The sequence below is a fragment of the Zhongshania aquimaris genome (assembly GCF_019312595.1).
Taxonomy (GTDB): domain Bacteria; phylum Pseudomonadota; class Gammaproteobacteria; order Pseudomonadales; family Spongiibacteraceae; genus Spongiibacter; species Spongiibacter aquimaris.
In genome coordinates this window covers 518209-633551 of the sequence record NZ_JAHWDQ010000002.1, presented here as the reverse complement: position 1 = coordinate 633551, position 115343 = coordinate 518209, and the positions used below count along the sequence as shown (strand labels likewise).

Genomic DNA, 115343 nt, shown 5'->3' with positions numbered 1-115343 from the left:
CAGACGCCCCCTTCACCAAGTTATCAATAACCGACAACACAACAACGGTATCTCTATTTTGCGGACGATATAAAGCAATGCGGCACGTGTTTGCGCCCCGCACTGTGCGCGTTTGCGGCAAACTGCCTAGGGGCATCACATCCACAAACGGGGCATCGGCATACCGCTTTTCAAACATAAACTGCAGCTCATCTAAGGGCACCGCGGGATCTAACAGCTCGGAATATAAGGTGGCGTGAATACCGCGCACCTGTGGTAATAAATGGGGCGTAAAGGTCAAATTTACCGCATCACCAGCAGCCAAGGCTAACTCCTGCTCAATCTCTGGTAAATGCCGATGACCGGCCACGCCATAAGCTTTAAAGCTCTCTGACAGCTCTGCGTACAAATTGTCGATCTTCGCCTGCCGACCCGCACCACTCACACCCGACGCAGCACTTGCAATCAAGCGCTTGGGATCAACCAGCTTTTGCTCAAGTAAAGGAATAAAGCCGAGTTCGATCGCCGTTGGATAGCAGCCGGGGCAAGCAATTAACTGCGCGTTGCGAATTTTATCCGCATTTCGCTCTGGCAAACCGTAGACCGCCATCGCAAGCACGTCCGGGCAAATGTGTTTCTCGTGGTACCACTTTGACCACAACTCAGCATCCGCAATCCTGAAATCTGCAGACAAATCAATTATACGAGTACCTGCCGCCAACAGCTCGGGCACCATATTCATCGCGACATTGTGGGGTGTCGCGAAAAAAACCACATCGCAGCTTGCCAATGCATCCACATCTGGCGCTGTAAAGCGCAGATCAACCACGCCACGCAAACTCGGGAACAATTCATCTACCGCCACACCATCTTCTGCGCGCGATGTAATCATCGCCACTTCGGCCTCAGCATGGGTAGACAGTAAACGCAGTAATTCTGCACCTGTATAACCAGTACCACCTACTATCCCAACTTTTAACACTAGACTTTCTCTCCCTTAACGCTGTTCATTTTGCGGTTCGATAACGTTCTTACCCGTCGTCGACACCGACTCATCTTTCTCGCGCAACAGGTGATCCCAGCCGCGAACCAAATCCCTCGCTAACACATGATACACGGGCTCGCTCATTACCAATTTCGACACCGCAGTTGCGACTAGCGCGCTTACCATTAAAGCCGGCAGTATATCGTGATTATTACCTGTCAGCTCCAGCACAATGACAAAGGCCGTTATTGGCCGCTGAACCACACCAGCAAAATAGCTGGCCATACCAACCAAGATCAATGACACCACCGGAACCTGCGGAAAAAGCGGCCCCATAGCAGACCCCAGTTCGGCCCCTGCAGCTAAACTCGGCGAAAAGATACCGCCGGGTATGCCGCTGAAATACGTGAGAAGCGTTGCCAGTATTTTGCCCGCAGCAGTTAGCCAACTCCCTTCTGACTGCCCTGCTAAAAGTGACCTGGCCTCTACATAACCGCTACCCATGGTTAGCCCATCGGACAGTATTGCCATAGCGGCTAAAAATATACCAATAACAAACGCAACTCGCAGCGGCCGCCGCGCTACTAACGGTGCAATCGCACGATTACCCTGAACCAAAAACAAGCTAAATAGCCCGCCCAACAAACCGCACGCCGCGCTTACACCAATGATATAGGGGTAATTAGAGAATGGCACCGCCGTAACATCTGGGACACCGAAATAGCTATAGTGTCCCGCAAAGGCCAACACCACCACCCCCGACAGGATAATCGCCATAATAAACGTACCGGTAGTTCGCGCCTCCATCGATTGCTGCAACTCTTCAATCGCGAACACGATACCCGCAAGTGGCGCATTAAAGGCCGCGGAAACACCGGCCGCGCCACCCGCCACAATTAAACTGCTTTCCACCTGTCGCTGTTTTAACTTTGCCCAGATACCAAATTTGTACATCAAGGCTGCGCCGACGTGCACACTGGGACCTTCGCGCCCCACTGTTGCACCTACCAGTAAACCTGCACAAGTTAGCAAGACCTTCAGCGTTGCCACCCGCAGCGACAAAAAAGGTCCACGCAGCCAATGGTAACTCTGTTTATGTGCTAGTAAGACCTGCGGGATACCACTGCCTCGGGCTGCTTTGCCCCCCCAATTCATCACCCACACAATGGCCATCAACCCAAGCGGGGTGATCAATAGAAAGGCATAGGGGTAACGGTCAAAAACAGCTTCTGTGATCGAAAAACTTTCTTCAGACAGCCATGCAAAGCTCTGAATAACCAAACCGACGGTTAGCGCGCCAAACCAAAACACACCGCGCGTCTTCCAATCTTCAACCGTACCTAGCTGACGACGGGTATGTCGATTGCCCAGCGTCCACCAAAGACGAAGTCTGCGAGCAGTCTGAGTACGTTTATTTTTGGCGGTCATGTAATTAAGAGGCCTGTGCAGGCGGCAGAGCTAAATGAGAATGCGCGAGATAAAATTAATACGGCAAGCCGCAATTGGCTAACAGATATTGTATGCTAACTCACTGGCAACACCCAGCGCCCAAAAAGTGATTTTATCTGACACTGATGATAGCAATGACAACGTGTCTAAATCACGTCACTCAGAAACAATTTATTTAGGTACTGCATTATGCTTTGGCTGAAAGCTTTCCACATCATCGCCATTGTTTGCTGGTTCGCCGGAATTTTTTATCTCCCTAGGCTATTTGTTTACCATGCCATGGCAGAAGATCAAGCGACACGCGATTATTTAAAAGTCATGGAGCGTAAGCTCTATCTTTTTGTTAGCCCCTTTGCTGTGTTGACTATCGTTTTCGGCGCACTGCTAATTGCGCAAAATATTGAATACTACCTAAGCGCTGGCTGGCTGCACCTTAAACTACTTTTTGTCGCTGCTCTAATTGCTTATCACCTGTATTGCGGTCATTTAGTTAAAACCTTTGCCGACGATCACAACACGAGAAACCACGTCTTTTATCGCTGGTTTAATGAAGCCCCGGTCATCGCCTTGTTTGCAATAGTGCTACTTGCCGTCCTGAAACCCTTTTAATGATTAGACGCTGCCTGCTCTGGCGATAATTAGCTCAGCACGTGATAATGCCCACTGACATTTTTTACAATTAAGATTTTTATATGACTAGCTCCGAGCAACTTTTTGAGACCGCCCGCCATCGCATCCCCGGCGGAGTCAACAGTCCAGTTCGCGCCTTTAAAGCGGTTGGTGGCACCCCGAGGTTCATAGACCACGCCTCAGGCCCCTACCTATTTGACGTAGAAGGTAAGCGATATATTGACTACGTTTTGTCGTGGGGCCCCATGTTACTCGGCCACGCTCACCCCGACGTCATTGCCACCGTCACCGCCCAGCTACAAAAAGGCCTCAGCTTCGGCGCGCCAACGGAAATCGAAACTCAACTTGCGGAAAAACTTTGCAGCATCATGCCCGGCATGGACATGGTGCGCATGGTTAATTCCGGCACCGAAGCTACCATGAGCGCCATCCGCCTCGCCCGCGGCTATACCGGACGCGACAAAATTATTAAATTTGAAGGCTGCTACCACGGCCACTCCGACTCACTGCTCATAAAAGCCGGATCGGGCGCACTCACCATGGGCGTCCCTAGCTCACCCGGCGTACCCGCCGCGCTGGCAGAGCACACAATAACGCTTAGTTATAACGATATAGAGGGCGTGCGCGCCGCCTTCGCGGAATACGGCGATCAAGTTGCCTGTATTATCGTTGAGCCGGTTGCCGGCAATATGAACTGCGTTCCACCAATACCCGGTTTTCTCGAATGCCTACGAGAGAGCTGCGACCAAAGCGGCGCAGTTCTTATTATCGATGAAGTCATGACCGGCTTCCGCCTCGGCCTGCAAGGTGCCCAAGGCTATTACGGTGTGACCGCGGATATCACCTGCCTCGGCAAGGTTATCGGCGGCGGCATGCCGGTTGCGGCCTTTGGCGGCAAACGCAACATCATGGAACACATCGCCCCAAGCGGACCGGTGTACCAAGCAGGAACGCTCTCTGGCAACCCTATTGCCATGGCTGCCGGACTCTGCATGCTAAAACACATTGAACAAGACGGCTTTTATGAACCGGTTTTTCAAAAAACCGATAACCTCATCACAGGCTTAAAGGCGCGCGCCGATGCCGCAGGTATTGCCATGACGAGCAATCATGTCGGCACCATGTTCGGGGTGTTTTTTACCGAGACAGAGCACATCACCAACTACCAGCAGGTCATGGCCTGTGATACCGAACGCTTCAATCGATTCTTCCACGGTATGCTTGAGGGCGGCGTGTATCTCGCCCCCGCATCCTATGAAGCCGGCTTTTTATCCGCGGCACACAGCGACGCCGATATTGAAGAAACCCTGAACATTGCCGAGCATGTTTTTAAAACCCTGCGCTGAGAACAGATTATGGCTATATCACTAACGCGGGGCGCTTTCCCCAACACCCGATTGCGCCGCATGCGCGCGAAAGAGGTAACTCGTCGCCTAATGCGTGAACACCAACTTGGTGTGAATGACCTCATCTATCCTATGTTTGTTTGCGAAGGTAGTGACGAACGCCAAGCTGTTGGCTCAATGCCAGGTATCGAGCGTCTAAGCGTTGACCTAATAGTGAAGGAAGCCAAGTTGCTCGCCGCGCTGGGTATCCCCGCCATCGCCTTGTTTCCCGTGGTCGGGGCGGAGAAAAAATCCCTGCTCGCTGAGGAGGCCTACAATCCGAATGGCCTCGCCCAAACCGCAATCAAAGCAATAAAAGACGCCGCCCCAGAGCTGGGCATTATCACCGACGTCGCCCTAGATCCTTACACCACCCACGGCCAAGACGGCATCATTGATGCAGAGGGCTATGTGCTGAATGACCGCACCGTTGAGGCTTTGTGTCTACAAGCCAAAGCGCAGGCTGACGCCGGCGCAGACATTGTTGCCCCTTCGGACATGATGGACGGCCGCATCGGCTCTATTAGACAAATATTAGAAAGCACAGGGCATATCAATACCTGCATTCTGAGCTACGCGGCAAAATACGCCTCGGCCTATTACGGGCCGTTTCGCGACGCGGTCGGTTCGGCTGGTAATTTAGGCGGTGGCAATAAATACACCTATCAAATGGACCCAGCAAACAGCAATGAAGCCCTGCACGAGTGCGCACTGGATCTTGCTGAGGGAGCCGATATGATTATGGTCAAACCGGGCATGCCCTATTTAGATATCGTGCGCCGCGTTAAAGATGAGTTTGCTGTACCAACCTATGCCTACCAAGTAAGTGGCGAATACGCGATGCACTGCGCCGCATTTGAAAAAGGCTGGCTAGACAAAAATACCGTCATGATGGAGTCCTTATTGGCCTTTAAACGCGCAGGTGCTGATGGCGTATTGACGTACTTTGCCAAAGACGTGGCATTATTACTGAATAACTAGTATTTACGCTATCACGCAGAGCGCTTATCGTAAGCTTGGATAAAATAAACAACTTCAGGGGATCTACCATGCAAAAAAGACTACTCGCCTTGGCAATATTGGCTGCAAGTACATCTGTTTCTACTCAGGCCGATATTGTCGGCGCCAGTGCTGGTGCCTATATGTGGAAACAAAGCTGGGATGGCCATGTAAAATCGGGACCAGATAGTATCGATATGAACGATGACCTTGGCTATGACGACGAAACAGGTAAAAGTTTCTACGTTGCCCTAGAACATCCCGTCCCCGTTTTGCCGAACATTCGCCTACAGCGCACCGATCTCGATATTTCTGAATCAAATCAGCTATCTCGCAACTTTACGTTTGAAGGCGATGTCTACACTGCGGCTGACACAGTGAACTCAACCACTGACTTAACACATACTGATGCCACCCTGTACTATGAGATTCTCGACAACTGGGTCAATCTTGACGTCGGTTTAACCGTGCGCATGTTTGACGGTGAAGTTCGCTTGGCAACGACCGGCCGCGAAGGCTCAATTGAGCTAGACGCGCCAGTGCCAATGGCCTACGTCAATGCGCGCTTTGACCTTCCACTCACTGGTCTTTACGCATCTGCACTCGCTAACGTGATTTCCTACAGCGACAGCAGTGTGACTGATATGAGCGTGGGACTAGGCTATGAATTCGGCGTAGTCGGACTTGAGCTTGGCTACCGCAACTTCGACGTCGACCTTGAAGACGATGGTGAAGAAGCCAAAGTCACTGTTGACGGTTACTTTTTTGGTGTCGTTATCGACATCTAATTTCGCAACAATAATCATAAAAAAGGCGCAATCTATTGCGCCTTTTTTTGTTTAATATTGTCTGATATCTGCAAAGCACTATTTCGCCGCCTGACCACGCTGACAAATATGACCCTCACCATGAGCTTAAAAACACTTTCACTGATCGCCGCCCTGACTGCAAGCCCCTTGGCGTCCGCTTGCGAATGCCTGTGGGAAGGCCCATTCAAATCAGTCTACGCCAATGCCGACCTTGTAGTTTACGGCGAAGTGAGCAACACCCAAGGTAATGGCTTTGATTTAGTCGTCGACACCGTTTTACAAGGCAGTGAATACCGAGAGCAGATTCGAATCTGGGGGAAAAAGGATGATTTATGCCGCCCCGAAGCCGAGCAGTTTACCCCGGGTAGCGAATGGGTTATGGCGCTAAAGCGCATCGACAATCCGCCGGCAGATGCATTCAACCCCTTCAAAGCAAATATCAGTTTTGGCCGCCAGGACGATTTCAGCCTTTCCAGCTGCGGCGTTTACTGGCTGCCAGTAAAGCAACAGCGGGTATCAGGAAACATTCTGGACGGCTCCCGCTGGCAATACCTGGATACCAAAAAGACACCGATAATTATGTCGATATTTGTCGCGTGGATGAAAGACATCTTGCCGGATCAAGCAATAGCCGAAGCATCAAAACCACAGAACCAAGCTCGACAACTACTCAACGAAACGAAAATTCACCTGTGGGAAGAGCGGCGCAATCCCCTACCGGACGCAGACGACCTCGACTTCCGGCCGCCTAGTAGACTTCAAGACATTGAGATCAATAACGGCGAGGAGCCATCAAACGAGACTGAGTAACTCATCCAGCATCCTCAATGACATCCCCCAAATACGGCGCTTACCGTAATTATAGCAGGGCAATGTCATTGCAAATCTTCCGCGCTTTAACTCCATAGTCTCGCGCTGCACCGGGTCCATCAGGTAGCTCATGGGAATCCATACCGCCTCAGCCACCTCATGATTGGCCTCGATGCTTACCACCGTATGCAGTCGAAAAACGTAGGGTGTTACCACCATGGGTTGGCGGCCAGAATGGGGGCGACTCACAATGTCAGACAGGCGACCAATACAGTGGCCGGCCTTGTCTAAATAAATACCCGTTTCTTCTTCTGTTTCACGCATTGCCGTACGCAAGCCGGTAATATCGCCTCTATCCATGCGGCCACCGGGAAATGCCATGTGTCCCGACCACGGATCACCCTCGCGATCGGCCCGCTTAATCATCAGGATTTCAAGGTGATCATTCAGCTCACGTATAATAATCGCCACTGCTGAACGCTTCACCCATCGCCGCCACCAACGCTGGCGGGGCTTAAATTTATCTAGCCGCTCTACAATATGTTGAAGCGCCAACGCTTCAGCTGTGTTTACTATCAATACCAACCCCTTTAGCCGGCGCGAAGCCAAGTTGTCGCGCGAGCGCTAAGCTTACCGAGACCCGCATACCGTAATTATTTTATCCGCGGCCAGCGCCACCCAAAAGCGCCCACCGTTGGCAAAATCGTCTCGTTTAAAAAACGCTACCACTATAAGATGATGACTATAATACCACCACACGTTGATCCTCTACCGACACTACAAAATACGGCGCATCGCATATGCATTCTGATGACAAAGTGGATATTGCCAGTCGCGAAGAGCTTGAAATGCTGCTCAGGCTTTTTTATCAAGACGTTTTAAGCGACCCTATCATCGGATTTTTCTTTACAGACGTCATCGCCTTCTCGCTGGAGCAACACTTACCTCGCGTTATCGATTTCTGGGCGCAAATTCTATTCGGAGAGTCGAGTTACCAAGGTCAACTTTTTGAACGCCATCAACACATTCACCAACAGGCAAAGCTGAGTCAGCATCATTTTTCTCGCTGGCTGCACCTATTAAATAATAATATTGATCGCCACTTTGAAGGACTAAATTGTACAAAAATGAAAACCCGCGCCGCGCGAATCGCGGAGTCGATGGCCGCAGCCTTGGAACAAAAATCACCCAGCAATAACCCGCGCACCGGCGTGCAATTCTTTACACCTTAAATTCAATCAGAACTATGCCAAAACACGGCGCAGACGCGCCACACCTTCCTCCAGACGATCAAGCCCTGTTGTGTAGGCAAACCGAACGTGTTGGCCTGCCTTGTAGCGCCCAAAGTCTTCTCCAGGCGTGATGGCAATACCATGATTCTCTAATAAATCTAAACAAAACTGCTGACTATTCGTCTTAAACCGCTCAATACCCGCGTACAGATATAAAGCACCAGCTGGACAGTGAGGGATATCAAAACCCAAGCTCTGCAAAGCCGGTAACAAATAATCGCGCCGTGCAGCAAATTCGTCTCGACGCCGATTCAACTCTACGCGAGCTTCTGGTTCAAATGCCGCCAAAGCCGCGTACTGGCCCATAGTCGACATGGATATAAAAAGATTTTGCGCCAGCTTTTCTAACTGCGGTACCGCTTCTTCAGGTGCGACCAACCACCCCAAGCGCCAACCCGTCATGCCAAAATATTTTGAAAAACTATTAATTACAAAGGCCTTATCGGTGATCGACAAAATACTGGGGGCATCTACCCCGTAATTTAAGCCGTGATAAATCTCGTCGACTAATAAAAAACCCTGCTTACGCTCACACAGTGAATGGAGGTCGCGCAATTGTGTCGCCGTTAATATTTCCCCCGTTGGATTGGCGGGTGAGGCCACCATAATACCCTTGGTATTTGGCCGCCAATGCTGCTCCGCTTTCTCGGCACTAAGCTGGAAGCGATCTTCCGGCCCAACCGGCACCAGCTGACCTTCACCCTCGACCAATCGCAAGAAATGGCGATTGCAGGGGTAGCCCGGATCGGTCATTAACATCCCCTCACCCGGGTTAACCAATAACCCCGCCAATAAAAGCAAGGCACCGGACGCACCCGGTGTGATCATAATCCGCTCTGGCGCTATGTCTAAGCCGTAATCGCTGCGATAGTAACGGGAAATTGCCTGCCTCAGCTCAGGAATCCCAGCCGCGGGGGTGTAATAGGTTTCGCCACGATCTAGCGACGCCTTCGCTGCATTAATAACCGCTGCTACCGTTGTGAAATCCGGCTCACCAGCTTCCATATGAACAATATCCCGACCTGCCGCAGCGAGCTGCTTGGCACGCGTTAAAACCTCAACCACCCGAAATGGCTCGATATCTGCCAGCCGACGCGCAAAATTATTAATCACCTATACTGTACCTATCAGCCAAAACGTGAAGTGTAGCTTTATCCGCAACGCCTTAACATCGCCACAACAGGGTAGCCGTGTGATTTAAGGTGAATTTCGTGTAGCGCAAGGCGGCCATATCTGGTAGTTTTGCCGGTTTGGCGACACAGCGTCGTCGCGCATGTCCGCAGTTTGCGGTTAACGGCTTGTACAGAAGAGGGCCAGCCATGCCTGCACAGCAGAGTACACCTGAAAATTTAAAGACCTTCGTTCCCTATAAAGAAAAAAAGGGCGAAGAATACATGAACGACAATCAGAAGGATCACTTCCGCCAAATTCTGCTTAGCTGGAAGGCTGAGCTGATGGAAGAAGTTGACCGCACTGTTAGTCACATGAAAGACGAAGCCTCTAACTTCCCTGATCCCGCCGACCGCGCGACCCAGGAAGAAGAGTTTAGTCTGGAGCTGCGCACGCGTGATCGCGAGCGTAAATTGATCAAGAAGATTGACTCGACCCTCAATCTCATCGACGAAGACGACTACGGTTTCTGCGATACTTGTGGCGTAGACATTGGCATTAAACGCCTTGAAGCAAGACCAACCGCTACCTTGTGCATCGACTGCAAAACCCTAGACGAGATCAAGGAGCGTCAAGAACGCGGTTAATCTGTATGGGCGACAGCAATTGTCGCCCTAAGCAACAGGCTCGCTATGACTGCTCCTCACACTGGCTATATTGGCCGGTTTGCCCCCTCGCCCAGCGGACCACTTCACTTGGGTTCGCTACTTACCGCCGTCGCTAGCTATCTCGATGCCCGCGCCAATAAAGGCCAATGGCTATTGCGCATTGAAGATATCGATCCACCCCGCGAACAAGCGGACGCAGCAAACCTAATTATCAACAGCTTAATCGCCCACGGCCTGCAATGGGATGGCGCAATCCTGCGGCAAAGCCAGCAAAGCGCACACTACGACGCCGCCCTAAATCTATTGCTAAATACTGGGGATGGCTATTATTGCAGCTGCTCTCGCGCGCAATTGGCTGAGTACGGTGGAATACACCCACCCGCTTGCATCAAACCCTATATAGCCGATGACGCCGCAATTCGTCTTAAACTCCAAGATCCAAGTGTCACCTTCATAGACCGAGCACAGGGCCAGCAACACTACCTTACGACGCAAATAGGTGACCCTGTACTTAAGCGACGCGACGGTCTTTATGCATATCAACTTGCGGTGGTCGTCGACGATGCCGCTGAACACATTACCGACATCGTGCGCGGCGTCGATCTGCTAGATGCGACAGCATGGCAGCTCCATCTCCAGCAGGCACTTTTACTGCCGGCTATTCGATACCTTCACTTACCCGTCATTGTTGGCGATGACGGCCATAAACTGAGCAAACAAAGCTTTGCCCCCGCCATTGACGACCGCCTCGCCAAGCAAAACCTTCAAACCGTATTGCGCTATCTGCAGCAAACTCCCCCACCACCGGAACTTGATGTAGCGCAAATACTGCAATGGGGGATTGCACATTGGTGTGTCGAGAGTATTCCTGCGACAACAGCGCTTAAGCTATAAACTTGCCCGCAATATTTTGCAGTTTCATAGACGCTCCAGTAACATCAGGCCGACGATGAAAACCTCGCGGTCACCATGCAAATTCACTCATCACTGCTACTGCTAGTCACATTTGCTTTTATTTATGCTCCAGCCATAGGCCGCTGGCTTAACGACGCCAGCAATCTTTGGTATCGGCATCATGTATTGTGGCTACTAATTATTATTTTTGTTTTTATCAGCCTATCGCATCAACGCCGCAATGACCCTTAGCCTCAACACCCTGTTTTTTATCGGCATTGGCTATCTACTGCTGCTGTTTGCTATCGCCTACGCCACCGAGCGCCAATTACTGCCATCGCGACTGGTCAACCACCCCAGCGTCTACGTTTTATCCTTGGGAGTTTACGCCAGCGGCTTCGCTGTTTACGGCGCCGTCGGCTTTGCAGAGCGCTATGGCTATAGCTTCCTAAACTACTACATTGGGATTTCGGCGGCGTTAATTCTCCTTCCCATACTACTCGCACCACTGCATCAGATTTGTAAAAGCTACCGGCTTAACTCACTCGCTGACTTACTTAGTTTCCGTTTCCGCAGTTCTTGGGCCGGCTCGCTAGCCACATTATTCTTAGCGCTTGCCGTTTGGCCCCTTCTCGCCATCCAAATAAAAATAGTCTCTGAATCCACATTGATTCTAAGTGCTGGCGACGCGTTAATGGGCGACCAACCCCATTTCAAAAACCTCACCGCACTACTTTTTTGTGTCGTGATTACGATATTCACAATCTTATTCGGATCGCGCAACCTCGCCTCCAAAGACAGCCACCGCGGTTTAGTGGTCGCGCTCGCGTTTGAATCCATTATCAAAATGCTAGCCATTGTGCTGGTCGGCGCTGTCGCCGTAGTGTCTGTGTTTGGCAGCTTCAATGGATTACAAGAGTGGCTAAACAGCAACCCTAGCGTACTCAGGGAACTTAGCGCCCCGCAGTCCGGCGACACCAACCGACTAATGCTAATTATGTTCTTCGCCGCCTCAGTCTGTATGCCACATGTTTTCCATATGCTGTTTGCGGAGAATCCCAGTCGCCAAAACCTCATCACTGCAAGCTGGGGACTACCTCTATTTCTCCTCGTTATCAGCCTACCTGTACTCCCCATACTCTGGGCAGGGAAAGCGTCGGGACTAACCATCGCCACAGATTATTTCGCACTTGGCCTGTCTTTAAATATAGAAAACATATGGCTAACAACGCTGATTTACCTAGGCGGTCTCTCGGCTGCAAGCGGCGCCATCATTGTGACCACGCTCGCACTCGCGTCCATGAGCCTGAACCATTTAGTATTGCCAATCCTGCGCCCCAAAGGCCGCAACGTTGACATCTATCGCTGGCTGCTGATGACTCGCCAGCTACTAATATGCGCTATCATTTTAATCGGCTTTATTTTCTATGAGTTAATCGGCGACACTCAAACACTCACAAATCTTACGATGGCTTCCGCCGGTGGATGCCTGCAATTTCTGCCAGGCGTGCTCGCTGTGCTGTACTGGCCGCGGGCCAATCGAAACGGTTTTATCTGCGGCCTGACTGCCGGCTTTATTGTGTGGGCGCTGGGATTACTGATACCCATGTTCAGCAATGAGCACCCCGCCTATCTAGAAAAGCTGTATATCAATTCACTCGACCGCGACTTATTCTGGGTTGTCGTGGCCAGTTTATCACTAGGCCTTAACAGCGCATTTTTCATTATTGTTTCCATATTTAGTGAAACCTCTAGTGAAGAGCGCAGCGCGGCGGAAGCCTGCACACTAGACGACCTTAACCGCCCCAGCCGCCACACACTAAATCTACAATCTGCAGCCGAAATACGGCAGCGCTTACAAGAGGCACTCGGAGACCACGCCGCCGAGCAGGAATTTAGACGGGCATTAGACGAGCTACAACTTAATGAGCTAGAAACACGCCCTTACGCCCTGCGCCGCATCCGCGACAGAATAGAAATCAACTTATCATCGTTAGTCGGCCCCTCCAGCGCCAGGCGGGTTATTGATCGCGTACTGCCCTATACGGATAGTGTTTTAGGCAGCAGTGAAGACATAACCTATATCGAAGAACGTCTGGAACGTTACCAAACCAACCTCACGGGCCTTGCCGCCGACCTCGACAGTCTTCGCCGCTACCATCGGCAAACGCTGGAAGACCTTCCTATTGGTGTCTGCGCCCTAGGGCGAGACCAAGAAATTTTGCTGTGGAATATGTCCATGGCTGATATAACGGCTATTAAATCTAGCGACGTCACTGGCTCTCGCCTCTCTGGCATATCCGCACCGTGGGCCAATTGTTTAATTGGCTTTTTAGCGAGTAGTGACTTGCACCGCAGTAAGTTTTGCCTGGAGACTGAAAAAGGTTTGCGCTGGCTTAATTTACATCGAACTGAATCACAGATGTGGGGCCGCGACGAATTGATCGTGGTAGTCGAAGATATTACTGACACCCAACTACTGGAGCACGAGCTCACTCACCAAGAGCGACTCGCCTCAATCGGCCGGCTCGCGGCAGGTGTCGCCCACGAAATAGGCAATCCGGTCACCGGCATTGCCTGTCTCGCTCAAAACCTACGCTATGAAACCGAAAACCCAGACACCCTGGAAACCGCCTCGCAAATCGTTAAGCAAACTCAGCGCATTAGCAGCATTGTGCACAGCCTAGTCAATTTTGCTCACACTGGTCGCGAAGCACCATCGCAAGCAACGGAAGCCGTCAACATCCGCAACTGCGTGTCCGAGGCGATACAACTACTAAGCCTAGACAATGAAGCCCGCCAAATTCACTACAACAACAACTGCCCCGTCGATATTGTTGTGCACGGCGACACCCAGCGATTAATGCAGGTATTTATTAACCTACTATCCAATGCCCGAGATGCAAGTAGCGACAACGCAATGATCACCATAAACGCACAATCAGACACTCCCAATGCGCGTATTACGGTGACAGATCACGGCACAGGTATCGACCAAAAATTGCAAGACCGGATATTCGAACCATTCTTTACCACCAAAGACCCCGGCAAAGGCACCGGCCTAGGCCTTGCCTTGGTCTACAACATTATCAATGATCTAGGCGGCGAGATCAGCATTGAAAGTCCAGTGCCGGAATTTGGCAGCTACGGAACCCGTATCCATATCCGACTCATGCTAAACGACACCGAGTCAAACTAGAATTATTCGGCTGATCGCGTTATGTTGTTCGGCTACGCGCCTGTTCGGTAATCGCTGAACAAACCCACGGAGAGAATTATGCCCAAAATCCTCATAGTCGAAGACGAAGATGTCATCCGTCTGGCGCTGCGACGCCTACTCGAGAGGAATGACTATCAGGTGGACGAGGCCGACTCGGTGCAAAAAGCACTGAGTAGCTACAATGTAAACGACTACGACTTAATAATCAGCGATTTACGCCTACCCGGCGCAGCGGGTACCGATCTAATCAATAAATCTGATGCTCCCGTTTTGATTATGACCAGTTACGCTAGCTTGAAGTCCGCCGTAGACTCCATGAAAAAAGGCGCAATAGATTATATTGCCAAGCCCTTTGATCACGACGAAATGCTAGAAACCGTCGAGCGCATCATTCATAGCAACACCAGGGAGCAACAAGCAAACAGCACACCCGAGCCGAGCAGTAATCAGCGCAAGCAAATCGCAGATGCCAATGGCATGATCGGCAGCTGCAAAGCAATGCAACAGCTATATGATCATATCCGCCGAGCAGCGCCAACCGATGCCACAATCCTTGTCCACGGCGAAACCGGCACGGGTAAAGAGCTAGTAGCGCGGGCCATTCACAATCAAAGCACCCGCAGTGGCAAACCTATTATTTGCGTAAACTGCGCCGCGATTCCAGAAACACTGATTGAATCCGAGCTATTTGGCTACGAAAAAGGCGCATTTACGGGTGCCAACACCAATCGTACAGGCCTTATAGAAGCCGCCGATGGCGGCACCTTGTTCCTCGACGAGATCGGCGAGCTGCCCCTGGAGGCGCAGGCAAGACTATTGCGCTTTATCCAAGAAGACGAAATTCGCCGTATCGGCTCTGTAGAGTCGATCAAAGTGAATGTCAGACTGATCTGCGCGACGCACCGGGACCTCAAAGACATGGCCCATTCCGGGCGCTTTCGGGAAGATTTGTACTACCGTATTAACGTCATGAAACTAGAGCTGCCACCACTGCGCGAGCGCGGCAAAGATATTCTAGAACTTGCCGAAACCCTGCTTAAAAATCGCTGCGAAAAGATGAAAAAGCCGCTGATGCATTTCAGTCCAAAGGCAATTCAGGCAATCACCACCTATATTTGGCCCGGCAATATTCGGGAGCTGGAGAATGCCATTGAACGCGCAGTGATTCTGTGTGACCGCAAAGAAATCGACAACGAATTACTCGACATTGATTTAGAGCTCGTCGATATAAGCCAGATTCGCGGGCGCCGCAACGACCCGCCACCACGGCAAATAAGCAGTAACAGCGCGCCAGAGCGCCGCAAGCCGCTGCATGCAGACCCGAGCGAAGACCTCTCACTGGAGGACTATTTCCAACGCTTTGTACTCGAACACCAGGATTCTATGAGCGAAACCGAACTGGCACAGAAACTCGGCGTCAGCAGAAAATGCCTTTGGGAGCGTCGTCAACGATTGGGGATTCCACGCAAGAAGGTTAGTTCCCGTTCAGGCTCATAGAATTAAACTGAGGCGTTACCCGCCACAAGCAATCGTAACAAAGGGCGTTTAGTAAGGTAACAATTCACAAATATGCAAAGCCTGGATACGAGCATAAAAAACAGTAAGGTACTGATAGTAAAAGAAAAAACAAAACTGGCACGGCATATGCTCTATATTGGGAGCGAAGAATAATAAAAAAACAAAATAATAATAAGAAAACAGAGAAAGAATAATAATAATACAAAAGCAAAGAGACCTGGGTGGGGAAGACAATGTTTTCCCCTTCTTCGTTTTAGAAGCCCCAAAATTTAACTTCCCTTTAGTTGCACAGCCAAGCCTAAATTCCACCAATCCTTTAACAACACTAGAAATAAGCCTGTGCTAGAATACCGGCTTCATAATAGTTATCGGCTAAGCACAGACATCAATGACATCTAGCTCCGTGACCGGGCTCTGGAAAAAACTCTCTGGCAAGTTTTCCAAACCCACCCAATACGCGCCAAACTCCGCGACCATTATTCCGCGAGATGAGCACTGCGTTTCCCGCAAAAATATCAGCGACGCCGCAATTAAAGTTATTCGACGCCTAAACGAAGAGGGCTTCGATGCCTACTTAGTGGGCGGCGGCGTTCGCGACTTGCTTTTGGGCGGCCAACCCAAAGATTTTGACATCGCGACCAATGCCACTCCTGAGCAAGTTCGCGGTGCATTCCGCAACAGCCGAATCATCGGCCGCCGGTTTCGCATTGTGCACGTGCGCTTCGGCAACGAAATCATTGAGGTCACCACGTTTCGGGGCGGCCACGACGCCCCCGCCTCCAGCGCTCAGCGCAACAAGCACTCCGCCCGCACTGAATCAGGCATGCTTACCCGTGACAATGTTTACGGATCGGTGGAAGAAGATGCTGCACGCCGCGACCTAAGCATCAACGCCCTCTATTATTCAAGTCGCGACTTCTGCGTTTACGATTATGTTGGCGGCATGCAAGACTTAGAGCGCAAGCTCATACGCATTATCGGCGATCCTGAGACACGCTATCGCGAAGATCCCGTCAGAATGCTCAGAGTTGTCCGCTTTGCCGCCAAGCTCAACTTTGATATCGAACAACGCACCGAAGAGCCACTGAAACGCCTGGCACCACTGCTGACCGACATTTCCGCAGCGCGGATGTTTGATGAAGTGATCAAGCTCCTAATGTCTGGCCAGGGCATTCAAACTTACGCGCTTTTGCAGCGCTACGGTCTGTTCAGCCCGCTGTTCCCCGCAACCCAAAAAATGCTGAATCAGCACGAGCCGGCTGCAGAGGCGATTATTCAACAAGGCCTCATCAATACCGACGCGAGAATTGCCGAAGATAAACACGTCACACCGGCATTTATCTACGCGGTACTACTTTGGCCAGTCGTAAAACGTATTCACAAAGAAATTCTGGATAGCGGTGTTCCAGAAATTCCAGCACTACACCAAGCCGCCGAGCGCGTATTGCATAAACAACAGCAAACTGTTGCCATTCCCAAGCGATTTTCTTTGCCAATGCGCGACATATGGGAATTACAGTGCCGACTCACCCGCCGCACAGGCAAGCGCGCCGAGTTACTTTTAGATCATCGCTATTTCCGAGCGGGCTTCGACTTCCTACTTTTGCGCGAACAAGCAGGAGAAGTAGAGGCAGGATTAGGACAGTGGTGGCTGGCATTCCAAGAGGCTCATGCAGACACCCGTGGCGCCATGCTCACTCAGGTTCCCGCTGGTGAAAAACCTCGCGCTCCGCGACGCCGCCGCCCCCGCAAGCCCAGATGATTCGAAGCTATATTGCGCTGGGCAGCAACTTAAACCTGCCCAAAGAGCAAGTTTTGACGGCAATAACGACCCTTGCCAACATCCCAGATTGCACTTTAATTTCGCAATCTCGGCTCTATGGATCGATCGCGATTGGCCCCGGAGAACAGGACAACTATGTCAATGCCGTTATCGCTATCGACACGACACTCACAGCGCCAAAGCTTCTAGCCACCCTGCAGTCCATAGAGTCCCAGCACCATAGACAGCGCGAGATTCGCTGGGCGGCCAGAACATTGGATCTAGACCTGCTGTTATACGGCACTGCAAATATTCAAACGCCAGAACTTATTGTCCCACACCCCAGAATGTTCAGTAGGGACTTTGTGCTACGCCCACTCGCAGATATTGCACCACCCGAGCTACTTCGCCACTATTTGGGCGAGAACACCGATATACACTATTCCGACAACGACAATTTATGGGTTTTAGCACCAGATGATAAAGCGATCACACCCTAACGAGCCCATCATCAATGCCGAGAAGCCGCCGTGCTTTATCGCGATTGAAGGCCCCATCGGCGTTGGCAAAAGCACCCTGACGCGACGCCTAGCGGAATCACTCGGCTACCACACGCTGCTCGAAAAAGCAGAGGACAACCCGTTTCTAGAGCGCTTTTACGCCAATCAGCGTCATGCCGCACTATCAGCCCAGTTATTTTTCTTGTTTCAGCGCGCCCAGCAGCTCAGTGACTTGCGCCAAAGCGATATGTTTAACCAAACTCATATCGCAGACTTTCTCTTTCAGAAAGACCCTCTGTTCGCGCAAATCACGCTCGACGCCAATGAGCTGGAGCTATACAAAAAAGTTTATCAACAGGTGCAGGTTGATATTCCAACCCCAGACTTGGTGATTTATTTACAAGCTCCGGTAAAGGTTCTAAAAGAGCGTATACAGCACCGCGGCGTGCAGTTTGAACAGAGTATGAGTGGCGACTATCTAGAACAGGTTAATGCCGCTTACAGTGAGTTTTTCCTGTCATACAACGACTCGCCACTGCTCATCATTAATGCCAGTGACATCGATTTCGCCAACAACGACCGCCAATATGAGCAATTATTAAAATATCTACTGGAAATACCAAGCGGTCGCCATTACTTTAACCCCACATTTTTTTAAGTACCTGCGAGGCACTCCATGAGCAAGGTCAACATCCTCAAACTGCTAACCAAGAAGCAACAGCAGGAAAAATTTGCGGTAGTGACGTGCTACGACGCAAGCTTTGCCAGACTCGTCGAAAAAGCGGGCATTGACGCAATTCTCGTCGGCGACTCACTCGGCATGGTGCTGCAGGGGCGCGATTCCACACTACCTGTCACCATTGATGACATGGCCTACCACACCCGCTGTGTCGCACGTGGCTGCCAGCAGCCCCTCATCATCAGCGACATGCCCTTTGGCAGCTATAATAGCCCGCAACAATGTGCCGACAACGCCGCCACATTAATGCGCGCAGGCGCGCACATGGTAAAAATCGAGGGTGGTAGCTGGCTAGCAGCAAGCGTAACACTGCTTAATCAAGCCGGAATTCCCGTGTGCGGCCACCTAGGGCTCACCCCGCAATCCGTTAACGTACTCGGAGGCTACCGTGTGCAGGGACGCGACGACAGACAAGCGCAAGCCATTCTCGCTGACGCGATAGCGCTAGAAGCCGCTGGCGCAGCGATGTTGGTACTTGAGTGCGTACCCCGCAAACTCGCCGCCGAAATCACCGCTGAGCTAAAAATCCCCGTAATTGGCATTGGAGCCGGCAATGCCACCGACGCCCAGGTACTGGTGTTACACGACTTACTGGGTATCACCGAGAAAACCGCAAAGTTTGTACGTAACTTTGCGGAGGGCAGTCACGGTGTAGAAGATGCCCTGAAACGCTATAATGACGCGGTCATTGACAGCAGCTTCCCCGCAGAGGAGCATAGTTTTGACTAAGGGTTTATAATCCTAAACTGTTACCTCGGGGAACATTTTTTGAGGTAACAAAGTCATGATTTTTTTGTTACCAAAGCATTGAACGGCCATTCCGATTGGGGCATACTTGCCCGCCACTGGCCAAACTGATCAGATTATGAACAATCTTTTCAGCTTTTAAAGGCCTTATTGCCAGTGTATTGGTCGCCAGCCCGCGATGTGCGCGGACTGACTTCACAGCAAACTACCTTCGCCCTGCGAAGTATGAGATTGGGAAGTTAGGTGGTATGAAAACATATAGCACAGCCGCATCACTAAGGGCCGCTCTAAATACGGGAAGACGCGCGGGTAAAACCGTCGCCTTTGTACCAACTATGGGCAATCTGCACGAGGGACATCTGCGCCTTGTACAGCGAGCAAGCCAGCACGCTGACATCGTAGTAGTCAGTATCTTTGTTAACCCGCTGCAGTTTGGCGCCAACGAAGATCTCAGCAGCTACCCACGCACCCTGGCCGCAGACAAAGAAAAGTTGTTTGCCGCCGGCGCACAATTTTTATTCCTTCCCCAGGTAAGCGAAATTTACCCGGAAGGCATGGACAGCCACAGCAAAATTTCTGTGCCAGAGCTGTCTGACGACCACTGCGGTGCAAGTCGTCCGGGGCACTTTACCGGCGTCGCAACAGTAGTGGCCAAGCTTTTTAATATCGTGCAACCAGACACCGCGGTGTTTGGCGAAAAGGATTTTCAGCAACTTAGCGTTATCCGTAAAATGGTGCGCGATCTGTGTATGCCCATCAACATCGTTGGTGTGGCGACTGCGCGAGCAGACGACGGCTTAGCGCTAAGTTCGCGCAATGGCTATCTCAATGCCGACCAGCGCAGAATTGCACCGGTTTTACATCGTGTGTTACAGGAAACTCGAGAGGCAATTGCCTGCGGGTACGACAGCTACAGTAAATTAGAACAGCACGCCAAAATCAGCCTGAATAAGGCTGGCCTAGAGTCTGACTACTTTACTATTTGCGATGCGCGTACTCTGCGTCCAGTTGATCTGGACACCGAAGAAGTGGTCATACTCGCCGCGGCCAAGCTTGGCAGTACGCGTTTGATCGACAACGTCACCCTGAATGTTAACCCCAGCGCCGACTGGGGAATGCTGGCCGCTAATTAAGCCAGTTAAGACCGATAGAGAAAGGAACAGCGTTATGCAGTCAGTTATGCTGAAAGCGAAACTTCACAAAGCCCGCGTGACTCACGCCGTGCTTGACTATGAAGGATCTTGCGCCATCGACGGTAAGTTGCTCGATATGTCGAGCATCCGTGAATTTGAACAAATTCAAATTTACAACGTCACCAATGGCGAGCGCTTCACCACCTATGCTATTCGTGGCGAAGACAATAGCGGCATCATTTCTATAAACGGTGCAGCGGCGCATAAAGCCAATGTCGACGACGTCATCATTATTTGTGCCTACGCTACATATTCAGAGGCGGAGCTAATCAACTTCAAGCCGCGCCTTATTTATATGAATGCGGACAACACCGTTAGCCACGCTAGCAACGCCATCCCTGTTCAGGTCGCCTGATCAACTGGCAGAGGCGCTCGCCCCTGCCACTACTCCCCCAATAGATATTAAACTGCCAAGTCGCGGTAGCTTACCCCTGCGTCACACAATCACAATGAACCATAAAAATTAGTCTACTTGAGGGTTCAATCCTATCGGCCAAGCCGTTATCCTGACTCTTTATACACTTTTCAAAGTGGTCTGTTTCCTGCCTTACCGCAGCCCAACAATCATAATATTCGCATTATAGAGAGCAAGGTCATGAGTAAGTCTATCGTCCACCCCGTTCCAGCCGCCTTTGCCGCGCAAGCTCATATCAATAAAGCCAAATATGAAGAGATGTACCAAGAATCGCTTACAGATCCCGACAGCTTTTGGGCAAAACAGGCCGACGAATTCTTGAGCTGGGATAAGCGCTGGCACACCGTAAACAAGTACGATTTTAAAAAGGGCGAAGCCAGCTGGTTCGACGGAGGCAAACTAAACGTCAGCTACAACTGTATCGACCGTCACCTTGAGACCCGCGGCAATCAAACCGCCATTATCTGGGAAGGTGACGACCCAGCGGACTCCAGCCATATAACTTATCGCGAACTCCATACCGCAGTCTGCAAACTCGCCAACGTGTTACTCGCCCAAGGGGTCGCCAAAGGCGATCGCGTCTGCATTTATATGCCGATGATTCCAGAGGCCGCGTATGCGATGCTAGCGTGCGCTCGCATCGGCGCTATTCACTCGGTGGTATTCGGGGGCTTTTCGCCAGAGGCGTTAAAAGACCGCATCCAAAATGCCGATTGTAAAATGTTAATTACCGCCGACGAAGGACTGCGCAGCGGGAAAAAAATACCGCTCAAAAACAATGCCGACCTCGCACTACGCGACTGTCCGAGTATTGAGTCCTGCCTGGTGGTTAAGCGCACCGGCGGCGATATAGCTTGGCAAGATAATCGCGATATTTGTTACCACGACGCAGTGGCAAACGCATCTGCAGACTGCCCCGCCGTCGCGGTCGAAAGCGAAGCCCCCTTATTTATTCTTTACACCTCTGGCTCAACCGGCAAACCCAAGGGCGTACTGCACACCAGCGCGGGCTACTTACTGCAATCGGCAATGAGTCACAAATACGTTTTCGACTATAAAGACGGTGAAGTTTTTTGGTGCACGGCTGACGTCGGCTGGATTACTGGCCACAGCTACATCGTGTATGGCCCGCTGGCCAACGGCGCGACCACCCTGCTGTTTGAAGGCATCCCCACCTACCCCGACGCCTCGCGCTGCTGGCAGGTAATTGACAAGCACAATGTCAGCATCTTCTACACTGCACCAACTGCACTCCGTGCACTGATGGGCGCGGGTGATGAATTCGTTAACAAAACAGATCGCAGCAGCCTGCGATTACTCGGCACCGTCGGTGAACCCATCAATCCGGAAGCGTGGGAGTGGTACCACCGTGTCGTCGGCGAGGAGCGCTGCCCCATCGTAGACACTTGGTGGCAAACCGAAACCGGCGCGCATATGCTCACGCCGCTGCCTGGCGCCATCGATATGAAACCAGGCTCAGCCACCCGCCCTTTCTTCGGCGTAGACCCCGCTATTCTGGACAACGACGGCAATGAAATTGAGGGTGCCGGTGAAGGCCTACTCGTCATCAAACGGTCATGGCCTGGACAAATTCGCAGCGTCTATGGCGACCACCAAAGACTGATCGAAACCTACTTCAGCACCCATCCCGGATATTATTTTACCGGCGACGGCGCCCGCAGGGACGCCGATGGCGACTACTGGATCACCGGCCGCGTCGATGACGTTTTAAATATTTCTGGCCATCGCATGGGGACCGCTGAAGTGGAGAGCGCATTGGTGCTACACGAGGCTGTCGCCGAAGCCGCTGTGGTTGGCTACCCGCACGACCTCAAAGGTCAGGGAATTTATGCCTACGTCACGCTAATGCATGACATCACAGGAAGCGAACAGCTAATCAAAGAACTTATCGCGCTCTGCGTTCAAGAGATTGGCCCCATAGCGAAGCCAGATTTAATTCAATGGGCACCCGGTTTGCCAAAAACGCGCTCGGGTAAAATTATGCGCCGCATTCTTCGCAAAATCGCAGCGAATGAATTAGACACCCTAGGGGACACGTCGACGCTGGCTGACCCAACCGTCGTAGACGACCTAGTCAATCATCGCCTCAATAAATAAAACGGCAGGGAAAGCGCCAGCAATGAATTTGGTGCTTTCCCTATCGATACAAACGGGGCCCAATATTTAGAAACCAACCGAAATATAAATAATATTTTTATATTCTAACGCGGACTTTTTCATAACTGCCTAATGACTCACTTCACATAGACACCGTTCGACCACCATCAACCGAAATAATCTGACCGGTAATATAAGGCGCATCCGCCACCAAAAAAACCACCGTCTTAGCAATATCACTTGCCTCACCTTGACGCCGCAGTGGCACGCGGTGGTTAACATCCTGCTTTTCCTGGATACTGTATTCCGTTTCTTCCACAGGCCATAAAATAGCACCGGGCGACACGCCATTGACCCTAACATCCGGACCCAATTCAAGCGCCAAAGACTGGGTCATCATCGCTACGCCAGCTTTCGCCATCGAGTAGATAGGGAATCCCTGCAGTGGCTTTTGAGCGTAAATATCGACGAGATTGACAATACAACCTGTAGTTTCTTTCAAAGCTGGGGCCACCGCCTGCGAAAGAAAAAATGGCCCCTTGAGATTACTGTTAAACAAAGCATCCCAATCTTTTTCAACCGCACTTTCAAGTGCCGTCGGGTAAAACCCCGAGGCATTATTCACCAACACATCTAGACGCTGCCATTGCGCTAAGCTTTGCTTAGCAAGTGATTGCACGTCGAGCACAGAGTTCATATCAGCACAGAGTATTACCGCCGAAGCGTCACGCTGCGCATTTAATTCATCGCGCAAGGCCTCAGCCGGCACCTGAGAAGATCGATAGTGGATAATAATATTATAGCCGCGCGCATGCAGCGTTCTGCAAATCTCCGCACCAAGACGTTGGGCGGCCCCGGTTACCAGTGCAACGGGCGTGTTCATGTTTTTACGCGTTCCGCTCACAGCATACCGCCATCAACAGGACCAATTAAGCAATCGATGCCCTCTTCTCGTATGGTTGCTTCTATTTCAAATAAGGCATCTTGATCAGATTCAAACGAATCTTCCCACACGGTGGAGTTATTAAACTCATCAAAGACTTCAAGTAGCCAGCCACCGTCGCCGTCTTCACAAATTTCAACGCGAAGCGTTTTGCCGTCTTGCTCGATAACACGGCACAGCGGAGATAACTTAAGTTCGGTATTTTCTGTCATGGGAATGGCTCGTCACCGTGGCTCGTCAGATAAGCGATTAATTGTCGCCCCATTATACTTAAGCCATTATGTCTTGCGAGCGCTAATGTCGTGCCAAAGCTATTCCCAGTACCATTAGCATAATGCCGCTTATTCGCTGCCAGGAAAGCTGTACCTTAATAGCACCAAACACGGCAAAGTGATCGATTAATACTGCGGCAACAATCTGCCCCGTCACAACATAGAATATCGCGTTGCCCATTCCCATACGGGGTGCTAAATAGGTAATCAACAATATATTACAAAGCAAAATCACGCCGGCGATATATCCGTACGGGGGCACACCAATTACAGCGGAATAATCTGGCGGCCTAATGCCCTTTGCAACTACCACAATAGCAATACAAAGTAAGGCAACAGAAAACAGAATTAGTGTTGGATAAAAAACGTTTCCCCACGACTTACTCAGCACCGCATTCATCGACGCCTGAACCGGAATGCAGGCGCCTACGAGCAGCGCTATCATTGGAAAAATTAAATATTCGCGCATACGAAGCCCTAAACAAAGCTTACTTAATTTTATTATTTTAGAAGCAAATAGCCGAATATATTGCTAACGCGCCGTGTATCCGCCATCCATAATCAACTCAGAGCCCGTCATATAACTGGCATCGTCAGACGCTAAAAACACAATCCCTTTTGCTATCTCGGCTGGCTCAGCCATCCGCCCCATCGGAATGCTCGCCACAACGCGCTGGGCAAACGCCTCGGCGTCGCTCTGTGCTAATCGCGCCAAAGCGCCACTCACCAGTGGTGTTGTCACATAACCGGGATGCACTGAATTAACGCGAATGCCATAATTCTTATCTGCGCAGTACAAGGCAACTGACTTAGTAAACGCACGCACTGCGCCCTTGCTTGCATTATAAGCCGGTAACATAGGATCACCGACAATGCCCTCGATGGAAGAAATATTAACGATGCTGCCACCCGTTTCTTTCATAACGCGAATCGCTTCGCGGGTACCAATAAACACCGCGTCACTATTAATGGTGTTGGTCTTCCTCCACCCCGCCAAGGTTTCATCTTCTATGCCGCAAATATTAGCTATACCGGCGTTGTTAATTAAAATTTGCAAGCGGCCATAACGTTCAATGACCTGAGCAATCACCGCCTGCCACTGCGGCTCATCGCAGACATCCAGCCTCATAAATATGGCTGAGTTGCCCTCGGCATTGATGACATCAGCGACACGACTACCAGACGCTTCATCGATATCCGTTACCACAACAATCGCACCCGCCGCCGCCAAACTTCGGCAAGTGGCTTCACCGATCCCCACGCCACCGCCTGTAACCAATGCCACCTTTCCCTGACAAGACATAATATTCTCCTTAAGCCGCGCAGAAACCGCCGTCTACGGTCAACTCAATTCCGGTCACATAAGAGCTAGCATCCGACGCCAAGAACAGTGCCGCGTTGGCAATATCTTGCACATTGCCAAGCCGTCCCATGGGGATCATGGCGGACTTAAGCAGCGCTGCTGCTTCGTCCACATTGGCAACCACACCAATATCGACAAAATCTTGCAAGGCCTGGTCACCCATCGCGGTTTCGATAAGCCCTGGATGTAGAGAATTAACGCGCACACCGTAGCCAAACTTGGCGAACTCGACGGCACTATGTTTGGTAAGCGAGCGCACCGCGCCCTTGGTTGCGCCGTAGATACTATGTCCCGGCACACCAATCAAACCCGCGATCGACGATAGATTAATAATCGAACCGCCATTCGCAAAACATGCTCCCGGCTTCATGCACTCGACCGCAGCGCGAGTGCCGAGAAATACCGACTCAATATTAATCTGGTTGATTTTACTTACCTGCGCGCTAGTATTGTTTTCCAACATACCGCCTATATAGATACCAGCATTATTCAACAACACATCCCAGCGATTTTTCCATGCGACTAAGGTCTGCTTTAGCGCAGCCCAATCTTCCTCGCTGGTCACGTCTAAGCGCACGGCCTTAGCCTGCAAGCCCTGACCATTTAGTTCGGCGGCTATGCGCTCGCAGGCCTCGACGTTGATATCACCCAGCACAACAGCGGCGCCAGCTTTTGCAAACAAGCGCGCGCAGGCTTCACCAATCCCAGCACCGGCGCCTGTGACCACCGCAACCTTACCTTCCAAACCAAAAACGGCGAGTTCTTTACTCATAACAATGCCCTTATTATTCTAATTTAAAACTAATTAAAAAATATTATTTCGCGATCTCGACTACGGCGCGACCGCGAATTTGGCCTTGCAAAATTTTACCCGCTGCACTCGGTATCTCATCAAAGGGAATATTGATCGTTAAGGCTTCCAACTTCGCCATATCCAAATCCTTAGCCAATCTCCGCCACGCCTCTTCGCGCAAGCTCATAGGCGCATGAACCGAATCCACACCCAGCAGCGTTACATTGCGCAATGCAAATGGCATCATATTACTTGGTAGGTCTAAGCCCTGCGCCAAACCACAGGCAGTCACAACGCCACTGTAATGCAGCTGTGCGATGACGTTTGCCAACGTGTGGCTACCGCACGAGTCCACTGCAGCCGCCCAGCGTGGCGCTTGCATCATTTCACCAGGCTCGGACAGCTCTGCACGATTGATCACATCATTGGCACCCAGACTCTTTAGAAAATCCGCCTCTTCCATTCGGCCGGTAGACGCCGTCACTCTGTAGCCGAGCGCAGAGAGCAATGAAATAGCGACCGTCCCCACACCACCCGATGCACCCGTTACCAAGACGACGCCTGACTCAGGCACTACGCCTAATTTTTCTAAACGCATAACCGAGAGCATGGCGGTGTAGCCGGCGGTGCCAATCGCCATCGCCTGACGAGTTGTTATGCCGTCGGGGAGTTTTACTAAGTAATCCGCATTGGTACGCAGCCGCTCGGTATAGCCACCATTGTGGGTTTCGGACGCACCGTAGCCGTTCATCACTACCCTATCACCGACGGCAAAGCGGGAACTGTCAGAGCTTACAACGGTGCCCGCCATATCAATACCTAAGATCAGGCGCTCTTGTTGCACAATGGGAATGGCATCACTTATCGCCAGTCCATCTTTGTAATTCAATGTAGAATATTCAACTGCGATTTCCACATCGCCATCACCAATGTCTGCCGCATCGAGCTGGGCAAAGCCCACTGATAGCTTGCCATCCTGGCGAGTGCCAACTAATGCTTTATATGTTTGTGTCATAGGGTTTGCCTCACAATAAACTATTAATTACCTAATCGTCTCAGTGCGCCATTCGTTAAATAGCGATCGTAAATATCCTGGGAGTTCACCATCATTTTATGGCCACCGCTCATACTGGCCATCTGTTCGAGTCGAGTCATCTGCCCTGTTTGAACGTCGAAGGCATGCACATGGCCCCACGACCAATACGGATGCTTGCCGTCCATCACCCGCTTTTCGCCATCTTCATAGAGCCCGTAAGCGCCATCAAAGGAGCGGAATATTTCCCCTCGCCGATCAAAGGACACCATGCCCAGCGGCAACTGTGTTCTCGCGTCAAACCACACCCGTTTCTTACCCACCGGGGCGCGTGGAAAACCGGTCGGTTCGGCGTCTACGGCTATGGCCTCTGGCACTAACTCAACATCGGTATCCCAAAAGGTCTCACCTTTTGGGCCACCGTGGGTTGTGTGCGCCCAGCTTTCACTTGCGGAGTTCCAGCCACCGCTCACACCAGCCAACATAGGACCACGGGAGACAATCTTGTAATTACCCCAGGTGTGGAGTGGGTCGCCGGCGGCCCAGGCATCGGACAAGTACAAACTTGAGCCAGGTACCAAGGGCTCGAAGCGCTGGTCAGTAGGAAAGCGTCGAATACGTTTGAAGTCGGGAATATAGCCGTACAACTCAGGAAATTTATTCTGATCGTAATGCCAGATATTCAGGTACGATGTGCCCCGCACACTATCCGGTTCGGAAAAAAAGACACTCTGGTAACGCAACTTATCTTCATGGCCCTTCCAATAAACACCTGGCAAGACCAGTCGCCCAGTCGGCGCATACTCAGCCCAACCGTTTTCATACTGGTAGTTTATTTTTCCTTCACGACTTAAATCGTATTCGCGAATGGCATAAAAAGAAGCGTCGTGACGCCCCCAGCTCATGGTCAAGCCCGCAAACAATTCCAGGCCGTTTTTTGCATCGGGAAAGGGCATACCGCCGATCCACGGCTGGCCATCCAGTGTGACAATATTACCCTTGTCATCAAATTTGGCCTGCCCGCGATTTTTAAAGCTGGCTTCAAGATATTCCCAGGGGCTTAACTTCATGATGTCGCGGGTGGTTTCCCGCAGCCGTAAACGGCGCCCCATTTCTTTAATCTGATAATATTTAACGGGTTCAAGTAGATCTTTAACAATATCGACATTACTTGCGTCGATATAATCACCCGCTTTTAATTTACCTTTCGTGTATTCATCTATCGACAGTAATTCGTCGGGATAGGCGGGTGCGAAATCGCCATTATTCGCCATGGCCTTCCATACCGGCATCAGTAAACCACCGACAGCCAAGCCTGCCGTTTTCTTTAAAAATTGACGGCGGGCGTAATTGCGATCAAATCGTTTTATATGAAATACCATCACGTGCCCCATTGACGAAAAAGCCGGCGGAGTTACCCGCCGGAAAGGTCCCGTTATTACATGGACAAGACCCGAGGCGCGCGGCCTCGGCAGGGTGGGTTGTTAAAACTGATACGCTACCCGCAAGCCAAACTCTTCAGCCCAATCAAAGGTCTGCATAATATTTTCATTGGCGTTTGAGCTAATATCGTCATCGATATAAGTGTAAAAGGCTTCAATATTCCAATTGCCACTTGGCTTCCACTTGAGTGCTGGCTGCACAAAAACACCGCCACGTGTGTCATATAGAACCGAAAGGTCAGCGCGCCACACCAAGCCCGGGAAAGGTTGTTGTAGAGCCAGCACCAAACCATCCCAAGCATCAACTCCAGTGGGCGCATTATTGATTGTTCCACCCATGCCGCTCAAATGTCGACCAAACAAATCGCTTTCGGTGCGATGCATCCACTGGAAGACAAAGTAAGTTGCTGGAAAACTGCGACTGAAACGCTGGTATTTTTCTAAAACCAAGGCCGAGATAAATTCATCTTCAACCAGATAATCCTGACCAAGATCTGGTGATGTAAAAGTACGATCAGGTGTAAATGATACTTCGAAATTAAGAATCAACTGGTCGAGCCAACTTCCCGGTTCGCCGCTGAAAATATAGCTAAAACCGGTGGCAAATATGTCTTCCCGCTTATATTCACGCTCAATGTGGCCACGTAAACCACCCATACCATTGCCGGTGATTACGCTGCCCGCGCCACCAGTGAGAATAAAGAACAAGTCGAGTTCTTCTTTCGCAGCGTCAATACCATTTACCGGTCTCGCCAATAGCAGCTGCGAAGCAGGGAAATCTGTAATTAGTTTATTCAGACCTTCAACGCCATCTAGCCGCGCCATACCCGCATAGGTAAACCATTCCTCTGCGCTCCACACACCAGTCGGATCAATTTCAAGTGGCGTTTGAGATAAAATTAAACCGCTGCCTGGGATCCCCGGCGCGTCGCGATTTACGTTAGATGCGGTCCAGCGAAAAACGCCATCCGGGTTGTAGCGATTGGTGTACATAAACTGCAAACCAAAATCACCGATATTACCCTTTAAGCGAAAACCACTATTAATTTCTTCGTTCGCATCACTGTACCGATCATGTACGGTGAATTGACTGGCAATAACGTTATAGGGCGTATTGGGGTTAGCATAGACGGTTGGCTGAAAAGCCTGTGCGTACATGTCCAACTCCCAGCTTGCATTTAGCTGATAAGACACTCTTATCGCCGGGGAAGAAATACGCTCGTCTGCATATTCCTCTGATGCGAAATCTAAAATCAAATGGCGACGCAAGTCTAAGCCGTTAGCAACGTCCATTACTCGGAAAAATAAAGCCTGCCCCCATGCGATTTGTTGATTACCCGCACGAACCAATATAGGTCCGTTTTGGTAATCTAAATATAGAGAGGGGAAATCGACCATATAGTTATCACCGGCAACTTCTAAGCGATTTTGAACGCCGCCGGTTTCAAAGTCGTCGTACTCAAAATAATTTGGTTCGCCGTATAAAAAGCCCGCCGCATTACTGTTCACACTATTTGGGTCAAACTCATCGTATTGCGCGGCATCAAAAATACCGCGTACTTTTGCAGTCGCCGACCAATTGTCGCTAAAGCGCAGCTGCAAGGTATTCTCCAACCTCACCTGGGTGAAGTTGAAATCGTTATTTGCTTGCTCACCATTGCGCGTGGCCGTATCAGTGAGCGGCAAGCCGACCGAAAAGGGTAGATTTAAGCCAAGCAGAGTGCCGGCATTGACGCCACCGTTGCGATCAACAGTCACGCCATTAAATACATTGCCACGCTGATTAAATGGGTTTTCTTCGCTTACGGTTTTGGCCGCGGCTTCTACACGAATAAAACCACTGGAACTGTAATCAATTCCAAACAATTCTCCGTTTGCCGACCACGCAGCACTGCTGAGTCCAAGCGAAACCAGGGAGATAGCTGTCGCCAGCTGATTATTATTTTTCATACACGATAATCTCCAAAAATATTTTTATATAGAGAGTTTTAAAACATTTGCCTGCTGACCGACCACATAGAACTCGCCGTTAAACACGCCCACATCGCAATACCAAGATGTCAGCAACTGAGAGTTATCAAGCCGAGTGGCGCTTGAACTGCCAGCGGCAACCGATAGGGCTTCACGTATACCGGTTATCACTGCGCGATCATCACCACGAATAGACACGTCTAGTAAAATTGCGTCACTGCCAGACTCTATTTTTGACCAACTTTCACCACTATCTTGACTACGCAAGATGGTGCCGCTCTGGCCTACCGCATAAGCCAAACCACGCTCACCCAAGGCCAAACCAAATAATGATTCGTCACCACTGTGCAGAGCCTGCCAGGTTTTACCCTGATCGTCGGAGCGCGCAATCATGCCAAACTCACCCGCCATATAAGCGCGCCCCAGCTCATCCACAGTGACGTTGTAAACGTGAGGTTCGTAGGGCTGGCCGATTAGCTCCTGCCAGTCGATAGCCAGTTTTTCCCAGCTCGCACCGCTGTCGATTGAGCGTAAAACCGTGCCAAAGCCACCGGCAGCGATGGCAAATCCCGCTCCATCTTGGGCGACAGAAAACAATCTTTCGGTGGTGGGCGAGGTCTGCTCTAGCCACGCCTCGCCTTGACGTCGAACGATGACACCTTGCTGACCAACCGCAATAGCATTACCGTTCAAATCAGACACCGCCAACAAAGACCGGCCCGCCAATTCAACGTTAACTCGCTGCCACGACTGGCCGTCTTTACTGCTGCTTATTTGCCCGGCGCCGCCGACCGCAATAAGGCCGTCTTTGCTCACATTAATGGCAAACAATGCCTCGTGAGCATGCCCCTGATTAACCATCTCGCTCTGCAGTGGCGCCGCGTTAGCAGCACCTATTGCAGTAACAAAGAGCAGCGGTAGAAGGCATTTCACCTTATTGCTTACGGTTCTCACATTAACCCCCAAGACGCTGCATGGCCTGAATTGTGAGGAACTTATTAAAGACATCCACGTCGCCAGGATCGTAGCCGCTTTGGTAACCACCCGTGACCGACTTAGCCTGAACAAAACGACTCATACGGTTCGACTGAATATCGTGGCTGTGCACACTAGACCAAGACCAAGCGGGATGTGAGCCATCGTTGCGGGTCATCTTGTCGTTATCCTGCATGGCGTAGTGTGGCTCAAACGACTTCCACATTTCGCCGCGGCGATCGTAGACCACATAGGCGACATACATCTGATTTCTAGCATCGATCCAAACCCGCTTTTTACCGACGGGCGCCCGCGCATAACCGGTTGGCTCTGCTTCGACCACAATGCATTCAGGTACCAATTCCATATAGGTGTCGAAGAAGGTTTGATCTTTAGGACCGCCGTGAACAGGTTTTTCCCAGTTGTCGTGATAGCCGCCGTGGAAGTTCCTAGAACCGATCGCACCCAACATTGGCTGACGACCCACAATCTTGTAATTGCCCCAGGTTTGCAGTGGATCACCCGCTGCCCATGCATCAGAAAGGAACAAGGTAATACCGGGCACCAATGGCTCAAAACGCTGATTGGTAGGGAACTGGCGAACACGACGGAACGCGGGAATATAACCGTGCAATTCGGGGAATTTGCGTTGATCGTAATCCCAAATATTTAAGAACGACGTACCGGCACTGTCGTTCGGTGCAGTAAAGAACACTGACTGGTAACGCAGGAGATCTTTCTTATCTTTCCAAACAGTGCCGTCGGTGCGCGCAGTGGTATTTAACTCCGTCCACACAAAGTCATACTGATAAGACAAGTCACCGGATGAATCGATATCCCAATCGCGCACTGCATACTGCGAGTAATCGTGACGCCCCCAACTCAGGGTCAAATTATACTGCGCCTCAACCCCATTTTTGGGCTCAGGGAAAGGCGTACCACCAATCCACGGCTCGCCGCTTTTGGTGTAAACGTTGCCGTCTTTACCAATAACCGCCTTGCCTTGGTTTCGCAATGTCGCTTCCAGATATTCGGTAGGAAATATACGACTTACGTCCTTAACCGGCTCAACAATATGAATCCGACGCCCCATTTCCTTCACGTGCATATAGGCAATCGGGTCCAACAATTCTTTTACATGTTCAACATTGTCGGCGGTGATGATATCGCCCGGCTTCACCTTACCCTTGGTGTACATTTCGATAGATAGCAGCTCGTCAGGATAGGCCTTACTCACATCACCTGCGTTAGCAATAAGTGGCCACAACGGGGCTAGCACGCCAGCCGCTCCCACTCCCTTGAGGGTGTTTTCCATAAAACGACGACGACTAAAATTGGTGTCATATTTCTTGATGTGCATAATACTCCTCCGGGATAAACCCTTTTATTGTTGTCTTCTTACGTCGTGTTAAAACAGCATTCAGAACAGCGTCTTTATACTGTTTCGGCTTTTAAACTATTGTGACTTTCAGCTTGTTTTTTTTGCGTATCTTCAGCCATCAACTTAGCTATATCGACACCTTCGCCCAGCACCATAATGTCTTTGCTGGAAATAAACTTCGGCTTTATCAGCCACACCAACAGCGGCAATACAAGCAGCGCAATTACCATATTGATCAGCATTACCAGCACGAGTAGCAGCCCCATATCGGCAAGAAATTTAAGCCCGGACAGGAAGTACCAAGGAAGAATACCGATCAGCATTATGCTCGCGGTAAACATAATGGCCTTGCCAGTAGTTGTTAATGCCGCAGTAATCGACTGGCCATAATCTTCGCGCTCTTGATACTCCTCACACATTCTGCTCAGCAGGTAGATGCCGTAGTCGATACCCACACCAACGCCAATTGCCGCCACCATTAATGAATTAATATCTAAGCCTATACCCATAAACGACATACACGTCGTCAGAATCATATTGGAAAGGTTAACCGGGATAAGCAAAACCATACCCGCCACAAGCGAGCGGTAGGCGTAGCTCGACACCAACAAAATCACCAGATTGAGCAAGCTCATAATTAGCCAGTGATAGCGCTCAACTACGTGATTAATCGCCTGTTGAATCGCAATCGTTCCGCTGCCCAAGCGCACAGTGAAGTCAGGGTGATCAATACCTACCTTGGCAATCGCAGCTTCAGCAGAAGCGAGCGCATGATCGACTGTCGCCTGCTTATTATCGGGATACCAAAATGACACCGTGGAGTTCTGTAGCTCAAAGTCGACAACGTGGGAGTAGGCTTTAGGGCTGGTGCCCATCAACACCGCAGACGTTGCCGCATTCACCGCCGAATCGGTATTATCCAAAGGCAACCACTTAGGGTGACCGCCGGAAATCAGACGATTCGCGTCCATCAAGAAATCACCGAAAGACAAAGTCGCGCGCGGTGCGTCTTCGCCGGCCTCCATAATGGCTTGCAGCTCTAACATCGTCGAAACCGTTTCCGCCTGACGGGCAACGCGGTTTGAATTGTTGGGGTCCTTAGCCTCTAGAATAACTTCAAGAGTATTCACGCCTGGAAAATGCTGATTGATTTTTGCGACCGACACATTGTATTCAGAGTCTTCCCATAGCAAGTTACTGCCTTCGACCGGGTTACCTATTTGAATACGCATCGCGTGGTAGGTAGAGAAAGCGGCAATTAATACAACCACTACGGTGGTATATCGTGCGCGCTTACCTTGCGAGAAAGTTGCAATCCAAGCGAGTACTGACTTCACTCGGCCGTGCACACCGCCCGACTCATCGGAAATAATCTTATCGAGATTTTTCGGAGCCGGTAATACCGACAGTAGCAACGGCGCAAGGAAGACCCCTGTTGGCGCAAGCATCATCGCCCAGAAGCCGCAAAACAAAGAGAAACGTTCCATCGCGGGAATCGGCGCAATCGATATAAGAAAGATACCCGCCGCGTCAGTGATAATCCCTAAGATTGACGGCGCCAGCATAAGCCCAGTGGTAATACCGGCAGCACGCACCTTGTCACCCACCTGCGCAAATACTTCATAAAAGCGCTCGGTAAACTGCACGCAATGGCTGAAGGACCGCGCAATAAGTAATAGCGGCACGATCATCAACAAAGGCTCAATTGGCAGCTTCATCCAACCGGCGAAACCAAAACCCCAAATTGCCGCAACCATACTGGCAAACACTGGCGTAACAACACCGGCGATATTCTGGGTGTACAGAATTAAGGCGATAACTAGAGCGCCCAGAGTGATCGCAAAAATCCCGATCATTTGATGCTGGTATTCGTACACCCAGCCAGTCAGCGCCGGCTGACCCGCCATATAGACTTCATGGTTCGCATCGCGGGCATTATCGGCGAGATCTTTAACAAACTTAAAAGCAACGCCATAGTCTAGGCGCTGTTCGATAAACGTAGCCGAAATGATCGTTGCCGTCTCATCTCCAGATATTAAGAACTGCTGTGCATTAGGTGATTTACGCACATTCTCCTTAAATCGGGCGATTTCCTCATCGGTAACCGGCACCGAATCACCCATCAGAGGCTGCGCATCAATACCGAAAGGGGTGGCCTCTGCATAGCGCGCTTTGGCCGACGCGATTGACAATATCTGATCGTGATCCACACCGGGAGACAGATCGATATCACGTGTTAATTGCCACACTTTGGCGAGGGTGTCCGAGTTGTAAATATCCCCTGATTTCGTTTTTACCATTAAGGTAAAGGTCAGGGGATTACCAAAGTTTGGGTGATCCTTAAAGACTTGAATAAAAGGATCATCCTTGGGAAGCAAGTCAGAAAATATCGTTTTAAGCTCAACGTTTTTTAAGCCCATAGCAAAAAATATTGTCACGGCGGTAAAGAAAAACCACGCAGTTTTTCTATTCTCCAACACCGCTAACGCTATTCTATTTCTTATTGTATTCATTAAGGTTTTCTACCTCTTTCATTGCAAAGAGACACTATGAAACGCTCTTTACACACAATTATCGTGTCGCTGTTCGGCTACATCTCACCTAGCCACGCATATCATCCAACAGACTTTTAATACACATACATAGCACTTTGCGCTGTTATTGTCTGAAAACCAGTTGGACCAATCCTACTTCGCGATCATTTAGAAAAGACCTGCCCAAATGGGGAGGTTTTACTTTCTAGCTGCAACGACAAGCGTTCTAAGCTCAATAACCGCAAACCTATATCTCGTTTTGACATCTTTGTGCAGTGAAACCGAATCTCATCCATCTACAAACTTCCTGCTTTCGCGATGTGGCCGTTTGTAAATCCAGCGTTACGACCTCGTTACTTATTCAATGCACTTCTTATTTCAACTACGTAAAAAATATTTTTATCAGATTATGACCATATGCTAGTTTTAAACTAGTCTTTCAGTAATGCTCATTACCGACCCTTTCACTGTTAATTTACGACACAAAAATATTTATTATTTTAATTTTGTAATTACGAAGCCACGTCATAGACATGATTTTTTTGCTCCATAAAAAACTCGTAGCAAAAACGTGACTGTGGTTTTTCAGAAGCGGTTTTGGGAATCTCCGACATGACCTGTATATAGCTCGGTAAATCGTTGCGCCCCAGCACTTCCCGACAATGCTTCACCAGCACATCCGGATCGAATAACCTAGCCTCTACCGGCACTACTGCAGCAATCACATCCTTCTCACCCGGAGCTCCATTTAAGGATGGAATGCCGTAGACAAAAACATCTTCAACATCATCAAATTCGGCAATGGTTTTTTCTATTTTGGCGATATCAACAAACTCGCCATTGCGGCGAATTTCATCCCCTTTACGACTGTCAAAGTAATACCAACCATCTTCGTCTTGATGGCCAATATCACCCATATACAGAACGCCGTCGGACGTCTTCTTTTTGGATGCCTCCGGGTTTTTGTAATATTCAACAGCCAAGGGCTCGCCTGACGCCGCCTCAAAAACAATTTCACCACGCTCGCCTGGTGCACATGGATTACCCTGTTCATCAATAATCCGGGCAGTTAAACTGGCAGGCGGCTTACCAATACTCCCAATAGGTCCCACCCCTGGCGGATTGAACATCATGCCGCCCTCAGCAGCGCCATAAAACTCAAAGAGCTCCACATCAAAGCGCTTACTGAAGTCCTTCCAGATTGCACCGGGCATGCCTGCGCTTAATATAAATCGCACAGGATTATTGGCGTCATTTGGCCGCACCGGTTCGCTGTAGATTGCAGTTGTCATACCGCCGAGCAAGTTAAACGTGGTGCAACTATAAGCTCGGCAAATATCCCACAATCTAGACTTGGTGAATTTGCGACTGATAACGCCACGCAAACCCATTTTTAAAATATTTCCCAAGCTAATTAACTGGGCGTTGGCATGGGTAAAAGACAAACCAGTATAAGGCCTGTCATTTTCTCGGAGCCCTATCATTGGCCCTATTGACGCCACTGTGTCATACCGGGTGTAAGGTGCACGAATAGCCTTTGGATCACCGGTGGTGCCAGAGGTATAGAGCATCTGCATCGTTTCATCTGCACTCTGCACACGCCCCTCTGATTCATCTATTGCCGCGTGCGCTATATCACTCCATTTTTTCAACCGCGGGTCATTGCCAGGCATTTTCATTAACTCGCCGCTGTGCATAACCCAGATCCAGCGTATCTGCGGCAACTTTTTACAGGCAGCCAATACATTGTTCAGGCAATAATCAGCGCAAACAACGCCCTGACAGTCAGCCCAACTCAACATGTACTCCAGACGCTCGCCGCTGGTACGCGGATCAATAGGAACAAATACGGTCGCGGCGAGCGAGCTCCCCACCATACAATCTACAAATTCTGGATGGTTCTGCATGACAATGGCAAAGCTCTCACCCGGCGCCATTTTTTCATTCTTCAAACCGGCAAAAACGCGCTGTCCCTGATCCCACAAACCTTTATACGTTCTCGTTTCGTGCTCAAGATCGCCGCAGGGAAGTACATTGACGAAGGTCAGCACATCAAGGTTTGGATTAGAATTTTTTTTATCTTCAATTAAATTAGAAAATATTCTGAGATCTTTCATATCCCTTCCCTTATTATTCTTTTGACAAGATACTAAGCACCAAGGCAGCCGCATCTGTACCGATATAACCGCCACCATTCTCGGCAAGCGCAACCCTGGCGCCACCAACCTGACGCGCACCGGCCTCGCCGCGAAGCTGCATAACCAGCTCTACAATTTGCGCCGCGCCAGTGGCACCGATCGGATGCCCCTTGCGCATCAATCCACCGGAAGTATTAACCGGCACGCGTCCACCCAGGGATGACGCTCCGCTAGCGACAAATTCGCCACCCGCCCCATTCGCGCACAAACCCAAGTATTCGTAATATTTTATTTCTGAAATCGCCGATGCATCGTGAAGCTCCACGCAGTTAAGATCTTCAGCGCCCAATCCTGCCTGTTCATAAAGCTGTGCAACTGCACCCGACACCATTGGCAGCTCATTTTCACTGGCATCCCAACCGCTGTGCAGGCTAGACGCATTTACTCTAATACAGCGTCCCTTACCTATTTTCCTGGCATAACTTTCACTCACAACAATCACCGCTGCCGCACCGTCACCAATCGGTGCGCACATCGGCAAGGTGAGTGGCGCAACTACTTCGCGAGCAGCGAGGACATCCTCTATCGAAATTACATTTTGAAACTGTGACTTTGGATTCAAGCTACCGTGCACGGAGTTTTTAGCTGACACCGCCGCCAACTGCTCGCGCGTCGTGCCGTACTGATGCATATGCTCACGCGCCCACGTCGCGTAGATATCAATAAAGATAGAACGGCTACTGCCCGCGCCGCTCATATCCAGCGCTTGGCCAATGGCGTCATTACGAGCTCGCAATCGCTGCGTAATTGCCTCGGTTTGGGTGACATCAATCGCACCGGTAAAAACCGAAAAAGTTTTGTTTTTATCTTCGTGATAAAGCTTTTCGTAACCGCAAACCAACACCACGTCATAGACCCCGAGAGTCACCATGGTACAAGCCTGCTGAAAGGCCGTTGCAGAAGTTGCACATGCATTTTCAATGTTGATAACAGGTATTTTCCCAATCCCCATACTGCGCAGGGCAACCTGCCCGGGTACACAAACCTGGCCGGTAATAACGCCACCTGCAGCGTTACCCATATAGGCCGCGTTCAACTCCTCTTTGGGAATACCAGCATCCTTTAAGGCATCCTTGATAGATGCACAGGCCAAATCATTGAGGGTTTTATCCATAGCGTTGCCAAACGGCGTCATTCCGACGCCGGCAACATAAGCATTCTGTTTCACTGTATTACTTCCTTATGAAAGTTTTTCACTATCGATAAGGTAGCTGCCACCCTTGATGGCCAAGACTTCATTACAGCCATCCTCAATAAGAGAAGCACGCGCGTCGCGCAGCATTTTTTCTAGCGGATACTCTTTGGTCAGGCCATTGCCACCAAAGATTTGCAAGGCGTCACTAGTGACCTCAAATGCGTGTTGAGTGCCGGTGGTTTTGGAGAACATCGCGGCACAAAGCGAAGGTGTCCCCAATTTAGGGTCGTTATTAAAATTCAAACCTCGGCGGGTAAGCGAACGTGAAATTTCTACTTTTCTAAACATATGAAACAAACGACTGCGCACAGATTGATGCTGAATAATCGGAACGCCACCCGCCTTTCTTTCGTGAGCGTAGTCGAGCGCTAAATCAGCCGCCGCTTGCGCGAGACCAGTGAATGTTGCCCCCATCAAAGCGTTGGCTTCGGCGTGAATACAATACACTGCACGCTGATAATCCTCTGGCCCGGCCAGCAAATACTTGCGTGGAATACGTACATTATCAAAAAATATTTCGCCCTGATTTAATGCCCGCTGCCCCATTTTATCTAATGGCTTGCCACGGCTAATACCGGGCAAATCCATTGGAAAAACCAACGCGCAGCCTTCAGTGGCTGACGGCCCATCTCCTGAATCCGCCGCGCAATACAAAATACATACATCAGCAATGATCCCGTTAGAAACCCACGCAGATTTTTGACCATTTAATACAATGTCGTCACCGGTTAAATCGGCCACTAAGTTGGGGCGGCCATAGGAGCTACCGGGATATACAATTTGACGACTCGGGTCGAGCATATCCGTACCATGATCTGGCTCGGTAATACCCCAGCAACCCAATACCGCATCAGGAAACTCATCAAGTAAATCTTGGCGGCCAAACTTCGCGCACAACCACTGGGGCAATATCCCTGCACCGACCGATATCGCCAGGCCAGCATCGCCATAACCCAATTCTTCAAATAAAATGGAAAACAGCAAGGCCGCTTCCTGCGGCTCCATTTCGCCTAGCGCCTCAACCGTAACGCCTAGCTCCAAATATTTTTTACGGAATTCCCAAAACAGTGAATCTTTGGCAATCACTTGTTCCGGCGTCATGCGATCTAACTTTATGCCTATCGGACGCATGACATTCAGCGCAAAATTACGCAGCGTTTTCTGAAACTCTGCAATGTGCTCAGGCAGCTCAGCCTCGGCACCAGACATAGTCAAGGCACCTTTTGGCGTGCTCTCCCAAGTGTAAATGGGGGCAGCTAAATTTCTGTAATCACTACTTTCTGGATGTGTTAGCTCTTGGGCAGACTGGCTAGTCATTTTCTCACCTCTATTCTTATGGTTTTTCTAGAAATCGATAATTAGGTGACCATACTATCCGCGCGAAATGAGAAGTTAGATGTTTACAGAGGACATTATGGTTGTTAATTTACGACAGCTTTCATAATCACAATAAGAGATTCCAGTCATGGAGCTAAGGTCGTCATTAAGCACCCCGCCCTCCCGACATCTGAGCTACGGGCTTAACCCCTTGATCTCCTTACTAAAGGAATACAAGTTAGATCCTGCCCCCATGCTTGACGCGGCGGGCATTCCACCGCAGGCGCTTGAAGACCCGACATACGAATTAACACCTCACCAGGAACTAAGCTTTACGACTGCCGTGATCGAAAGCATCGACGTTCCTGAGCTCGGTTTAATTGTCGGTGGGCGCTACCATTTGTCTGCTTACGGCTTGCTGGGTCTTGCGATAATGACTAGCGAGAACCTGCTATCTGGCATGGCGGTGCTGTATAAAAATATCTTAATGACGTGGACATACATGCAGTGGAACACAACAGTTAGAGGGGATAGAGCCTACGTTAGCTTAGAGAAATTGCGGGATCTTGGTGGCAGCTACCAGTATATGGTCGATCGAGGTCTAGTCGCATCCCACACTATTTTCAAAGAAGCACTAGGCCAGGACCTCCCCGTCTTGGAGGTGCATTTAAAGCAGGCAAAGCCAGCCTACGCCCATGTCTATAGCGACTATTTTAAATGCCCCATTCATTTTAATTCATCGGAAAATTACTACGCATTCGACAGCAAGCTGCTGTATCACCCGCTAGCACAATCTGAGCCTGAAACCGCAAGAATTTACGGTAATCAATGCGCCAAAATTTGCTTACAGCTGGCGCGAAACAGCACCTTCTCAGACGTCGTGCGCAACCATATCCTGTCGTCACCACGCGAGATATTCACCCTGGAGACGATTGCAGATCGCATCAACATGACAGCGCGCACGGTACAGAGAAAACTCAGCGCAGAAGGCACCAGCTACAAAGATATTCTTGAGGATGTGCGCAGAAACCTCGCCATCGAATACCTGCAAAGCACGACATTTACGATTGAGGAAATTGCGGTACGACTTGGCTACTCCGATTCATCCAGTTTTTGTCACGCCTACAAGCGCTGGACGGGGGTAAACCCAAGCGATCTCCGTCATCGCGACACCGCAACAAATGAAGAGCGGAATTCTGATGGCGCCACACCAGCCCAACGGCGAAAGGCGTGAGAAAAATGAGCGGGGTCGCTATAACCTAATAGTAGCGACATCTGCTCAATACTAATGTTAGTAGTCGACAAGTACTCCCGGGACAGTTGAAAACGCAAATCATCAATTATCTTTTGATAGCCAATTCCCTGCGCTGTCAGCTTGCGTCGCAAGGTCCGGCCAGACATATTTAGCTTGGCAGCTAACTCTTCAATAGGCGGAAAATAGCCCGGTCGCAGCAGTATTAACTCCCGCACCTCATCTTCAATATCATACTCTTCCGTCAACCTTGCCTTTAACCGTTCACAGCGTTCAATGCACAAGCTCGCCGTATCACTATCGCTTTGCAGAATTGGAATCTGCAGCAAATCAGCAGAAAAAACTAAGGCATTTTCATCGGCGTTAAACGTGACAGGGCAATTAAAATATTTATCGTACTCGGCAGCAGATGCCTGCGGTGCATTGCGTAGCGTTGCCGAATGTAAGCGAAATTCCTCTCCCATTAGACCGCGCAAAATCATCAGTGTGGCAATCATTTCGCGCTCATTGAGCATCGCGACATCATCGTCATTGTAGTCGTCAGCGCTCATAGACATCACAATATGTTCACCGCGAAACGACATTTTGTGTTCATAAAATGCAAAGCTCAGCTCGACAAATTCATAGGCTAGCTTAAGTGCATCTCGCACCGTTGCCGCGCTCATCAAGGCATAGCCATAGATACCAAACAGACTAAGTGGATAGCACGAGCCAACCTTCAGGCCAATTGCCGGATTGCCCGTCGCCTTGCGCAAATTACGCAAAAACATAAGCTCTTGGCTGAGGTTAACGTGCTGCTCTGGCTTATTTAATATCGACAATGAAAGGCCTGTTCCGGTCAAGGCTTGACCGACGGAAATACCCTCTTCTCGCAAACGTGTCAGAGGAGAAAGTATGGTTTTTGCTGAATGATACTTTGGCTTCATATCGACCTTTTTATTTTCAAATTAGCACCACTGTCCGCATTTCGCAAGCACCTGTCCGTAATTCGCATTCTTAGATTTAGCCACTTTCTATACCTTAAATCACCACCAGTTTTCTTCGCACTCTGGTTGATAATAATTTTTGATAATGACAATAACGGAGTAATTTTATGTCTAACTCACCACGCATACTCATATACGGTGCCAGCGGCTACACGGGAAAATTAATTGCCGAATGCCTATCCCAACGCGACATGCCCTTCTATTTTGCCGGCAGAAGCAAAGACACATTAGAGACGTCCCTCGCCATTGTTGAAGAGCGTTTGGGCCGCAAAGCACCGGCGACAATTGTTCAAGCCGCCAATACCCGCGAGGAGCTGCTACCGTGGTTCGACAAAGTCGAAGTGGTCATCAATGTCGCCGGCCCTTTTATGCAATTAGCATGGCCGGTTGTTGAAACCTGCCTCGAGGCAAATTGCCACTACCTAGACACCACTGGCGAGCAAGACTTTGTTATTGCAGTACGCGACCAGTACGGCAAAGCCTTCGCAGAAAAAAATCTATTACTTAGTCCAGCAAACAGCTATATGTGGTGCGCCGGTGCATTAGCCGCCGAGGTTGCTCTTGAAACCGAGGGTGTAGACAGCCTGGATCTCACCTACCAGATTAACGATGCACTGCCCTCGCAAGCGTCGACAAAATCTTTTCTACGCATGGTGAACAATCCCCAGTATCTGCTCAAAAACAACGAAATGATTGAGTGGCAGGGCGACCGCCATTACACCATTAACGTTCCCCACTTGTCGCAACCAGCGCTGGCCCTCCCCTGGAGCGGCGGCTGTGAACCGGTCTGGTATGAGCACGACGAACGGGTAAGAAACTGTAAAGTTTTAACCGCCTTTGGTGATGAAATCATTGAAAGCGTAGTTGGCATAATTCACCGCTTTAACAAAGAGTCGGTAGGAATGAATCAAGCCCAGAAAGAGGAGCTTACGAATCAATTCGGAGATGAAATGACGCCAGCAGAACCACCCAAAGACAGCCCAGACATTCACCGAACTGTTATCACCTGTATCGGCCAGGGCCGACAGGTCACTACCGTATTCCCGCTGTCGCTTAATGCGCCATATACCTTTACCGGTGAAATTTGCGCAGAGGCTTCAGAGCGCCTCCTCAACGGTGAACTTAAAGCGGTTGGCTTCCAATCTGCGGCGGGTGCATTCGGTCATCGTGAGCTAATCGAGAAATTCCACAAACTGGGGTATATGAATAACCCCTGGCTGTAATAAGGCAATAAATTGATCCGGCTTGCTTGACGATATATCTGTTTGGATTAGAGGCCCAAACAGATATAGAAGCTAGCAAGTCGGATCACTATATAAAATACGAAAAAATAAAAAATAAAAAATAATATTTATTCCTTAGCCTTCCATACCATCGCAAAGAACATTGCAAAAATTAAATCCGCTATCACCAGAATGCCAAAGCCGATTGGCGCAGCAAAAAATGCTATATCTATCCAGGCGATGGCAAAGACCACTGTTTTACCTACGCAGCCCATCCAAACAATATCTTTATGTAGCATTGGATTGGTGGATACAAGCCAATAGCCCATACCAAACACCATTACCAAACCGGCAAACTGATGAAGCCAGGGAATAGCCTCAGCAGTAAGCGCGTCGCTCATCATCAATATTTCAAACAAAAGCTCAGGCGCAAACAGCATGGCAAACGCCGCCGAAAAATTAAAAATAGCGGAGAACTGAAAAAATCTCCGCCAAGCACGGCTATTTTTCATGAATATGGGTCCCTGTTATTTTCGTACTATTCTTGTTGATTCTATCCAAAAGAGCCCGTCCGTTTAAAAGCGCCCAGGGAATAACCAAGCCCGATTGCGCTTTATATTCCTGCCAGCCGGGGTGACGGGAAATCGCGTTGTCTTTGCCCTTCATTCGCGCCAAAAAGTAAATCGCCATATACGAATAGATGACCCACGCAATCCAGTGACTCGCCAACAGAGCATACGCTGCGTAAAGCATTAACTCTCCCAAATAATTGGGATTGCGGGTGTAGCGATACATTCCCTCTTTAATTAAACCGGGTTCAGTGCGGTATTTTAAAATCCAGTGCCGCTGGCCATCGCCCGCAACCATCGTCACGACACCCAAGGTGTGAATGGCAATGGCAATAAATAACATCAAGCCGCTAGGCTCTATCGCCCGCGCAATAAACAGCCACGGTATTAACCAGTACCAAGCAATCAGCAGCACATATAAATTGATAAAACCTAGAAAACTTAATTTATTCTCAAGCTGATGATCCCTAAACCCCAAATCCTTGATCAGCCAACAGTAGCCGTAGATACCGTGTAAAGCTAAGAACACCCACGCGCCAGCACTGAAATTACCGTAGTAACTCATCATTGCGTAAATAATAAAAAGGGTGAAAATTTTATGAAGGTCGACCGCCCACGCCACTTTAATGAACGGACGCCCAGGGGCATTAAAGATGGTGATATCTGCAAAAGCTAGAAAGAATCGCGCCCAGAATGGAACGGGCTCTCGTGTTACCGTATTCATAGTTACCTCGCTTATTATGGTTTTATTAGATACCCCTAAGCTACGCCGACCAGTCAAAATTAGAATAGCGGCGCGCGACGACTTCACTGTTAATCAACGACATAGCTTGGTGAGACTCCATGGGCAAGTCGGCAAAGGGTGACTTTCGCACGAGAGCCGAGGGTCTGTTGCCGCTTCGTCACCGCTAAATCACTGTACTTGCTCGAAATTGAGCTCGTTTTCGTCGAATATCCCGCCAAAAACCAGCAGCACCTCGACCCACGGTATATAAACCCGTATAATTCGCGCCCCGCACATTGTCCTCTTTTAGCAATTTCCACTTCATCACTCATTGGGTATACAACATTGATTTCCGCCGCAAACATCACCATGCAGTTTGGTGCCAAGCCGCTTTTTGAAAACATCTCCGTTAAATTTGGCGGTGGCAATCGCTACGGCCTTATCGGGGCAAACGGCTGCGGCAAATCTACCTTCATGAAGATTCTGGACGGCAGCTTGAAGCCAAGCTCCGGCAATGTGTCTCTCGACCCCAATGAGCGTATTGGCAAGCTGCACCAGGACCAGTTCGCCTTTGAGCAATACTCGGTTATCGACACCGTCATTATGGGTCACACCGAGCTGTGGGAAATCAAGCAAGAGCGCGATCGCATTTACTCGCTGCCCGAAATGTCTGAAGAAGACGGCATGAAAGTCGCCGATCTTGAAACCCAGTTCATGGAAATGGACGGCTACAGCGCCGAAAGCCGCGCTGGTGAAATTTTACTGGGTGCCGGCATCGAACTTGGCCTGCACTTTGGCCCCATGAGTGAAGTGGCGCCAGGCTGGAAACTACGCGTACTGCTCGCCCAAGCACTGTTTTCTGATCCAGATATTTTGCTACTCGACGAGCCAACCAACAACCTGGACATCAACACCATCCGCTGGCTGGAAGGCGTGCTCAATGATCGCAAAAGCACCATGGTTATTATTTCGCATGACCGCCACTTCTTAAACGAAGTGTGTACTCACATGGCCGACATCGACTACGGCGAGCTGCGTGTCTACCCCGGCAACTACGATGACTTCATGACTGCCGCCACCGCCGCACGCGAGCGCATGCAGTCGCAAAACGCGAAGAAGTCTGCCCAGATTGCAGATTTGCAAGCCTTCGTGAGCCGCTTCTCCGCCAACGCCTCGAAAGCAAAACAGGCAACGTCGCGGGCCAAGAAAATTGACAAAATTCAGCTGGATGAAATTAAAGCCTCCAGCCGCCAGTCACCCTATATCCGTTTTAAACAAGACAAAAAACTTCACCGCCAAGCCCTAACCTTAGAAAACATCGGTCACGGTTTTGACGAAGTCTTGTTTAAAAATGGCAGCCTCATTCTGGAAGCGGGCACCCGTTTAGCCGTGCTTGGCGAAAACGGCGCAGGTAAAACCACCTTTTTGCGCTGCTTAATGAACGAGTTAAGTGCCAACGAAGGCGTAGTGAAGTGGGCGGAAAATGCCACCCTCGGCTACTGCCCGCAGGACAGCAGCGACGACTTCGACAACGACCTAAATCTATTCGACTGGATGAGCCGCTGGCGCAAACCCGAGCACGACGACCAAATCGTTCGCGCCACCCTGGGCCGCCTGCTGTTCTCCTCAGACGACTTTAACAAGCGCGCTAAAGTGTGTTCCGGCGGCGAGAAAAACCGCCTGTTGTTCGGCAAATTAATGATGCAAGACACCAACGTCTTGATCATGGACGAACCGACCAACCACTTGGACATGGAAGCCATCGAGGCGCTCAACTTAGCCCTAGAGCACTACGAAGGCACGCTGATCTTCGCCAGCCACGACCGCGAATTTGTGTCGTCGTTAGCGACCCGAATTGTTGAGATCAAAGATCAGCAACTCAATGATTTCCAAGGAAATTACGACGAATTCCTGTCTCATCAAGACGCGCTGAGCAAGTAAGCGTCTAACGTCGCCTCGACGGCCGGTACACCTGTATCGGCCGAGCTTCGCTACGGCAATCCCCTATTGTGTAATAAGCGCTGAAACACGACAGTACTCAGTCGCCAATACTAAATAGTATCAGCATGCCCCTAGCATCCCCATCTCCCGCCAGCACGCCGAAGGCACAGCTTTTAAAGCTCGTGACAGACTCCCTGCGCGCCGGCACACTTGAGCTACCTAGCCTTCCAGATATTGCAATAGACGTCCGTGTGGCCATTAGCCAGAGCGATCTTGAAATTGACGACCTGGTAAAACTGATTCAACAAGACCCCGGCCTAAGCGCCTATTTACTCAAAATCAGTCATAGTGTTCACTACAGCCGCGGCAACCCAGTACGTAATCTTAACGCCGCCATAAGACGTTTAGGCTTCAATGCCGCACGCGACCTGACAGCTAGCTACGCATTAAAAGCGCTGTTTTTAATTCAAGACGCCACTGTTAAAGCAAGCATGCGCGAAATTTGGCGACGCAGTGTCTACACCGCCTCCCTCGCCCATGTTATGGCCAGGCACTGCGGTTTCGACCCCGACCGCGCACTGCTCGCCGGGCTAATTCAAGATATAGGCGCGCTACCTTTACTCGCCAATTTAAAGGATTTTCCAAGCCTGACCTCTGAGCCAAGCGCAATAAAAGAATTACTTAACGAGTTTACCGGCAAGATCAGCGGCCTGATTTTGCACAACTGGCACTTTGACGAAGAACTGATTCTTGTCGGCTTAAATCGAGAAAACTGGATGCGGGATAAAAATCCAACTGCGGATTTAGCCGATTTAATACTGATTGCCCGCTACCACACCTATCTTGACGAACGCAGTCACGGCAAGTTGCCACAACTGTCGCGGCTCCCCGCATTTAAAAAATTACACCTGCAAGAAATGGGGCCGGAACAAGGCTTGGCCTTCCTTTCCGAAGCGAAGCAAGAAATTAGCGAGCTGCGCAGTGCCCTGCTGTAAGCCGTCTGTTCAAGCACCCCTTATTTAGGGGGTTATGAGGTGTGCCGCTGCGCTCTATGATTACCTTCACCCTAGGTAATTTACGAGTAAGTTCATGAAAAAGATAATATTCTCAGCCGTGGTCCTCACGCTGATAACTGCCTGCGCCGGCATCGGCGGAACGGCAAAGCAAGTTGACCCCATCGCCATCACCAATACCGAGAACTTCGCTGGGCATAACACCGTATTGATCGGTGAATTCAGCGTGACCTTCGTGACCTTTGACAAAACATCGGCTACCGCAAAGAGCTCCATGTTTAGCAGTGACACCGGCTACGCGAGCAGCGCTATTCGCGCGAAATTAGAAGGCGTGCCGGATGAAGTAATGCAAAACATCACCGATGCAGCCTATCAAGATTTTAAGTCGCAGCTGAGCGCAAACGGCTACACCATTGGCGATGAAAGCGCGCTGAAAGGCAACGCAACCTGGCAAAAAATGAAATATGACGACAGCCCAAGAAGGAACACCTCGTCCTTTAAAATGATCACCGGCGGTAGTCGCGAAGACGCCACCTTTGCGCCAACGGGGAAAAAACTACTCAGCAAAAACATTGGTGGCATGATTCCCTATGAAGCCTATGACGCCGCAAACCAATTACAGGTACCCGTCATCAATGCCAACTACATTGTCCACTTCGTGTACTTTGGCAGCGAAACCGAATACCGATCAAATGCCTACTCAGACATTAAAGGTGCAGAATACTCCGCAGAAGTCAGTGTTGGCCAAGGCATCCAAGTGGTACCCGGCTCAGGCATAAACTGGATGCGCGGCGCCTCCAGCACCTTCAGTGATCCCAACGGACAAATACTGATTCAAGCACCTGTCGTTATACCTGGCGCATACGGCAGCAGTGAAGATTCAACCAGCGGACTGCAAAAAGCCGCCAACGTGTTCTCCTCAGTATTGGGCGCGGTAAGCGGCGGTTCGTCTAGCGCTAAAGATATCAATATCACTGCCAATCCAAGCGAGTATAAAGCCAAAGCAAGCGCAGCGCTGACTGAAGCCAATAAACGCGTACTCGGTGCCTTAGCCGCAGCGCGATAGTATTTTTCGCAGTGTCACCTTTAAAAGGGCCAGCGAGCGCATTGCTCACTGGCCCTTTTTTTGAGATATCGCACACCAACAAATATCGTTAGGACACTTCTCTGGCGATATTTGTATTTTCACAATATTCCAAACGCCAACATTGCATTGGCGACTTTCTTAAAGCCCGCTATATTAGCGCCCTTGGCATAGTCAACATAGCCATCGTCCTGCACAGCGAACTCCAAACAATTCTTATGGATATTTCCCATAATCTCGCGCAGCATCCCCTGTAGCTCCTCTTCTTTTAAACTAATTCGCATACTGTTTTGACTCATTTCCAAACCGGATACGGCGACACCGCCCGCATTGGCAGCCTTGGCCGGCCCAAATAAAACTCGCGCACTACGCAACACCGCAATAGCATCGTTGCTACAGGGCATATTCGCGCCTTCAACCACGGCCTTCACGCCATTTTTCAGTAGAACTTTAGCTTCGTCCTGGTTCAGTTCATTTTGCGTTGCGCAGGGCATGGCAACATCACAGGATACGGACCACGGCCTTTCGCCGGCATGAAAACGAGCAGCAGAATATACCTCCGTGTAACTAGCTAAACTTCCACGCCCCTGACTTTTTTGATCAACTATCCATTGAATTTTTTCATGACTAAATCCATCTGGGTCGTGAACAAAGCCAGTTGAATCAGACATGGTGACAACCTTGGCGCCAAGTTGAATGGCCTTCTCTGCAGCATGTGTTGCCACATTACCCGCTCCCGAGATCGCAACAACTTTGCCATCAATTGTATCTTTGTCTTGCTTAAACATATGGTCTAAAAAGTACACCACACCATAGCCAGTAGATTCTTTGCGAACCAAGCTGCCACCCCATTCCAAGCCCTTGCCCGTTAACACACCAACGTAGCGATTAGTTATGCGCTTGTACTGGCCGAACATATAACCGATCTCGCGGGCGCCCACACCAATGTCACCTGCGGGAATATCCGTGTCTTCACCCACATGGCGATATAGCTCGGTCATAAACGACTGACAAAAGCGCATGATCTCGCGATCAGACTTCCCCTTAGGGTTGAAATCAGAGCCTCCCTTTCCGCCGCCCATAGGCAGGCCGGTTAAACTATTCTTAAAGGTTTGCTCGAAGGCGAGAAACTTCAAAATACTTTGATTAACGCTTTTGTGAAAACGCAGACCACCCTTGTAGGGGCCGATGGAATTATTATTCTGTACGCGATATCCCCGCTGCACCCTGACATTGCCAGCATCGTCTTCCCAGCATACGCGAAAGGAAACCACTCTATCCGGTTCGGCGATACGGCGTAAAATTTGTGCTTCGTGGTAAACAGGCTTGTCACGTATAAAATCGAAGATATCAACGGCGACTTCGTAGACAGCCTGATGAAACTCGACCTCACCAGGATTCCGGCTAACAACCCCTTGCATAAATTGTTCTATATCAACGTGCTGAGTCACTGACATGCGGCCATCCTCACAAATAGGATTAGATCTTAGCAGATCTCAGACATAGCGCACGACCGGCAACACTAGACACCCGGTCTTTCAATGCAAAGTAAATTCACTCTCAGCTTGCCGTACTAAAGAAATGAGCCATATCGAGCAATCGAGGGGGAAAAGCAGTTACCAAGCTTATTACAAGAAAGTTTTATGAGGCCATCGCACTAAAATAACGATTAAGATAAGCGGCATGTACATCCGCTCCTTACAAGTTAATTAAACCCTATTCACGCGGGCAACACAGCGAGACGAAGCCATCTCGATCATTGTATCGCAGCGATGAACTGCGACCTGCCTGAAATATTGACACTGTAAACTTCAGGGGATATCTTGGCCTCGCCTAGACATTGCGAGCCAAGCCATGAGTACAGAAAACCAGCATTACCCTCATCTCTTCACGCCCCTCGATCTGGGTTTTACCCGCCTAAAAAATCGAGTAGTTATGGGCTCGATGCACACCGGGCTAGAAGATCGCTTTTGGCAATTTCCCAAGCTCGCTGCGTATTTCGCGGAACGCGCCAGGGGTGGCGTTGGCCTTATGATTACCGGCGGTTACAGCCCCAATCGAAGTGGCTGGCTTTACCCCGGCGCCAGTACATTTAACTCCCGCCTAGATATTCGCAACCATCGTAAAGTCACCAAGGCGGTACACGACGCAGGAGGCAAGATCTGCCTGCAAATTCTTCATGCCGGTCGCTATTCCTATCATCCCTTCTCTAAAACTGCCTCAACGAGTAAAGCACCAATCAATCCATTTAAAGCGCGCGCCTTAAGTACCCGCGGTGTGGCCAGTACAGTAAACGACTTTGCCCATACCGCGCTGCTGGCCCAAAAAGCCGGTTATGACGGCGTCGAAATAATGGGCAGCGAAGGCTATTTAATTAATCAATTTTTGGCGCCCGCCACTAACAAGCGAAAAGACCGCTATGGTGGCAGCCCCGAAAATCGACGCCGCTTTGCCGTGGAAATCGTCAGTGCCACCCGCAAAAAAGTTGGCGCTAATTTTATTATTATTTTCCGTTTATCAATGCTTGATTTAGTGCCCGACGGTTGCACTAGAGAAGAGATAATCGACCTCGCCCGGGAGATTGAAGCCGCCGGCGCCACCTTAATAAACACCGGTATTGGCTGGCATGAAGCGCGTGTACCCACCATTGTCACCTCGGTGCCCCGCGCCGCATTTAGCGAAGCCACCGCCGCCGTAAAGCAGGCAGTCAAGATTCCCGTTATCGCGTCTAACCGTATTAATATGCCAGATATTGCCGAACACATTTTGGCGAGCGGCCAAGCTGATATGGTGTCGATGGCCAGACCGATGCTGGCCGATGCAGAATGGGTAAATAAAGCTGCCAGCAATCGCAGCGAGCAAATAAATACGTGTATCGCTTGCAACCAAGCCTGCTTGGACCATACCTTTCAATTAAAACGCGCTAGTTGCTTGGTCAACCCCCGCGCCTGCCACGAAACTGAACTGGTCTTTAAGCGCACAGCCAAGGCCAGGAAAATTGCCGTCATCGGCGCCGGCCCTGCAGGGCTATCCTGCGCCACCGCGGCAGCAGACTGCGGCCACGACGTGCATTTATTTGATCAAGCAGACAAGATCGGCGGCCAATTCAATTTAGCCAAGACGATTCCCGGCAAAGAAGAATTCGATGAAACACTGCGCTACTTCGGTACACAAATTGAGCGCTCCGGAGTGAAGCTCACCCTTAATCACCGCGTAGCGAAACCTGAACTCATTAACGGTGCTTACGATGACATCGTTATTGCGACAGGCGTAAGCCCACGCGCGCTGAGCATTCCAGGTATCGACCACCCCAAGGTGGTTTCCTACATCGATGTATTAAAAGGTAAAGTCATCATCGGCAAGCGCGTCGCCCTTATCGGCGCCGGCGGTATCGGCTTTGACGTAGCGGAGTACCTAGCCCACGACACAAGCACCGAACTCCCCCAAAGCATCGCCAGCTGGTCTGCCGAGTGGGGTATTGACCAACAGAGCGCAGAACGCGGCGGGCTGGTTGCGGGTAAACCCCAAGCTTCACAGCGCGAGATTTTCCTGCTTCAGCGCAAGACCACCGCATTGGGTAAAGATCTAGGCAAAACCTCCGGCTGGGTACACCGCGCCACCCTTAAAAACAAAGGCGTTAACATGCTTGCTGGCTGCAGCTACGACCGTATAGACGACCAAGGCCTGCATATAAGCCAAGACGGCAAACAGCGCCTATTAGAGGTAGACCACATTGTAATCTGCGCAGGACAGGAACCACTTCGCGAGCTTTACAATGCGAAATCTGAACAAGACGCAAAAGCCAGCCCGCGCTACCACCTCATCGGTGGCGCAAATATCGCCTCGGAACTAGATGCCAAACGCGCCATACGCGAAGGTGCAGAACTGGCGGCGAGCTTTTAAAAGCAGGGGGATGTAAGGCCATACATTTTCTAACGATAGAAAAAAGCCACTTAGCGATTAACCAAGTGGCTTTTTATTTCTTTTAAAATCGACGCACTGCCATTATTCGGCACCTTCGTTTGCAAAAACCTTAAAGGGTTTTCAAGTACTCAATAATAGCTTTGCGCTCGGCGTCATTTAATACATCGCTAAACACATGCCCGCCATTCCCTTGGCTAAACATTGCTGTGTTGTAAATCTTCCGGCTCTCTACGTCCTGATTACTCAGTATTGGTGGATTGGTGATATTCCAACTCAATAAAAGCTTAGAAAACAGTGAATTTACCGGTATTTGCAAAATGCTATCCACCAGCGGATCAAGCGGCGTGCAATCTAAATAGGGCAAGGTGTTATCACCACCGCACACTAACTCGTCGTAATCCCAGCCCATATTCTGCTGGTCGTAGGCGCGGGCAAAATTATAATCAAAACCCATTACCACTTGGCCTTGCTGATCGGCCCGAGCGGGTTTAGACACTCTGCGCCAAATTGCCGGACGTGACGTTGAATCCAACACGGCAGCCACCGTTGGCACAGACCCATTATGCAAATAAGGTGCAGTTGCCCAAACACCGTATAGTGGCGGCGCGGCATATCCTTTGGGGCGACCATTGCGCAATGACGCCATATTCTGAACACGGCAATCCTGTGCGGTATTGGCGGTTTCAGGGTAGCCCACAAACGTGCCAGACAAGCCCTGGTTTGTGCCTTCGTTAAAGGTGTCTAAACGAACGCGATCAGTGTCAATAATATCGATGGGGGTGATGTAACTCGCCATGCCCTCCAAAGCAGGACTTGCCAGATAGCTTGCATCATTTACATAACGCGGCGAGTAAGCGCCGTGACACCCCGCACAACTGCCATTGCCTTCAGCCGGTTGTTGCGCCGTATTATTAATGTTCCCAGTCCACAGTTTTTTTGTGTGGAACAACACCGCGCCCTGTTCTGCCAATGGCTCGTCAATCTCGCCGGGGTACTCTGGCGACTTCTGCGCCATAATCCAGTGGTCGCCGTACTGAACGTTTTCACTCATCCACTGATCAACACGCTCCATATCAAAAATGCCGGGAGCCTCGCCGTCGATCAACGGGTTTTTATCAAGCAGCGGATAAAAAAGTGCAAAATCCACTCGCACCGCGTCGCCAGAGAACATCGCATCCACAAACTTTACTGGCCGATGCCCAACGTTCCACCATGCCGGCGTATCACCAGTGGCCGTCGAACCATTATTAAGAATTTGCCCAAAGGAAATTGGATCTTGATTTTCAAAACTCCCAAGTAATGCCAGCACATTGGCAAACTGCGCATTATTGGTACCGCGAACCCGTCCACCAAAACCTGCGCGATCAATAATTAACGTTCCCGCACCACCCAAAGCACCAAAATCACGCGCAGAGGTGCTGGCATCCAGCAAGCCGCCACCTGCACCGTAGTGGTAATCAAGACCATCGGCGGTTTCCACCGGCGTGCTGTGACAGCCTTGGCAGTTGGCCGCAATATAGCCGCTGTAGCTACCATCGTTATTACGTGTTTGGGTTAAACCCTGGGGCAAAATACCAGAGCCACCATTGCTTAAATTGGGATCTTCGCCCTGCAAAGGGTAAGGGTTGCGAGGTGCATCTGGGCCGCTCAAAACGGGACCGAAGCCGTGGCGCTCGGCAACTAACTGATCAAAATTATCGGGGCGACCCGGCAAGCCCCAAAGCAACCACATCATATTGTATTGATCGGCACTAATAGCCGACATACCGTGCGGCTGCTGACCCGCAAAGGTCGTCGCCGCACCCAGCTGGCCATTGCCTTCCATAATCGGTACGCCCTTGGCGTAACTCTCACGCAATTGGCCGCAGGTTTCTGGATGAGGCTTTTCGCCCACTAACTCAGGATCAATATGGCAATCTTTCCAAAAGGCATTAAAGGCCACCGCTTTGCCGTTGCTTATGCCAGGCTGCACCAGCGAACGTGGGTCAGGGGGGAATAGCGCACTGTCAGGACGAGGATTACCATTATCGTCTGCACCGCAGTAATCAAACCAAACATGGCCGCCACGCGCGCTGCCCAGCAAAGGTTCTAAATTTGGAGCTGGGCCACTACCACCGCCACTCAAGCTACAGCTATCTGGACTATCCCAACACGCCAGCAAGATGCGCATCGCCTCATAGGGCTGACTTCCCGCCGGCCAAGGCTTACCGCCGCTATGCGGTTCGCTAGGGTCACTGGGCTCAATTAACAGCGGGCTAGTCTCTACGCCACCGCCCAAGGTCTCCCATGAAGCGCGCAGCAGCCGGAAGTCATCCGCGGTATTGCTAGACAGCATCAAACCATCGCCGTCGGCGGTATCTGCCACCCCGCCGGGAATATGACAGGTGCGGCAAAAACCAGACGCGGTTTGCAAACGAGTTTGAAAGAACTCTTCCTGTGAACCGCTGTTGCCCCCGTTCGGCGTGCCGCTACTACCGCCCTGCGGATTGCCGCTGCTCCCACCACCGCAGGCGGCAAGGGAAAATTACTGCCGCAGTATTTAATTGCTCGGTATCACTCGGCGCTGGCTACTTTAAGGTATTGCTGAATTTGATATGCGCGACCGAGGGCCGGGATAGGATAATAAACGAACAAGGGAAATCTTTTGACCCCGGCCACTCCAGTCGCAAAATTATCAAAGATTTCACACTGACCCCAAACATCTCTGTGTTACTAAAAAGAGGACCGTCAGAAATCCCAAATCAGCTGAAAGTCGCTTGCTTTATTTACAGCCTTAACGCCCGCAACGTGCGCGGCGTTGGAATGGAGCCGAAGCTGTCGCTTTGCTTGGTCTTGTTATAGGGTGTATTTTATTGCACCATTTAACCGTTGTCAGTTTTGGTAAATGTGATGAATACGACCCAACTTGAAAGTATCACGAGCGCCGCAATGACCCTGCCCGAGCAGGAACGGGCTAAACTTGCACGTGATTTGGTAGCGAGTTTGGACCACCCTGCCGATATTGGTGTGGCCGAAGCTTGGGACGCTGAAATTTGCCGTAGAATCAATGACATTGAATCTGGAAAGGCGGAGCTTTTAGACGCAGATGTGGCCATTGCACGTGCCCGGGCTCGAATAAGGAGCTAATTTTGCAGGTAAAGGTTAGCACGGAAGCTGCCGAAGAACTGACCGAAGCCGCTGCTTGGTATGAGCTGAAAATCCCCGGCCTTGGACATCAGCTGGTCGATACGTTTGAACGAGCGACAACCAGGCTCAGCCAACCAAACCCACCGCTCGTAGCAGTGATTGGCGAAGCTGCCAAACTGGGAGCAAAAAGACTTGTTCTTCAACGATTTCCTTTCTCCATTATCACCATAGCAAATAGCAGAGCCATCACAGTTGTCGCTTTCGCTCATCACTCCAGAAAACCCAACTATTGGCACGAGCGAGTCACCCTATAACGCCCCACTGCAGCCGACGCGTTAGCGGTCATGTTTGGGGGCAGTGTAAAATCTATCGGTTACAGGATGCACAAAGCGTCATGGAATCTAGCAAGCTGAGGCTATTCCCGACCAATGACAGCGTTTTTACACAGTCCCCAAATACACTGCAAAAATCAATTACTTTGCCCCCTTTGATTCTTATTCAACGCCGTCAAACCAATCGTTAAAGCCGTGTTCCGAATGCGGGCCAATGTGCAACTGCTCAAGAACACCATAGCCGACCTCATCACCACAGCGAGCGATGACAGTTTGCTGTATATGGATGTTTTCAATGGCGAGGGGATTGGCATCCTCACAATTCCAACTTTCTCCAGCAATGGCCAACTCACCCTGCCATACCCCGTGCCCCCACTCCGGGTGCATATAACCCAGCCCTTTCATGCGGTGCAGCATGACCGGCTCAACACTGATCTCGAGTTGCTCACCATTTTTATTATTCATTAAGAAGGTGCCCGACAATGCCTGACGGGTTCCGGGCTTAAACTTTAGCTGATGGCCAACACAGCCTTGCCACAGTTCCATTGCAGGGTCGTTAATCTCAATGCTTTCCGGGTTGCTGTGAATCGGGACAATGGCCTGATCGGTATGCCATTGATAGCCGCTCTGGTCTTCAAACCATCCCGCCAAGGTGCAGCGGTTTTCCCAGTGAATCGGCAACCACATAAAATGCAGCGGCTGGAAATTATCGATCGGCGCACCGCCCGTATAGGAAGCGCCCACTGGACGAATTCCCCAAGAGCGATCTTTAAGCCCAAAGGTATTTTCGGCATGAACCGCTAGCTCGCGCCCTTCTGCGCGAATGCTACCTTGCCAAGATCCGAACTGGTCGATGCGGGTCGCGTCCATCACCAGATGCCTGGCGTTGCGCAGGGTCTGTCGGCCTTCAGGAATCACGCCCGTTTTAGGGGTGAAAACAAGATCGCACTCTATATTGGTTTCGTTGGCCTCAATCACCAATCGGTGGCGCCCCATGGGCTCAAGTATGGTGAGTTTGAACGGCCCAACGTCAAGATCAGTGGGTTCATTGGATGCCCGACGCGAACCGTGAAAGGCGTATTGCTTTCCACCTACCACCAAACTGAAGCTGCAATCGACGATGCCGAGGTTGGGGTAACGACACAGCCCAATACCAAAATAAAACGAGCCATCTTTCGCGTGGCCGTTATACCAGAAGCGGTCGTAGGTGAAACGATCACTCGCGGCCGTTTGTGAAATCGGCTCGGCGGTTTGATGTACGGGGTAGTCGTCCAGTTTACTAATCATGTGTGACTGTCCTCAGGCCGAAATTTCAGAGAGAATTTTTTCGAGGTACTTCACCTCAAAGCACTGGTTGAAGTGGCTATTAATGGCATCCTGACCATTTTGTCCAATCGCCATACGCCCCAGCAGGAGTGCAAATCGCAGGCCGGCAAACACCAAGTAATAGTGAAGGTGCTCAACGCTGTAACCAGTCTGTCGCGCCCACGTCTGCACCGATTCCGCTCGACTAGGAAAACCTTCCAGCGGAGGAAAATCCAAGCCGTGGCAAAACAGCTCGTCCATATAAATCCACCAGGCGAGGTCTTGCAGGGGGTCACCCAGCGCCACCATTTCCCAATCCAACAGCGCCGCCACATCGGTCTTGTCCGAAGTAAAGATCACATTGGCCATCCGGGAATCGCCCCAGCACAGACGAATAGCCTGCTCCTTGGGTTGATGCTCACGCAGCCATTTAAGAATGCGCTCCGCCGCATCGTGTGGCAGAAACTTACCGTCACGCTTAAAAGCCCACTGGTAATAGTTCTCCCAGTAGCTCAGCTGCTCATCCAGATTTCCAGGAAGGGCGCAGTCGTTAAGCACACCACTTATCGAGGGCTTACTAATATCAACCTGGCTGACCTGAGCGAGGCGGTTCAAACCCGCATTCCACACCTGACGGCGTGTTTCTGGCGTCTGCTCGGTAAGCCAGCCATCCATGTGATAAGGGGGAATATCCGGCGGAATCAGACCCTCGGTTTTTTTCATAATGTAAAAGGGTTTACCCAAAACCTCACCGCTTAATTCCTTGGCGACAATCTCAGGAACAGGCAAATCAGTATCGGCGCTGAGCATATCAATGACTTGGCATTGGATATCTAAGTCGTACTCAGGGAAAACAAGATAATCGCCTCGGGGCTCGATACGCGCAACATAGGAGTGAGTCGCACCGCCGTGCCTTGCATCAAACACCATGGTGATATTCGACATGCCCGTGCCCTCGGGCACAGTCAGGCTTGGAATGCTGACGTCGCTACCGAGCTGAGCGGATAACCACTGCTCAAGCTTGCTCCGTGTTTCTTCCGGATTATCCAGTACCGGCGTAGGACGTATATCCTGGTTTTCAAAGTCTGGAGACAGGGTTGGTTCTTCACTCATGACAGGGCCCATTGTTATGTTATTTGCTAGCCAATCATTCGATGCTAACACGAATTAGTTAACGGTGTTAATATAATAATCAAAGAGGAATACGAATGAATAAAAATGTGCGCAGGGTGGGACGACCAAGTGTAACGAGCCGGGAAGAGATCCTGGCCGCTGCCGTTGAGCTATTACAGCAAGAAGAGCTATCGGCACTGAGTTTGCGGCAACTAGCGAAGCAGTTGGACCTCAGCCCCACCTCGTTATACCGCTATTTCGAAAGCAAGCAGCAACTGATTACGGCTTTGGGGGAAAACCTCATCTCACTGGATGCCACCTCTTTACCCGCCAGTTATTCCAGCGAGCAGCGCCTTGAAGCCCTGTTAAACCAACTCCGGCGTCAAGTCTTGACGCTTCCAGGTCTATTGCCGCAGTTCAATAGCGCGCTGCCAGCCGAGGCAATGGTGCGGACCATTGCCGACCTTGCGCAGCCCATTATCGACATGAACATAGAGAGGGGGGAGGCAATACGCCACGCCCAGTCTCTATTGTGGATGACGCTGGGCTTTGCGCTGTTTGAAACATCATCAAGCGCAGACAATATTGCAGGCCTGTTTCTAGATCTTCCTGCCGAGTTGCAGGCAACATCGCAGCATCTAGTACTCAACAACCACGAACAGCTGTGGCGGGAAGTCATGACGAGGAACATACGGGGAATTGCGGCCTTAAATGCCAATATTTAATTGAAGCTAAGATCTAAAAGCCTCACGAGGCTTTCAAGGTTTTTCTGCCATCGCGAAGACACCAGGCATAATCATTCGCACCATCGTCGTGGTATCGTCAATCAGTGGGCCTAAATTTCATTTTTTGCTTGGCAAGCTTGCCTGTCAATTGTGGCCATGACACCCCGCCGCGCCTTTCAGCGGCAAATGCGCGTGCTTGTTATATTTTTTCATCGACAACGCCGACACCAAAACTTAGTTGTTGAGGCTTGGTATCTGACTCGATAAAACCACTAACCTTCATTTTTTGGCCCGGTTCCAAATCAAATTCACGACGATCCGTAGCAATCACATTCTGAGAGCTCATCTTGGCCGCTCCAGAGATGCCAAAGGCGTTGATTCTCACATACACTAGTCTTGGCTTCTCGCTCCGGTTCATAACTTCGAGCTCATACTTGCAACCTTTGTAAAAACACGTGTAAGTCCAGTTTTCGGGCGAAACGGCAGCCTTTTTATACGAGTAGAAAGCAACAACCCCCGCTACAGCGAAGACGAAGGTAAACGTTACTATTTTGATACTTCGACTAGTCATCACGCTCTGAAAATATAGCGCTTCAATCATCCGACGCTTTAGCGGTCGGCTGCATTGACTTGTTATCATTTTTTTCATCAGATACTAATATTTTCTCATTTAAGCCCGTTGTTTCTCTTTTTTTAGAGACGTCTTCAATATTGGTTTTAGTGGGTGTTGAAGCGTTACTGGGATTACCTAGCATCACTACAGTTATACCCAAGGCTAGAAATAGCATAACAAAACCATTGCGAAGAGATTGATACGCCGATTCATTTCTTAATTGACGAATAATATTCATTCGCTCTTGCGCATATAGTGCTTCAGCTAAATATGCATCACCAATTTTCTTTTGGTTCAGTAGATGATCAGTACCGTATCCATATGTCGCTAATGTTTTAATGGCACCTAATGCTGTGATCCCTGCAGCAAGCATATAAAGGGATGATATCCCACAAATTATTGATATATATATTGCAAATGGACTATTTGGTAAAAACTTGACAAATGAACCACTAGCGGCAGCTAAAACAGTTAAACTAATGCTTAAACCGAGTGTGAATTTAAATGTCTTTTCATCTATTTTTGATGCACGTTCATGTTCTTCTTTAATGCGGATATTTAAGCTATCAGAACCTAGCTCTTCATATCTCTCAGATTTACTGGCTACCTCATTTCCATTGCTAACTTTGTTTAAAATACTATTTTTATTTTTCAAAAAAGGAAATATTGGAAAAACCTCTTCAAAAATACGATAAATAAAGTTCATCATTTACCCTCAATCAGCCAAGAGGCAATATCTACGTCGAATCTTCGCTCTGAATTCACAAGCCAGCCCCACTCTCCAGTTGGATTAATTTCAACGAAAATAAATTCACCATTTCTTAAGAGAAGGTCAATTGCACCAAAGTTAAGTTTCAGTTTCCTTAAGAGTTCAAAGCAGTAATTTTCAATATCCTTTGGCAGCTCTATTTCTGTGTATTCGACCAAATTACGATCAACTGTACGCCAATCTTCTTCGATACCATTACCTTCAGAAGTTATTATTATAGCCACTAATTTATCCCCGATAACAGTTACCCTAATATCAGTTTTTTGTGTTACGTATTCTTGAACTGTGAGCGGGGCTGAGGCAATATTGTGATCATTTAATTCAGATGATTCTTTTATGGTCGAATATGTAAATAGACAATCATTGGATTCTCGGAGCAGTATAGTGTCCAAAGATTTTATTATTACTTGTTGTTTAAATTGTTGAAACTTATCAGCATCATTACCAATTAATGTTGCGGGTATTTTAAAACCAATATCTTCGGCTACTACTAGCTGGTAAGCCTTCGTTTCAGCAAGATATGTAGCCTCTGGCCTATTCAGCCAAGCGGCTTTTTCAAAAATTACTAAACTCCTTAAAAACCCCATCCATTGACTTCGAGATAGCTGCTCATCTATTGTCAATGAGTTACTTGGCGTGTTTCTTAAAAATACAGGCTGTCTGTAATAAATAGATTTAGTTGCTGACGTGACTTTGTAGCTTTCTCCATTAACTATAACTTCTAACAATCTATTTTCTATATCTATGGTTGAACGGTAGGTAGCAAAATGTTCCTTGTTAAGTCGAAAATACTTAACCCCACGATTCTCTAACTCTTGTACTACAAGATCAGTTGAGAAGTCATAAATGCTTGATACTATGAGGACATCGACTATCATTCTCCTTTTTGATCCTCACCTGTTTCCTGATCGCATTTTTTTGAAACTAATGCACCATATTTTGATCCTGGTGATACAAGAGGTTCGCTTCCGGATAGCCAATAGCCTTTAGCACTATCAAAAACAGCATCTTTTGGCATCTCAGGTGATGTTGAATAGGGCTTTCTTTTGGCTAACTCAATTAGTATGTGTTGAGACATAAAACTTAACTCCATGCTGTAATTGATAACGCCTGAGTTCACCGGCATTTGAGGCGATGCCTGGTTTTGCGGGAGCAAAAATGGGCAGCGGGTCAAATGTCCGGTGCAACGAATTGTTAGGCGCGCGGCTGGGAAATCGGACCATTTTTGTATATTTCCTCAAAGAATGTGTCAGGGACCGCCGAAAATTCCGATTGTAAGAATGCCTTAAGTTTTCTGCGACGGGTTTCCTCGCCGTTGGAATTCATAAGCTGGTTGAACACCCTGACCAGGTTTCTCTGTTTCAGCCTAATTTCAAACCCCTCAAGTGTATGAAGTCGTGGTTCGAGTTCTTCATCAAGCATTCTGACGAAACGAACTGTAACCGCAATGAGGGTGGTGAAATCTTTAAGCGTGATTTGCCCCGACTCAAAATTACTCAGCGTTTGGGAAATTTCTATTCCCGCATGTTTGTTCTTCAACGCGTCGGCGTTGTTGGTTAGTAAGTTCGCCTGATGAACCGTGAGCCGGATAGTAGATTCGTGTACCACTTTGTTCCGCCACCGAATCAGCAGGACAACCATCGGCCACCAATATGGTTCGGCATTGGAGAGAAACTTTGATACGCCAATTACTCGCTCTGCAGCGCCTTCACTCGCTAACGCGGTGGAAATTTTTGGCTCATCAGTTAAGCAGGCCTTAAGAAAATCAAGGTATTTGAGCAAAGCCTCCTCAACGAACACCAGAGAACCACGAAGAGCGAACAACCTCGCCTTAGCTGCTGCCGTATCTGGGTTGCTACTAGACCAGCCAATCGTCAAATCACTGGGCTTAACCGCAGCGCCCGACGCAACCGAACTAAGGCCAACACAAATGGTATTCACGGAGTGAACAGCATCTCCAACAATCTCCAAAAATTTGTTTAGCCCTTCGCTTTCCATAAATACCTAAATGATGATGGTGCCGTGGGGATTCGAACCCCAGTTACCCGCTTTAACAAGCTGGTGTAATCGGCGGGCGTCTTAACCACTAGACGACAGCACCATGATTAGCGCCTAACAGCGAATTCAAATGCGTTCCGCTTTATAACTCGTGTACATAGCGAGTCAAAGCATTGATATGGTTGAGCAGGATAAATCGATTTGAATCTGGGAGGTAGTAAACCTGAAATGACTTTTGCATTTGTGTGCGTCCTGCATTTGGTGTGGAATCCCTTAGCTCTGAGCATAACCACTTATCAATAAAAATCAATTGCTTAACTTAATTCCACCAGAATTAGTGAGCGCCATGCTGCTGAATACGAGCTTGACTGCTTTAATATTACCGACTACTACATTTATGATCTGTATCTTGAGGCATTGTTATGAACGACATGAGACAACACATACAGGAACGCGCAGCGAACATTCTTTGGGGTAGTGTAAAAACTATCGATTACAGGATGCACAAAGCGTCATGGAATCTAGCAGGCTGAAGCTACTCCTGCACAATGACAGGTTTTTTCACCCCAAACATCCAGAACACTAAAATCACGACATTTTTAATATCACCTCGGACCCTTACAATTCTCTCACTTGGCGCCACACATATTCCTTAACTCTGCACTTTCGGCACCAAATCTCCCCCCAACACCCCCACTTGATCAATCCACAAATGCGGCAAACCCATCTCGTTCAGCCACGCCGGTGCGCCCTTTTCGCCCTGCAGCATGGCAAGGGTTGCCGCTGTGCCCGCGAGCAAACACAGGGGCGCGACAACGGTGACGCCGGCCATGGGCTGATCTACTGGGCGGCCAGTGCGGGGATTTAAAATATGGCTGTAGCGTTTGCCGTCTATCACCATAAAGCGTTCGTAGTCGCCACTGCTGGCGAGGCCGCCAGTTTTTAGCGGTATTACCGCCATCGCCACGCCAGGATCGCGAGGGTTGCGAATGCCGATCTGCCAGGCGCTGCCGTCGGGGTGTGGGCCAATGACGCGGATGTCGCCACCCAATTCTACTAAGCCGTGGGCGATGCCTTGTTCTGTGCAAATGGTGGCGGCGCGGTCGGCGGCGTATTCTTTGCCGAAGCCGCCAAAGTCTAATTCCATTCCCTCTTTAAGGGAGATATTGGGGGCGTCCCACTGCACCTTGTTCCAGCCCACTCGCTTTAAACAAAAGGCGACGGCGGCGGGGCTGGGTAACTGACCGAGTTTGAAATTCCACACTTCACGAAGCACGCCTGAGCTAATATCAAACAGTCCGTCACTTTCGGCATAGGCGGTGGTGGCGTAGTTAATTAGCGCGCAGGTTTCTTCGTCAACAGCAACCGGGGTTCCACCGGCGGCAGCATTGATTCGGCCGACGACGCTGTCTTTGCGGTAACGAGAGTAGGTTTGTTCAATACGGATGACTTCCGCCTTGGCGGCGTCGGCGGCGGCGTCAGCCAGCGCTTGCGACGCGGCGTATAAGCGCAGTTCGCAAGGGCTGGCCATCGCCGTAAAGGGGAAGTGGTAAAGCTGCACAATTAACCTTTAGTGTGCTCGAGCTTAGCGATGCTTAAGTCAAAATATCTGAAAGCTAGTGCCACCTGTAGACGCTCTCACCGATCAAGCAAACCAAAACCAAAAAGCCGACGCAAGGCCGGCTTTAGTCAATCGCTGCGTAAGCAATCCTGCACAAGAGCTGATTAAGGATTAATTAAAACAGGCTTGGGCCTGTTTTAACCCCTTCGGGGCTGCGTCGCTTCGCTCCTTGTTTAAATTGCACTGCGGGTGCAATTTATCGAACCTGGAGAAGCTCTCACCGATCAAGCAAACCAAAACCAAAAAGCCGGCGCAAGGCCGGCTTTTTGGTTTTGGTGCGCCCGAGAGGATTCGAACCTCTGACCTCCGCCTCCGGAGGGCGGCGCTCTATCCAGCTGAGCTACGGGCGCGAAATGGGTACTTCACGAAGCGCGACACTATAACAGAGGGGGTTTCCCGCCTCAATCGGCCTCGCCTATTTACTTATCAATATTGGCCGAAATCTGCTTTGTGACCAAAACGTGACCATTTTGTGACCACGCCAAATTCCAGCTATGAGAAAAACCCCAATTTACGACTGCTGCCCTCCGCGACCAAAATGAGAGATTAATGAATCCGCAACTCATTCCGCGTTCAGCATTTTGGTCGGCACGTGCTCAACCAGCTCCTCAATCGGACACCTGAAGTAGTCACAGAGCCTGTCTAGATTCTCTGTTCCGCTATTGTAGCCCCGCTGATTGATCATCTTTGAAAGGGTCATTCGGTGGATACCTGCAGCCTCCGCAACCTCGGCGATAGTAATTCGACGATTCTCGTCAAACTCCTTCTTCGCAATCATTTCTTTAATCTTAAACCGCAGCATCAAAGTATCGCTCACTCGATATATTAATCACATGATACGTAAAACTATCAAAAAATGCTTGCGTCACCTGCAAATTGATGTATTCTAATATCGTACGAAGCATAAACGCATCATTGGATAGATTTAAGAGGCCTCAATATGAGTAATACATATCTAACAACAGAAGAGCTGTCCGGAAAAATTAAATACGACGCAAGAACTATTCGTACTCGACTTAAGGATTCAGTTCTTCTTGAGGGCATTCACTACATTCGCCCGTTTGGCGGTAGAAAGATTCTTTATATATGGGAACGCATCGAAAAGGATATGGCGTCGCCTGTTCATCTCGACTCCCTCATCGCCGGCCTTCAGTAGAGGAGGAAAAATCAAATGGCATCAATAGGCGTTAGATCAAATCGTATCTATATCGACTTCCGCTACAAGGGGGTTCGCTGTCGAGAACAAACCAAACTCAACGACACCCCTGCAAACCAGAAGCGTGCTAAGCAAATTCTAGAGCGCATTGAGGCTGAGATCACACTCGACACGTTTGACTACGCACGCTACTTCCCTAAATCAAAGCGGGTCGCAGATTTTCAGAATCACGCTCGTCGCATTGATCAGTTAAATTCAGGTTCACCGACATTCGCAGAATTTTCTACGGTCTGGTTTTCTGAAACGGAAGTTAGCTGGCGTAATAGCCACAAAGACAATGTCGCCTTAACTTTGCGAAAATACCTTTGCCCCGCTTTCGGTGACATGCCACTAGATCAAATCACCAAAGCGCAACTACTCGCCTTTCGGGCCGACCTCACCAAAATACCGCGTAAAAATGGCAATACAGGGCTATCTCCGGCTCGAATAAATAAAATCATGATGCCCTTACGACAAGTGCTGAACGAAGGGGCAGAACGATATCAGTACTCGTCGCCGTTCCGCGGTATTAAGACCCTCAAATTGCAGAAATCTCATATCGAACCGTTTTCGTTTGAAGATGTGCACCGCATCATCGCTACAGTTCGCGCTGATTTTAAAAACTACTACACCACACGCTTCTTTACCGGTATGCGTACTGGCGAGATTGACGGCCTAATGTGGAAGTACGTCGACTTTGAGCGCCGGGAGATTCTCATTCGAGAGACCTGGGTAATGGGCCAAATGGAGTACACCAAGAACGACGGCTCCCAGCGTGAAATCCAGATGTCGCAGCCCGTTTACGATGCCCTCCTTGCCCAACGTGACGCTACTTCCGAATACGCCTATGTCTTTTGCAATCGACTAGGCACGCCACTTTCTCACAACAATATTACTCGGAGAGTATGGTACCCATTATTGCGATACCTCGGATTAACCAAACGCCGCCCCTATCAGACCCGCCATACCGCCGCGACCTTATGGCTAGCTGCTGGTGAATCGCCAGAATGGATTGCTCGGCAGATGGGCCACACTACCACCGAGATGTTATTCAAAATTTACTCCCGCTACGTGCCCAATTTGACCCGTGCAGACGGCTCAGCCTTCGAACGTCTACTGACTCAGCAATTTCCCAATAACACGCTTAATGTTGAGACAAACAACCCACTGGCCAATATCAACCCTAGCCGAGGAGCAGAGAATGACTAAATCTAATATCGACAAAAATATAGACCGCATCGCAACTGTCCTTCTTGCGCAAAGCGACTGCCAATCAAATGACCTCGTCGCACTAATCGGAAAAGGCAACGAATCTAGCAATCACCAAGCGCTAGTGTCATGGCTCGTCGCCCGATTTGAACATATTGATACCGTTGAGCTAACCGCTCAAGAGGCAGCAACCAAACTAACAGGCTACTTACAGGAGCAATACTCTCTTCGTGACCAGAAATGCACTGGCGGGATGCTAGATGTTCACTCAGTCTTACCGGAGCACTCTCTCACAGTGAATGAATGTCGATCCCTTAGTCGCGCGATATACAACCAGCTATCCACAACGGTAAACAAAAGCATTTTAGATATGGCTATTTGCTTAGGCGAATCAGCCCACGCAGATCCGATAGAGTGCATATACGAGTGGGTACAGCAGAGGAGGCTAACCTATACATTTTACCCTGCCGAACTTGCGCTACCCCTTTCCCATGCATTTGCCAGTACATTGGAAGAACGTTGTTCATTCCACGATATATAGCTCACTCAACAAACTGGGGAACAAGTAACATGACATTAGCATCTATCATGAATAGTCCGGAGTTTCTAAATAATGATCGATTGCGCGTCACTAGACTATCGCTGATAGTTAGTGAGTACCAACATCTACCCGAACGAACCTGCACCGAGATACTGCTAACGGATACCGAAAGAGGTATTCTCGGCACGGTATTTTGGGACGATATCGATAAACACGACCTGTCAATTTCTGCAGGAATACACGTTAAAATTAATGACGAGTTTATTGCCCACCACTACGAACATGTACTGCAGATAACTAAATTAGAGCTACCACGGGTACGCGTGCAACACCGCCGCTACAGTGTTTTTGGAGATATGAGGGTAATGCGACAGAAAGTCTTTCGTCGATTTTACACGGCATAATCCCAGTAGCTTCACGACGTCACTTGAAGAAAACCGTGCAGCAGTAGTTTTACGCAATATTTTTATTTGCTGTTTGCTAGCGTCATAGCCTATGGGTTTGCAAAATCTGTATTTGCTTGTTATTAAATATCGTCAGGTGTTCATGTTCCCCTAACTCTGTACGTGCGGCATGATAATAGATTACCCACAATAACAATGGGTTGTTCATCAGTAGGTCGCAAACACTACGGTGCTTGGCCTCAAGCACTTAATTAGAACATCGACAACATCATATATATCATCACCCCAGACGTTTAATTCACTGAGCCGTATAACCACCATCAACAATCAGCTCACTACCTGTCATGTAGCTCGCGTCATCACTGGCAAGAAACAATATGGGCTTAGCAATCTCTACAGGATCGGCAGGGCGCTTCATCGGAATCATGCCGCTCATCTTTTCCATAAACCCGCTGCGCTCCTGCTCAGACATGCCTTCAATCACATTTTGCACGAGCGTTGTCATGGTATGCCCCGGGTGTACGGAATTGACGCGAATATTATAGCCTTGGCTGGCGCAATGTAAGGCTGCCGATTTAGTAAACATTCGAACGCCACCTTTAGAGGTATTGTAAGCTGCCAACATTGAATCACCCACGTTACCTGATATCGACGCTATATTAACAATAGCGCCACTCCGACCTTTCATCACCGAAATAGCCTTACGTGTACCGATAAATACGCCGTCGATATTGACCGCCATAATTTTACGCCAATCTTCAAGGCTCGCGTCCTCGGCAGATCCCGTCAGCACCATCCCTGCATTATTAACCACAACATCTAACTGTCCATAACGCTTAACAACGCCATCAACTACCCGGTCCCAATGGGTCTCTTGGGTAACATCAAGGGTATCGGCTTCAATAAGTAAACCTTGCTCAACAAGCTCGGCTATTGGTACTGCGGTCGATTCAATACTGTAGTCGGTAGCAATTACACGACCACCTTCGCGGGCAAACAACTCCGCTGCGGCCCAGCCTATTCCCCGCGCTGCGCCCGTCACTAAAACAACTTTTCCGATAAAGCGAGTCATTACTTTTATTTCCTATCGATATACAGCATCGAGCTATGACGTATAGTTAGATACAACAGATAGCCCAGTAAGACTTGGCTATTCCTATTCCGCCAAGAAAGCTAAACACTCTCTATTAAATAGCTCGGGATACTCAACCATCACCCAGTGCCCGCATTCGGTTAACAGCTGAAATCGAGTGTTATTGCAGCGCTCAAGTATTTTTATGGCGCCACTTGGAGGGCAGAACAGGTCGTTCATACCCCAGAATCCTAGTATCGGACAAGAAATCTGCGAAAGTGCATCGGTCTGATCTGGCACTTTTAGGGTACTAAGCACCTCGGCAGGTTGCTGCTCCATTACCGGAAATCGTTCAGATACCGCTTGCTCTAGCACGTCTTGCATCGTATCTGGAGCAAATAGCTGCAGTTTCAGTAAATTTTTAAGCCCGTCTGGAGTCAGCTTTTCATCACTGAGAAATCCCGACATCATTGTCTGGATACCTTTCATACCCATATACACAGAAATATCTTCAATTCCTCCGGGTGCCATCAAAATCAACTTATTGACTCTCTCCGGAAAACGCAAAGACAAACTAATCGCGATAGCACCTCCCAAGGAGTTGCCAATAAGAACGCAATCATCTACGCCGAGCTTGTCCAGCAATGACATAAGACAATCAGAAAAGAAATCTAAATGATACTCGCGATCAGAGGGCTTACTTGAAAATCCGTACCCAATCAGATCGGGTACAATCACTCGATAACCAGCATCCGCCATTGCTGGGTAATTAAGCTTAAAGTTGCTGTAACCGCTCGCACCTGGCCCGCTACCATGAATGAAAACCAAGACGGGGCCCGTCCCCGCTTCGTGATAGTGAATATTTAGATCACTACCAATTTCGCAAAACTTACCTTCCGGCAAACTCATTCATTTCACCTGTCTTATATATCCAATTAGATAAAGAAATCCTGATTATCCAAGCCAAGTCGAACTGCTCCGAGGTTATAAGCAAATTTACTTGGGGTATTAGCGACATGTGCCCGCGCAGCATTTAGATCCAGAAAATACCGAGCAACAGGATTATTCATATAGATGCCGCGCCCACCCAAGTTATGCTGCAACTTGGTCACAATCTCTAGGCAGCGATCCACCACTACGGCTGAATCGTAACGATACTTAACTCGGTCATCGATTGATAACATACGGCCCCCTTGCGCCGCGTCGTATAGCTTATCCATATTGCGAAAAAGCGTTTGTTTAAGTTCATTAATAGCAATTACAGCATCCGCGACTATGGTTTGCGCAATGGGATCGTGTACTGTTCCCTTCTCAGAAAAAGAGGGCATACGCTTGGCAGCAATCTTTAGGTATTCGCTAAGCGCACCCTCTGCCGCACCAATTGCCCCTGTTGATACCGACCGTACAAATAACTGAGCCCAGGGGATGCGATAAAGCGGAGCTTTGTTAACTTCATTACCAGGGCTTTTACATAAAAAGCCATCCAGCGCTTTATGAGTGCGGTACTCTGGAACAAACATGTCTTCAACCAAAATATCATTGCTACCTGTGGCGCGCAGACCTAATACATCCCAATTTTCGATGATCTGATAATCCGCTCTCGGAAGGAGAAAAGTGCGCATATCGGGAGCGCCTGTTTCGCTTAAGTCGGGGGGGATCATCCCGCCTAATAAAACCCAATCGCAATGAGTACAGCCACTTGAAAAAGACCATCGGCCACTAATTCTATACCCACCTTCGACTAACTTAATTTTAGCCACAGGTTGATAAGTGGACGACACTAATACGCTGTCATCTTCGCCCCAAACCTCCTCCTGCGCTCGGTCATCAAACAAGGCCAACTGGTAGGGGTGTACACCGATAACGCCATAAATCCAGGCGGTAGACATACAGGCTTCGGCCAGCGCCATCTGCACTTTAAAAAAAGTATTGGGATGCATCTCAAAGCCATTCCAACGCTTGGGCTGTAAAATACGAAATAGGCCTGCTTCACTCATTGCACTGACAGTCTCTTCAGACACGTTGCGAGACTCGTTGGCGTGATAACTGCGCTCTTTTAACACCTTCGCAATTTCTTTCGCCCTGGCGACAAGCTCGTCACAGGTTGGAACATCTACATCACAAGCATATTGAACGCTCATTAACACCACCATAATATGTTTTACAAAGACGCCGAGATATCACGTGTGAATTATTTTCTCGTACGTTAACATTCAGATAAACGTTGCGGTCTTTACCTCACCCCGAATCTAGACTTTTATTTCTCGTCGAGATTGCCACTTAGTAGGGACATCCGCCTTATTGACATAGAACTGTTGATACCACTGCCTTAACATATTGATTGGTCCGTCACCGTCGCAAAGAACCGGATTATCGACGCGCGTTTTGTTCTCCCAAATCGCTACATCTTCATCGAAGGCTCGCTGAGAGGCGTCTACGTACGCTTCGAGAAAAGCTTTACCTTCTACTTCGCTCATTCCTGCAATTTTTTTAATTTTCACGCCGAAAAAAAGTTCAAAATTATCGGTATCGATCGGCATATGGGCGTTCATCCAAATCGACTCGACGTGCTGACCTTGAATAGTCTGCTTCATGTCAACGTACATGACAGCAGGACCGTAATACGTGGCGACGGATATCATCTCTGCTGAAGCATCAAACTCGCTTCTCTCATCATTGATGCCACGCATAATTTGAGTAGCAACATGTCCTTCAAATACATTTGTAAATTCAGCCGCTGCGGAATGATGAATTGAACCAAAATGTGCTTTATCTGATACGTTATCTATTAGCTCGCGACAATTTGTTGAAATAGTAGTTCGACGTACTACCCACTCACTCCACTCATCGTCATCACAAGCCTCGAGATTTGGAATAGTAATATCGTCTGACGGCCGACTATCTTCAGGGTCATGCCATATAAACAATTGATCATTCACCTCTAAAACCGGCCAACTTTTAATTCTGGCCTTGGGTGGTATTCGCTTCGCGTATGGTATGTCGTCACAGAAGCCATCTGCTCCCCAGCGCCACTCATGAAATGGGCAACGAATTGAATTTCCCTCTACGCACCCTCTACTTAGCTCTGCCCCCATGTGCGGACAGTATCCGTCGAGGACATAGACTTGGCCATCTTCGCCTCGATACGCTACAAGTCTTGTACCAAAGCCAGATATTCGTTTGGGCTGATTGGTAATCTCCGCAGGTAGACCAAAATAGTGCCACCCCCGCGCATAACGGTCCTCTATTGGCGCCGCTATAATCTTGATCGGTGCAATCTGTTCCTTACTCATTACTCTGAACTCCGCTATTAACCTTATATTGCTTGCTTATACCTTACCGGCCGCATGTTTATTGCCGACAAAAATGCAGTGTATTCGTCTAATTCGTGTTTTAACTTTCCTTGCTACCCCTGATCGTCAACATCCCACAAATTGGGAATTCCCGGATCAGTTCTTAAAATCACTTTTTTCAGTATCGATTTCAAAGAATCAACTTCATTTGACACAAAATGACTTCGCAACTTTTTCTCCACTTCCTTTGAGGCGGCAAGCAGCTTCTCAGTAATCTGAGCGCCATCACTGGACAGGTAAATCCTGTCGCCGCTCTTTCCGTTCTTAATGGTAATCAAGCCGCGCTCATGCATTTCTGCAATTTTTTCGTTGGTCGGATGATGATTGGTATGCTCCAGGCATCTTGCGATATTCTGAATAGTCCGTCCTTCACCGATGGACAACAGTAAAATGATGAAGTAATCGTCCTCATCAATACCTGAGCTCTTAACTACATCTTTGATCGGCTCATTGAGCTGGAAATGAGCTCGCGCCATTAGATAGGGGAAGAAATCTTCTGTGAAGCCGACTTGATTCGCGATCGAGTCAAGCTGGGGGGATTCAGATATTTGCAACACTTCACCGCTATGAAACTTACCTTTATGGAACAGCAATGGCGCCTTATCCGAGCGTTCGTATTCCAACACCTCACCGACAAATATTATATGGTCGCCTCCCTCATATTGAGTTAACACCTTGCATTGAAATACAGCCGAGCAACCAGAAATGAGTGGCGAGCCACCGATGCCTTCATCGCAGGCAAGGCCATCAAATTTTTGGGTGCTTTTCTTCGCAAAACTCTTCGACAGCTCGATTTGGTCGTAAGCGAGAATATGAACGGCAAAATACCCGCTCTCGGAAATCGCAGCTAAACAGTTTGACGTTTTGCTTAAACTCCACAAAACCAGCGGGGGATCCAAGGAAACAGAGTTAAAACTATTTGCGGTTAATCCTACACGACCATCCTTATTCGACGAGGTGACGATCGTAACTCCTGTCGCAAAATGTCCCAGCGCGTCTCGAAAAGCAGTATCATTCATACAAAAGCCTTGTTATTTACTCTGATATACGCGCGCTGGCTATATCGATGAGCTTGTCCTATAGAAAATTAACTTCCGACCAAATCTGCCATTCACAATGGCATACCCACACATATAAGTAGTACTTGGTTTGTGCTCGCATTTACCTCCCGCGATATACGGAATGCGAGTTTAAGATGAGTTCGTCCCACTCCTATCATGACCAACCAATATTGCTGATGCGCAGCTTCGTTACTTTTTAAAGTCTGCGACTTAGGCGATTACGCGTTCATTAATATCTGAATCGACGCGGCGTTAATTGCGACAACACTTCGACGGGGACTTCATGAGTTTAACAAACCAGCAACGACTCGAACTTTCTAAAGAACTGTTCGATGCGATGACGACATGCACACCCATTCTGCCTTTTACCGAACGCTTCCCAGAGATAAGTATTGATGACGCGTATCACATATCACGGGGATTTCTTCAGGCGCGAATCGACAAAAATGGCGAAACCATTGTAGGCAAGAAAATAGGCGTCACATCCGCCAGTGTTCAGGAGATGCTAGGTGTATTTCAACCGGATTTCGGATTTCTGACGAGCGCCATGGCCGTGCCAAACGGCGCAGAAATAGATATCGCAAACGCCCTAATCCAACCTCAGGTCGAAGCGGAAATAGCCTTCAAACTTAAAAGCGACCTGCAGGGACCGGGGGTAAGTGAACAGGACGTACTGACGGCCACTGAGTACATTATCCCCTGCTTTGAAATTGTAGATTCACGAATTAACAACTGGCGTATAAAAATCCAGGACACCATCGCTGATAACGCATCCTGCGGATTTTACGCGCTGGGAGACGAGCATATAAATCCCACCGGAATTGATCTCGCCAACTTAAAAATCGTCATGCATAAAAATGGGTGTCTTGTGAGTCAGGGCCTCGGTTCAGCCGTGCAAGGCAACCCACTCACTGCCGTGGCATGGCTAGCAAACACGCTCGGCGAGTTCGGCACCAGCTTCAAAGCCGGTGAAATTATACTGTCAGGTTCAGTGGTTCCACTCGAACCCGCTAAACCCGGCGACACGTTTACCATGGAGCTAATTGGCTATGGCTCGACAAACATAAGCTTTAAACAGAAGGCAAACTAGGCTATGAACAAACTAAAGGCCGCCATTATCGGCCCGGGAAATATCGGTACCGACCTGTTGCTGAAAGCACTGCGAAGCCAATGGATAGAACCAGTATGGATGGTAGGGATTGAAGACTCCGCTGGTATTCAACGCGCCAGGGAACTTGGTTTAAACGTCACCACCGACGGAGTCGAGGGCATGATTCCTAGTATGAAAGATGATGGCATTGCAATCGTCTTTGATGCGACATCGGCATACGCGCACGCCAAGAACTCTACGCTAGTGAATGAGCAAAGCGCAATGATGATTGATTTAACACCTGCGGCAATCGGTCCATTTTGTATTCCGCCGGTTAATCTGCAAACGCTGATAAATGAAGGCCATAAAAGCAATGTCAATATGGTGACGTGCGGTGGCCAGGCAACCATTCCCATTGTCGCTGCGGTCAGTCGCGTGCAAGCCGTCGACTACGGCGAAATCGTAGCAACGGTTTCATCGAAGTCTGTCGGCCCTGGTACCCGCAAAAATATTGACGAGTTCACGCGTACCACCGCCAGCGCCATCGAGGCGATTGGTGGCGCTAAAGTAGGCAAGGCAATAATTGTGATTAATCCTGCCGAGCCGCCGCTCATTATGCGGGACACCATTCACTGCCTCACCAGCGATACGCCCGATCAAGAGGCAATCACCGCGTCAGTACTAAACATGGTCGCAGAAGTACAAAAATACGTCCCAGGATACAAGCTCAAGAATGGGCCCATCTTTGAAGAAAATCGAGTCACTTGCTTTATGGAAGTAGAAGGCTTGGGCGATTTCCTTCCAAAGTATTCAGGGAATTTAGACATCATGACAGCGGCGGCATTAAGGACTGCAGAGATGTATGCGCAATCCGTCTTTAAGCAGCCCACTTCACATAGCTCATAAAAACACAGGCTTAAGCAATGAACTTAAAAGGCAGAAAAGTCACCCTTCACGATATGTGCCTGAGGGACGGCATGCACCCAAAGCGTCATCAAATCAGCCTAGAGCAGATGGTAGATATCGCAAGCGGTCTGGATGCAGCGGGGATCCCGATTATTGAGGTCACTCACGGCGATGGGCTCGGCGGTGCGTCAGTCAACTACGGCTTCCCTGCGCACTCCGACCAGGAGTATCTGAATGCCGTTGTTCCCAAGATGAAAAACGCGCGGATTTCCGCTTTGCTACTGCCCGGCATCGGTACAGTAGAGCATTTAAGGATGGCGGCAGACTGTGGTGTTGGCACCATTCGCGTTGCTACTCATTGCACTGAGGCAGACGTTTCCGAACAACATATTGGGCTGTCTCGAAAAATGGGGCTCGATACGGTTGGCTTTTTAATGATGGCACATATGATCTCTCCGCAAGCCCTCCTTGAGCAAGCCAAACTAATGGAATCGTATGGCGCAAACTGTATTTACTGCACGGACTCCGCAGGCTATATGCTGCCCGACGACGTTAGCGCCAGAATCCAACTGCTGCGCCAGGAGCTGGACCCGCGCACCGAGCTTGGGTTTCACGGTCACCACAACATGGGCATGGGTGTCGCAAACTCATTGACGGCACTGGAAGCCGGCGCCAATCGCATCGATGGATCAGCCGCGGGCTTGGGCGCCGGAGCGGGTAACACGCCTCTCGAGGTTTTCGCCGCGACGCTTGATCGTCTCGGTGCTGACACGAATGTAGACCTTTTCAAGCTCATGGACGTCGCTGAAGACCTGGTGACGCCGATGATGGATCATCCAATTCGCGTAGATCGAGACTCACTCATTCTAGGTTATGCGGGGGTTTACTCGTCATTCCTACTCTTCGCCAAGCGCGCCAGCAAAAAATACGGTGTGCCGTCTCAAAACATCCTTTTGGAAATGGCAAAACGCAAAGCCATTGGCGGCCAGGAAGACCTGATCGAAGACGTTGCAATGGAGATGGCCAAAGCGAACGCCTAGTGAAATAAGCAGAAATGCAAGAAAAACCCGCGAATAGCGAGCAAGTACCAGCAAAATAATCGTTAGTTATGACTTTATAAATAAGTTACTTCGGAAGGGCTCCGGCAGCATGAGTATCAATAACAAAAATATACTAGATACCCTGAAATCCCAGGTTAGCACCTCATACCGAGTTCAGCACTGCAACGATATTATTTGGGACAATACCACTGATGTCGCAGTAATAGGGTACGGCGCCGCCGGTGCATGTGCAGCACTTGAAGCCAGTTCTCTGGGAGTTAAGGTGACGGTGCTCGACCGCCTCAATGGCGGCGGCGCAAGCGCGCTGAGTGGCGGTATCATCTACGCTGGCGGCGGCACCACCTACCAGAGTCAAGCAGGCGTCGAAGACAGCGCTGAGAATATGATGAACTATTTGCGCCAGGAAACCCTGGGTGCCGTGTCCGAGGAGACCCTTCGCCATTTTTGCGAACAGAGCAATCCAAATCTAGCATGGCTGGAAAAGCACGGTGTCACTTTTGACAGTACGCCCTATAACGAAAAGACATCATATCCCCCAGAAAACTATTTTCTTTACTATTCCGGCAACGAACTCGCATCACCCTACCGAGATATCGCCACACCCGCCCGTCGCGGCCACCGCGTGAAAGGCAAAGGGTTCACCGGTCGTGTACTCTTCGAGTCTCTAAATCAATCTGCTCAGCAGCACGATAATATTGAGATAAAACCGCACTGCGAAGCTACCCGACTAATTCTAGATCAACAAGATCGCGTGGTGGGAGTCGAGTACTTACAAGCTCCGGACAATAAAATTACCCAGGCCACAATAAAGGCAGTGAACCGGCTGGCGAATAAATTTGCCGTGCTTGAACCTAAAACAGGAACACTAATTCGAAAACTGGTTCACCGACTGCGCCGCCGCGGAAAAACTAAATTTCTAAGAGTAAATCAGGGCGTTATCTTAAGCGCAGGTGGATATATTTATAATCGTCATTTAGTTAAGACGCTCGCTCCTTCTTATACACCTGCGCGCCCACTGGGGGAGGATTGTATAGGCATGGGAATCAGTTTAGGCGTGAGCGCTGGCGGCCGAGTACAGCACATGAACAAGGTCTCTGCCTGGCGCTTTTTCGCACCGCCAAATACTATGCTGAAAGGGATTATCGTCAACGAGAAAGGTGAGCGGATATGTAACGAAGATCTCTACGGCGCCACGGCAGCTGATCGCGTTTTAGAAAATGGTTGCGAGCGCGCCTACCTTATCCTCGACGAGAAAATGATGACTGAGGCAAGCGCAGAAACTCGAATAGGCAAGATGCAACTATTCCAATGGGCGCCAGCGCGATTGTTCCTAAGCATTTCCTCAAGAAAAGCGACAACACTGGATGGCTTAGCGGACAAGTGCCGGATTAACTATTCGCAACTTCAGCGCACAATCGACAATTACAATTCAGATGCCATTGCTGGAAAAGACAGATACCACAAAGCGACTGACTTTCTTCAAGCTATCAAGCAGAGCCCCTTCTACGCTATCGATATCTCCTTGCAGAACTGGCGGGTTCCCTGCTTTGCGATAACACTGGGGGGGCTAAGCGTCAATGAACAGACAGGCGCGGTATTAGACGTCGACGGCAATAGTATAGGCGGCTTGTTTGCCGCAGGTCGAAGCGCGGTCGGTATCTGCTCAAACTCTTATGTTAGCGGCCTATCACTAGCCGATTGCGTCTATTCCGGCCGCCGCGCTGGTCACAGCGCCGCCTTAGCAAAATCAAAATAATGGCTGTAATGACCACCAAATGATAAGCAATGTTCCAGGAAGAAGGTCGATATGAAAGATATTGAAGTTGACGTACTGGTAGTCGGAAGTGGAAATGGCGGTATGACCGCTGCACTGAGCTCCCATATTCTCGGCGCCGAAAGTGTGATGATTATCGAAAAGGACAAATACTACGGTGGCACAAGTGCAATGTCAGGTGGCGGCGTGTGGGTTCCATGTAATCGGTATGCTAAGGCTGCGGCCGCAGAAGATTCGCTAGATGAAGCATTTAGCTACCTTCGCGAAACCATCCCCAGCGAAGACACCAGCGATGAGATGTTACGCACTTACCTGAAGTACGGCCCAGAAATGATCGACTTTCTGCATAAGAATAGTGATGTTAGATATGAAAGTCTTGCCGAATACCCCGACTATTTTTCTAGCGCCAAGGGCGCCAAAACTGGCCACCGCTCAATGGAGCCTGCGCCGATAAGAACTTCAGATCTCGGTGAACAATTTCAATATCAAAACGCACCGAATCCAATGATCAAGGTATTTGATCGCTTGCAATTTACTCAGCAGGAATTGCACTTGCTAATGGGCCAACTCCCTGGGTGGTTAACAATCGTTGCTAGGGAGCTTATCAAATACATTCTCGACATTCCCATGCGAATAAAGGGCAAGCAGTCTCGCAGGCTGACTATGGGCGCGGCCGGTATTGCACGCTTACGGTTATCGTTACTAAAACGAGATATACCACTTCATCTCAATACGAAATTGCTCGACTTGCTGCTTGAAGATGGTCGTGTTGTCGGCGTTAGGGCTGAGCGAAATGGCACACCGCTGAATATCCGCGCGAAAATGGGTGTGATCCTTGCCGCGGGAGGATTCGAACACAATCAAGACTTGCGTGTCGAAAATCTTCCCCGCCCCACTGACGCTCAGTGGAGCGCCGGCAGTAGGTGCAATACGGGTGATAGCTTGCTTGCCGCAAAACGTATCGGCGCAGCCACTCGGCTTATGAACAGTGCATGGTGGACAAATACCATATCAGTACCAGGCGAAAGCTACCCGCGTCTGAGTATCTTTGAGAAATCCCTGCCAGGTAACTACGTAATAGACTCATCAGGAAAACGCATTGCCAATGAATCGCAAAACTATATGTCATTTATTAAGGAACTCCATAGTAAACACATAAAGGGCGACTCAAACGAGCCCTACCACATGATTTTTGATTCTACCCACCGCAAAAATTATATTGTCGGCCCGCTGTTTCCCGGCAAGATGTGGCCAGATTTTTTAATTCCAAAATCCTATTTTACAAGTGGATTTTTATCGAAAGAAAATAGCCTGAGTGCACTTGCAAGAACGATCGGTGTGGATGCGAAAGCCCTTGAGGAAACCGTGATACAAGTGAATGAGTACGCCAAGACCGGTAAAGACTGTGACTTCGGCCGCGGCGATTCAGCCTATGATCGGTATTACTCTGACCCAACAGTGGAACCGAACCCCTGTTTGGCGCCGCTCGCTAAGCCACCGTTCTACGCAATGAAGCTTGATGCCGGTGACTTTGGCACCATGGGCGGAATGGTAATTGATGAACAAGCACGGGTACTTACCACCAGCGGCGATCCCATACCCGGACTATATGCCACGGGTAACTGTGCAATGGGTATACTCACCACATACCCAGGCCCTGGTTCGACCCTTGGTCCGGCAATGACCTTTGGCTACCTCGCTGCAAAACACATCGCTGATACAGAGTGTTAGGTGAGTCAAATATTGTGACATCTGTAAAGTGAGCTGCTAGCTCACTTCCGTACAAATATGATTCGCCGCAAGCCGTCTATTAATTTTCTAACTCAAAGCTGAAAGTGCTTTACCTGCTATATAGGAAAACGTCATTGCGGGACCTATCGTTCCACCACCGCCCCCATAGCTAGCCCCTGGAGAGCCAACACCGGACGCATTTCCAGCGCAATACAGCCCTTCAATAGGGCGCTCAAAAACATCAATCACTTGCGCTTGAGAATTAACACGGAGGCCGCCACAGGTTCCCAGGTCTGCTGGAGAAACCTCCGCGCCGTAAAATGGACCTTGCTCCAGCGGGGCTAGGACTAACGAGGAATCACCCGTGCCGTGCACATCCCACGCACTCTCTCCCCGATGAAAATCCGGATCCCGACCTTCGCGAGCCCCCATGTTAAAACGCGCTACCGTCGCATTTAGGCCGGCCTCATCAATACCCAACTTTTTCGCTAAGCCTGACAGCGTATCCGCTTTAGCAATCCAATCAGGTAATGACTGATCTTTGCTCCGACCAAAAATTCCGAAACGCTCACGGCTGGTGTGGTCAAAGATGTGAAATGCCGGTAAGTTTCTATATCTCAGGTCTCCCCAATTTTCCCATGTGTGATAGCTTCGCCAAGTAGAGTCATAATCCGCAGACTCATTACAAAAACGTTCACCATATCGATTCACGCAAATCATGCCGGGAGTAGATCGATCAAACTGGGCCATCAACGAAATACCACCTCGTTTAGCGCCATTAATTTCTGCGTCGCCCTTATAAACAGTAATGCCCCACAGCTCATTCATATTGCGCAAGTCCGCGCCTATCGCCATCCCCATACGTATGCCGTCACCGGTATTTGTTTCGGTTCCCAAGGTATAGGGCGAAGGACCACGCAAGAAATGCGTCTTCATCGTACTATTACGTTCAAATCCGCCACTCGCGATTAGCACCCCATTGCGCACTCGGATACGCAGTAATTGGCCCTGATACTCCGCGATAACACCTATAACTTTCTTGCTACCGTCCGCGAACGTTCGAGTCACCAACTCGGTGGCGGGCGCCTCGGTGAGTAATTCAACACCCGCCTTCTGAGCCGACACCAGCAGCGATGACACCAGATAGCCTCCGGCCATATGCCCGATAATGTCTGTCTCAGGCTCAATTGAGCGGCCGTACGGCACGCTCCCATGCCATTCCGGATGATAATCAGACACTCGGTCTATTCCCGGTATTTGGGTCGCCCGCCATGTAATATCAGTATTGAACTCTATAAATTGAACGGCTTCAGGCCCATTATCCAAAAAGGCCTCCATCAACGTCTCATCCGACTGGCCCTGCGCTAGCTTACGCAGGTAGGCCATCGCCTGATTTCGGCTGTCTGCTAAACCATTCTTTGCCATCACGTGATTATTAGGGATCCACAACACACCACCAGAAACCAGTGTATTGCCACCCGGGCCGCTGTTTTTCTCCAAGACAATCACATCATTCCCCGCCTTGGCACAAACCAGTGCTGCACATAAACCGGTCCCAGAACCAATCACCACCACATCGACTTCGCGATCCCAGTCGCTGGCAACAGGCTTGTCGTCTGCCCGCGCACTGCTGGCTACCTGAGCGGTCGCCAGCAAGGCACCACCGGCAACACCTTTAATAAATTTTCGTCGCTCAATACCCGTCGTCTTTTTCATTGAAGCTCCAGTATCTTATCTTTGTTATAGCGCTATTACTGCCACTAATCGGCTACTGTCTAAAAGCCGAAAGAACAACGTAAAATTCTGCTTCCACACTATTCATGACAAGCCTCAATTCACACTCGTTTATTACTCATTTTACTGATTTCATTGATCTTCAAGCCTCCAGTTTCTGTACCTTTCTCCCAATTTTTTCGCACGCTCTTTAATCACAGCTGTAAACTTTCAAAATCATCTCAAACCCAAAATGCGAGTTTAAAATGAAGGGCTTTAATCCTAAGTTGTGATCCCTATAGCACTTCGCCAAAGCAGCGATTTACACCCAACAAACAGCACGTGGCTAGCGAACTCAGCGGCAACGTCAACCAATAAGATGATCAATATGACAGTATCCAGTCTCGGCTATATCGGAATCGAAAGTACAAACTTAGACGAGTGGCGCCATTTTGCGACCGAGGTGCTCGGCGTGATGGTAAACACCAAACTAGGCGAGGATAAGCTGTACTTACAAATCGATGATCGCGCCTTTCGAATGGTCATTACCCCAGGAAATACAGATCGCTTTCTATTCTCTGGGTGGGAATTAAAAGACAAGGCACACTACAACAGCGTAATTGCCGATCTCGAAGTAGCAGGTCACCAAGTTGAGCGCTGCGGAAAAGACCTCGCCGACAGTCGCTGCGTAAAGGAACTCGCTCGGACCCTAGACCCAGATGGCAATCAACTAGAGCTCTACCACGGGCGCATAAATGACTATGACCTGTTCAATTCTCCGCAGGGCGTCTCTGGCTTTGTAACTGGAAATATGGGCATGGGGCACGTGGTGCTGCCCACGCCAAGCCTCGCGAAATGCCACCAGTTCTACACCGAAATACTAGGCTTTCATGAGACCGACTATATGGACGTGGAGCTGGCGCCATCAGCGCCTACCAAAGGCCTACACTTTCTTCACTGCGATAACCCGCGCCACCATAGTCTGGCCCTGTTTGAAATCGGTCATCCCGCAGGCTTAATACACATGATGCTAGAAGTGAAAAGTCTCGACGATGTCGGTTATGCCCTAGACCGCTGCAAGGCAAATAACATCCATGTCACCGCGTCATTGGGCAGGCACACCAACGACCGCATGGTGTCCTTCTATATGCGCAGCCCATCAGGCTTCGAAATTGAGTTTGGCTGCGATGGCTGGCAAGTGGACTGGGACAATTTTGTGCCAACAAGCAGCCGCTTACAAAGCTTTTGGGGACATGAATTTAATTTCCCAGAAGCGCTAAGCTAAGATCATAACTATTTGAAAATTATGTTATTTACTAACGATATCGCACAGCATTACCCGAGATAAGTTACTGACCGGCGCACTCCAACAACACCTCGACTGCAGTAGACAGATAGCGGAGATATCTATGCAAAGCGATTATCTGTAAATCAGCATGGACGCTAGCGAGCTAGCTTTACGATAGACAAGGCCCATAGTCTAATAAATAAGCACTAGCAGAGCACTTCTGCACAAACACCTGCTGTGATACACAAAACTCTCCGCAGCAATTCTTATACTAAACAAGGATGACCGAAAAGCCTCTAATTGCTGGGCTCCAGAGCTCGGCGCAGCAATCACCATTTGGTATTACGCTTTATTGTAGTAAGATTCAGTATAAATAAAATATCAGCACCATTGTTAACCAAGAGCAAAGTACCCTATGAAAAAATCAGAAGAGTCATCTAAGGATTTTGCTGCTCGCAAGCTACCCAGCCAGGAAAGGGCTCAAATGACTGTTGACTCCATAATGGATGCAACAAAAAAAATACTGGAAAAAGAGGGTTATGCTCATCTTACGACCAATCACATTGCAGATGTTGCTGGCGTAAGTATTGGAACCCTCTACCAATATTTTTCTAACAAAGAGACCATCATTTACGCCCTTATCGAAAGCGTGGTATCAAAAGCCGCAGATGAACTGCGAGACAAATTAATGGAATTAATGACCGAACCCATCCAAGTCATGATTCCGACTATGACTCGGCTACTGCTATCCATTTACAAAGAAAATGAATTCGTGCTATTTCGTATTCGCTACCAAGTACCACGGCTTAAAGACACCTACGCAAAATTAACCACAGAGAATTTCACCTTTGTCACCAATCTTGCCTATCTTAAGCAACACCAGATTGAATTAACGGTAAAAGATCTGAACACTGCACTGTTTATTGTAGAAAACACAATAACCAGTAATTGCATCCGATATTTGGAAAAGCAACCTTCCGACATTTCCGAAGACGAATTTATCGATGAACTATCCTCTATGGTATTGAAATATCTTACCGAGTAACGTCGCTACAAAACGTGGATAGGACGATGACCAAAGATCCGAAGATTACATTATTCAAGTACCTAGGTACCCACGGAAAGAAACACGGAGCGCCATGATGACAGCAGAGCGGGTTATTCTCGTTACCGGCGCTAGCCGGGGGGCCGGAAAAGGAATTGCGCTGGCACTATCGAAGCCCGGCAGTGTTATCTACATCACTGGCCGTACTTTGCAGGAGGGTGATGCTGAACTGCCGGGCAGTCTCGCGAGCACCGCTGCCGAGATCGAATCACGAGGGGCTACTGCGCGTGCGATAGCCTGCGATCATCGCCAGGATCAGGAAGTGGGATCCCTATTTGCTGTCATCGAAAAAGAGCAGGGGCGGCTGGACATTCTAGTCAACAATGCCTTGCTTGTGCCGCACGGGTTGATCCTGCCAGGTCCATTTTGGGAGAAGCCGTTAGCCTTGCAAGATATTCTGGATGTCGGCGCGCGCTCCAGCTATGTTTCCAGCTATTTTGGCGCGCCGTTGTTGTTGAAAAGCGCCGCCGGCCTAATTGTGAATACCTCTTCTGCTGGCGGTCGCTGCTATATGCACGGTCCGGCCTACGGTGCAGGGAAAGCCGCCGTCGATAAAATGGCTCACGATATGGCGGTAGATTTCCGTCCCTTTGGGGTGACCGCGCTGTCGTTGTGGATGGGGCTTCTGAAGACCGAGCGCAGTCTCAAGGTCTTTACTGAACACCCCGAACTCTACTCGGAAATTGTCGCGGTGGCCGAATCGCCGGAATTTCCCGGCCGGGTTATCGATGCACTCTGGGGAGATCCCGAAAGGCTGAAACGCAGTGGCAAGGTCTACTATGCCGCCGAACTGGCTCTGGAATACAATGTTCAGGATATCCAGGGCGAGCAGCCACCGTCGCCCAGGGGCATGCTGGGTGACCCGACCGAGTACAGCGATGCCTGTATCCAGTAGCACCAAGCTCAGTAGTGCCTGGCAGGCATTCGCTACAGACGGCGGCATATCACTGCACTATTTGTGAGTAGGGTATAGCAGGAGACCTTTGCACCGTTTTAGTCGCCGCAAGTCCACACAACCCAAAAAAATACGACCAAAGCACCTTCATAAAAATAAGATAGGGAGACGCTACTGTGGAGCCGCCACAATAAGCGAGTTTATTTTGTAGTATTTTTTATTACAAAGTAAAAGGTCTTAGCGCAGTAAAATCGTAATATTAGCGTGCGAATCCAAAACCATGACTCATGAAGCCAGCGAACCCCCCAACGAGATACTGACATCGCTCTCGGAAAACATCTTAACCATCACATTAAACAGAGTACAGAAGAAAAATGCGCTTAGCTACGCAATGTACGATAGCTTGATTCAACTATTAAATGATGCTGAAGAAAACAGGGGTATCAAGGTCGTAATCCTAACCGCATCAGGTGACTACTTCACCGCAGGAAACGACATCGGAGCATTCCAAAACTCTGCAGAAATGCCGTACAACGAAAAATCTTCTTTTCACTTCATGAACACCCTAGCCAGTTTTAAAAAACCTATTATTGCAGCGGTAAACGGTCACGCAATTGGCATAGGCGTCACATTACTTTTGCACTGCGATTTAATCTACGCCTCAGACTCCTGCTCCTTCAAAATGCCTTTTCTGACACTCGGGCTTGTGCCTGAGTTCGCATCAACCATGATCCTACCGGAAAGATTAGGCCGCGCTAAAGCCGTAGAACTTCTCATGATTGGTGATCAATTCGACAGCAACCAAGCCGTTTCCCTTGGTATTGTGAATAAGGCGTTGCCGGCAGACGAGCTTCTATCATACGCATATCACAATGCCCAAATTCTCGCATCAAAACCCACCGCTGCCTTACTGGCAACAAAACGACTCATGACTAAGAGGCTCCAACAACAGACTCTGGCTGCTATTGATGAAGAGGCTTTGGAGTTTTCAACTCGTCTGCGCTCCGCAGAAACACAATCCATTGTTAGTAAATTTCTCAACAAGAGAAGATCTTGAAACAGATGGCGTCTTTCAATACTTTCAATTCAATAAAATAGCACCTATTTTTTTATAGGTGGCTATCCCCCGGCTATTTCTAACGATTCAAAAACTCGGATTTTAAATGCGAGTTTAATGTGAATTGAGTAAATCATACGATTCTTATTCAGGAAAAATTATTCCATTACACACCGTGTAATTATTGGCTATCGACCAATTCATCATAAGAAATCGTGCTTAATCATGAAACCTGATTCAAACTACTCTATTTGGCTCGCAGATTCCCCACCTGCTGAGGTTCTATCGCAAACACTTGGCGATGCATTGACTGAAGGCGCAACGCTGTGGCCCGATAGAGAAGCCGTCGTCTACAACTGTCAACCTAATATCATTGAAACAAGATGGACCTACCTTGAGCTCAATAATTTAGCAGATCGCTTAGCTGCAAATATTCTTTCACAAGGCTTTGAGCCAGGCGACAAAATCGCAATATGGGGGCCTAACCACCCCGAATGGATACTACTAGAATACGCGCTCGCCAAAGCGGGTCTTATTATTGTTGCGCTCAATCCGCTGTATAAAAGAGCTGAACTAGCCTATGCCTTAAACGCAAGCGATGTAGTGGCAATCTTCCACGCAGACACGGTGGGAGACAACCAACTCATAGATATTATCCACGCGGTCAAAGACCAGGTTCCGACGCTCAGGGGTGTGTACTCGTTTTCATCGGGCGTACAAGAGCTACTCGCCAAAGAGCCAGCCCTATCCCACTTGGCATCTGTGGCCCCTGACGACATTCTGATGATCCAGTACACATCGGGAACAACAGGCAAACCCAAAGCCGCTCAGCTCACGCATAGCGCAATTACCACAACCGCAAAGAATTCCTACCTCCGCTGGGGGTTCACAGAAGATAGTCGGGTGTGTCACGGCTTTCCATTATTCCATGTTGGCGGATCGGGCAACTCTATACCTGGGGCCGCGCTCAATGGCGCGACGACCTTACCACTCTATATTTTTAAGTCAGAACAAACACTCGACATACTGGAACAAGAAAAGTGCACCGGGTTTATTGGCGTCCCCACAATGATTACCGCCATGCTAGAAAGCCCCTCTTTTGCCCAACGTGATTTCTCAGCGTTGAAACGTATTGTCCTGGGAGGCGCACAAGTCCCAGCCTACTTAATAAAGCGCTGCGAAGAAAACTTTGGCGTCGAAGTGCTGAACTGCTACGGCCAAACTGAAACCTGCGGGGTCACCACATCAACGGTAGTAAGCGACAACACCAAAACAAAATCGGAAAGTAGCGGCCAGCCATTAAGCGGGGTCAGCGTCAAAATCACCGACGCCAGTGGTGAAATAGTGGCCCACAACGTAGCGGGTGAACTTTGCTATAAAGGTCCGGGCAGAATGCTGGGCTATCGTGAAAAGACTGACAACGACAATGCATTTGATGGGGGCGATTGGTTTAAATCTGGTGATCTAGCCAAGATGACCTCATCGGGATATATCAGTATCGTCGGTCGATCGAAGGAAATGATCATTCGCGGCGGCGAAAACCTTTCCCCCGCCGAGATAGAGAATTACCTACTAGAACATCCCGATGTTATAGACGCAGCCGTTATTGGCCTAGCCGATGAAAAATACGGAGAAGAAGCCTGCGCTGTGCTGCGAACCAACAATGAGAACCATGCAAGCCCTGCTGAAATTCGCGCCTGGTGCAGTGAACGCGTATCGCGCTGGAAAGTACCAAAATATATCGCCTTTATCGACAATTTCCCCGCAACTCACTCTGGCAAAGTTAAGAAGTTTTTACTCAAAGAACTAATGAGTAAGCACTTCGAAATTAACACCAATATCGAAGAAAACTCATAATCACAGAATTCCTGAATCATTTGGAGAGCAGTATGAATTACGATCACTACGAAGCGCTAAAAATCACAAAAGAAGATCACATACTAACAATCACTATAAATCGGCCCGAGGTTAAAAATGCGCTCAACGCCCAACTTCACGGTGAGTTCTTCAAAATATTTCACGAAGTCGACAATGACGACGACGTTGATATCATCATACTAACCGGTTCAAATAACGCATTCTGTGCCGGCGGTGATCTAGACATGTTACTAGAGATGCATGGCGACCCAATCAGCACTAGTGAAGCGATTCGCAAAGACCGCAAGATTCAACACGCTTTACTGGATTTAGAAAAACCAATCATCGCCAAGGTAAATGGTCCAGCAATAGGTTTAGGCTGTTCTCTTGCACTGTTTTGCGACTTTATATATGCCACTCCCGAATCAGTATTTGCAGATCCGCACGTCTCGATTGGGCTTGTTGCTGGTGATGGCGGCGCAGTTATATGGCCGCAGCTTATCGGCTACGCTAGAGCAAAGCGTTATCTCCTCACCGGCGATGCCATCAAAGGCCAGGAAGCTGCCGACATAGGTCTAATTACCCAGGCGGTTCCCGCCGAAGAGCTAGATGAAGTCGTTAACAAGATGGCTAAGCGTCTAGCTTCAGGGGCAAAGCACGCCATAAAGTGGACCAAAGCCTCTATCAATGCGGGTTTAAAAGTTACTGCGAATGCGGTCATAGACCGCGCCGCGAGTTTTGAAAATATTACTCAGCTACTAGAAGATCATCGAATCGCATTGGAAGCTTTTCAGAACAAAGAGAAACCTAAATTCATCGGAAAATAGATCCTCCGCCCTTCACAGAGAATAGGCGGGGAAGCGCTCCGCCTGGCAACTCAATTGTACGCTGACTAGCTACTTATTCCTCTAAATTGGATTCTCACAAAGCGATATGACTAACTACGATTTCACACCCTTTGAGCTGCCCCATCACGTTAGGCAGCTCCGTTCTGAGGTGCGCGCTTTTCTGAAAGAAGCGCTTGTCGATTACACGCCAGTCCAGCGCGCCCACACCTGGACGGGATTTGACAGCGAGTTTAGCCGAAAGCTGGGGCAGCAAGGCTGGATCGGGATGACGTGGCCCAAAAAATACGGCGGTCACGAACGCAGTACCCTGGAGCGATATGTCGTGGTAGAAGAATTACTCGCGGCGGGCGCTCCGGTAGCCGCGCACTGGATCGCAGATCGCCAAAGCGGGCCGCAAATACTGCGATTTGGCACTGAAGCTGCGCGTCAGCGTTTTATTCCCGCGGTCGCCAAAGGTGAGTTGTATTTTTGTATCGGTATGAGCGAACCAAACTCAGGGTCTGATTTGGCGTCCATAAGCACCCACGCTACGCGCACCGACGGTGGCTGGCTCATCAACGGGTCGAAGATTTGGACAACGATAGTTCAGCACGCGCACGTGATGATTACCTTAGTGCGAACGGGTAAGGACGAGAACAACCGACACGCCGGTCTAAGCCAATTTCTGATCGACCTAAACTCCCCCGGAGTCACCAGAAATGGCATCACCGATCACACCGGCGAAGTACATTTTGGCGAGGTATTTCTCGACAATGTATTCGTCAGCGACGACATGTTATTGGGTCAATTAGGCGACGGCTGGGCGCAGGTAAATGCTGAGCTCGCTTTGGAGCGAAGCGGACCCGAGCGCTACCTAAGCAGCTATCAGCTGTACGAACATTTCCTTGGCGAAATTCAAGATGAACCTTCTGAACTCGAACTCAATCTCGCTGGAAACATTGCTGCCGAACTCTGGACCTTACGGCAGATGTCGTTATCAGTGACGGGAAAATTGGCCACCGACAAGTCGGCAATACTGGAAGCGACCATCGTAAAAGATCTGGGTGCATGTTTTGAACAGCAGCTACCGCATAACATCCAGGCGGCGCTTAACACTGAAAACAACAGCCCATCCAGCCAATCAACGGCTGACGTATTGAGTTACTTGCTCAAAGCTTCTCCGTCATTTTCTTTGCGAGGCGGTACACGGGAAATATTGCGCGGCATTATTAGTAAGGGGTTGGGCTTAAGATGAATGAGTTTACCGATATTTTAACTACCTCCGTCGATCGCTTGTTTTCCGATCTCATGGCCAACGGTATGCCCGAAACCTACGAAAAACCGGTGTTTGACCAACTATGGCGAGCCATCGAAGACTTAGGTATAAGCAACTTATTACTGTCTGAAGACAACGGTGGCTTCGGCGGCGGATGGCAGGACGGCTTCGCGATATTTAAGCAGATAGGCTTTCACGCTATTCCGATGCCGATCGGTGAAACCATTATCGCGAAAAAGCTACTTCAAGACTGTAATATGCCGATTCCCGATTCCGCTATCACTATCGGGACAGCCCATACCGCAAGCATTCAACATGACAAAAGTTCAGATCAAATCCTTTTTAGTGGCGATGTACCCGCACTTCCCTGGGGAGTCGCTGCGCCGACAGCACTGTTCCATTGCAAAAGTCAGGGCGAGTGCTACTTCGCGCTGATAGCAACCTCACACGCATCAACTTCTGCACAACACCTTAACGAAGCAAACGAATCCCGCGATAGCCTCAGCTTTGTCAATGCGCCTCTCATTGACCTTAAGAAACTAGACTCTAGCTCAAATCAAGTTCTTGTTGCGGGCGCATTACTCAAAGCTGCTCAGATCGCCGGCGCATTAGAAGCAGCACTTCAATTATCCGTACAGTACGTGCAGGAACGCAAACAATTTGGTCGAGCCCTTAGTAAGTTTCAAGCGATTCAGCATCAAATTGCACTACTCGCTGAACACGCCGCGGCGGCGAGCTGCGCAGCCAACTCCGCCTGCCACGCTTACGATAAAGGTGATGCCGATTTCGAAATCGCTGCCGCGAAACTACGCGCTAATCGCGCAATTGGTGAATCCACTTCCATTGCTCATCAAGTTCACGGCGCAATCGGATTTACCCAAGAACATCGCCTGCACCACTTTACCCAGCGACTCTGGTCGTGGCGCGGCGAGTTTGGCAATGATCGCCACTGGGCTAATTATTTAGGCCAACAGCTTGTACAAATAGGACAGACAAACCTTTGGAAAGAACTTACCAATCGAAGTGACGCCAGGTAATAAACTTATGAAGAAGACACTCAACCTAAGTGACGCAGAACTTACGCTGGAAGACGGTATAGCAACGTTGTACTTTAACCGCGATGACGTGCGCAACGCCTTAACCGGCACGGCCTTAGTTGACGATATTATTGCGACAGTAGACTGGGTCAATGAGCATCATGAAGTTGGTGCCCTGATCATCACCGGCAACGGCAACGCTTTTTCGTCTGGCGGCAATGTTAAAGATATGTATGATCGAGTGGGAATGTTCGGAGGTAACCCGATAGAAATACAAGACCGCTATCGCCGAGGCATTCAAAAAATGGCTCGTGCACTATACCAACTGGAAGTTCCCGCCATCGCGGCTGTCAATGGTGCGGCGATAGGCGCGGGCTTAGACGTTGCCTGTATGTGCGATATACGAATCGGATCCGATCACGCCAAAGTGGGCGAAACGTTCGTAAACCTTGGGATTATTCCCGGCGACGGTGGCGCCTGGTTTCTTCCGCGTGTTGTCGGCAAACAGAGAGCCGCCGAAATGACATTCTCCGGCCGTATTGTTGGCGCTGATGAAGCAAAGAATATCGGGCTATTTCTGGAGGTTGTGCCAGCAGCCGAACTTATTCCCTATGCTAAAAATATGGCTGCGGAATTTGCCAAAAAACCGCGAGAAGCGCTGCGAATATCGAAGCGATTACTACAAGTAAGTGAACGTCTGGAGCTGCCCGACTTCCTCGACTTCTGCGCGGCGCAACAAAGTCTTTGTCACACCCATGAACAGCACCATCAAGCGCTGGGTCGATTTCTCAACAAATAATTACGAATACAGAAATTAGGCCGTAGTCAGACTAGAACTGACTATGGCCGATAAAGCAATTTCCATTTGAATATAATAGAAGGTTTGCCGCTACCAACAACGTGGATCGCCATTTCTAAAGTAATTAAGGTACCGCTGGATTTCTCTTCAACCGAATCGAAACGAATACAAGCATGAACACTTGAACCAACAATCACCGGTGCGAGAAATCGCAACTGGTCAATTCCGTAGTTCATGGCATTGCTATAACCGGTAATATTGAAATCCAGCTTCGGCCGCAAGGTCGTCGCCAATGCCAATGTTAAAAACCCGTGCGCGATAGTATCGCCGAATGGGCTCTCAGCTCGTGCACGCTCGACATCGACGTGTATCCACTGATGATCATTTGTGAGATCAGCAAATAGCATTATCATCTCTTGGCTAATTAAATATTCCTCGCCAAATTCACCAAACTCGTCGGAGATTAAGCTCCGCAACGCCGGCACATCATTAAACTTAATGTCTTTTATCATCTTAATTGTCCTTATCCCGATGCGATCACACCGAGTAGAAATTTAGAAATACTAGCAGGCAGTTGAAAAACGCCGCAGACGCAAGCGAGGTAGTTTTCAAGCGCCTGCTAGGCGCCGATATGAAATCCCCCACTAATACTGAGATGCTGACCGGTAATATAACTAGCCATATCCGATAGCAGCATACACGTCGCCGGCGCGACATCCTCAGGTGTCGAGAAGCGACCAAGCGGGATCTGTCGTAAATATTTTTCTCTAAACTTTTCCTGCCGAACTGTCTCTGTCATGGCCGTCTCAACCATTCCAAAGCAGACGCTATTAACATTAATATTGTAGACGCCCCACTCACGTGCAGCTGACATCGTCAAACCTAAAACGCCGGATTTGGCCGCTCCGTAGTTAATCTGGCCCACTGTCCCACGCCGTCCTGCATCTGAGGAAACATTTACAATACTACCTGGGTTCGGATCGCCACTGTTTGCCTTGTGAATTAGGTATTTCCCCACCGCCTGCAAACAAATAAAGGCACCAGTGAGATTCACATCAATAACCTGCTGCCACTGCGCGAGCGTCATTTTGTGTACCATCGCCGCACGAACAATACCTGCATTGTTAATCAGGCCATGTAAGTCACCAAAGTCATCGACGATATTATTTACCGTACTCTGTACAAAACTTTCATTGGTTATATCGCCTACATAGGCCCGCGCATGCTCTTCACCAATCAGCTCGACAGTTTCAGATAAGAGTTGCTGATTAATATCGACCAAGGCGACACGCGCCCCCTTTGCCGCTGCGTATTCTGCCAGCGCCCGCCCAATACCCTGCCCGGCACCGGTAATCATGATGACTCGCCCAGCCAATGATGTTTTATCTTGCATTGCTATCCACCTATCTCTATCTAGCCAAAACTTAGCCATTCAACTCAATGTTTACTATCAGTATTGCCCTACTACCGTAATACTGCAGACGTTGCGATTTGGAAAACCGCCAAGGTTATGACTTAAACCTTGCTTTGGATTTACCAACTGGCGCTCGCCGGCACGACCTTGTATTTGTTGATACAGCTCGTAAACCATACGCAGGCCGCTGGCGCCGATCGGATGTCCGAAGCACTTTAGCCCGCCATCAACATTACAGGGAATGTCGCCGTCCCGGTCGTAGCGCCCGGCAAGAATATCGCGCCACGCGCGGCCCTCATCAGACAAGCCCAAGTCTTCCATAACAACGAGTTCGGTAATGGAAAAACAATCGTGTACTTCAATTAAATCTAATTCTTCTCTTGGGTTTGCTATACCGGCTTCAGCGTATGCGCGCTGTGCGGCGATACGTGTCGTCTGCGTGTAACTGCCGTCCCAAGCCCCGAATGACATTTCCGAGCCATTACTCACCGCAATTTGCGACGCTTTAACACTCACTAAATTTCCTGTTAAACCCATGCGCTCGGCATTCTCCGGCGTCGTAACTATCGCGCAAGCAGAGCCATCACTTACACCACAGCAATCAAACAGACCAAGTGGATAAGAGATCATCGGCGCGCGAACGATACTTTCTTTAGATAAGGTTTTTCTAAGATGTGCCTTCGGATTGCGCACGCCATTTTCGTGACTCTTCCACGACACGTGTGCCATCGCCTCTTTAAGCTGATCCATGCTGATGCCATGCTTCTCAGCATAGGCAATCGCTAGCTGTGCAAAAGACCCCGGCGCGGTGACATTGGGATACCACATATCATCAAATGTCCCTTTCGTTCGCTCTGGCAATCCGCCATAACCCGTATCTTTTAATTTTTCAACGCCCAACGCCAAGGCAATATCACTTCCCCCTGCCGCTACCGCATAGATTGCACCGCGCAAGGCTTCAGACCCCGTCGCACATAGATTCTCAACACGGGTGGCGGAAATATTTGGCAGCCGCAGGGCCTGCACAAGTGAAATGGCTGATTTACTTAAACTTTGCTCGTCATGAGAGAGACCGAACCACGCAGCATCTATTTGATCCCTGTCTATATTCGCGTCTGCCACCGCTTCTTCAAACGCGTCGACAATAAGATCATCCGCGCCCTTATCCCAGTGCTCACCAAAGGGCGTGCACCCCATGCCGATGATCACGACCTTATCTCTAATTCCACTCGCCATGAATTACCCTACTGTATTAGTTTGTTCACCATGCCTATTCGGCAACGACCGCCGCCTTCCAAAAATAGCGATGGTAGGCTCGCTGCGCATCGCGATCCTTAATACGAAACGTCATCTTTAACGGTGTCCCAACACCTAGCTCCTGATCTTCCGCTTCAACAATTTCCATCATGACAAAACCGCCACCTTCAAATTCCACATTTCCATATACAAAGGGTGGGTTGTAACAATGCGCCAGCCAATCTTTGGTGAACGATTTCACATAAGATTTTTTATCTTTGAAAGGCTCTGCTACTTGAGTGTCCAATGCTCGACAGTCGGGATTCACACAGACGCGTGACTGCGGGAACTGCTTGGTATTACATAAGGTACAGTGCCCGCCCATAAAACTCGTTACGGCGTCACGCTTTCGATAAAAAACAGAATGGGCAGTGCGATTATCTCTCTCGGCGCGAATGCCCCAGTCCAGGTCAAGCGCATTAGAAAACGACAGGTAGCGAACGTAGTCATCTGATGGCTTTGCTTGCGCCAAGGAATTTGTGATGCCGCTATAATTTTTGCACCGGCCAACATCGTCCGCGACGCGGAACAACATGCTTTCGCAGCCCTGCGCAAAACCCGACACTAAGATTAATTGACCTGGGCTGGCATTCTCGATGGTGTAAGCCAATAAAACGAGGGGATGAGCGCTTCCTGTATCACCGCAAACATCATATAAGTCATCGCCCAGTGCATTAACAGACAAGTCGCACTGCGATGATATTTTCTTCCTGGCAGACAAGTCCGGGCCGACCATAACAACGTGGTCTATAGCCCCGCCGGCTACCCCTGCTTGCTTCAGCAAACCCGCAATGGATTCGGGAATTAGCTTTAAATAACCCTCGTCGCGAATCCAACGATCTTCTAAGTAATAGCCATATTTCGAATCTCGCTCACGGTAGTGGTCGGTCATATCAACCGATACCGAATACGCGCCAAGGTATTCCGCCAGCAGCTCACTATCGCCAACCCCGAAAGCGGCAGCGCCGTCTCCAAAGGACATTTCCTGCGCACTAGCGGGCTTAGCCGCGCGTTTTTCTGCGGCGACAACGACTGCGTTCTCGCCGGACTCCAAGGCTTGACGTAATGCACTTAAGCCGGACTTCAAACTTCCACCAATATCCGCGCAGAACAAATTCCTGGGAAGCGACAATGCCTCAGCAATAACTGCCGCGTTTTGGCGGTCTGAAAAAGGCATAGAAGTAGACGCGAAAAATAACTTACGCACCTTGTCTAGCGGTACATCACGCAAGGCATTGTTAGCTGCCTCTACCGCCATCGTCAATGCGTCTTCATCGTATGAAGCTATCGCTCGCTTACCCTTGGCATTCGATACCCCGCCCGGTCTAAGCCAGCTATAGGCCTCGGCAATTGCCTTACGGCTAAGACGCTGACGAGGAATATATCCACCCAGTGAAACAATTCCCCTTTTTGTCACAAAGCATCTCCTATCAAAATAGTTTGTCTACAGGCCCGTTCGCCACGACATTCAATGTAAATATAAAATCGGAATGACGAGATTGTTAGCGGGGCAGATTAAGCCGGTTGGCAATATTATTTTTCTGAATCGCAGATGATCCACCGATAATCGGCATAATAAGAACGTCCCGCACATAGCGCTCCATATCAAAATCTTTGACATAGCCATAAGCGCCCATCAGCTCTTGGCACGTTATCGTGATATCGCGGGCGGTATCGCAGACAAAGAGCTTCGTCATTGAGGTTTCTACTGAGGCGTTTTTATTCTGATCAATAAGCCCCGCGGCGTGGTAGGTCATCAAGCGACACGCTTCTAATTTGGTCTTCACTTCCGCGAGCATATGGCGAATCGACTGAATCTTGCAGATTGGCTTGCCAAATTGAACACGTTCTTGCGAGTAAGCCCATGCGTCATTGACAGCGGCGGTGGCGATGCCCAATGCCATGGCTGCCACCTCTAACTTTTCAATATCCAAGCCCGGCCCCACCAATTTTGACCAGCCGTTATTCCAACCCTCTTCACCACCGATAATTGCCGATGCTGGAATTCTCACCTCATCGAAGGATACGTCGTAGGTGCCAACACCCTTAAGGCCTAACGTCCCCTGTAAATCCAAACTAACGCCCTGAGTGTCCGGCGGGATTAAAACAAGAGATAGGTTTTTATAACGATCTTCTGCTGGACCGCTACGCACGAGCGTGTAGATATAGTCGGCCACCGCCGCGCCGGAGCAAAACCGCTTGTTGCCATTAACAACAATATAATCACCATCGCGACGGGCCGTGGTCTTCACACTTGAAACATCGGCCCCCACGTCTGGTTCACTGATCCCGTAGGCGAAGATCAAGCCATCCTCAATAACCTTAGGAAGCAATTCCTTCTTCTGGGCCTCGCTGGCGACTTCGCCGAGGTTTAATCCGGCGTAACACGCCGACTGTATATAGCCTCCACCTACCGCCAGGCTTCTGGCGCAAAGATGCTCTATAACCATTACCGTTGCAGTAATATCAACTCCGCTACCGCCGTAAGCCTCGGGCACCGTCAATCCCATCAATCCGAGTTCGACCAACTTGTTATGAATATCTCTAGGGAAATAATTATCCTTGTCCCACTGTCGGGCGAGGCTTCTTGGCATTTCCTTTTCAACGAAACGCGCAATGGTGTCTCGTATCATCGACACATGTTCACTATCCTGAAAATGCAACATACTTCTCAATCCCAAAATTTATTTTAGCTTGAAACACCGCTGACTAATAAAAGCTCGGTGTCCACATCGCTTATTTTTCGCAACTCAATCATCGGCTGATAATCAGGGTCTTGGTACCACTGCTGTGCGTGTTCTACTGATGGGAATTCGATCACTACAACTGCGCTAGGCGGAGTGGAGCCACCTTCTAACTGATCAACTTGTGCAGACTTTACGAGATATCGACCATCGTGTTTCTTCACTAGCGCCTCAGTAACCTCTTGATACTGTTTATACCAGCCCCAGTTTTTCACCTGTAATTGACCAAGAAGATAGACAGGCATAAGAACCCCACTGCAATTAAGACTGCGTAAATTCTAGTGCTTAATGACTTTCAGGTTGAACTCGCTTTCGCTTAGTGAAAAACACCTTCTAGCGAAATCGATACCGACCTCTCGCGTGACCTTATAGTAAGGCGAGTTAAACCTGAGCACCCATGACTCTAGAATTTTCAACTAACGATAAGCAGCTTCTACGTTTAAAAATTTCCTAATACGGCATTTACAATCCACAAAATCAGTATGAATTCGCGATTAACACTAGCAACATTAACCTCAGTATCGCGCTGAAATGATCTGTGTGAATACATTCAAAACAATAGCGGGAGTGATATGAATAACAGTCTGACTATGCCGATTGAGCGCACCATTTTCTGTGACGAACAGAAAATATTCAGGCAGTCTGTCCGCCGATTTATGGAGGACGAGATCGTCCCCAATATGGAAGACTGGATGGCACAGGGCTATGTCAGCCGCGAGGTTTGGCGTAAAGCAGGCGAGCTCGGTATGCTTTGCACTACTATTCCAGAAAACTACGGCGGATCGGGTGTTTGCCGCAAATACAGCGCCATCATTATTGAAGAGCAGCAGTACGCCAATTCCGTCGGGCCAGGGTTTGCGATGCACTCGGAGATCGTCGCCTGCTACATAAATCGCCTGGGGACAGAAGAACAAAAATCAAAATGGCTGCCAAAAATGGCGCGCGGCGAAGTCATTGGCTCATTGGGTATGACCGAGCCGGGGGCCGGATCTGATCTCAAACAAATAAAAACAAAAGCCATCCGCGACGGGGACGAGCTAGTGATCAACGGCTCTAAAACCTTCATTACCAATGGCTACTTAACCGACTTGATCATCCTGGCGGTAAAAACAGACTCTGACTCCGGTGCTAAGGGCATATCTCTCGTTCTCGTAGAAGCTAATCGGGAAGGGTTCACCAAAGGATCTACCTTAAACAAAATAGGCCAAAAGGCGCAGGACACTGCTGAGCTATTCTTTAATAACGTTCGCGTGCCAGCTTCTAATATTTTAGGTGAGCCTGGCCTAGGCTTTCAGTACATGATGGAAGAACTCGCATGGGAAAGACTCATTATCGCCATCCGCGCTATCGCCGGCGCCGAGGCCGCACTGAGCCATACCATCGACTATGTAAAAAATCGCCAGGTCTTCAATAAACCACTTTCCGATTTTCAAAATACCAAATTCAAATTGGCAGAATGTAAAAGTGAAACCCAGATTGGTCGCGTCTACATTGATAACTGCCTTGAATTGCTCGTCGCAAACAAACTAGATGCAGAGGCATCCGCCATGGCCAAGTGGTGGTGCACGGAACTGCAAAATCGCGTCATAGACACCTGCCTACAATTACACGGCGGCTATGGATACATACTTGAATATCCCATTGCCAGAGCGTGGATAGATGCTCGTCCGCAAATGATTTACGGCGGCACTAACGAAATCATGAAAGAGATCATTGGCCGCAAGCTCTAGGCTGCCCACCATCTGAAATTCATAAAAGAAATTATTGAACAGGAAACTATTATGAGTGACTCACCACAAGTAGCACGTTCGAGAACCGACTTCCCAAAGGGTGTGGCGGTTGTGATCGGCGGCAGCGGGGGTATCGGCAGCGAAATTTGTAAAGGCTTATCAGAAGCAGGCGCAAACATCGTCTTTACCTACCGCAATAATAAAGACAAGGCAGCAGCTGTGAGCAGCGCTGTGCAAGAGCTTGGCGGCAATGTGGCAAGCTACCCCTTGGCAATCGAACACGAACAAGAGGTAAATGATTTTTTTGCAACGGTGATTCAGAAGTATAAACGGATTCACACCATCGTCAATGCCACCGGCTCCAATATACCGATGATGTTCATCAATCAATTATCGCCAAGCAAATGGCGCGAAGTGATGAACAACGATGCCAACGGCTTCTTTAATATTGTCCACGCCTCACTCCCGCATTTGCGAGAACACGGCGGCTCCTATGTTGTCATCAGTACTGCCGGCTTATCGCGATGGCCCAACCGAGACATCCTTTCGGTCGCGCCTAAAGCAGCGATAGACGCCTTAATAACAGGTATTGCACGGGAAGAAGGTAAATTCGGTATTCGCGCCAATACCGTGGCCCTGGGTCTAATTGATGCAGGCCTGTTCCAGCGTATGCGCGGCACGGAATACAGCGAAGAGTACGTCGAAGCTGCTATCAGAAATTCCTCATTAAAGCGCCTCGGCACGGCAGCAGAAGTCGCAGACGCAGTCGTCTTCTTTGGATCGGATCGCGCGCGCTTCGTTACCGGACAAACCCTGGTCCTTGATGGCGGCTTTAGTCTCTGAGCATATATCAAGGAACGATGGCGAAAAAATGACCAAATTAATCAGCCCCATACAAGCGAGCAAGTTGCTAGCACCTGGCAGCACCGTGTTTGTTCAGGGTGGTATCGGTGAGCCAACATCTCTGCTAAATGCCTTGGCCAGCAACCCATCTGCGGGGGAAGGAGTTAACTTTATTTCTGTCATGGTTCCTGGCGTAAATAACTATCTGCCAACAGCCTTTCACGAGACAGCCACTTTCAATACTTTCTTCGTATTTGGCGAACTAAACTCATCATTGCAGTCAGGTAAGACAAAATTCCTTCCTCTCCACTACAGTGAAATCATTCGTTACATTGAAGCACTGCCAACGATTGATACGGTGCTGATTCAAACCAGCGCGCCTGATCGCAATGGCCAGTGTAGCCTTGGTCCGACCGTAGATTTTGTACCCGCTCTGCTTGCTCGTGCCAACACCGTAATTGCCGAGATAAATAGCGCTATGCCTCGCACATACGGCAGCCCGAGTATTGCATACCGCGATATACACTACGCGGTGGAAGCGTGTCACACGCTGCCCACGACAGCGGATTATAAGGCATCGCCAGAAGCTGACCGCATAGCTCGCAATGTCGTCAACCTGATCGAGAACGGCGACACCCTTCAGTTTGGCATCGGCAATATACCGGACGCTATTTTAAGTATGTTATCCAGCCATCGAGGCTTGGGAATACACAGCGGAATGATCACCAAGGCGGTAGCTAATTTAATAGACTTAGGTGTCTTCACCGGCGAGAACAAAGCCATCGATATCGGCGAACATATCACCGGATTTGCGCTGGGCGATGAGCCATTTTACCAGTGGGCGGCAAACTGTAAGTCGCTAAAATTTCGCCCCGTTTCTTACACCCACGACATACGCATTATCTCAGCGTTAAAAAACTTCGTGTCCATTAACTCCGCCGTTGAGGTTGATTTGTTTGGTCAGGTTAACGCCGAAATGGTCAATAATAAGCAGATTAGCGGCACTGGCGGCGCACTGGATTTTATCCGAGGCGCTCGCCTATCTCGCAATGGACGGTCGATCATCGCACTGCCCGCAACCGCGGCCAAAGGCATACAATCAAGAATCACAGCACGACTAGGTGATCAATCAATTGTCAGCATCCCACGCACAGATGTGGACTACGTCGTTACAGAGTACGGCATAGCGAGCCTTGCCTATAAGTCAACTGTAGAGCGCGCAGAGGCTCTGATAAATATTGCCGCGCCCCAGTTTAGAGATGAACTTGCCGCCCAATGTGAGAAGTAGTCATTCAGTCACGCAAAAGCAAAAAGCATTCCCAAAGCATATTTCGCCAGCTACCATTCTAACGAAAATTAATGCGACCTAAATGCGAGCTTTAAGTAAGCAGAACTTATTAGAACTTGCTGATAATCTCTAAAATCTAGAGTACACCTTCTAACTATAATATTTTAATGGGCAATCAAGATGATAAAAAACAGATCCGTAACGAATATCGCTCTGTTGACGGCAGTGACAGGGCTATCTCTCTCAGCAACACCAGCTTATTCTCAGGACGACACCAAGTACACAATCGAAGAGGTGATTGTTACGGCGCAAAAACGCCAGGAATCATTACAGGATGTAGGTGCTTCGATAACCGCTGTCACTAGCGAAAAATTGAATGACTACCAGGTAGTCAACGTGCTAGATCTTGAGTCATTTTCGCCAAATGTGTCAATAGGGACTGACTTCGGAACCGCAAAAATATTCATTCGCGGCATTGGCTTGGTCAGTAATTTCTTCGGCATAGACCCTTCCGTTGCCCTCCATGTAGACGGCGTAGTGGTTTCACCCGGACAAGCCCAACTCGGCGTGTTTTACGATTTAGAGCGGGTCGAAGTACTTAGGGGGCCACAGGGCAGCCTCTACGGCCGTAACTCTACCGGCGGCTCAATCAATCTCATCACCAATAAACCAACTGAAGAGACGACGGGCTACATCCATACCACCCTTGGCAACTACAGCTTAATAACCACCGAAGCAGCGATTGGCGGAACTATTATCGACAATAAACTATTGGGACGGATTGCCTTGAAAGCCAATAAGCGAGAAGGCTATGGCGAGAACGAACTCTTCGCAACGGACATCGACGATGCAAATCAACTTTCCGGCCGTATCCAACTTGAGTATAGAGCTGCTGACAACCTAAACATGCTCTTGTCGGGTTCAAGACAGCGAGAAGACGATAACGCCTACGTACTGCATTTCATCGAAACTGACGGAACGAACAATCCCGCCACACTACCGCCCATCGGTTCTACCGGCTTAACAGCGGACAACCCACGTAACATCCGCTCCAACTATGCGCCCGCTTTTAATATACGTAATTCAGACGCCTACAATGCAACTATAAATTGGGATATCGACGACCAATTAGCGGCAACCTCGATTACTGCTCACCGCACCTTTGACTCGGTAAACATCCAGGATATGGATGCATCGTTAATTCCAGGATTAAATGTATATAATGCCCGCGAAACTGAATCGTTCTCACAAGAGTTTCAACTGCATTTTAGCGGCGATAAAACGGACGGCTTAGTTGGCGCTTACTACTATAAAGAAAAACTAAACGCTAACTCGCCACTAGGATTAGATCCTGTCGGTGTTAACGGACCTCCAGATGCGATCGTACGTGTAAAAGGTGTTATGGATGTAGAAGCATCAGCGCTTTTCGCAAATTTTAACTTTTTCCTTTCCGAAGCATGGTCGCTAACACTAGGTGGTCGCTACAGTGTTGAAGAACGTAAAAAATCAGATCAGTTCACTACCCCTGGCGGAACGATACCTTTTGCAGACGACGGTGATTGGAACGACTTTACCGTCGATATAGGTGTCGAGTATCAACCCGTTGAGGACATCAACCTTTACGCTAAATTTTCTCAGGGATTCAAAAGCGGTGCTGCAAACCTCGGTCAGATTTCAGCGTTTGTCGACCCTGAAGAAGTTGATGCGTTTGAAGTTGGCGTTAAAGGCCTATTCCTTGATAGAACTCTAAGCCTAAGCGCTGCCGCTTTCGTCTACGATTTCACTAATATGCAATTGGGCAAAACAACCCCCGCACCAGGTGGCGCCTTTGGTTCCAAGCTCGAAAATGCCGGTGAATCAGAAATCATGGGCGCAGAGGTGGAGCTAAGCTGGGTAGCATCGCGCGATCTACGCATTAACGCTCAGCTCGGTTACCTCGACACTGAAATAAAGGAATTTACTTCAGTTAACGAGCTAGACCCATGCGCTGGTGGTACAGCAGGCTGCGATCCAAATGACTCAAGCACTTTTATAACTCAACAGTTCGCTGGTAACGAGTTAGTACAAGCACCGGAACTTACCGCAAATATAAATGGTGAATATGATTTCAATCTCGAAAGCGGCGACATAATTAGTGTTAATGTCGGTGCATATCATAGAAGCCGCATCTATTTCTCAGCATTCAATACCGACAATATGAGCGAAAATGCCATCACTACCTATAACGCAAATGTTAAATTCCGTCATCGTGACGAAAAACTCTCTCTGAGCATATGGGCGAAGAATATAACTGACGAAGAGTACTATACCTCTAAATTTGCGGTATCCACCTCGTACTCCATCATGGGTACACTCGCTCCACCATCGACTTACGGCGTGACCGTAAACTACGATTTCTAATCCAGGTTTATTTACGTCTCTTTTGGGCCAATATTTATTGGCCCCTTTTTATTCGCAGCCGGCGGTTTCTTAGCAGTTTAAATATGTCATTAGGGCTTCGATGGAACTAATGGCTGGTTATTACCGAATATTGAAACCAGTATTATTTTAACGCTCGCGTAGTAGGCGCGAACTTGTGATCGCCCTAATTGATGCGCTTGTTAAATTCATTTTGCATTGGAGCCAGAGGGCTTATTGGTAGCTCTAGCATCGATTAAAATGAGCTCCTTACCTTGACTCAACTCCAATTCTTTGAGCGCCTTCAAAAGTTTCTCTAATTCTGAGTCAGTAAAATAGAGAATAACTTTTATGGGTTTGTTCGTCTGATTGGCAGACTTGTATACCTCGACTTGCTTTGCAAGATTCTGTTTCAGCTTACTGTTGCTAGCTAACTTAAATTCAACGAGCGTGCTGTCTTTTGAACCCCTAGATATTTTGTAGTCCACGGGGCCGCGACCATTATTCACTTCGGCGTTTACATCTTCTTCTGCTGCGTACCAAGTTAGACGGAAAATTAGTTGTAAATCAGATTATCGCTTTACGGGCTCTCCTTTTACATAGAAAAGACGATATCCATCGTTATTTTATATGACCTGCTTTAGAAACATAACTCGATTGTAGGCCTCATCAAAAGTATCACCCTTTTGAGAGTAGAAAGTTATCTGTGCTCGAAGCACTTCAACTAAATTAGTAACCTGCCGTATAAAGATGGCTTCGGTTTCTTTTACTTTTTGTTCGCTTAGTGCTACAGCCTCATCGCCATGATCTTCTTTGTATCTAACATAATGATCAATTAGCACAGGGAATTTCAGAAGCGTTCTAGATATTGCCTTATTTATTTCTCTTTGATTTGCGCGCTCCGGTATCTGTCATAACAGATATTCATTAATTTGAGCTCGCAGCTCAATATTTGCAATAGACTCCGCTATCTCGTCAAAGTCACCAGTGATGTCATACTTGTTAATCCATGCTTCGTCCTTAGTAAGAATATCTTTTGGAGTGAGTAAAACGAAATCGCCGTCTATAAATGGCAAGTTATATCTCTTGGAGATCCATCTTCGAGTTTGATAGTCAAACTTTGCATGTTTTACACTAACTTCCTTACACTTCGACTTATCCAAATATTCCTTTGCAAAATTCTGGGTGTATATGCACAGGTAACCTTTTATCAAATTCGTTGTAAAGTCACTGATTGAGTCTTTACCCACACGATCCTTTACTAAGCATAGCTTTTCAAGATGACTGCTTTGCGTTATCTGTTCATTGCCAAAATCATTAAAGATAGAACTTAAATTGCTATTTAGTGCGCTAGCAAACTTAGCGCCCAATCCTGATCCACCATTACCTACTTTGCTATAGCCAAGCCAATTCTGTTTTACTTCTGGAAAAAGGAACCAGTGCTTTATCAGGCCTTTAGAAATAGTACCTTTATCTGACATTTCCCGTAGGAAGGTGATGTATTTAATTATTTCCTGATGAAGCTTTTGATACTCATCTTTCTCACTGCCAAACAGAAGAAATGGATCGATAAAGACAGGGAGGTCATTAATGAGAGATACATTGAATACACCATAAGCATCAAACTCATCTTTGGTCACCCCAAAATAGTCTGAAAAATAAATATTCACTCGATCCCTCTTTTTAGGCACCAACAGTGCGTAGCGTAGTTAGCGCCCCATTGACCACCTTATTAACTTCTGTTGGTACCAGTGAGTTGAATGATGTTGCTCGGAAACTTCATTGACTCAACCTCCTCGGAAAACTCGTTTGCCACTTTCAGAACCGTTTTACTGACGTACGCATACTGCTTCGAAAAAGGAGGCCAGTAATCACCGAGCCCCAGTGCATCGTTAATTACCAAAACTTGCCCATCACAGTCAGGGCCTGCACCGATACCAATAGTGGGAATAGACAAATACTCGGTAATCTCGCCTGCTAGCGAATAAGGGATATGTTCAAGGACCACCATGAATGCACCCGCATTCTCAATTGCTTGAGCTTCCTTTATGATTCTCTTCGCGTCCTCGCTTGACTGGCCGACTTGCTTGAAATTCATAGCCGTCTGGGGGAGCAAGCCTGTATGTCCTACCACAGGAATATTGTGTTTCACCAAGTACTGGATGACCTGGATATTGGGACCTTCCAGTTTCACGCTGTCTGCACCTGCCTGGATAAGCCGCTGCGCATTGGTAAATGCTGTTCCCGGGTCTACATCTGTACCGTAAGGCAAGTCACCTATTATATGGGTTTTCTTAGCACCGCGCCGCACAGCACCTATGTGGTATTCCATGTGTTCTATGGTGACATCGCGGGTGCTATCAAAGCCCATTTCAACCATTCCGACCGTATCACCAACTAGAATCACTGGAACCTCTGCTTTTTCGATACTTCTGGCAATCGGACAGGTATAGGCGGTCAACATAGGTATGGGCTTAGAGCCCTTCATTGCTATAAAATCTTGCGGATTTATCTTCATACCTTTCTCCTCCTGTGGTTGCAAAGAAGTTAATATTGTAATAACACGCATTCGAGTTTTGCCAAATTTGTTATATCGGCGACGCTAACGTAAATTACTAATTTAATGAAGATAATTTAAATATTCATACTAACGCGCGCCTCGATAAAACGAGCATAGCACGCTGGAAATACGAGCATAAATCTTCGCTCGGCGAAAATATACTATTCATTTACTACGGACCTGGGGAGTTTGAGAGAGCGACAAACCAGCTCCCAAGCAAAGCCGGTTTATCTGCTAACGAAGAGTATTGCCGACCCAGGTATAGCGGGAAAACTAAATTTGGCATGGCAGAACGTAAACCCTAGGCGTGAAGCGACAAGTGTAGAGTGTTAGTGCCATTAAGACTGGCTTGTATCGAGCTGGGCGAGTTTGAACTTGCCGCGAACTGCACCTACTGCAATATGAATGCAGCTAGCACATTCAACGCAACTCTACGTCAACTTGCTCTAGCACACCGCCAGTTAGGGGATACCCGATTGCAGAACCCGCAGGGTAATGGCCCGCCGGTGAACCGGTATCAACCCCAATATCAAACGTCTCGTCGATAGAGAAAAACGCCGGCGGTGTGGCCGGTACGTTTGCGACACCTTGCTCTTTGCCATTGACCAACAAACGCAAGGTGCCACCCTTTGCGTAGCCGGGGCCATCGTAGTTGAACACTACCCGAAGTTGGTGGGATCCATCCGTCAGAATCTGGTTAGCCGGGATTTTCACGCTCGCCACTTCGAATACACGGTATTCAAATATTGGTCGGCTATCCGAGTCTAAATATAGCGACCAGCCTGCGGTGGTGCCGCCGACGGTTGCTACTACGCCGCTTGGCTTTATGTCTTCAACGGTTAATGTGGCTTGCAACACCCATGATCGATTCATCATTGGCGGTGCCTGACTTTCTGGAATCCCCACTGCGCCGGCATAGTAGGTGAATAATGTTCGCCCGGCATTCAAGCGAGGCATTGGCGTACGCTCCTCGGATGCGTCACGCAATGGCAGAATGCCTACCCGTGCAGCTTCTTGGTTGAAGCGCGCCTGCATTTTCTTAAGCTTTTTGGGGTGGCTGGCTGCAAGGTCATGTGCCTGGCTAAAGTCCTTCGTCAGATCATAAAGCTCCCATCTGTCATCTTCTATGGCGCGTGAACGGCTTCCCATCGCAACCGTCCACGGCATTTTTCCGTGAAACGCCGAAGCCATCCAACCATCGTGGTAAATGGCGCGATTACCAATCACTTCAAAATACTGGGTGTGATGCACCTCCGGCGCATCGGCAGAGTCGAATGTGCTCACAAGGCTATTACCGTCCATAGCTAGCTGGAGCACACCATTGACTGTGTCAGGGGCGGCGATCTTCGCCGCAGCCAGAATGGTCGGGACGATATCGTTAACGTGTCCAAACTGGGAGCGCAGACCGCCCGCGTCGCGAATACCTTTGGGCCAGGTCACGACCATCGGATTGCGCGTGCCGCCCAAATGCGAGGCAATTTGTTTCATCCACTGGAAGGGAGTATTGCTAGCCCATGCCCAGGCCGCCGGGTAATTAAGGTAACTGTCGGCCGAGCCATAGGCATCGAGACGCTCAAGCTTCGTCTCTATCGGTTCAGGCAACCCTTGCAGCGCGCCCATGTAATTTACGCCACCTTGTAATCCGCCCTCACCACTACCGCCATTGTCACCAACGATGTAAATAAATAAGGTGTTGTCAAAACGGCCGCTGTCTTTTAAAGACTGCACCAGCTTCCCAATCTGGGCATCGGTGTGGGCAAGAAAGCCGGCGTAGACCTCCATCATGCGCGCCGCCACTTTGCGTTCATCCGCACTCAGACTATCCCACGCCGGCAAAAGATCGGGACGTGAAGTCAGGATGGTGTTTGCCGGGACAACACCGAGGGCTTTCTGACGTGCAAACACAGTTTTCCGAAACGCATCCCAGCCGGTATCAAATGCACCACGATACTTTTCAATCCAGGCGGGAGGTGCTTGATGCGGTGCGTGAGTGGCACCCGGCGAAAAATACACGAAAAAAGGTTTGTCCGGGGCGATGGACTGCTGCAACCGCATCCAACCCACAGCCTGTTCAGCGAGGTCTTCGCTTAAATGATAATTATCCCCGACGGGGCGGTGCACAGGCGTAGTACCTTCATACAGGGTGGGTTCAAACTGATCAGTCTCGCCACCGAGAAAGCCATAAAACTTATCGAAACCCGCCCCAGTCGGCCAACGATCAAAAGGCCCAGTGGGAGAGCTTTCCCAACTGGGCGTGAGATGCCACTTACCAAAAGCGGCGGTGCTATAACCATTCTGCCTAAGCACCTCCGCCACCGTTGCCGCGGCGGGGTTTAAAATCCCTTGGTAGCCGGGATAACTATTGGCGAGATTCATTACCGTGCCGACTCCCGCCACATGAGCGTCACGCCCAGTTAATAGCGCGGCACGCGTGGGCGAGCAAATTGCAGTTGTGTGGAAATGATTATACCGCAAGCCCTCATTAGCCAAGGCATCCAGCGTTGGAGTAGCAATAACCCCACCAAAGGTACTCGACGCACCAAAACCCACATCGTCTAATAACACCACTACAACACTGGGCGCATCTTGGGGTGGTTTCACCACGGGGATTTCAGGGGGTACTTGCTCAGCGTGTACCGGGAGTAGCCAAATAATAAAAATAACGACCACACAGAGCCGCGCAAACATAGGTAGTAATCTCATTCAATTTTCCATGTCTTGAACGCGAACAATGCCGCGTATAGGTAGAATATTGACATCTTTTTACGATAGTTATCGTAGCCCCGCATACGAAAGCAGAAGATTTGCACTTTACAAATTGACTGCCTTTAGGAAAAGCGCAACACACAGGCCCAAAGCCGCCAGATAGGTACCCAGGGTTCCCACTACTCTCAGAACATTGGGCTTGGCCAACGACGTGGGGAACAGCAGACCCGCCGCTGCCAGGTAACGTGATAGTGTCACTATTATCATGCACCACATTACCCACATAGAAATCGGCATTGTGCTTAGGATATAAATCAATATCGCTATGATGGGGGCGTATTCAGTAGCATTACCGTGGGCGCGGACTGCTTTGTATAAGCGATCTTCAGGGTCGGTCTTGTATCCGTACATCATGTTGGATTTTCCACGCGCCATGGACACCGTAAACGCCAAAGAGATAAGCAGAATAGCCAGTAGTGCAATACAGAGTAGTGGAATTGACATAGTAAATTCTCGTTATGAGGTTATTGTATTTAGCGCCGCGAACCCAAGCCAGTTATCGATGCTGCAACACCAGTCGGTAGTAAACTTTTTCATTTCTTAACTTAGCTATCGCATCGTTAATTTCATCGAAATAACACATTTCCACGACTGGCTTGATATCATGGCGCTGGAAAAAATCTAGCATTTTTACCATTGTAGACGGACTACCCACCATTGATCCCGACAGGGAAAGTTGAGCGCTCATTAAGTCCAGTGGCGTAAGATCCAGCGGTATCGCTGACGCGCCCACAAAATGTAAACGACCACGTGGCTTTAAGGTTTGCAGATACAAACGCCAATCTAGGGAAACGTCTACCGCAGAAATAATCAAGTCAAATTTTCCGGCCGCTGACGCGATTTGATCAGGGTCTTTCGAATTCAAGGTATGATGGGCACCGAGTGAATACGCCTCCTCTATTTTTTTACCGCTTGACGTAAACGCGGTTACTTCGCAGCCCCAGGCATTGGCGACTTGCAGTGCGAGGTGTCCCAAACCCCCGATACCCACAATTGCCACCTTGTCAGATGGCTTTATATTGAACTGCAAAAACGGATTAAATACCGTTACGCCTGCACAAAACATAGGGCCAGCTGAGCTCAGATCGATAGAGTCTGGAATAGCTACAAGACTTGCCTCTTCAGCGCGGACCTTATCGGCGAACCCACCATGACGCCCCGCCATGATCGGACGTGCCGCAGCACATAGATTATGATCACCGCTATTACATTCATCACATGCCAAACAGTATCCGGCATGAAAGCCTAGCCCGACGATCTGTCCGATTTGCAGAGATTTAACGCCGGCGCCTAGCTGCGAAACTCGGCCAACAATTTCGTGCCCGGGAACAAGTGGATATTGAGAGAAGCCCCAATCGTTATCAATCATGCCGAGGTCGGTGTGACAAATTCCCGCGTACAGAACGTCTAACTCAACTTCGGTAATACCCAATACTCCAGGATCATATTCAAACGCTTCGAGTGGTCCACCCGGTAACGATGCTGCATAGGCCTTTATCATCACAATTCCCCAATTTTTGTTACACGACTTTATAGTTATTCGCTGCCGGCACGTCTATCAGCCCCAGCGCATTCATGTCTCGCAGGCATTTCCTAATATAATTTTGCGAAAGATGAGGCAGCCCGCTCTCACCGAGCAGATCAGCCACAAGACGCTTAAACCTGTCGCACTGCATCAACTCATTGGCAAGCGCTTGCGGAGCCGAAAAGGCACTTAAAACGTCTAAGGCCGAGTGGCCGCGCTGAGCTTCCGACAAATTTAAATGCGCAGCTTTAAAAGTATCAAACCATTCGCGGTAATCCCTAACGCGTTTAATGGGATATCCTTCCACGTCAATCCAGTCAACAAACGCATCGAGCGAGCAACCATCATCGCTATGATAATTTTCAATATTAAATGTTTGGTATTCGCCAGGTTTACCTTGTGCGCCAACCACAGCCGCAGCCACGACATCCACCGGAACGCCATCGTAATGCCCCTGTCTCTTGCCACCACCTTCTTGCAGTGGAAAGAATGAATAGGGGGCGAGGCCAGTGTGGATAATGCTGAAGATCAATCGAACAAAGATATCCGCTGTATTTGCCTGACCAATATAGTGTTGATGGGGCAACATCATGTCGCCGCGAAATACATTGATGCCGAGACCGCAATGCTGGTTGGCATTCTGTAATAGCTGCTCGCAAGCCCATTTGCTCGCCGCATACCCCGACGCATAATCGTCGCTCAGCGCAATGCTATCGAGGAGCGGCGACTCCTCACTACTCACTTCACTGGTATCCAGCAAGGAGTAGACGGCCACGGTTGAAATAAAGTCGATATTTTTCTTATGCTCTAACAGAGAGAACTTAATTACCTCGGCGGTACCCAACACGTTCGCACCAAACAAATTTGCGTATGAGAATCGATGATTAACCAGTGCAGCCACGTGAACAACGCGATCTACATTACGCAGCAAGCGTTGATAATCGGCGTCGCTGAGACCCATTTTTTCTTCACCGACGTCCGCAGCAATTACTTCCAGGTGCTTGGCGGCCAAGGTCTGATAACGCGACTCGAGTTGCGGATCTTGACCTGAATAGGCGCTGTCGAGCCGCGCCTTTGCGGAAGTGTTGTCGGCAGCCCGAATTAAGCAAACCAGTTTCCCGCCAGTAAGCGCCAATTTTTCCAGCCACGCCAAACATACAAAGCGCCCGAGAAAGCCATTGGCACCCGTTAGTAGTACGGTACTTTCTTGGCCCGGCGGTGCCGATAGTTCTCGGCTACTATTGAGAATAGCGGGGGCAATGAAATGAGTTAAATCGAGGTCTTCGCGGGTAATCCTGGTCGCGCCCTTACCGTGAATACTGGCAAAATTCGGACGTTCAGACTTTCCTAGAAGTGATTTCTGAATATATGCAGACCACTTGGCGAGGTTACCGGTTGGACTAAGAATCATATCCGCCGCTACTTCAACCCCAAACACTTCTTCAAGTGACTGTGAGAAAAGTACGGCACCCAATGAATCACCGCCCAATTCATAAAAGGTGGAAGACATTGTGCTGCTGGCGACATGAATATTAAGATCAATTTCTAATAGTTTGCTTAATATTTCTGGAACACTCAGGGAATCTTTATCTTCGATTAACTCCCGCCGCTTCGCTTTGCTCGCGTCCTCTTGGCTTTCGTATATGGCCTCAAGGCGCTCGCCATACTTCCTTTCCAGCGCGGGCCTTAATTTCTTACGCAAGCCGGAAAGCAGGCCGTTTTCTTCACTAAACAGTTCCCATTCGACGATAAAGTCCTTCGGAATCTCAAAGCTTTTAATGCCCTCTTCTTTCGCAACACGGTGCAACTCTTGATGAATTAAAGCCCGCACCGCGTCGGCACTCGGCTTGTCGCCAAGATAGGTCTCCACTACGGTACTATTAGGCACAATCACGGCTAGCAGATACGCACGCTGAGAATTGCCGTAAATATAGATCTGACTTATTACATCACTTGCGCCCTCAAAAATTGGCCCCAAAGAGCCAATCGGGACGTACTCGCCCTGCGAGAGTTTTAATACATCATTGCGGCGATCAATGATGGCGATATGATCGGTTTCATACTCCTCAACAATATCGCCAGTGCAGATAAAGCCATCTTCATCAAATAATTTTTCCGACGCTTCCGGCGCCTTATAGTATCCGCTAATACTCTGGATACTTTTAAAGCAAAACTCACCGCGGGGATAGGGTTTGTCGCTTGTGTAGTAGCCCAGCTCCGGAACATCTCTAAGTCGGTAGTCCAATACCGGTGGCCGCTGAACAAAGCCGTTTACGGCAACTTGTCCACCCTCGGTATTGCCATAGGCGTCCATGAGCTGCACGTCGAAACAGTCCGAGAAGAACGATCGCACTTCAGCGGACATCTGCGACCCGCCGAATAAAGCAAAGCACAATCTATCGCCTAAGTAGGATTGGCCAAGCTCGCGCTTTACCTGCTCACGCACAGTCTGATCGCTCGTACCATCGCTCTCACCCATGCGCAGACGCCGAGCAACTTCATTCTGATAGTGCTGATAGATCAGTTCTATTATTCGTGGGAAAAAACCTACGAAAGTGGGCCTTGCAATTCGAATGTCGTCAAACAGGGTGGACATATCGGGTGCCAGCGTGAAATATGCCGTTCCGCCATGCTTTAACACAGAAACAAGCGTTCCCTTGCCCAGGAGATGACTAAATGGCGCGAGACACAGCGCCACAATAGGCGGCCCATTTTCAACAATACTGGTCCAGTAATAGCGAATTGCCTTTTCCGACACCATCGCTGCCTTCGGTGTGCCGCTACTGCCAGACGAGTGGACAATGGAAGCAACACGATCACCGCCATCGGGATGCGGCGCCAGGTGAGTCCATCCTGAGCGTTTCGCCAGAGCAACCAAATCTTGCAACGAGATAAAGTTCGCGGAGGCGCGTTCGTCCTCAAGAATAGCTTTTGCCGCAAGAAATGCCGCCTGATCGTTGCTGTCACGCTCGTCATACTCAAAGACGATAAGATTGCGAATATAAGATTTACCGGCAACATGCTCGGCCATCGATACTAAATTTTTCGCGGTAACAGCCACTGTCGCCGGCCGAATTGTCTCGAATATCTGGTCGATGGTCTGCTGCGACGTACCCGTTTGCATGGGCACCGTAATGGCTTGAACATAGGCAGTGGCAAAATCTAAAGTAGTAAACTCAGCACTGGTAAATCCAAAGATACAAACACGCTCATCCGGCTTTACATAATAATCTGGGTGATCCTTCCATACATTGGCAATCGCGTGTATGCGGCTTTGTAACTGTGCATAGCTAATGGTGTTGAATTTAGGTTTATACGCGCGGCTATGCAGCTCATACTCTGGAGACCAAACAATATCGTAATCGCGAGATCCAAGTGCTTCGCGATCAGCGTAGCCCGTAAAAGCACGATCCATCGTTTCCGCCAGACTTAAATCTGGGGCGCAAATTGCTTCGCCCACCGCCGGCGATGGAATCAACAATGCCAGCTGCGAATCGCTTTTTATCAATGCTTGCATCTTCTGCATTATGCGGTCCTGCTGCTCGACAGGTCTCTCGTTATTATTCATTCGATTGGCCTAAAGGTATCAGTGCTTATTTATAAATCGGCTCATGTAGTGACCAAAGTTATCTTCTATATCATCGGGCGTTAAGCCGAATTCCGCCAGCGAGTACTCATGCTTGCCGTGCTTACCCTGAACGTTGTGTGTATGCCAAGCCAACATTTTCTCATCGGCCTCAGGGCTTAACTCATAAGGCGACTTTGCATAGGCCTCACGCACTATTTTCATTGGATCGTGGCGCACAAGCTCGTAATCCACATCGAGGATGCGATCATCTAATTGCAAACGGTCCCGCACATCGAGGAAGCGCTTCATTGCAATACTCCAGGTTCTTAATGTTTCAGCTCCGTGTTTATGTTCATCAAGCGAGTCGGCATAGATGTGCGCCAAGCCGCTGGTAAATTTTGCAAAGGATGGAATGCATTTGTGCGGGTCGCGATGCGGCTGTATAAACGTCGCTCTTGGGAAATGCTCAAGCAAGGTATCCAAATAAGCAAAATGCGGAACAGATTTAAAGACCCAGGGCCGGCCACGCTTACCGCCGTCCTGCCACTGCAGATACTGAAAAACACGCTTGGCCAAGCTGTAGCCTTCTGTACTCGACTCCGACATTATCCAGTCAAAATATTCTGGGCTGTCCAACAGCTGACTCCACGTGTAGTCCTTGAAGCTCATCTGATATACAAGCCCCTCTTCCTCGACCTCCTCTATCGCGATCGGGTGCGCCGCGTTCATATCTGGATTATCATCGGTTAGAAGGCCTGAGTTCGCGATAGCAGCAATTCTTGGATCTGGCTCTCCTGGCACTGCATCTGGAAAGGGTGCGGGGTTTTGCATTCGCCAAAACAATGTTTTCTGTACCGTATCTGGAGCGGAGAACATTTTATGCAGTTTAGTTGTGCCTGATCTTGGCAGACCGATGATAATGAACGGATCGGATACGTCTTCTTGCAAAATCTCTGGATGCGCCTTGATATCTCGTTCCATGCGCAAGCGGTTGACTAGCAGGC

101 protein-coding genes and 2 tRNA genes (2 of these 103 only partly in view) are annotated in these 115343 nt (G+C 49.2%); 48 read left to right on the top strand and 55 right to left on the bottom strand.

Annotated features, from left to right (window positions below; genetic code table 11):
* Positions 1–961, bottom strand: the 5' portion of a protein-coding gene (gene argC, locus KXJ70_RS11640) for an N-acetyl-gamma-glutamyl-phosphate reductase (RefSeq protein ID WP_219043665.1). 80 nt of this gene lie to the left of the window's left edge; only the first 961 of its 1041 coding nucleotides appear in the window; the start codon lies at positions 959–961; the stop codon falls past the left edge of the window.
* Positions 962–976: 15 nt separating this feature from the next.
* Complete coding sequence (locus tag KXJ70_RS11635) at positions 977–2392, bottom strand: chloride channel protein (protein WP_255558412.1); 1416 nt, start codon at positions 2390–2392, stop codon at positions 977–979.
* 210 nt (positions 2393–2602) lie between these two features.
* On the opposite strand from KXJ70_RS11635, the gene hemJ reads away from it, so the two are divergent.
* From hemJ to KXJ70_RS11610, 5 genes are all read left to right on the top strand, one after another.
* Positions 2603–3022 (top strand): protoporphyrinogen oxidase HemJ, encoded by a 420-nt coding sequence (gene hemJ, locus KXJ70_RS11630; protein WP_219043664.1) that lies wholly within the window; start codon positions 2603–2605, stop codon positions 3020–3022.
* An 83-nt stretch (positions 3023–3105) separates the two neighbouring features.
* On the top strand, positions 3106–4389 hold the full coding sequence (hemL, locus tag KXJ70_RS11625; protein WP_219043663.1) for a glutamate-1-semialdehyde 2,1-aminomutase: 1284 nt from the start codon (positions 3106–3108) through the stop codon (positions 4387–4389).
* 9 nt (positions 4390–4398) lie between these two features.
* Positions 4399–5409 carry a porphobilinogen synthase gene (hemB, locus tag KXJ70_RS11620; protein WP_219043662.1) on the top strand — a complete coding sequence of 337 codons (1011 nt, stop codon included), beginning with the start codon at positions 4399–4401 and terminating at the stop codon, positions 5407–5409.
* Between the two features lie 68 nt (positions 5410–5477).
* Positions 5478–6215, top strand: a complete 738-nt coding sequence (locus tag KXJ70_RS11615; RefSeq protein WP_219043661.1) for a TIGR04219 family outer membrane beta-barrel protein — start codon at positions 5478–5480, stop codon at positions 6213–6215.
* Between the two features lie 120 nt (positions 6216–6335).
* The gene (locus KXJ70_RS11610; RefSeq protein WP_219043660.1) at positions 6336–7046 is read left to right on the top strand and encodes a hypothetical protein; all 711 of its coding nucleotides are present in this window, start codon (positions 6336–6338) and stop codon (positions 7044–7046) included.
* On the opposite strand, the gene KXJ70_RS11605 is transcribed toward KXJ70_RS11610, so the two are convergent.
* Positions 7029–7625, bottom strand: coding sequence for an NUDIX hydrolase (locus KXJ70_RS11605; protein ID WP_219043659.1), 597 nt, complete (start codon positions 7623–7625; stop codon positions 7029–7031). The genes KXJ70_RS11610 and KXJ70_RS11605 overlap by 18 nt on opposite strands.
* A 221-nt stretch (positions 7626–7846) precedes the next feature.
* Between KXJ70_RS11605 and KXJ70_RS11600 the strand changes: the two genes are divergently transcribed.
* The gene (locus tag KXJ70_RS11600; RefSeq protein ID WP_219043658.1) at positions 7847–8278 is read left to right on the top strand and encodes a group III truncated hemoglobin; all 432 of its coding nucleotides are present in this window, start codon (positions 7847–7849) and stop codon (positions 8276–8278) included.
* Between the two features lie 12 nt (positions 8279–8290).
* Here KXJ70_RS11600 and KXJ70_RS11595 read toward each other — a convergent pair whose 3' ends face one another.
* A complete protein-coding gene (locus KXJ70_RS11595) occupies positions 8291–9451 on the bottom strand; it encodes a pyridoxal phosphate-dependent aminotransferase (protein ID WP_219043657.1) in 1161 nt (386 codons plus the stop codon).
* A gap of 206 nt (positions 9452–9657) precedes the next feature.
* On the opposite strand from KXJ70_RS11595, the gene dksA reads away from it, so the two are divergent.
* The 11 genes from dksA to acs all read left to right on the top strand — a co-directional run bounded on the left by dksA (position 9658) and on the right by acs (position 23222).
* Positions 9658–10095 carry an RNA polymerase-binding protein DksA gene (gene dksA / locus KXJ70_RS11590; protein WP_219043656.1) on the top strand — a complete coding sequence of 146 codons (438 nt, stop codon included), beginning with the start codon at positions 9658–9660 and terminating at the stop codon, positions 10093–10095.
* 45 nt (positions 10096–10140) lie between these two features.
* The gene (gene gluQRS / locus KXJ70_RS11585) at positions 10141–11010 is read left to right on the top strand and encodes a tRNA glutamyl-Q(34) synthetase GluQRS (protein WP_255558411.1); all 870 of its coding nucleotides are present in this window, start codon (positions 10141–10143) and stop codon (positions 11008–11010) included.
* 241 nt (positions 11011–11251) lie between these two features.
* The gene (locus KXJ70_RS11580) at positions 11252–14209 is read left to right on the top strand and encodes an ATP-binding protein (protein ID WP_219043655.1); all 2958 of its coding nucleotides are present in this window, start codon (positions 11252–11254) and stop codon (positions 14207–14209) included.
* Between the two features lie 78 nt (positions 14210–14287).
* On the top strand, positions 14288–15727 hold the full coding sequence (locus KXJ70_RS11575; RefSeq protein WP_219043654.1) for a sigma-54-dependent transcriptional regulator: 1440 nt from the start codon (positions 14288–14290) through the stop codon (positions 15725–15727).
* Between the two features lie 409 nt (positions 15728–16136).
* Positions 16137–17510, top strand: a complete 1374-nt coding sequence (gene pcnB / locus KXJ70_RS11570; protein WP_219043653.1) for a polynucleotide adenylyltransferase PcnB — start codon at positions 16137–16139, stop codon at positions 17508–17510.
* Positions 17507–18010, top strand: coding sequence for a 2-amino-4-hydroxy-6-hydroxymethyldihydropteridine diphosphokinase (gene folK / locus KXJ70_RS11565; protein WP_219043652.1), 504 nt, complete (start codon positions 17507–17509; stop codon positions 18008–18010). Before pcnB ends, folK begins: the two co-directional genes overlap by 4 nt.
* Complete coding sequence (locus KXJ70_RS11560) at positions 17988–18668, top strand: deoxynucleoside kinase (RefSeq protein WP_219043651.1); 681 nt, start codon at positions 17988–17990, stop codon at positions 18666–18668. The genes folK and KXJ70_RS11560 overlap by 23 nt, the downstream gene beginning before the upstream one ends.
* 18 nt (positions 18669–18686) lie before the next feature.
* A complete protein-coding gene (gene panB / locus KXJ70_RS11555) occupies positions 18687–19478 on the top strand; it encodes a 3-methyl-2-oxobutanoate hydroxymethyltransferase (RefSeq protein ID WP_219043650.1) in 792 nt (263 codons plus the stop codon).
* A 266-nt stretch (positions 19479–19744) separates the two neighbouring features.
* Positions 19745–20629, top strand: coding sequence for a pantoate--beta-alanine ligase (panC, locus tag KXJ70_RS11550; protein WP_219043649.1), 885 nt, complete (start codon positions 19745–19747; stop codon positions 20627–20629).
* 34 nt (positions 20630–20663) lie between these two features.
* Complete coding sequence (gene panD, locus KXJ70_RS11545) at positions 20664–21044, top strand: aspartate 1-decarboxylase (protein ID WP_103684416.1); 381 nt, start codon at positions 20664–20666, stop codon at positions 21042–21044.
* A gap of 240 nt (positions 21045–21284) precedes the next feature.
* Positions 21285–23222 carry an acetate--CoA ligase gene (acs, locus tag KXJ70_RS11540; protein ID WP_219043648.1) on the top strand — a complete coding sequence of 646 codons (1938 nt, stop codon included), beginning with the start codon at positions 21285–21287 and terminating at the stop codon, positions 23220–23222.
* 142 nt (positions 23223–23364) lie between these two features.
* Here the strand turns inward: acs and KXJ70_RS11535 are convergent, their stop codons facing one another.
* The 14 genes from KXJ70_RS11535 to KXJ70_RS11470 form a co-directional block, all read right to left on the bottom strand.
* Positions 23365–24105 carry a pteridine reductase gene (locus KXJ70_RS11535; RefSeq protein ID WP_219043647.1) on the bottom strand — a complete coding sequence of 247 codons (741 nt, stop codon included), beginning with the start codon at positions 24103–24105 and terminating at the stop codon, positions 23365–23367.
* Between the two features lie 17 nt (positions 24106–24122).
* Entirely contained in the window at positions 24123–24377 is a 255-nt protein-coding gene (locus KXJ70_RS11530; protein ID WP_219043646.1) for a hypothetical protein, read from the bottom strand.
* Between the two features lie 82 nt (positions 24378–24459).
* Positions 24460–24906, bottom strand: a complete 447-nt coding sequence (locus KXJ70_RS11525; RefSeq protein ID WP_219043645.1) for a DMT family transporter — start codon at positions 24904–24906, stop codon at positions 24460–24462.
* 63 nt (positions 24907–24969) lie between these two features.
* Positions 24970–25740, bottom strand: coding sequence for a glucose 1-dehydrogenase (locus tag KXJ70_RS11520; RefSeq protein ID WP_219043644.1), 771 nt, complete (start codon positions 25738–25740; stop codon positions 24970–24972).
* Positions 25741–25750: 10 nt separating this feature from the next.
* Positions 25751–26572, bottom strand: a complete 822-nt coding sequence (locus KXJ70_RS11515) for an SDR family NAD(P)-dependent oxidoreductase (protein ID WP_219043643.1) — start codon at positions 26570–26572, stop codon at positions 25751–25753.
* Between the two features lie 43 nt (positions 26573–26615).
* Positions 26616–27608 carry an MDR family oxidoreductase gene (locus KXJ70_RS11510; RefSeq protein ID WP_219043642.1) on the bottom strand — a complete coding sequence of 331 codons (993 nt, stop codon included), beginning with the start codon at positions 27606–27608 and terminating at the stop codon, positions 26616–26618.
* 23 nt (positions 27609–27631) lie between these two features.
* Positions 27632–29008 (bottom strand): DUF1329 domain-containing protein, encoded by a 1377-nt coding sequence (locus KXJ70_RS11505; RefSeq protein WP_219043641.1) that lies wholly within the window; start codon positions 29006–29008, stop codon positions 27632–27634.
* 102 nt (positions 29009–29110) lie between these two features.
* Positions 29111–31018, bottom strand: a complete 1908-nt coding sequence (locus tag KXJ70_RS11500) for a DUF1302 family protein (RefSeq protein WP_219043640.1) — start codon at positions 31016–31018, stop codon at positions 29111–29113.
* Between the two features lie 24 nt (positions 31019–31042).
* Positions 31043–31993 carry a WD40/YVTN/BNR-like repeat-containing protein gene (locus KXJ70_RS11495; protein ID WP_219043639.1) on the bottom strand — a complete coding sequence of 317 codons (951 nt, stop codon included), beginning with the start codon at positions 31991–31993 and terminating at the stop codon, positions 31043–31045.
* Between the two features lies 1 nt (position 31994).
* Positions 31995–33374 (bottom strand): DUF1329 domain-containing protein, encoded by a 1380-nt coding sequence (locus tag KXJ70_RS11490; RefSeq protein WP_219043638.1) that lies wholly within the window; start codon positions 33372–33374, stop codon positions 31995–31997.
* Positions 33375–33448: 74 nt separating this feature from the next.
* Positions 33449–35908: an efflux RND transporter permease subunit gene (locus tag KXJ70_RS11485; protein ID WP_219043637.1), complete on the bottom strand. Its 2460-nt coding sequence runs from the start codon at positions 35906–35908 to the stop codon at positions 33449–33451.
* Positions 35909–36441: 533 nt separating this feature from the next.
* Positions 36442–38046: an AMP-binding protein gene (locus tag KXJ70_RS11480; RefSeq protein ID WP_219043636.1), complete on the bottom strand. Its 1605-nt coding sequence runs from the start codon at positions 38044–38046 to the stop codon at positions 36442–36444.
* A gap of 13 nt (positions 38047–38059) precedes the next feature.
* A complete protein-coding gene (locus KXJ70_RS19570; RefSeq protein WP_219043635.1) occupies positions 38060–39295 on the bottom strand; it encodes a thiolase family protein in 1236 nt (411 codons plus the stop codon).
* Between the two features lie 12 nt (positions 39296–39307).
* Positions 39308–40639, bottom strand: a complete 1332-nt coding sequence (locus KXJ70_RS11470) for an acyl-CoA dehydrogenase family protein (protein ID WP_219043634.1) — start codon at positions 40637–40639, stop codon at positions 39308–39310.
* A gap of 211 nt (positions 40640–40850) precedes the next feature.
* On the opposite strand from KXJ70_RS11470, the gene KXJ70_RS11465 reads away from it, so the two are divergent.
* Positions 40851–41873, top strand: a complete 1023-nt coding sequence (locus KXJ70_RS11465; RefSeq protein ID WP_219043633.1) for an AraC family transcriptional regulator — start codon at positions 40851–40853, stop codon at positions 41871–41873.
* Here KXJ70_RS11465 and KXJ70_RS11460 read toward each other — a convergent pair.
* Positions 41801–42817, bottom strand: a complete 1017-nt coding sequence (locus KXJ70_RS11460; protein WP_219043632.1) for an AraC family transcriptional regulator — start codon at positions 42815–42817, stop codon at positions 41801–41803. The genes KXJ70_RS11465 and KXJ70_RS11460 overlap by 73 nt on opposite strands.
* Positions 42818–42984: 167 nt before the next feature.
* Here KXJ70_RS11460 and KXJ70_RS11455 point away from each other — a divergent pair, with 167 nt between their 5' ends.
* Positions 42985–44100, top strand: a complete 1116-nt coding sequence (locus KXJ70_RS11455) for a saccharopine dehydrogenase family protein (RefSeq protein WP_219043631.1) — start codon at positions 42985–42987, stop codon at positions 44098–44100.
* Between the two features lie 128 nt (positions 44101–44228).
* On the opposite strand, the gene KXJ70_RS11450 is transcribed toward KXJ70_RS11455, so the two are convergent.
* Both KXJ70_RS11450 and KXJ70_RS11445 read right to left on the bottom strand, forming a co-directional pair.
* Positions 44229–44612 carry a hypothetical protein gene (locus KXJ70_RS11450; RefSeq protein WP_219043630.1) on the bottom strand — a complete coding sequence of 128 codons (384 nt, stop codon included), beginning with the start codon at positions 44610–44612 and terminating at the stop codon, positions 44229–44231.
* Complete coding sequence (locus tag KXJ70_RS11445) at positions 44602–45393, bottom strand: methyltransferase family protein (protein WP_255558409.1); 792 nt, start codon at positions 45391–45393, stop codon at positions 44602–44604. The genes KXJ70_RS11450 and KXJ70_RS11445 overlap by 11 nt, the downstream gene beginning before the upstream one ends.
* Before the next feature lie 345 nt (positions 45394–45738).
* Here KXJ70_RS11445 and KXJ70_RS11440 point away from each other — a divergent pair, with 345 nt between their 5' ends.
* The 3 genes from KXJ70_RS11440 (at position 45739) to KXJ70_RS11430 (ending at position 49413) form a co-directional block, all read left to right on the top strand.
* Entirely contained in the window at positions 45739–47334 is a 1596-nt protein-coding gene (locus tag KXJ70_RS11440) for an ABC-F family ATPase (RefSeq protein ID WP_219043629.1), read from the top strand.
* 125 nt (positions 47335–47459) lie between these two features.
* Positions 47460–48329 (top strand): HDOD domain-containing protein, encoded by an 870-nt coding sequence (locus KXJ70_RS11435; RefSeq protein ID WP_219043628.1) that lies wholly within the window; start codon positions 47460–47462, stop codon positions 48327–48329.
* A 94-nt stretch (positions 48330–48423) separates the two neighbouring features.
* Positions 48424–49413, top strand: coding sequence for a hypothetical protein (locus KXJ70_RS11430; protein WP_219043627.1), 990 nt, complete (start codon positions 48424–48426; stop codon positions 49411–49413).
* Between the two features lie 119 nt (positions 49414–49532).
* Here the strand turns inward: KXJ70_RS11430 and gdhA are convergent, their stop codons facing one another.
* Entirely contained in the window at positions 49533–50888 is a 1356-nt protein-coding gene (gdhA, locus tag KXJ70_RS11425; RefSeq protein ID WP_219043626.1) for an NADP-specific glutamate dehydrogenase, read from the bottom strand.
* Positions 50889–51285: 397 nt separating this feature from the next.
* On the opposite strand from gdhA, the gene KXJ70_RS11420 reads away from it, so the two are divergent.
* Positions 51286–53334, top strand: a complete 2049-nt coding sequence (locus KXJ70_RS11420) for an NADPH-dependent 2,4-dienoyl-CoA reductase (protein ID WP_219043625.1) — start codon at positions 51286–51288, stop codon at positions 53332–53334.
* A 130-nt stretch (positions 53335–53464) separates the two neighbouring features.
* Here the strand turns inward: KXJ70_RS11420 and KXJ70_RS11415 are convergent, their stop codons facing one another.
* A complete protein-coding gene (locus tag KXJ70_RS11415) occupies positions 53465–55768 on the bottom strand; it encodes a c-type cytochrome (RefSeq protein ID WP_219043624.1) in 2304 nt (767 codons plus the stop codon).
* 476 nt (positions 55769–56244) lie between these two features.
* On the opposite strand from KXJ70_RS11415, the gene KXJ70_RS11410 reads away from it, so the two are divergent.
* Together KXJ70_RS11410 and KXJ70_RS11405 are read left to right on the top strand one after the other, a co-directional pair.
* Positions 56245–56481: an addiction module protein gene (locus KXJ70_RS11410; RefSeq protein ID WP_219043623.1), complete on the top strand. Its 237-nt coding sequence runs from the start codon at positions 56245–56247 to the stop codon at positions 56479–56481.
* A 2-nt stretch (positions 56482–56483) separates the two neighbouring features.
* The gene (locus tag KXJ70_RS11405; RefSeq protein WP_219043622.1) at positions 56484–56795 is read left to right on the top strand and encodes a hypothetical protein; all 312 of its coding nucleotides are present in this window, start codon (positions 56484–56486) and stop codon (positions 56793–56795) included.
* A 180-nt stretch (positions 56796–56975) separates the two neighbouring features.
* Here the strand turns inward: KXJ70_RS11405 and KXJ70_RS11400 are convergent, their stop codons facing one another.
* A complete protein-coding gene (locus tag KXJ70_RS11400) occupies positions 56976–58100 on the bottom strand; it encodes an Rv3169 family protein (RefSeq protein ID WP_219043621.1) in 1125 nt (374 codons plus the stop codon).
* Positions 58101–58112: 12 nt separating this feature from the next.
* On the bottom strand, positions 58113–59231 hold the full coding sequence (locus KXJ70_RS11395; protein WP_219043620.1) for a phosphotransferase family protein: 1119 nt from the start codon (positions 59229–59231) through the stop codon (positions 58113–58115).
* 95 nt (positions 59232–59326) lie between these two features.
* On the opposite strand from KXJ70_RS11395, the gene KXJ70_RS11390 reads away from it, so the two are divergent.
* Positions 59327–59956, top strand: a complete 630-nt coding sequence (locus KXJ70_RS11390) for a TetR/AcrR family transcriptional regulator (protein WP_219043619.1) — start codon at positions 59327–59329, stop codon at positions 59954–59956.
* A 199-nt stretch (positions 59957–60155) separates the two neighbouring features.
* On the opposite strand, the gene KXJ70_RS11385 is transcribed toward KXJ70_RS11390, so the two are convergent.
* From KXJ70_RS11385 to KXJ70_RS11345, 9 genes are all read right to left on the bottom strand, one after another.
* A complete protein-coding gene (locus KXJ70_RS11385; RefSeq protein WP_219043618.1) occupies positions 60156–60302 on the bottom strand; it encodes a hypothetical protein in 147 nt (48 codons plus the stop codon).
* A 247-nt stretch (positions 60303–60549) separates the two neighbouring features.
* On the bottom strand, positions 60550–61278 hold the full coding sequence (locus KXJ70_RS11380) for a hypothetical protein (RefSeq protein WP_219043617.1): 729 nt from the start codon (positions 61276–61278) through the stop codon (positions 60550–60552).
* A complete protein-coding gene (locus KXJ70_RS11375; RefSeq protein WP_219043616.1) occupies positions 61275–62216 on the bottom strand; it encodes an MvdC/MvdD family ATP grasp protein in 942 nt (313 codons plus the stop codon). The genes KXJ70_RS11380 and KXJ70_RS11375 overlap by 4 nt, the downstream gene beginning before the upstream one ends.
* Positions 62213–62416: a hypothetical protein gene (locus KXJ70_RS11370; protein ID WP_146194395.1), complete on the bottom strand. Its 204-nt coding sequence runs from the start codon at positions 62414–62416 to the stop codon at positions 62213–62215. Before KXJ70_RS11370 ends, KXJ70_RS11375 begins: the two co-directional genes overlap by 4 nt.
* A 116-nt stretch (positions 62417–62532) precedes the next feature.
* Positions 62533–63336 (bottom strand): hypothetical protein, encoded by an 804-nt coding sequence (locus KXJ70_RS11365; protein ID WP_219043615.1) that lies wholly within the window; start codon positions 63334–63336, stop codon positions 62533–62535.
* 17 nt (positions 63337–63353) lie between these two features.
* Positions 63354–63439, bottom strand: a tRNA-OTHER gene (locus KXJ70_RS11360).
* A 549-nt stretch (positions 63440–63988) separates the two neighbouring features.
* Positions 63989–64897 carry an FAD:protein FMN transferase gene (locus KXJ70_RS11355; RefSeq protein ID WP_369409776.1) on the bottom strand — a complete coding sequence of 303 codons (909 nt, stop codon included), beginning with the start codon at positions 64895–64897 and terminating at the stop codon, positions 63989–63991.
* Between the two features lie 333 nt (positions 64898–65230).
* Positions 65231–65307, bottom strand: a tRNA-Arg gene (locus tag KXJ70_RS11350).
* 212 nt (positions 65308–65519) lie between these two features.
* Positions 65520–65759 carry a helix-turn-helix domain-containing protein gene (locus KXJ70_RS11345; RefSeq protein WP_219043614.1) on the bottom strand — a complete coding sequence of 80 codons (240 nt, stop codon included), beginning with the start codon at positions 65757–65759 and terminating at the stop codon, positions 65520–65522.
* 138 nt (positions 65760–65897) lie between these two features.
* On the opposite strand from KXJ70_RS11345, the gene KXJ70_RS11340 reads away from it, so the two are divergent.
* Genes KXJ70_RS11340 through KXJ70_RS11325 form a run of 4 tightly spaced genes read left to right on the top strand, consistent with a single transcriptional unit; the run spans position 65898 to position 68306 of the window.
* Positions 65898–66113: a hypothetical protein gene (locus KXJ70_RS11340; RefSeq protein WP_159269735.1), complete on the top strand. Its 216-nt coding sequence runs from the start codon at positions 65898–65900 to the stop codon at positions 66111–66113.
* Between the two features lie 15 nt (positions 66114–66128).
* Positions 66129–67361: an Arm DNA-binding domain-containing protein gene (locus KXJ70_RS11335; RefSeq protein ID WP_219043613.1), complete on the top strand. Its 1233-nt coding sequence runs from the start codon at positions 66129–66131 to the stop codon at positions 67359–67361.
* On the top strand, positions 67354–67902 hold the full coding sequence (locus KXJ70_RS11330) for a hypothetical protein (protein WP_219043612.1): 549 nt from the start codon (positions 67354–67356) through the stop codon (positions 67900–67902). The genes KXJ70_RS11335 and KXJ70_RS11330 overlap by 8 nt, the downstream gene beginning before the upstream one ends.
* Before the next feature lie 29 nt (positions 67903–67931).
* Positions 67932–68306, top strand: a complete 375-nt coding sequence (locus KXJ70_RS11325; RefSeq protein ID WP_219043611.1) for a hypothetical protein — start codon at positions 67932–67934, stop codon at positions 68304–68306.
* 298 nt (positions 68307–68604) lie between these two features.
* Here KXJ70_RS11325 and KXJ70_RS11320 read toward each other — a convergent pair whose 3' ends face one another.
* The 5 genes from KXJ70_RS11320 to KXJ70_RS11300 form a co-directional block, all read right to left on the bottom strand.
* On the bottom strand, positions 68605–69378 hold the full coding sequence (locus tag KXJ70_RS11320) for an SDR family oxidoreductase (protein ID WP_219043610.1): 774 nt from the start codon (positions 69376–69378) through the stop codon (positions 68605–68607).
* An 84-nt stretch (positions 69379–69462) separates the two neighbouring features.
* Complete coding sequence (locus tag KXJ70_RS11315; RefSeq protein ID WP_219043609.1) at positions 69463–70287, bottom strand: alpha/beta fold hydrolase; 825 nt, start codon at positions 70285–70287, stop codon at positions 69463–69465.
* A gap of 26 nt (positions 70288–70313) precedes the next feature.
* The gene (locus tag KXJ70_RS11310; protein WP_219043608.1) at positions 70314–71519 is read right to left on the bottom strand and encodes an acyl-CoA dehydrogenase family protein; all 1206 of its coding nucleotides are present in this window, start codon (positions 71517–71519) and stop codon (positions 70314–70316) included.
* 108 nt (positions 71520–71627) lie between these two features.
* Positions 71628–72671 carry a 3-ketosteroid-9-alpha-monooxygenase, oxygenase component gene (locus KXJ70_RS11305; RefSeq protein ID WP_219043607.1) on the bottom strand — a complete coding sequence of 348 codons (1044 nt, stop codon included), beginning with the start codon at positions 72669–72671 and terminating at the stop codon, positions 71628–71630.
* 113 nt (positions 72672–72784) lie between these two features.
* The gene (locus KXJ70_RS11300; protein ID WP_219043606.1) at positions 72785–73750 is read right to left on the bottom strand and encodes a flavin reductase family protein; all 966 of its coding nucleotides are present in this window, start codon (positions 73748–73750) and stop codon (positions 72785–72787) included.
* Positions 73751–74075: 325 nt separating this feature from the next.
* On the opposite strand from KXJ70_RS11300, the gene KXJ70_RS11295 reads away from it, so the two are divergent.
* From KXJ70_RS11295 to KXJ70_RS11275, 5 genes are all read left to right on the top strand, one after another.
* Positions 74076–74882 (top strand): fumarylacetoacetate hydrolase family protein, encoded by an 807-nt coding sequence (locus KXJ70_RS11295; protein ID WP_219043605.1) that lies wholly within the window; start codon positions 74076–74078, stop codon positions 74880–74882.
* Between the two features lie 3 nt (positions 74883–74885).
* Positions 74886–75788 carry an acetaldehyde dehydrogenase (acetylating) gene (locus KXJ70_RS11290; protein WP_219043604.1) on the top strand — a complete coding sequence of 301 codons (903 nt, stop codon included), beginning with the start codon at positions 74886–74888 and terminating at the stop codon, positions 75786–75788.
* A 17-nt stretch (positions 75789–75805) separates the two neighbouring features.
* A complete protein-coding gene (dmpG, locus tag KXJ70_RS11285) occupies positions 75806–76828 on the top strand; it encodes a 4-hydroxy-2-oxovalerate aldolase (protein ID WP_219043603.1) in 1023 nt (340 codons plus the stop codon).
* A 109-nt stretch (positions 76829–76937) separates the two neighbouring features.
* Positions 76938–78605, top strand: coding sequence for an FAD-binding protein (locus KXJ70_RS11280; protein WP_219043602.1), 1668 nt, complete (start codon positions 76938–76940; stop codon positions 78603–78605).
* A gap of 51 nt (positions 78606–78656) precedes the next feature.
* Positions 78657–80354, top strand: a complete 1698-nt coding sequence (locus tag KXJ70_RS11275; RefSeq protein WP_219043601.1) for an FAD-binding protein — start codon at positions 78657–78659, stop codon at positions 80352–80354.
* An 87-nt stretch (positions 80355–80441) separates the two neighbouring features.
* Here KXJ70_RS11275 and KXJ70_RS11270 read toward each other — a convergent pair whose 3' ends face one another.
* Positions 80442–82070, bottom strand: a complete 1629-nt coding sequence (locus KXJ70_RS11270) for an FAD-dependent oxidoreductase (protein WP_219043600.1) — start codon at positions 82068–82070, stop codon at positions 80442–80444.
* A gap of 385 nt (positions 82071–82455) precedes the next feature.
* Between KXJ70_RS11270 and KXJ70_RS11265 the strand changes: the two genes are divergently transcribed.
* The 9 genes from KXJ70_RS11265 (at position 82456) to KXJ70_RS11225 (ending at position 92208) form a co-directional block, all read left to right on the top strand.
* A complete protein-coding gene (locus KXJ70_RS11265) occupies positions 82456–83352 on the top strand; it encodes a VOC family protein (protein ID WP_219043599.1) in 897 nt (298 codons plus the stop codon).
* 418 nt (positions 83353–83770) lie between these two features.
* Positions 83771–84400, top strand: a complete 630-nt coding sequence (locus tag KXJ70_RS11260) for a TetR/AcrR family transcriptional regulator (protein WP_219043598.1) — start codon at positions 83771–83773, stop codon at positions 84398–84400.
* Positions 84401–84494: 94 nt separating this feature from the next.
* A complete protein-coding gene (locus KXJ70_RS11255) occupies positions 84495–85355 on the top strand; it encodes an SDR family NAD(P)-dependent oxidoreductase (protein ID WP_255558408.1) in 861 nt (286 codons plus the stop codon).
* Positions 85356–85635: 280 nt separating this feature from the next.
* Positions 85636–86412, top strand: a complete 777-nt coding sequence (locus KXJ70_RS11250; RefSeq protein ID WP_219043597.1) for an enoyl-CoA hydratase-related protein — start codon at positions 85636–85638, stop codon at positions 86410–86412.
* 225 nt (positions 86413–86637) lie between these two features.
* Positions 86638–88269, top strand: a complete 1632-nt coding sequence (locus tag KXJ70_RS11245) for a class I adenylate-forming enzyme family protein (RefSeq protein ID WP_219043596.1) — start codon at positions 86638–86640, stop codon at positions 88267–88269.
* A gap of 32 nt (positions 88270–88301) precedes the next feature.
* Positions 88302–89096 carry an enoyl-CoA hydratase/isomerase family protein gene (locus KXJ70_RS11240; protein ID WP_219043595.1) on the top strand — a complete coding sequence of 265 codons (795 nt, stop codon included), beginning with the start codon at positions 88302–88304 and terminating at the stop codon, positions 89094–89096.
* Between the two features lie 106 nt (positions 89097–89202).
* A complete protein-coding gene (locus tag KXJ70_RS11235; protein ID WP_219043594.1) occupies positions 89203–90351 on the top strand; it encodes an acyl-CoA dehydrogenase family protein in 1149 nt (382 codons plus the stop codon).
* Positions 90348–91409, top strand: coding sequence for an acyl-CoA dehydrogenase family protein (locus KXJ70_RS11230; RefSeq protein WP_219043593.1), 1062 nt, complete (start codon positions 90348–90350; stop codon positions 91407–91409). The genes KXJ70_RS11235 and KXJ70_RS11230 overlap by 4 nt, the downstream gene beginning before the upstream one ends.
* A gap of 7 nt (positions 91410–91416) precedes the next feature.
* The gene (locus KXJ70_RS11225; RefSeq protein ID WP_219043592.1) at positions 91417–92208 is read left to right on the top strand and encodes an enoyl-CoA hydratase-related protein; all 792 of its coding nucleotides are present in this window, start codon (positions 91417–91419) and stop codon (positions 92206–92208) included.
* A gap of 41 nt (positions 92209–92249) precedes the next feature.
* Here the strand turns inward: KXJ70_RS11225 and KXJ70_RS19470 are convergent, their stop codons facing one another.
* From KXJ70_RS19470 to KXJ70_RS11195, 6 genes are all read right to left on the bottom strand, one after another.
* Positions 92250–92720, bottom strand: coding sequence for a MaoC family dehydratase (locus KXJ70_RS19470; protein WP_219043591.1), 471 nt, complete (start codon positions 92718–92720; stop codon positions 92250–92252).
* A 107-nt stretch (positions 92721–92827) separates the two neighbouring features.
* Complete coding sequence (locus tag KXJ70_RS11215) at positions 92828–93601, bottom strand: SDR family NAD(P)-dependent oxidoreductase (protein ID WP_219043590.1); 774 nt, start codon at positions 93599–93601, stop codon at positions 92828–92830.
* Between the two features lie 57 nt (positions 93602–93658).
* Positions 93659–94858, bottom strand: coding sequence for an acetyl-CoA acetyltransferase (locus tag KXJ70_RS11210; protein ID WP_219043589.1), 1200 nt, complete (start codon positions 94856–94858; stop codon positions 93659–93661).
* 34 nt (positions 94859–94892) lie between these two features.
* On the bottom strand, positions 94893–96335 hold the full coding sequence (locus KXJ70_RS11205) for a 3-oxoacyl-ACP synthase (RefSeq protein WP_369409775.1): 1443 nt from the start codon (positions 96333–96335) through the stop codon (positions 94893–94895).
* Between the two features lie 85 nt (positions 96336–96420).
* Complete coding sequence (locus KXJ70_RS11200) at positions 96421–97584, bottom strand: acyl-CoA dehydrogenase family protein (protein WP_219043588.1); 1164 nt, start codon at positions 97582–97584, stop codon at positions 96421–96423.
* Between the two features lie 23 nt (positions 97585–97607).
* Positions 97608–97907: a DUF1330 domain-containing protein gene (locus KXJ70_RS11195; RefSeq protein ID WP_219043587.1), complete on the bottom strand. Its 300-nt coding sequence runs from the start codon at positions 97905–97907 to the stop codon at positions 97608–97610.
* A gap of 327 nt (positions 97908–98234) precedes the next feature.
* On the opposite strand from KXJ70_RS11195, the gene KXJ70_RS11190 reads away from it, so the two are divergent.
* The 4 genes from KXJ70_RS11190 to KXJ70_RS11175 all read left to right on the top strand — a co-directional run bounded on the left by KXJ70_RS11190 (position 98235) and on the right by KXJ70_RS11175 (position 103923).
* Positions 98235–99392 carry an acyl-CoA dehydrogenase family protein gene (locus tag KXJ70_RS11190; protein WP_255558407.1) on the top strand — a complete coding sequence of 386 codons (1158 nt, stop codon included), beginning with the start codon at positions 98235–98237 and terminating at the stop codon, positions 99390–99392.
* Between the two features lie 51 nt (positions 99393–99443).
* Positions 99444–100235, top strand: coding sequence for an SDR family NAD(P)-dependent oxidoreductase (locus tag KXJ70_RS11185; RefSeq protein ID WP_219043586.1), 792 nt, complete (start codon positions 99444–99446; stop codon positions 100233–100235).
* Between the two features lie 28 nt (positions 100236–100263).
* On the top strand, positions 100264–101523 hold the full coding sequence (locus KXJ70_RS11180) for an acetyl-CoA hydrolase/transferase family protein (protein ID WP_219043585.1): 1260 nt from the start codon (positions 100264–100266) through the stop codon (positions 101521–101523).
* A gap of 180 nt (positions 101524–101703) precedes the next feature.
* Entirely contained in the window at positions 101704–103923 is a 2220-nt protein-coding gene (locus KXJ70_RS11175) for a TonB-dependent receptor (protein WP_219043584.1), read from the top strand.
* A 206-nt stretch (positions 103924–104129) separates the two neighbouring features.
* Here the strand turns inward: KXJ70_RS11175 and KXJ70_RS19670 are convergent, their stop codons facing one another.
* The 9 genes from KXJ70_RS19670 to KXJ70_RS11135 all read right to left on the bottom strand — a co-directional run.
* Positions 104130–104477: a DUF8371 domain-containing protein gene (locus KXJ70_RS19670; protein WP_500814679.1), complete on the bottom strand. Its 348-nt coding sequence runs from the start codon at positions 104475–104477 to the stop codon at positions 104130–104132.
* 69 nt (positions 104478–104546) lie between these two features.
* The gene (locus KXJ70_RS11170) at positions 104547–104762 is read right to left on the bottom strand and encodes a hypothetical protein (protein WP_219043583.1); all 216 of its coding nucleotides are present in this window, start codon (positions 104760–104762) and stop codon (positions 104547–104549) included.
* A 69-nt stretch (positions 104763–104831) separates the two neighbouring features.
* Positions 104832–105590 carry a DUF8370 family protein gene (locus KXJ70_RS11165; protein ID WP_219043582.1) on the bottom strand — a complete coding sequence of 253 codons (759 nt, stop codon included), beginning with the start codon at positions 105588–105590 and terminating at the stop codon, positions 104832–104834.
* 62 nt (positions 105591–105652) lie between these two features.
* Positions 105653–106438: a 3-methyl-2-oxobutanoate hydroxymethyltransferase gene (gene panB / locus KXJ70_RS11160; protein ID WP_219043581.1), complete on the bottom strand. Its 786-nt coding sequence runs from the start codon at positions 106436–106438 to the stop codon at positions 105653–105655.
* Between the two features lie 462 nt (positions 106439–106900).
* Complete coding sequence (locus KXJ70_RS11155; RefSeq protein WP_219043580.1) at positions 106901–109183, bottom strand: arylsulfatase; 2283 nt, start codon at positions 109181–109183, stop codon at positions 106901–106903.
* 108 nt (positions 109184–109291) lie between these two features.
* Positions 109292–109690, bottom strand: coding sequence for an MAPEG family protein (locus KXJ70_RS11150; RefSeq protein WP_219043579.1), 399 nt, complete (start codon positions 109688–109690; stop codon positions 109292–109294).
* Between the two features lie 52 nt (positions 109691–109742).
* The gene (locus KXJ70_RS11145; protein WP_219043578.1) at positions 109743–110747 is read right to left on the bottom strand and encodes an NAD(P)-dependent alcohol dehydrogenase; all 1005 of its coding nucleotides are present in this window, start codon (positions 110745–110747) and stop codon (positions 109743–109745) included.
* A gap of 19 nt (positions 110748–110766) precedes the next feature.
* Positions 110767–114339, bottom strand: coding sequence for a thioester reductase domain-containing protein (locus KXJ70_RS11140; protein WP_219043577.1), 3573 nt, complete (start codon positions 114337–114339; stop codon positions 110767–110769).
* 18 nt (positions 114340–114357) lie between these two features.
* On the bottom strand, positions 114358–115343 hold the 3' portion of the coding sequence (locus KXJ70_RS11135; protein ID WP_219043576.1) for a sulfotransferase family protein. Its footprint extends 202 nt past the window's final position; 986 of the gene's 1188 nt are visible here — the last part of the coding sequence; the start codon falls outside the window, past its right edge — the gene reads right to left on this strand; its stop codon occupies positions 114358–114360.

Excerpts from the sequence above, each read along its gene's own strand:
- KXJ70_RS11250 (WP_219043597.1), top strand. The coding sequence starts at position 85,636 with ATGACTCATGAAGCCAGCGAACCCCCCAACGAGATACTGACATCGCTC.
- hemJ (WP_219043664.1), top strand. The coding sequence starts at position 2,603 with ATGCTTTGGCTGAAAGCTTTCCACATCATCGCCATTGTTTGCTGGTTC.
- acs (WP_219043648.1), top strand. The coding sequence starts at position 21,285 with ATGAGTAAGTCTATCGTCCACCCCGTTCCAGCCGCCTTTGCCGCGCAA.
- KXJ70_RS11330 (WP_219043612.1), top strand. The coding sequence starts at position 67,354 with ATGACTAAATCTAATATCGACAAAAATATAGACCGCATCGCAACTGTC.
- KXJ70_RS11320 (WP_219043610.1), bottom strand. The coding sequence starts at position 69,378 with ATGACTCGCTTTATCGGAAAAGTTGTTTTAGTGACGGGCGCAGCGCGG.
- KXJ70_RS11460 (WP_219043632.1), bottom strand. The coding sequence starts at position 42,817 with ATGAAGCCAAAGTATCATTCAGCAAAAACCATACTTTCTCCTCTGACA.
- KXJ70_RS11190 (WP_255558407.1), top strand. The coding sequence starts at position 98,235 with ATGAATAACAGTCTGACTATGCCGATTGAGCGCACCATTTTCTGTGAC.
- KXJ70_RS11260 (WP_219043598.1), top strand. The coding sequence starts at position 83,771 with ATGAAAAAATCAGAAGAGTCATCTAAGGATTTTGCTGCTCGCAAGCTA.
- KXJ70_RS11140 (WP_219043577.1), bottom strand. The coding sequence starts at position 114,339 with ATGAATAATAACGAGAGACCTGTCGAGCAGCAGGACCGCATAATGCAG.
- KXJ70_RS11635 (WP_255558412.1), bottom strand. The coding sequence starts at position 2,392 with ATGACCGCCAAAAATAAACGTACTCAGACTGCTCGCAGACTTCGTCTT.
- folK (WP_219043652.1), top strand. The coding sequence starts at position 17,507 with ATGATTCGAAGCTATATTGCGCTGGGCAGCAACTTAAACCTGCCCAAA.
- KXJ70_RS11515 (WP_219043643.1), bottom strand. The coding sequence starts at position 26,572 with ATGAGTAAAGAACTCGCCGTTTTTGGTTTGGAAGGTAAGGTTGCGGTG.
- KXJ70_RS11470 (WP_219043634.1), bottom strand. The coding sequence starts at position 40,639 with ATGACTAGCCAGTCTGCCCAAGAGCTAACACATCCAGAAAGTAGTGAT.
- KXJ70_RS11200 (WP_219043588.1), bottom strand. The coding sequence starts at position 97,584 with ATGTTGCATTTTCAGGATAGTGAACATGTGTCGATGATACGAGACACC.
- KXJ70_RS11455 (WP_219043631.1), top strand. The coding sequence starts at position 42,985 with ATGTCTAACTCACCACGCATACTCATATACGGTGCCAGCGGCTACACG.
- KXJ70_RS11340 (WP_159269735.1), top strand. The coding sequence starts at position 65,898 with ATGAGTAATACATATCTAACAACAGAAGAGCTGTCCGGAAAAATTAAA.
- KXJ70_RS11375 (WP_219043616.1), bottom strand. The coding sequence starts at position 62,216 with ATGATAGTCGATGTCCTCATAGTATCAAGCATTTATGACTTCTCAACT.
- KXJ70_RS11485 (WP_219043637.1), bottom strand. The coding sequence starts at position 35,908 with ATGAATACAATAAGAAATAGAATAGCGTTAGCGGTGTTGGAGAATAGA.
- KXJ70_RS11530 (WP_219043646.1), bottom strand. The coding sequence starts at position 24,377 with ATGACAGAAAATACCGAACTTAAGTTATCTCCGCTGTGCCGTGTTATC.
- KXJ70_RS11490 (WP_219043638.1), bottom strand. The coding sequence starts at position 33,374 with ATGCACATCAAGAAATATGACACCAATTTTAGTCGTCGTCGTTTTATG.
- KXJ70_RS11295 (WP_219043605.1), top strand. The coding sequence starts at position 74,076 with ATGAGTTTAACAAACCAGCAACGACTCGAACTTTCTAAAGAACTGTTC.
- dksA (WP_219043656.1), top strand. The coding sequence starts at position 9,658 with ATGCCTGCACAGCAGAGTACACCTGAAAATTTAAAGACCTTCGTTCCC.
- KXJ70_RS11575 (WP_219043654.1), top strand. The coding sequence starts at position 14,288 with ATGCCCAAAATCCTCATAGTCGAAGACGAAGATGTCATCCGTCTGGCG.
- KXJ70_RS11365 (WP_219043615.1), bottom strand. The coding sequence starts at position 63,336 with ATGGAAAGCGAAGGGCTAAACAAATTTTTGGAGATTGTTGGAGATGCT.
- KXJ70_RS11500 (WP_219043640.1), bottom strand. The coding sequence starts at position 31,018 with ATGAAAAATAATAATCAGCTGGCGACAGCTATCTCCCTGGTTTCGCTT.
- KXJ70_RS11180 (WP_219043585.1), top strand. The coding sequence starts at position 100,264 with ATGACCAAATTAATCAGCCCCATACAAGCGAGCAAGTTGCTAGCACCT.
- KXJ70_RS11435 (WP_219043628.1), top strand. The coding sequence starts at position 47,460 with ATGCCCCTAGCATCCCCATCTCCCGCCAGCACGCCGAAGGCACAGCTT.
- KXJ70_RS11215 (WP_219043590.1), bottom strand. The coding sequence starts at position 93,601 with ATGCAAGATAAAACATCATTGGCTGGGCGAGTCATCATGATTACCGGT.
- KXJ70_RS11325 (WP_219043611.1), top strand. The coding sequence starts at position 67,932 with ATGACATTAGCATCTATCATGAATAGTCCGGAGTTTCTAAATAATGAT.
- KXJ70_RS11155 (WP_219043580.1), bottom strand. The coding sequence starts at position 109,183 with ATGAGATTACTACCTATGTTTGCGCGGCTCTGTGTGGTCGTTATTTTT.
- KXJ70_RS11430 (WP_219043627.1), top strand. The coding sequence starts at position 48,424 with ATGAAAAAGATAATATTCTCAGCCGTGGTCCTCACGCTGATAACTGCC.
- panB (WP_219043650.1), top strand. The coding sequence starts at position 18,687 with ATGAGCAAGGTCAACATCCTCAAACTGCTAACCAAGAAGCAACAGCAG.
- KXJ70_RS19470 (WP_219043591.1), bottom strand. The coding sequence starts at position 92,720 with ATGATAAAAGACATTAAGTTTAATGATGTGCCGGCGTTGCGGAGCTTA.
- panD (WP_103684416.1), top strand. The coding sequence starts at position 20,664 with ATGCAGTCAGTTATGCTGAAAGCGAAACTTCACAAAGCCCGCGTGACT.
- KXJ70_RS11265 (WP_219043599.1), top strand. The coding sequence starts at position 82,456 with ATGACAGTATCCAGTCTCGGCTATATCGGAATCGAAAGTACAAACTTA.
- KXJ70_RS11380 (WP_219043617.1), bottom strand. The coding sequence starts at position 61,278 with ATGATGAACTTTATTTATCGTATTTTTGAAGAGGTTTTTCCAATATTT.
- KXJ70_RS11525 (WP_219043645.1), bottom strand. The coding sequence starts at position 24,906 with ATGCGCGAATATTTAATTTTTCCAATGATAGCGCTGCTCGTAGGCGCC.
- KXJ70_RS11400 (WP_219043621.1), bottom strand. The coding sequence starts at position 58,100 with ATGATTAGTAAACTGGACGACTACCCCGTACATCAAACCGCCGAGCCG.
- KXJ70_RS11230 (WP_219043593.1), top strand. The coding sequence starts at position 90,348 with ATGAATGAGTTTACCGATATTTTAACTACCTCCGTCGATCGCTTGTTT.
- KXJ70_RS11275 (WP_219043601.1), top strand. The coding sequence starts at position 78,657 with ATGAAAGATATTGAAGTTGACGTACTGGTAGTCGGAAGTGGAAATGGC.
- KXJ70_RS11615 (WP_219043661.1), top strand. The coding sequence starts at position 5,478 with ATGCAAAAAAGACTACTCGCCTTGGCAATATTGGCTGCAAGTACATCT.
- KXJ70_RS11480 (WP_219043636.1), bottom strand. The coding sequence starts at position 38,046 with ATGAAAGATCTCAGAATATTTTCTAATTTAATTGAAGATAAAAAAAAT.
- KXJ70_RS11410 (WP_219043623.1), top strand. The coding sequence starts at position 56,245 with ATGAATACGACCCAACTTGAAAGTATCACGAGCGCCGCAATGACCCTG.
- KXJ70_RS11610 (WP_219043660.1), top strand. The coding sequence starts at position 6,336 with ATGAGCTTAAAAACACTTTCACTGATCGCCGCCCTGACTGCAAGCCCC.
- KXJ70_RS11345 (WP_219043614.1), bottom strand. The coding sequence starts at position 65,759 with ATGCTGCGGTTTAAGATTAAAGAAATGATTGCGAAGAAGGAGTTTGAC.
- KXJ70_RS11450 (WP_219043630.1), bottom strand. The coding sequence starts at position 44,612 with ATGAAAAATAGCCGTGCTTGGCGGAGATTTTTTCAGTTCTCCGCTATT.
- KXJ70_RS11385 (WP_219043618.1), bottom strand. The coding sequence starts at position 60,302 with ATGAGCTCTCAGAATGTGATTGCTACGGATCGTCGTGAATTTGATTTG.
- KXJ70_RS11520 (WP_219043644.1), bottom strand. The coding sequence starts at position 25,740 with ATGTCTTGTCAGGGAAAGGTGGCATTGGTTACAGGCGGTGGCGTGGGG.
- KXJ70_RS11255 (WP_255558408.1), top strand. The coding sequence starts at position 84,495 with ATGATGACAGCAGAGCGGGTTATTCTCGTTACCGGCGCTAGCCGGGGG.
- KXJ70_RS11195 (WP_219043587.1), bottom strand. The coding sequence starts at position 97,907 with ATGCCTGTCTATCTTCTTGGTCAATTACAGGTGAAAAACTGGGGCTGG.
- panB (WP_219043581.1), bottom strand. The coding sequence starts at position 106,438 with ATGAAGATAAATCCGCAAGATTTTATAGCAATGAAGGGCTCTAAGCCC.
- pcnB (WP_219043653.1), top strand. The coding sequence starts at position 16,137 with ATGACATCTAGCTCCGTGACCGGGCTCTGGAAAAAACTCTCTGGCAAG.
- KXJ70_RS11560 (WP_219043651.1), top strand. The coding sequence starts at position 17,988 with ATGATAAAGCGATCACACCCTAACGAGCCCATCATCAATGCCGAGAAG.
- KXJ70_RS11240 (WP_219043595.1), top strand. The coding sequence starts at position 88,302 with ATGAATTACGATCACTACGAAGCGCTAAAAATCACAAAAGAAGATCAC.
- KXJ70_RS11510 (WP_219043642.1), bottom strand. The coding sequence starts at position 27,608 with ATGACACAAACATATAAAGCATTAGTTGGCACTCGCCAGGATGGCAAG.
- KXJ70_RS11535 (WP_219043647.1), bottom strand. The coding sequence starts at position 24,105 with ATGAACACGCCCGTTGCACTGGTAACCGGGGCCGCCCAACGTCTTGGT.
- KXJ70_RS11150 (WP_219043579.1), bottom strand. The coding sequence starts at position 109,690 with ATGTCAATTCCACTACTCTGTATTGCACTACTGGCTATTCTGCTTATC.
- KXJ70_RS11185 (WP_219043586.1), top strand. The coding sequence starts at position 99,444 with ATGAGTGACTCACCACAAGTAGCACGTTCGAGAACCGACTTCCCAAAG.
- KXJ70_RS11245 (WP_219043596.1), top strand. The coding sequence starts at position 86,638 with ATGAAACCTGATTCAAACTACTCTATTTGGCTCGCAGATTCCCCACCT.
- hemL (WP_219043663.1), top strand. The coding sequence starts at position 3,106 with ATGACTAGCTCCGAGCAACTTTTTGAGACCGCCCGCCATCGCATCCCC.
- dmpG (WP_219043603.1), top strand. The coding sequence starts at position 75,806 with ATGAACTTAAAAGGCAGAAAAGTCACCCTTCACGATATGTGCCTGAGG.
- KXJ70_RS11580 (WP_219043655.1), top strand. The coding sequence starts at position 11,252 with ATGACCCTTAGCCTCAACACCCTGTTTTTTATCGGCATTGGCTATCTA.
- gdhA (WP_219043626.1), bottom strand. The coding sequence starts at position 50,888 with ATGTCAGTGACTCAGCACGTTGATATAGAACAATTTATGCAAGGGGTT.
- KXJ70_RS11420 (WP_219043625.1), top strand. The coding sequence starts at position 51,286 with ATGAGTACAGAAAACCAGCATTACCCTCATCTCTTCACGCCCCTCGAT.
- KXJ70_RS11225 (WP_219043592.1), top strand. The coding sequence starts at position 91,417 with ATGAAGAAGACACTCAACCTAAGTGACGCAGAACTTACGCTGGAAGAC.
- KXJ70_RS11290 (WP_219043604.1), top strand. The coding sequence starts at position 74,886 with ATGAACAAACTAAAGGCCGCCATTATCGGCCCGGGAAATATCGGTACC.
- KXJ70_RS11145 (WP_219043578.1), bottom strand. The coding sequence starts at position 110,747 with ATGATAAAGGCCTATGCAGCATCGTTACCGGGTGGACCACTCGAAGCG.
- KXJ70_RS11310 (WP_219043608.1), bottom strand. The coding sequence starts at position 71,519 with ATGAGCGTTCAATATGCTTGTGATGTAGATGTTCCAACCTGTGACGAG.
- KXJ70_RS11505 (WP_219043641.1), bottom strand. The coding sequence starts at position 29,008 with ATGGTATTTCATATAAAACGATTTGATCGCAATTACGCCCGCCGTCAA.
- KXJ70_RS11300 (WP_219043606.1), bottom strand. The coding sequence starts at position 73,750 with ATGAATGATACTGCTTTTCGAGACGCGCTGGGACATTTTGCGACAGGA.
- hemB (WP_219043662.1), top strand. The coding sequence starts at position 4,399 with ATGGCTATATCACTAACGCGGGGCGCTTTCCCCAACACCCGATTGCGC.
- panC (WP_219043649.1), top strand. The coding sequence starts at position 19,745 with ATGAAAACATATAGCACAGCCGCATCACTAAGGGCCGCTCTAAATACG.
- KXJ70_RS11315 (WP_219043609.1), bottom strand. The coding sequence starts at position 70,287 with ATGAGTTTGCCGGAAGGTAAGTTTTGCGAAATTGGTAGTGATCTAAAT.
- KXJ70_RS11390 (WP_219043619.1), top strand. The coding sequence starts at position 59,327 with ATGAATAAAAATGTGCGCAGGGTGGGACGACCAAGTGTAACGAGCCGG.
- KXJ70_RS11445 (WP_255558409.1), bottom strand. The coding sequence starts at position 45,393 with ATGAATACGGTAACACGAGAGCCCGTTCCATTCTGGGCGCGATTCTTT.
- KXJ70_RS11395 (WP_219043620.1), bottom strand. The coding sequence starts at position 59,231 with ATGAGTGAAGAACCAACCCTGTCTCCAGACTTTGAAAACCAGGATATA.
- KXJ70_RS11600 (WP_219043658.1), top strand. The coding sequence starts at position 7,847 with ATGCATTCTGATGACAAAGTGGATATTGCCAGTCGCGAAGAGCTTGAA.
- KXJ70_RS11175 (WP_219043584.1), top strand. The coding sequence starts at position 101,704 with ATGATAAAAAACAGATCCGTAACGAATATCGCTCTGTTGACGGCAGTG.
- KXJ70_RS11335 (WP_219043613.1), top strand. The coding sequence starts at position 66,129 with ATGGCATCAATAGGCGTTAGATCAAATCGTATCTATATCGACTTCCGC.
- KXJ70_RS11235 (WP_219043594.1), top strand. The coding sequence starts at position 89,203 with ATGACTAACTACGATTTCACACCCTTTGAGCTGCCCCATCACGTTAGG.
- KXJ70_RS11370 (WP_146194395.1), bottom strand. The coding sequence starts at position 62,416 with ATGTCTCAACACATACTAATTGAGTTAGCCAAAAGAAAGCCCTATTCA.
- gluQRS (WP_255558411.1), top strand. The coding sequence starts at position 10,141 with ATGACTGCTCCTCACACTGGCTATATTGGCCGGTTTGCCCCCTCGCCC.
- KXJ70_RS11280 (WP_219043602.1), top strand. The coding sequence starts at position 76,938 with ATGAGTATCAATAACAAAAATATACTAGATACCCTGAAATCCCAGGTT.
- KXJ70_RS11270 (WP_219043600.1), bottom strand. The coding sequence starts at position 82,070 with ATGAAAAAGACGACGGGTATTGAGCGACGAAAATTTATTAAAGGTGTT.
- KXJ70_RS11210 (WP_219043589.1), bottom strand. The coding sequence starts at position 94,858 with ATGGCGAGTGGAATTAGAGATAAGGTCGTGATCATCGGCATGGGGTGC.
- KXJ70_RS11305 (WP_219043607.1), bottom strand. The coding sequence starts at position 72,671 with ATGAGTAAGGAACAGATTGCACCGATCAAGATTATAGCGGCGCCAATA.